Below are 115,343 nucleotides of genomic sequence, written 5' to 3' on the forward strand. Positions count from 1 at the left end.
GGCATATGCCTGAATAATATTTTGGTAGTCATTAGTATTTAGCAGTGAAGATATTTTAACAACTGGCTTATTCAGATTATTGATATCAAGTGTAGTAATAAATAAATCAACATTACTAAGATTGGTCGATGTCAATTTTGAAATCGAATAAACCTCAATATTATCTTTAGATGGTAATATTTTTCGAACTTTATTAAGAATTAGATTTGATGAACAGCAACCATATTGGCAAACAATCACAATATTATTAGCATCAGCAGCTTTATCTAACGCAATTTGAAAATGAATCAATAAAAATGAGATTTCGTGATCGTTTAAACAAATATCAAATTTACGTTCTAAATCAGAAAGTGCATACCACAATACACTAAATAATTTTGAATATTCGTGTTTTATTTCTTTTAATATCGGATTAATAATACGTATTTGTTTTTGCAAACGGGTAATCATGGAAGGAAAGTGAGATAACAATGAATGGAACAATTTACTATCTTTTGATAAATCGATTCCTTCAATTTCGCCAATTTTTCTTATAATCTTGCGGATGATTTGTTCATAAAAACTATCATCAACTTTTACTGATTCATCAATAATTCGATGTGCAAAAAACAACTTACTGAGATATTTAATATCATTCGTTGAAAATTCAATGTTAAACGTAACCTCAAGCAGTTGAGCAAGATCGGATGCAATCAAATACGATTGCATATAACGAATATGGTTAAATAAAAAATCGTCTTCTTCATCGATGGTATAACCTAGCGTTAACCGTTTTAATTGTATTGCTATCGATATCAATAATGATAATAAATAATATTCAGAGGATCGCTGAACGATTGATTCATAATGTTCAAATAATAATTGGCTAATTTGCTCAAAAGAATCATCATCCATCAATGACCTCATGAGTTGATTAAGATAATAACTGTCTTGTTTATGAATATATAACAATAAAAAATGCTTAATAGCACGTTGAATTTGGTTTTCTTTACCCTCTACAACAATGGTTTTATGCGTGACATTTAGTAAGACATTTTCAGATGCTAATGAACGGTTAATAAACTCAATATCTTTATGTAGCGATGTTTTACTGACAATATAATCATCAGAGAGCTGCTCTAATGAGACATTTTCTTGATTTAACAAACAACGTTTTACAATATCTAATCGACGATATTCCGGTGTTAATCGACGTGAGCTTTTATTAAAATAGCCATGACTATTATTTTGCTCTAAATAACCAATGACCGAATCAATACAGCCTTTATTTCCCTTCAGTATTAAGCCTTTGCGGGGGGATTTTTCGATATAAATATCGCTATTTGGGACGGTTAATAGCTGATCATTTAATTTCTCAATGTCAAAATAAATGGTTTTGGTCGAAATGGATAACTTTAAACTAAAATAAGCTGCTGGTTTAAATTCAGACTCTTTAAAAAGTAGTTTCAGTAACTCTATTTGTCTTTCCATTACCAAACTCCTTTTTCATGTTTTGTCGCAATACATTTATAACTCTATGCTTTAAAGTATAATTAGTTAAATAAATAAGACGATGACATTTTTTTCCAGATTAATCTGGAATTAAACGTAATTGAAAAAAACGGAAAAAAGAATCTGTTGAGATAATAGCGATATTAGCTGGTGTATTTTGAGGTGATGTTTTAGTTCGCTTAGGCTATGCTCACTATAAAATTTTTATACCTATTGAATATAAAATATGAAAACAAACGTCATAATTTTCTATGTTAGTTTTGTATTAAAAATTGGATATTTACCTACTCATTATAATAATTTTATCGACAACTAACCTTAACTGTTTTGCGAAAGAATACTTCATATTTACAATGCGTCTACTGTATCATTTTAGAGGATTGTTACCTTTGTAATAGAGTTTTAAAAAAAACTACAATAATCTGGCTCGATTAACCATCTTTTAACCAAGCCAGATAAGAAATATTAATCAACAATCACGCGACCATTCAAAGGCTGAATCGGGCGATTGTTATCATGATGCATGATTGCATGAAATTTTTCAATCTGTTCAGCAGATGCATTCATTTCTTGTTCTAAGACAATCCATCTAACACCTTCAGTACAAGGAGGTGTGGTAAGTGAGCCACTAAAACGGTAAAAATCTAATCTTTCTGGCAATAATTTATTAATATCGACTGGTTGATTTAATGTCGTTGAGCCTCCAGCTTCTGTGGGGATTTGTTGCCAAGCTTTAGCTAATTCAATATTAGATTTTCCCTTACTAAACATAAGACCAATAACCGTTAAATCCCCATTTTTGTTTTTATAAACAAAGTGAGCTTCCATAGGAAAATGTTTGCCATTGATTTGATTTTCGCTTGGAGTATGGAAATGGAATTGTTGGAGGGTAAAAACTTCGTTATCAATCTCCAGCGTATTACCTTCGTTAACATTAATTTGGACTGTATGACCGTTATTAATAATTTCTTGCGTACCTGGTTTGAATGCCAATGTAAGATTATCATGATTCGTTTTTAGTGCATGTTCAATATTAATAGGAGATTGATTTTTTCCTTTTTCACATGTTGAAAATTCTGCTGAAAGCTTTCCCCAATTTTCGGGCTTGGCGACACCTTCATAACCCCAATGTGGTTCTGGCTCTGCAGCTATACAAGATAAGCTAGTTACCATTAGTGCTGCAATTATTACTTTAAGTTTCATATTACTTTTACACTATAATCTTGGTTATGGGAATTTAGATTATACGCCTTGACTTTTCAATTTTATAGTTAAAAAGTACAATTTGTTTAATTTTCACCATATTTATGTTCAACTAAAGATATAAGCAATGAAACAAAAAATATGCCGACTTGTAAATAACGTAGGTTAGTATAGAGAATTAAAATGTAGCTTAATGCTATTATTACGGTATTAACAATTGAACTAGAAAGGACCATATAGCCCTTTTTAGTTCAATTGATTGGTTAGAAACTATAACGAATACCTGCTAATAAATCAATAGAACTTAACTTAACACTGGCATGATTTCGATAATATTCATTATGTTTTTTAATTGTTACTTTTCCTGCATTAATATAACGGGCAGTGATATCAAAATCTATGTTATTATCGACTTTATAAGCAACACCCGTTGCAACATTCCATGCAAATTTAGTTTTTGTTTTTGATAATGAACGTTCATAATCCACGCCGTCAACAGAGACATTATATTTTTCTTTATGGCTATTTTCTAATTTAGTAAATGCTACACCTAATCCCACACCAACAAATGGCGTAATTGGAGAGTCTATATCAATATCAGAATAACCATTTAACATTAATGTATTCATGCGTACTTTGACTTTTTGAGTTGTACGAAGACGATAATCCTCATATGTATTGTATCTATTCTCTTTTTTCTCTGTATTACCACGTAGAGTGAAAGATAATTCCATCCGTACTGGAATATCATAGTCATTGAAGTTGTAACCTAAATTTACAGCACCTGCTAAATTGGTTTTATGCATCGAATTAAAGATACCCTCTTTCAAGACAAAGCCACGTTTATAATATAAGTTGTCATTAACACTACTTGCATTTACCACAGCTGCACCTAATTGACCACCTAAATAAAATCCACTTGTTTCAGCATAAGCAAAGCTTGAGAAACACGCACAAGTCGTTAGTGCAATTAATGTATTTTTCATTTTCATTTCCTCATTCATTCATTATTTTTGCCTATAATTATAAATCGAGGCGATTGTAAAGTAAGCAAATCGAAAAGTCTATAAATTAAATGTTAATATATATAAATTAAAATATATGAAATTAGAGAATAATTCAAAAAATTAATATTGTTATTTCAACTAACTGACCATTGATAATCTTTTAGTTCACTAATCAAAAAATCGATTAAACAGCGCGTTCGGAGTGGTAATAATTTACGGCTTGGGTAAACCGCATAAATGTTCAAATTCTCAACTTTATAATCCAACAAAACACGCACCAACCGCCCTATTTTAATATCTTGACCAATAATAAAATCAGGTTGCAACGAAATACCGCCCCCTTGTAACATAATCTGACGACAAGTATCACCATTATTACAATAGATATTCGCCTTTAAATTAACAGACAGATCAACATTATCTTTATAAAAATGCCATTGCTCCTTTTTAGCCCACTGGCTATACATCACAATTTTATGATTGAACAAATCATCAGGATCATTCGGCATACCATAGTTAGCAATATAATCAGGCGAAGCGGCAACTATAATTTGAGTGGTTGCCAGTTTACGACTAATTAGCGAGGAGTTTTCTAGCCGACCAATTCGAACAGCAAGATCGTAGCCCTCATCAAGCAGATCCACCACACGATCTGACAGCGTAATATCTAGCTCAATCTTAGGGTACTTATCGATAAATTTTTGCCATAAAGGTGCTAAATGTAAAATTCCAAAACTAACGGGGACATTAATTCGAAGTATACCTTGTGGACTTGCGTGATCTAAAGTGAGGTTATTTTCTGCTTCTATGGTGGCATTAATAATGGCTTTAGCTTGCAAATAAAAAGTTTGCCCTTCAAGAGTGATAACCATTTTGCGAGTGGTTCGTTGTAACAACCGTACTTGCAAGCGATCTTCTAACGCTTGAAGATATCGTGACACCGCTTGCTTAGACATCTTTAACTTAACCGCAGCATCAACAAAGCTATTACAATCAACCACCGTAACAAAAACCATCATTTCTAGTAATTTATTTGATCTATCCATTTGCCTTCACCTACAAAGCAATTGTTCCACTTATTATGACAATAAGTCACATAATAACTTATTTATCTATGAAAAAATAACTATTAGTATAAACAAATAGTGCTAATTAATCACAATAATTAACTTACAGGAAAAATAAAATGAAACAATATCAAACAGACATAGCCTTACTTATGTTACGAATTGCATTAGGTGTCATGTTCTTGGCGCACGGTTTTACTAAACTTCTCGTCTTTACTCCCTCAGGTACTGCGCAATATTTTCAATCACTTGGCTTTCCTTGGTTCATTGGTTACTTAACGATTATGTTTGAAATTGGCGGCGGTTTGTTATTGCTTTTAGGTATTTTAACTCGCATTGTTAGTTTATTGGCAGTGATTCAAATGATTGTTATTACATTTATTCACTCAGTGAATGGTTGGTCATTTAGTAACGCAGGTGGCGGTTGGGAATATCCTGCCTTTATGGCGCTAACAGCATTCAGTTTAGTATTGTTGGGAAGTGGTCGCTTTAATGTATTAGCTAAATAAAAACCTCAATAAAATAAATACTTTTTCTGACTGATCTTTACTTAGGGTTGAGTGGGTTAGAAGAGTAAAAGGCTCGGTTTGTGATCGAGCCAATTTAGATTGTTTATAATTATGTTATCGCTTTTTTGGCATCCATTATCCATAATCATTTAATTACAATGCAATAATTTATAAAACAGTCTGTTTAGTTTGAACAAACATTTCACAACTTACAACCGATGCAAAATTGGTTAAGGCAGATATAAAGCTGTTATGTACCACTTGAGATGGAATCGTTTTACCATCAAATTCGAGATCACAAGTTGTACAAGCATCATGGATTAATATCGGTTGATAACCTAGTTCGGATGCGTGACGTGTTGTTGAGTCAACACACATATGGCTCATCATTCCACAAATAACAATCTGTTGGATCTGTTCTTGTTGTAATTTTTTTTGTAGCTCAGTTTGATAAAAACTATTAGGGAATGTTTTTTTGACAAGATACTCATGCAAGTTACCAAGCGGTAACAAACTTGGATGAATTTCAGCGCCTAAACTTCCGTTAGCAAAAAAATCCGCATGAGGATCAGACTTTATATGCTGAATATAAAAGATCGGTAATTGTTGTGATCTAAAGTGTTTTTGTAGTTTTAAGGTATTTTGTAAAGTTAATTCTGTATTGTTTAAAGTAAATTTACCCGTTGGAAAATAGTCATTTTGTACGTCGATAATTATTAACCCTTGTTTCATTGTTTTGTCCTTAAATTATGTTTGAGTTGATAATTATGCGATAATTACGCTATCTGTTACATAACGAATTGAAAGTATTATTACTTACCTACTTTCAATATGAAAAAAATGAACAAGTATGGATAAAAAAGATCGCGCTATTTTAGATGAGCTTAAAAAAAATAGTCGCCAATCATGGAAAGAAATTGGCGAAAAAGTATATTTGTCAGGACAGGCTGTTGGACAGCGAGTTCAAGAATTGTATAATAATCATATTATTGAAAAATTTACTATTAAAGAAAAAACAAATCAGCTTCAGTTTATTACGATTTATATGAATTCAAATCAATTCACCTCGTTCGAAAACATGGTCATGTCGTTTAAAGAAATCATCGAATTTTATAAAATCACAGGCGATGGGTGTTACTTTATAAAAAGTGAATTTACAGACCAAAACTTACCACATTTTTTAGACAAACTTGAGCTCTATTGCCGTTATAAAGTTAGTCATCATTCAAAAGTGATTAGATAACTCTATTTTAAAGATTTACACTTAAACTTGTTTACTATTTTTTATATAAAATTTTTTACATAAAAACAAAAAAAAGTTGCGAGCAAGTAAATTCTGTTATATTTTGTTCAATAGCTTTAATTATCAACTCAGTTAAAGGTTTTTTATTTTTATGAATTGTTTTTGCGTTTTTATTACTAATGCTATTAGTACACATCATCACCATCATTCCTGAATAGTCTTCGGGCGATTGGTGCTGGGAGACGTTGGTCTTCCGGTGATATAGCAAAAGCAAGCAGAGAACCCTCGGAAGATCAAACTTCCGAGGGTTTTTTGTTTGTGGTTTATAAATTTTTAGATAACTTTGGAGAAAGATATGTTGGATAATTCGCGTTTACGCATTGCAATGCAAAAGTCAGGTCGCTTAAGTGATGAGTCAAAAAAGCTACTTGCCCAATGTGGCATTAAGATTAATCTGCAAGAACAACGGTTAATTGCTTTTGCCGAAAATATGCCCATCGATATTTTGCGAGTTCGTGATGATGACATTCCCGGGCTGGTGATTGATGGCGTTGTGGATATTGGGATTGTCGGCGAAAATGTTTTAGAAGAAGAAGTATTAGATAGGCAGGCCGAAGGCGAAGATCCACAATTTATAAAACTGCGCGCGCTTGATTTTGGTGAATGTCGGCTGTCGATCGCCGCCCCGCGTGATTTTGAGTATTCTGGTCCTGAGTGTTTAAATGACCTGCGTATTGCCACCACTTACCCTCACCTGCTACGCCGTTATCTGGCACAATATAATGTTACCTTTAAAACCTGCTTACTTAATGGTTCAGTCGAAGTTGCACCACGTGCAGGACTTGCCGATGTAATTTGTGATTTAGTATCTAGCGGTGCAACACTTGAGGCCAATGGGCTGAAAGAGATCGAAGTTATCTATAAATCAAAAGCCTGCTTAATTCAACGTCAAGGCGACATTTCACCAATAAAACAGGCGTTAATCGATAAAATCATGACGCGTATTCAAGGGGTTATTCAAGCTCGTGAATCAAAATATATTATGCTCCACGCCCCTACCGAGGTGTTAGATGATATTGTTGCACTATTACCCGGTGCTGAAAATCCTACCATTTTGCCTTTAACTGGCGAGCAAAATCGGATTGCACTACATATGGTGAGCAGTGAATCGCTTTTTTGGGAAACGATGGAAAACCTAAAAGCGTTAGGTGCAAGCTCAATTCTTGTATTACCAATTGAAAAAATGATGGAGTAATAATATGAAACTCTCTTATTGGCAACAATGTACAAATGAACAACAAACAGCACTATTAACGCGTCCAGCGATTACAGCCTCTGATTCGATTAGCAAAGCTGTTGCAGATATTTTGGCACAAGTTAAACAAGATGGTGATAAGGCGTTAAAAGCGCTAAGTAGCAAATTTGATAAAGTCCAAATTCAGCAGTTCAAACTCACAAAACAAGAAATCAACACCGCCGCAGACCGCGTTAAGCCTGAATTAAAACAAGCAATGCAATTGGCAGTTGCGAATATCGAAAAGTTCCACCAAGCTCAAGTAAAACAGACCATTAAGCTTGAAACAATGCCGGGGGTAGAATGCCAGCTAGTTACTCGATCAATCGATTCGGTTGGGCTTTATATTCCGGGGGGATCAGCGCCTTTGTTATCAACGGTATTAATGCTTGCAATACCCGCTAAAATTGCTGGTTGTCGTCAGGTGATTTTATGTTCACCGCCACCTATTGCTGACGAAATTTTATATGCAGCAGACTTGTGTGGTGTCAGCGAAGTATATCAATTAGGCGGTGCACAAGCGATTAGTGCAATGGCACTAGGCACTGAGTCTGTTCCTAAAGTGGATAAGATCTTTGGTCCGGGCAATGCCTATGTTACCGAGGCTAAACGACAAATTAGCCAGCGACTTGATGGCGCTGCGATTGATATGCCTGCAGGTCCGTCTGAAGTGCTAGTGATTGCCGATAGTTCGGCTAATCCTGCTTTTGTTGCCGCTGATTTACTTTCACAAGCTGAACACGGTCCTGATTCGCAAGTGGTGTTATTAACACCAGATGAAACTATTGCACAAGCGGTCTCGCAAGAAGTGGATAAACAATTAAGCACGCTATCACGCCAAAGTATTGCTGAAAAGGCATTACAAGAAAGCCGACTAATTGTAACAAAAGACTTGAATGAGTGCGTGGCTATTAGTAACCGTTATGGACCTGAACATTTAATTATTCAAACCGCCAATGCCGATGAATTAGTTAAACAGATCACCAGCGCAGGCTCCATATTTTTGGGTAATTGGTCGCCAGAATCGGCTGGTGATTATGCCTCTGGAACTAACCATGTTCTGCCAACTTATGGCTATACCGCAACATATTCTAGTCTTGGGCTGGCTGATTTTCAAAAAAGAATGACAGTACAAAAATTATCACCAGAAGGCTTAAAAGCAATTGGAAACGCAGTTGAACTTATGGCCGAAGCCGAACAACTGACCGCCCATAAACAAGCGGTTACTTTGCGCCTTGCGGCATTAAATTCAATGGGTTAAAAATAGGTGGATAACATGGATATCAATCAATTAGTCAGAAAAAATATTCAGAAACTAACGCCATATCAATCCGCCCGTCGGATTGGTGGTAATGGCGATGTGTGGCTCAATGCCAACGAATACCCCGTCGCACCACATTTCGAATTAACCGAACAAACCTTAAACCGTTACCCTGAACCACAACCAGAAAAGGTGATTCAGCGTTATGCTCAATATGCTGGTGTACAACCCGATCAATTAATTGTTAGCCGTGGCGCTGATGAAGCTATTGAATTATTAATGCGTGCATTTTGCGAGCCTGAAAAAGACAGCATTTTGTACTGTCCACCAACTTATGGCATGTATCAAGTGAGTGCTGAAACGTTAGGCATAAAAACCAAAACAGTCCCAACCAAAGCCGATTGGCAACTTGATCTTGAAGGTATTGAGCAGCATCTTGATAGCGTTAAACTGATTTATGTCTGTTCACCAAATAATCCAACGGGTAACTTAATTGATCCTGAGGATATTAAGGCGTTGCTCAATATTGCCAACAATCGTGCTTTAGTGGTGATTGATGAGGCTTATATTGAGTTTTCCCCCGACTCAACGGTGGTGAGTTGGCTTGCTAACTACCCTAATTTAGTGGTGTTACGTACACTATCAAAGGCATTTGCTTTAGCGGGGTTACGTTGTGGTTTTACGATTGCGAATAAACCAGTAATTGATGCATTACAAAAAGTCATTGCTCCCTATCCACTCGCTACGCCCGTGGCCGATATTGCAGCACAAGCTCTGAGTAAAGATGGCATTAATGCCATGAAGTTGCATGTAATCAATTTGAACAAACAAAAAGAAAAATTTGCCAATTCGCTAGCACAGTTATCAGTTGTTGAAAAAGTTTATCCGAGTTCTTCCAACTATTTATGTGTGAAGTTTCAAGATAATAAGGACGTGTTTAATATCTTATGGAATAAAGGGATTATTTTACGCGATCAAAGCAAGTCGATTGGGGAAAACAATATGATTCGAATCACCATTGGTACTCAAGCAGAGTGCGAGGCAGTTCTTTCGGCGCTTAAAGCAATAAAATAGGAGCAAAAATGTTACAAAAATACTTATTTATTGATCGAGATGGCACATTAATTACCGAACCTCCAGTTGACTTTCAAGTTGATCGTTTTGATAAGCTGGCTTTTGAACTGAATGTGATCCCTGCGCTTCTTAAATTGCAAGCCGCTGGCTATAAATTGGTGATGGTGACCAATCAAGATGGACTAGGTACTAAAAGCTATCCACAAGTAGATTTTGATGGACCGCATAATCTAATGATGCAGATTTTTAAATCGCAAGGCATTAATTTTGAAGATGTGCTAATTTGCCCTCACTTTCCCGAGGATAACTGTGAATGCCGTAAACCTAAAATCCAATTAGTGTTACCTTATCTTACCAGCGGGAAATTGGACAAACAAAATAGCTACGTTATTGGTGACAGGGTCACTGATATTCAGTTGGCTGAAAATATGCAAATCAAAGGATTACACTATCATCCTGAACAGTTAAACTGGCTCGAAATCGCCCAGCGGTTAACCACCACAGATCGCTATGCAAAAGTTGAGCGTAATACTAAAGAAACCAAGATTTTAGTAGAAGTATGGCTCGATCGCCAAGAGGGAAGTAACATCAATACAGGAATCGGTTTTTTTGATCATATGCTTGACCAAATTGCCACTCACGGCGGAATTAAGCTCAATGTTCAAGTCGATGGCGATTTGCATATTGATGATCACCATACCATCGAAGATACGGGACTAGCCTTGGGCGAGGCGTTAAAAACAGCACTCGGCGATAAACGCGGCATTACTCGCTATGCATCAGTAATTCCGATGGACGAGTGTTTAGCAAAATGTGCAATGGATATTTCAGGCCGCCCTTATCTTAAATTTAAAGCGGAGTTTACTCACCAAAAAGTAGGCGATATGAGCACACAAATGGTTGAGCATTTCTTTTATTCATTGAGTTATGCTATGGCTATTACGTTACATATTGAAACCGAAGGCAATAATGATCATCACAAAGTTGAAAGCTTGTTTAAAGCCTTTGCGCGCACATTAAAGCAAGCAATTAAAATTGAAAGTGATCGACTTCCTAGCTCAAAAGGAGTGCTATAAATGAATATTGTCATTTTAGATACTGGTTGCGCAAATCTTTCATCGGTGAAGTATGCAATAGAAAGGCTTGGCTATCAGCCCATTATTAGTCTCGATCCTGATGTGGTATTGAATTCAGACAAGTTATTTTTGCCGGGTGTCGGATCGGCTTCATCTGCAATGCAAAAATTAGAAGAGCGTAATTTAATCGAACTAATAAGAGTTTGTACTCAACCTGTATTAGGGATCTGCCTTGGTATGCAACTTTTAGCTGATTATAGTAATGAAGGGCATGTGCATACACTTGGTATAATTAATGAAAAAGTGATTGAAATTCCTGATTGTGGATTACCACTGCCCCATATGGGTTGGAATCAAGTCTACCCAAAAGCAGGTCATCATCTATTTAGAGATATTCCTGATGATGCTTATTTTTACTTTGTACATGGATACGCGATGCCACTATGCTCAGCAACAATAGCAGAAACCAATTACGGCGAAAGCTTTACCGCAGCCGTACAAAAAGAAAACTTTTACGGCGTGCAATTTCATCCCGAGCGTTCTGGCTCAGCCGGTGCAAAATTGCTCAAAAACTTTTTGGAGATGTAACAATGGCAGTTTATGCAATGATTATCCCTGCGCTTGATTTAATTGATGGTAGCGTGGTGCGATTGCACCAAGGCGATTATGAGCAAAAACGTGATTATGGCAATCATCCACTTTTGCGCCTACAAGACTATGAAAAGCAAGGTGCTAAGCTGTTGCACTTGGTAGATTTAACCGGCGCAAAAGATCCTAATGCTCGTCAAATTTCGTTAATACAAACGTTGATTAATGGCGTACAAGTTCCAATCCAAGTTGGAGGCGGAATTCGCACTGAGAAAGACATACAATCATTATTATCAGCCGGTGCTGCTCGCGTGGTAATTGGGTCAACCGCTATCAAGCAACCAGAAATAGTTAAACAGTGGTTTAAAAAATACGGTTCTGAAAAATTGGTATTAGCACTGGATGTGCGCATTGATACTAAAGGCAATAAATATGTGGCGATTCATGGTTGGCAAGAAGACTCAAAACAAACATTAGAACAAGTGATTGAGGATTACCTACCTTATGGGTTGAAACATGTGCTTTGTACTGATATTTCGAAAGACGGCACGCTCAGCGGTTCGAATATTAAGTTGTACCAAGAAATTAGTCAAAAATACCCACAAATTGCTTTTCAAGCATCTGGCGGTATAGGTCAATTGGACGATGTTAAAGCACTTGCCAATAGCGGCGTTGCAGGCGTAATTGTAGGGCGAGCTTTACTCGAAGGTAAATTTACTGTTCAGGAGGCAATTTCATGCTGGCAAAAAGGATAATTCCTTGTTTAGATGTTCGTAATGGTCAAGTGGTTAAAGGTGTGCAATTTCGAAATCACGAAATTATTGGTGATATTGTCCCTTTAGCAAAGCGCTATGCGCAAGAAGGTGCCGATGAGCTCGTTTTTTATGATATTACTGCTTCGTCAGATGGACGAGTAGTCGATAAAAGTTGGGTTGCAAAAGTGGCCGAAGTTATTGATATCCCCTTTTGTGTAGCTGGCGGCATTAAAAAGATTGATGATGCAGGGCAAATATTAACCTTTGGCGCTGATAAAATTTCAATTAACTCCCCTGCACTTGCTGACCCTTCTTTAATTACAAGGCTTGCAGATCGTTATGGTGTGCAGTGTATTGTTGTTGGCATTGATACTTGGTATGACAAAGAATCAAACAATTATCACGTTTATCAATTTACTGGTGATGAAAAACGCACCGTTGCCACAAAATGGAACACACTTGATTGGGTAAAAGAGGTTCAAAAACGTGGTGCCGGCGAAATTGTATTAAACATGATGAATCAAGATGGAGTACGTAATGGCTATGATCTTGATCAACTTAAAGCAATTCGTGAGGTTTGTCATGTACCACTTATTGCTTCAGGCGGTGCTGGCACCATGGATCATTTTTTACAAGCCTTTAAAGAAGCCAATGTTGATGGTGCATTAGCGGCCTCGGTGTTTCATAAACAAATTATCAATATTAGCGAACTTAAACAGTATTTAGCTCACAATGGAGTAGAAATTCGATTATGTTAACTCAAAATAGCGATATAAAATTAGATTTACAGCAACTCGATTGGCAAAAAGTAGATCATTTAATGCCGGTCATTATTCAGCATTATGTTTCTGGCGATGTACTAATGCTGGGTTATATGAATCAAGATGCATTAGCTCAAACACAAAGTAGCGGTAAAGTCACTTTTTATTCACGCACCAAACAACGCCTTTGGACTAAAGGCGAAACGTCTGGCAACTTTTTAAATGTAGTGAGTATTTCCGCTGATTGCGATAATGATACGTTACTGATTTTAGTAAATCCTGTTGGTCCAACATGCCATACTGGTACAAATAGTTGCTTTGCTAATGCTAAAAGCGAATGGGGATTTTTGTTTGAATTAGAACAATTAATTGCAGCACGCAAAAATGCCGATCCTAAATCATCCTATACAGCAAAACTATATCATGACGGCACTAAACGTATTGCCCAAAAAGTGGGAGAAGAAGGTGTTGAAACCGCCCTTGCTGCGACAGTTCATGATCGAGAAGAGTTAAATAATGAATCTGCGGATTTAGTTTATCATTTATTAGTATTACTCCAAGATCAAAATCTGTCACTACAAGATGTGATTGGCATTTTAAAAGCAAGGCATAAATAATAAAAATAATCAAAGTGCGAATCATATCGCACTTTCCTTTATATCTTTTTTATTATGATGAAAAATAAATTGACTTAGCAAACAGGCAATTTTACCCCATTAAACATTGCTAATACCTCGGTATTATTTTCACATAACATCAGTTTGTCGACGGTTTGTCGATCTAAATTTGGCGAAAACTGCTTAATAAAATCATACATATAACTGCGTAAAAATAACGAGCGTGCAAAAACGATATAGGTTGTGCTGTAGGGGAATATATGACCAGCATTCAATACAACAAAATCATCATCTGAAGTATTACTCACCGCCATTTTTGCGACAATGCCAACGCCAACTCCCAACTTAACATAGGTTTTAATTAACTCTGCATCTGTTGTACTAAAAACAATATTAGGAGACTGACGAGCACGCAAGAAAGCTTGATTTAAATCGGAGCCATCGTTAGAAAAATCATAACTAACTAACGGAAATTTGGAAAGTTCTTCAATTGAAATTAATCTGCTTTTGGCAAGTGGGTGATCTTTCATCACAATCACTGCTTGGTTCCAGTGATAGCAAGGCAACGCAATCATATCTTCACTAAGCTGTGAAATGTCGGTCACAATAGCCAATTCGGCCTGCCCTGCTTGTGCCTGAGATATGCACTGTGATGATGATCCTTGCTCCATATGCAAAGTAATACTTGGATATTGTTGCATAAACTGCTGGATCACAACAGGCAAGGTATAACGCGCTTGAGTATAAGTTGTGGTAATCGTTAATGAGCCTTGATTTGGTTGGCAAAACTCTTTAGCAATAATTTTAATATCGCTTGATTTATTGAGGATTTCTCGGGCAAGAGCAATGATTTTTTCACCAACTGGTGTCACTTCTGAAAGGTGCTTACCTACTCGGGTAAATATCTGAATGCCAAGCTCGTCTTCTAATAATTTTATTTGCTTGCTAATGCCAGGCTGAGATGTATACAGTTTTTCGGATGTTAACGATACATTGAGGTCGTTATTCACGACTTCAACAATATAACGTAATTGTTGCAATTTCATGACAAACAAAGGCTCCTTTAACTGTATACTTTTCTCCCTTTTAATCACATCTCAAAAGGGAGAATTGGTAAGGTAAGTCTTTTTACTGTCTAGCACAAACAATAATAACTATTTTTATACTAAAACATATGCTTTCCTGAAACTTTTTAACAAAAGTTTAGCTGCTATTACCTATTTTTTACTATTAATCCATTTGCCATCTACGTATTGCATCACCCAACCAGTCGATTTACCATTAACTTCAGAGGTGACATATTGTTGTTTGCTTTTACGGCTAAAACGAACAATGGATGGATTACCATCAGGATCTTTACTTGGTGCCTCAGTTAAATAAACAAATTTCTCGGGCAAGCGATCTTTAAAGCGTTGTAACTCTTCAATCAACGGTGCGCGTGTTTCTCTTGATTTTGGAAAATTATGTGCTGCCAAAAAGATACCTGCGGCACCATCACGCAATACAAAATGTGCATCAGATTTACTACATTGAAGTTCTGGTAAATCAACCGGATCTTCTTTAGGGGGTGCAACATCACCATTTTTTAAGATCTTACGTGTATTTTTACAATCAGGATTAGTACAGCCCATATATAAACCAAATCGCCCTGATTTTAAATGCATTTCTGAGCCACATTTTTCACATTCGATAATTGGTCCTTCGTAACTTTTTACTTTAAAGTTACCTTTTTCAATTAATGAACCATCACAAATTGGGTTATTACCACATATGTGTAATTTACGTTCGTTATCAAGCAAATAACTATCCATAGCTGTATGACATTTTGGACAGCGTTTACGTGCTCTTAACGCTTCGGTTTCAGCTGTTTCAGCTTCTTCTAAAATGTTTAAAGTTTCGTGCTCAGGAATTAAGTTGATGGTTTGTTTGCAACGTTCTTTAGGTGGCAACGCATAACCTGAACATGCTAAAAACACACCTGTACCTGCAGTTTTTATACCCATTTCACGCCCGCAATTTGGGCATTTAATTTCAGGCGTTAACACTAATGGATTTAGTTGCATACCACCTTTATCGGGCGCTTGTTCAGCAACCTCAAGATGCTGACTAAAATCACTGAAAAACTGGTCAAGTACTTCGCGCCATTCTTGTTTTTTATGGGCAATTTCATCCAATGCATGCTCCATACGTGCGGTAAAATCATAACTCATCAGATCATTGAAGTTTTCGCTGAGTCTATCAGTAACAATTTCACCAATTTTTTCTGCATAAAAGCGACGATTTTCCAAACGCACATAGCCGCGATCTTGAATTGTCGAAATAATGGTTGCATAAGTCGATGGGCGACCAATTTCACGTTTTTCAAGCTCTTTAACCAGTGATGCTTCATTATACCTAGCAGGTGGTTTGGTAAAGTGTTGATTTGGATTTAAGTTGATTAAATCGAGTTTGTCGTTGACTGATAACGGCGGTAATATTTTATCTTCATTGCTTTTCGCCAGTTGCGGTTGCACTTTAGTCCAACCATCAAAGCGCAATGTACGACCTTTTGCTTTTAAGGTAAAATCGCCAGATTGGACTGTAATGGTAGTTGAGTTATATTCAGCCGATGTCATTTGACATGCCACAAATTGCCGCCAAATAAGTTGATATAATTTACCGGCATCCGCTTCGATATCACTAATATTATCTGCAAGAATAGTAACATCTGATGGACGAATCGCTTCGTGTGCTTCTTGTGAATTCTTTTTACTGCTGTATACATTTGGTGATTTTGGTAAATATTTATCACCAAATTTGTTGCCAATATAATCTCGGACCATTGTTAATGCATCTTGACTCAAATTAGTTGAATCGGTACGCATATAGGTGATATAACCAGCTTCATATAAACGCTGAGCTAGCATCATAGTCTTTTTAACACCAAAACCAAGGCGAGTACTTGCGGCTTGCTGTAAAGTCGAAGTAATAAACGGAGCGTTTGGATTACTTTTAGTCGGTTTTTCTTCAATATTCGTTACTTGATATTGGTTTTTATTAAGCTCAGCTAAGGCTATATCAATGGCAACTTTATCTTTTGGTTCGAACGCTTTGTCTTTATAATTGGTGACCTGTAATGTTAATTGTTCTTTTTGAGCAGTCGTTAAATCAGCATAAAGATCCCAATACTCTTCAGGAATAAAGGCATGGATTTCGCGCTCACGTTCAACCACTAAACGCACCGCAACAGACTGAACACGACCAGCTGATAATCCACGTGCAACCTTTTTCCAAAGTAGTGGTGATAACATAAAGCCCACAACCCGATCCATAAATCGGCGTGCTTGCTGAGCATTGACCCGATCCATATCGAGCATGGCAGGCTCGTTAAAGGCATTTTTGATCGCTGTTTTGGTAATTTCATTAAAAACAACACGACGATATTTACTATTATCGCCACCAATGACATCCTTCAGATGCCAAGCAATAGCTTCCCCTTCTCTATCTAAATCGGTTGCCAGATAGATCATATCAGCATCTTTAGCCAGTTTTTTAAGTTCAGCAACCACCCGCTCTTTACCTGGTAAAATTTGGTAATGTGCTTTCCAACCGTTGTATGGATCAACACTCATCCGATCAACCAAGACCTCCCTTTCAGAACGTTTAGCTTTTTTCTCGGCTTTATCTTTTTTATCGTTTGTTTCTTTTATTGATTTTTCAGCTCGTTGGCTACTACCACTCACAGGCAGATCACGAATGTGACCTACACTTGATTTAACTACGAAATCTTTGCCAAGATATTTATTAATCGTTTTGGCTTTGGCTGGTGATTCCACAATAACAAGGGATTTTCCCATAATAAAACCTTTTTATTCTGTTGTTTGTATTATTTACTATCAAGTTTCACATCAAGCAGCGACAGTAAATCGTCTTTAATTGTCGATACTTTCGTTACATATTGCTCTTTTTGTTCTGCATCTTCAATTAGCTGCGTAATGGTTTGTGACAACGTACATCCATGGCGTTTGGCTAAATTAGCCAATCGTTGCCAAACTAAAAACTCCAAATCAATGGACTTTTTTCGAGTATATTGCTGTTCCGCATTAAAATGCCGCTTTCGTTTTGCTCGAATGGTTTGCTTCATGCGATTATCTAAATCGGGATTTAAATGCTTTTTTATCCAATCAACGACACCTGTCGGATTATGTTCTAGTAACAATAATTCACTGACGGCATGCTCAGCAGCACTTTTTTCAATATAACGAGTGATTAATTCACCTTCTAGATGCCTTTTTACTAAATAGTGCCACTTCCAACCGCATTCAAGGTTTTCTAGTTGTTGATATTTCATCGGCTCACCTTGTGACGCTGTAACTAAAATATGATATTTTTAGCATAATCTGCACACACAATAAAGAAAATTATTGCATTTGACAAATTTTTTATAAATCTGCTATCGTTGACCTTTCATTTTGATCTTTATTTAAGGAATCCCCATAATGGTTAAAGCAGATGTTATTTATATTAATGGCTATATTTACACCGCAGACAAACAAGACAGTATCTGCGAGGCAATAGCAATCGAAAATGGCTATATTATTGCAACTGGCACCACGCAAGAAATAAATAACAGTCACTATGTTGATAATCATACAACAATTTATGATCTGCAAGGTAAAACAATGATGCCTGGGATCATCGATTCACATCTACATACATTTTGGGGTGGAATGCAGTTATGCTCTTGTAATTTAAATTATCAAAGCTTAACCATTGATGATACTTTAGCGATTATTCAAAAGCATTTAGATAAAAATGTGACAGATAACAGAGCAAATTGGTTACAAGTTCGGGGGTGGTTGCGACAAGAAGTACTACCGATTGGTACTGATATTACTCGCTTTGATCTCGATAGACTTAATACAAAACGACCTGTTATTTTGTTTTCAAATGATTGCCATACTTTAGTTGCCAATAGCATTGCTTTAGAGAAATTTGGTTTAGATAGAAACACACCAGAACCAACTGATGGAAAGATTGGACGTACTGATGACGGTGAATTAAATGGTATATTAGAAGATGCCCCTGCCATGCGTGCGTTTGACAGTATATCTAAACTCACCGATGAACAAGCCGTAAACATTGCTAAATTATCGCAAGCAGAACTTAATAAACAAGGTGTTACGGCTGTTATGGATGCTCGAATTACTGAAACCCAAGCCGAGGCATTTTTAAAACTACAACAACAAGACCAACTATCTATTCGCTTATTTGGCGCGCGCGAGTTACCACCAGATGATGTATCATCAATAGAAGAAATTCCAACTTTACTGAACAAAGTTAAACAGTTCGCCGCACGTTACGATGACAAAAACTGGCAACCTAAGCCTGGCATTAAAATATCACATACTAAATTATTTGTAGATGGCGTAATGCAAGCACCTTTAATGACCGCTCGCTTGCTTAAACCGTACAATTTAGCCGACGAAAAAGATCGTTACGGTGATCTTTATTATTCCATTGAAATGTTAGATGCGTTAATACTTGAATCTGCAAGAGCTGGTTTTCATCCGCATATGCATACAGTTGGTGAAGGGGCTATTGAAGTTGTACTTGATGCCATTGAAAAAATGCGTAAAGCATTACCTGATGCCGATATTCGTCCAAGCACTGCGCATAACGAACTAAGCGCACTACACCAATTTACTAGATACAAACAATTAAATGCATGTGTAGTGTTTTCATTCCAGTGGGCTGGTTGTAGTTCTGCAATGGTTGAACAATATCAAACCCTATTTGGTCCAGAACGTTATAACGGTTTAGAAGCACATGGGCAATATATTGATGCAGGTGTAACATGCGCTTTTGGTAGCGATTGGCCAATTGATCCATTAAATGAGTGGTACGATTTCCAAATTGCAATGACTAGACAAATCGATGCCGATCATCCTCGGTTAAACAGTGATCGCAATCTAACCGCTATTGAAGTATTACGTAGTGCCACTATTAATGCCGCCTATGTGTTAAAACAAGATCAATACATAGGTTCAATTGAAAAAGGTAAATTTGCTGATTTGATTATTTTAGATCGTAATCCATTTACCATCCCAGTAACAGATATGCAAAATGTCAAGGTACTAACAACGATTGTGGGCGGTCAAATAGTTTACCAGCAAGCATAGTTTAAACTTCAATTATTTATTAATGCATTGCTACACCAATCACGATTGGTGTAGCATGAGTCATTATTCAGCCTCTAGTCAACTTCAGCTACTACCTCAGTTTCTACTGCTGTTGGTTTCGTTAAATGTAAAATAGCAGCAATAATTAATGCGCCAATAAACATATCAATGACATACCACGCGGCTGCTTTAGTCACCCCACCTAATGCAACTAACCCGCCAAATGCTACCAATGATTCAATCCCATTAATCATTCCTAGCATACCTGCGATGGCAGTGCCAACAACAATAGCAATAATAATACGCTTTGGATCTTTAGCCGCAAAAGGAATCGCACCTTCGGTAATACCCGCTAATGACAAAAAGAAAGCTGTAATGCCAAACTCTTTCTCTTCTTTGGTGTATTTTGAACGTGACACAACCAATGATGACATAGCTAAACCTAATGGCGGAATAGCACAGCACATACGAAATACGCCATTTGGACCATAAACTCCCTCAGCCATTGCAGCTAAGGTAAATGCAGTTGCGGCTTTACTACATGGTCCCCCCATATCTAACGCGGCTAATATGCCAATACCAATACCTAAGAATGCGGCATTGACTTCAGACATACCTTTTAACGTTGCGACCATGGCTTTAACAAACCAATCAAGCGGATAAGATAAACCATAAATGTAAAGTGGTGCCATCACAAGTATCGTTACAGTTGGAATAATCATCACAGGCATAACCGAAGCTATTACTGGATGAACTTTAACTGTTTTGAACCATTTAACAAAATAACCAATTAAAATACCAAAAATCATTGCACCAATAAATCCTGTACTGACTTGATTAGCACCAATTGGATTATTAACCACATAACCCATAATAAATGCAGGTGCTAAAGCAGCATTACCACCAATGGAATAAGCCATATAAGCAGCAAGCACAGGTACCATCATGGCAAAGCCATATAAGGCAACTTGTTTTAAATCCATAAAAAATTGATTACTTGGCAAAATAGTATCGTTTGTTACCTCACCTGTCATTAACACAATTGAAAAAAGTATTCCCGATGCGATGATAACGGGTAAAAACTTACTGATACCTGTATTTAACGCTCTAAATATCTCTTTACCGACGCTATCTTTAACCACTTTAGTCGACATAGTTTCTGCATTATTAAAAATATTGGCAGTATTTTTAACTGCTTCACCAGTACTCACTTTTATGACATTTTTATAAGGCTCAAGCCTATCGGCATTTTCAATTGAAATATCAGTTGCTAATAAAATCACATCGGCACTTTTAAAATCTTGTTCGGTTAATGAATTTTCAATACCTGCGGCACCTTGTGTTTCGATTTTATAATCCCAACCACGTTTTTTTGCTTCATTTTCAATTTTTTGCTTAGCAATATAAGTATGCGCCATCCCTGCGGTACACGCACAAATCGCAACAATCTTTTTTTTACTCATATAAACCTCTAATCTTATTTGCCACAGATTGAATATCGCTTTTAAGCAAATCTTCGACAAAATCATCATTAGCTAAATTCGATGCTAATTTCGCAATAATGGATAAGTGCTCTTTATTGGCGTGTTCTGGCGCGCCAATCATCACGATTAACTTCACTTTATTATCATTATTCCAAATGATGCCATCGCTATATTTCCCAACTACAATAAATGGCGTTTTAACCGCATTACTTTTAGCATGTGGCAAAGCAATATCAGGTAACACATCCGTTTCCATTTCTTGTTCATGTGCCATCACATCGTCAAAGAAGGTTTTGACATTGGTTAAATAAGTTTGGCTAGTTTCAACCATTAAATGGATAACGGATGATTTTTGATTAACAGTATCACCGGTTAAATCAACTGGTACAACAGGGATTGACTGCATAAATGGGTCCTCTTACTGATAATAGATTATTCACAATAATTAATTTTCACCCTACATGTATTGTAGATAAAATATACAATAATTCGTTTATACTGACACTTATTTTGTCTAATAAATAATAGATTTGGATCACAAATATGCAAATAGAAGCGTAATCCATTAACCTAATAACCTAAATTAAATTGAGCTAAAATAACTCGTAAAGCACTTTAAAGCTTATAATTTGCTTATTTAAGTACCATTTTACTAAAAATTAACTTGCATAATTATCACAATATGGCAGAATTCCCTGCCGCTTTAAGCGGGTAAAAAGGCAAAACTATACTTAGTAGTTTTTTATTGTTTTTTGGGACAGAGGAGCAAAGTCATGTCCGCAATAAAAATGAAACGAGTTTTAACCACACCTGCATTAATTGCATTTGGTTTAGCTTATATGGTTCCTTTGGGGATCTTTACCACTTATGGGGAAGTGACAGTATTAAGTAACGGTCACTTACCTATAGCCTATATTATCACTCTAGCAATGATCTTTTTTACAGCATTAAGCTATTGCCGAATGGCAAATAAGCTTCCAATTGCTGGTTCTGCCTATTCGTATGTTCAACATACGTTTGGTGGAAAAATTGGATTTTTGGTGGGTTGGGCACAAATCCTTGATTACCTATTTTTACCAATATTAAATTATTTGGTACTAGGTATTTACCTTAATGAAGCATTTCCTAGCGTTCCTGCGTATGTATTTGTACTTGGGTCATTGATTGGTGTTAGTCTCTTAAATTATCTGGGTATTAAGTTGATTAATTCGGTAAATTTCACCTTAATTATTGTTCAGATGATTTTTATTGGGTTATTTATATTTTTGACTTTAGTTAATGTGGATTTAACCCCTGAAGCAATGATAAAACCACTACAAGTCAATGCAAGTGATTTTAGTGGTTTAATGTCTGGTGCAGCAATATTATGCCTTGCTTTTTTAGGATTTGATGCCATTGCCACCTTGGCAGAAGAGTCTAACGATGCTCAAAAATCGCTACCAAGAGCCATTATCTGGACTGTTCTTATTGCTGGTTGTATTTTTTTAATGGTTTCTTATTGTGCTCACTTAGCTTATCCTAAATGGAGTGATTTTATCGATAATAAAGATACTGCAAGTTTAGATGTGGTTCGTCAAGTTGGTAATCTCAGCCAATTAGGTAGTAATTTTATGTATAATTTCTTCCAAGCGGCATATTTAACTGGTGTCTTTGCATCGGCAATGACAGCTCAAACGAGTGTATCAAGAATATTCTATGCCATGGGGCGTGAAGGTGTGTTACCTAAACAAATCTTTTATAAGATTCACCCACGATTTAGAACCCCTTACTTGTCGATTATTTTTGTCGCCTGTTTTTCATTACTGTCATTGGTATTAGATCTTAGTTTAGTTGTTTCAATGATCAGTTTTGGCGCTTTAGTTGCATTTACCTTTGTTAATTTATGTGTAATTAAAAGCTATTTAGGCGATATCAAGACAAAAACAGCCTCTGTCCTATTTAAATATGGAGTGTTACCAGCCATTGGGGTTTTACTTTCATTATGGTTATGGACAAGCCTTGATGCAACAGCGATGATCGTTGGTTTAGTTTGGTTGGCAATTGGTTTTCTTTATTTAGTTTATCTTACGCGAGGATTTACGCGTTTGTTACCTTCGATTGATCATAAAGAGCTACATTCTATTATCAAAGATTAACCATCTAATTAGATAAATACATCTACTATAAAGTATTTAGTTAACGCCTTCTTTACAACTCCGTCGACTATTGTCGACGGAATGATTTTTTTGAAAATAATTACTATACGAACTCAGTAATTATTCACCAAAGCCTGTTGCAAATAACTCGCGAATTTCATCCATTGCAGCTTGTTCATCTTCACCATCACAGATGATTTCAACCGTTGAGCCACCTTTTACACCTGCTCCAAGTAACCCCATCATACTTTTTAATTTGATAGCTTTATCATTATAAACAAGCTCAATTGATGATTTATAACGACCAGCTAATTTAACTAGAGTTGTAACAGGACGTGCGTGCAATCCTGTTGAATTTTTTACTACCATTTGCTCTTTTAACATAATAAAGTCCTTATTTATATCTTAAAGTTAATACAATACCTGTAGTTATATCACAAATTAAACTGTTTTGCTCTTCTTTTAGGTGTGAATTTGTATAATTAATATAAACTATTTTGATTATCTAAATTTGGTAAACAAGTTATGCCCAAAAATAACGTACAACATGGAAAAAGATAGGTGCTGCAAAACAAACAGAATCTAAACGGTCGAGCATACCACCATGACCATCGATTAAATTTCCCCAATCTTTTATGCCTCTATCACGTTTAATAGCTGACATTACTAATCCGCCTAGAAAACCTAATAATGTAAGCATAAGAGATATTAAACCTGCTTGCATAAAACTAAAAGGTGTTAACCAAAATAGACAAGCACCAATTAAGCTTGCTAATAATGTTCCCCCAATAAACCCTTCAACGGTTTTAGAGGGAGATAAATTTGGGCTGATTTTGTGTTTACCGAATAATTTTCCAAATACATATTGAAACACATCAGAAAGCTGAACAATTAATACTAAAAAAGCAATCAAAAGAATGTTCCTATCTTGGTAATTGTCGATTGGTAATATTAAAAGTGCAGGTACATAAGAAATACAATAAACCGAAATCATTAGCCCCCACTGCACTTCAGCGGTTCGTTCTAAAAAGTTATGGGTTGAGCCTGTAATTGCAGCCAAAATTGCTAATAACAAAAATCCATAGACAGGAATAAAAATGCTAAACCATCCATACCATGACATAACCACCAAAATATATTGCAGAGGCAAAACAACAAAATAAGCAAATTTCAATGCATAAAAATCATAACGACTATCTGGTATTAAACTTAAAAACTCTCGCAACGCAATGCCAGATGCCACAAAAAATAGAAAAATTACAACCAATTTACCTAATAAAAAAGCAATACCAATAATCACAACCATTACCCACCATGCATTAATGCGAGTATTGAGATTATCAATAACACTATTTGGGCTTTTAAAGCGTCGTTTTAACAAAAAACCAATTATCGATGCCACAACCAATAACACACCAATACCACCAAACAATAATACAACGTCTTGTAGATAATTATACATCCTAATCTCCTTATTTTATTTTTATATCTTATTTAATTTTATTATTTTTTTAGATTTTACTTAACTAGTGAAAATGAATAATGCATAGATTAATGTTCTTATTAACAATAATATCTGTAAAAAAGTCAGATAACTGTTTTTTTTAAATAGCTCTTTTCCCTTTTGGGCGCTACTGATCGAGCCTACTGGCAATCGGCATGATTTTTGAGTAAATTAAATGGTAGGAATGCATCCAACTCAGTAAGTGTATTTGGTAATTGATAAATATGGGTGACTAAATAATCAAACAAACGTTTATCAAATTTGTTCCGCAGAGCATAATGTTTTTTTTTTAATTCAACAAAAAAACAACAAACTGTTATCCGTGTAGTTTGATTAATACCTGTTATTAAATGTATATTGGCAGAAATGAGCATACTGACTTCCTTTGTCTATTTGTAAAAAACAGTCCTATAAATATTAAATGTTGTTTAGCTAAAATGACTCCCTACTATGACGCGCTTTCTTTTACTATAGTTATAGCTTTATCTAAACTCGGTACTCTTTTTGTCAACAATAACCAAACAATTGGTTTGAAACTTTTTCTACTATTCATATTCACGCTTGCCAATCTGTCACTCTAATATCACTATCATCGCATCACAATTCTAAATTGGGTTGATTGGCAACATAGCCAATAATAAATTCCCTTGCAATAATTGCATACATTAGATGTTTCTCACCAAAAATATCATGATAAAGATCTGGAATATATTAATTTTTTTGCTATGGCCCAAATGATTGTATTATTTTGCGCTTTATGAATTACCACAGAATCCGAAGAGCCGAGTGGAATATAAAACTTAATCAAACCGGTGAACTTAAACTAAAACCAGAATATTTACTACATCGTCATGTATCCAAATCAAAGTAATAACAACTACCAACACTTTGTGCAATAATGGTAATATTTTCATGGCGAAGCAAATATCGTTGCTTGATAGGCTCATATATTTAGTTAATTATGCAAAATTAGGTAAATCGCCACGTTCGCCTACTGATTTACTATTGCCTATAGCATCCCAAGCAGAGATCGAATAATCGGGTAGATTTAATTCATCATTATTTTTGAACTTCTTGAATCCCTTTTCGAATCCGATTACATACAGTATAAATAAGCAAAACACTGATGATCCATAATAGCGCATTGATCCCATTTAAAGGTAATAAATCAGTCGCGATACCTAGACTTATCACACCAAAAATAAATGCACGATCGCTTTTACCCATTGGACCATCATATCGTCGTGAAGCGCCAATCATAACCCCTAACACTCCACTATATTCAGTTAATAATGATAATAAAATCACAAAAATAACTAAATAGTTACTAACATCATCAAGTTGCGTAAAAATGAGTAACAACGCGCTATCTGACACAATATCACAAATCTCATTTAAATAAGTTCCCAGATTTGATTTTTGGTCATATTCTCTAGCTAACATACCATCTATAGCATTAAGTGCCATACGGATAAACATCCATATTGGAATCAGAAAAAAAATCCATTGATACTGAGCCAGTAATCCAACAATTAACGCAATAATAATAGAGCCAAAACATGCAATTAATGTTACCTGATTAGCAGTAATCCTAGCATTATAAAGAGAGGTAGTATAAGGTCTAAGGAATGCTTGAAATTTGGGTTTTAATTGATAAATTGACAACACATTATAATCCTACTAGTTTGATAGTCTATGCTATATTTATATAAATATAACATAGATATACTATTTAAACCTATTATAATTATATATGTCTGTAAAACAGTAGATAACAAATTGATAAGTATGATTTTATGGTTTAGATTGAAACAAAACAATAAAAACTACTCATGCTGATTGTTGTAATCCTTGCTTAGCAAGCTTAATCACATTTTTTAAATCAACACCTTGTGCTTTAGCTGCAAAAATACAGCCACAATAACATTGACGATACACATCATATTCTTTACAAAGCTCAATCGAACGTTTATAACCATTGTTCTTTTTAAAATCAGAAGGAAGATAATTTACTGAGAATAACTCTTGAATTTCAAATCCTAACTCGTTAATCTTCTGACTATTTTTTTTAGGACTAAGGGTTAATGCACTTGCAAAATAATCAAAACCTAGTTCTTGAGCTTTAATTGCGGCTAAATCTAATCGCATTTTATAACAAATATGGCAACGTTCCCCACCTTCTGGCGCATCACGTAAATGACCAACTTTTTTGATAAATTCAGCTGGTTGATAAGGCGCCTCTAAAAACTGTACATTGTTTCCGGTTTTTTGATTAAAATCAGCAATAAATTTTTGCTGCACCACACTACGGTATTCATATTCGACTCGAGGATGAATATTAGAATTGGCAAAGTAGATCGTAATATCAGCATATTGCGCTAAGTATTCTAAAACATATGTACTACACGGCGCACAACAACTATGAATCAATAACTTTGGTCGCACTGATTTTAATTGCCAATTAGTAATCACCTCTTTTAATACAGAATCGTAATTTACTTTATTATGTGGATTTAATTTTTCGAGTATATTTTTAGCATTAATTAACATGGTAACTCATTTATATTTATATTTAATTTTGTTTTCTATTTTTGTTTTAGCAACTAAGTATTTAGTCGGCTGGCTATCATATAGTGATACGCACCAACCATCAAGATGGAAGCTAAAATTTTATATTTGAATTTATAGGCAATTGGTAATATTTCATCTCAATCATTAAGTTTTATTATAAAGCGAAAAAAATCAATCCGCATAAACCAGTAAATACACAGGACAAGCCTAGCAGTTAACGCTGAAACAATCCTGTTTAAGTCGACTACTTATGATAAATAAGACCATCTTATTTTATTTTTTTTCTCTAACATTCCCAGCCATTACCTTTTTGATGTCACGTTTTTCAAGAATGAATGCGATACAAAAATAGACAATGGTTAATATCCACAAATGCCAATATTGTGCGCTAAATTCAGCAAAACTTGCACCCATTTGATTTATTTTTACTGAACCGACTATGGCTGGTACCGCTGGAAATATATCGCCAATAAAATGGAATAAAGGCGGCATTAATTCTTTTGGCCAAGATAAACCAGTAACAAAAAATATAACCATACTTGACGGTATAATTAAGCAAAACACATCACTGACCGTATGGACAAAATGTGATATAACTTTACCTAATAATGCTGTAGAAAAAATAAAAGGAATAATAAACGACAACGAAACAATAAGATGACTTAGACGCGGTAAATCATACCAATAGTTAGCAAATACGGTATAAATAATAAAATAGATTAAATAAAGTGCTAAATAAGTTAATAATTTGCCCGAAAGCAATAATAATGCGGATGAGACCGCATTATTCTGTTTATTAATCACAGTTATTTCAAAATCAGAACCTTTGCTAAATAGACGACATAAAATGCTACCAATAAGTAATGTCTGATATAAGATCAAAATAAAGGCAGCAGGAATAACATAGGTTGCATAGCCTGATTGAGGATTAAATAAGCTAATCAGCTGAGTACTAAACGGTGAAACACTATTGGTTGCAACAGCTGGATCAACGCCTTGCGCTATTTTTCGTGAAATGGAAATTTTAGCCCCAAAATTGCTAGCAACGGTATTAATTGCGGTAGCAACGTTACTATAAATTAAAATATAACTCGCATCGCCATAATATGAGATCGGACTCGTTTTGCTCTCTAAAATATGTTGTTGAAAACGATAAGGTATCAGCACTACCCCATAGATTTTACGCTCTTCAATCATTTTTTTAGCCGTCTGTAAATCCGCAATATGTAAGTTTATGTTAATGGATTTATTGGCATCAATTTGCCTGACTAACTCTCGACTATAGTTGGTATTATCTTGGTCAATAACAGCGATGGGAACATCTCGTATCGCTTCATGCAAATAAGGTTGAGGATAAAAGAAGAAATAGATAAAAATCCCCACAAACATGATACTAGCTATCGCTTTATTTTGGAAAATGCGTTTTAGTTCATCATAGGAAATTAATAATAAAGATTTAATCATATTAACCGCCTACGGATTTTTTGTAAATAAAGAGTAATAAGCAATACCATAACGCTAAATTGGATCAATAAATAAATAAACGGTTCTAACGAAGTCATCACATTCGGCGCTCGTAATGTTTGATCAAGTCGAATTTGTATATACCATGTTACGGGTAATAAAGCGCCCCAAATATAGGCAAAACTATTCATAGCAAGGCGAGGGAAAATCAGACCAGTAAATCCAAAACTAGGAGAAGCGACTAAGCTTGCACTGCCATAAGCTTGTGCTAGTGTTGATCCAGTTAAACCAAAAAAAATCCCATATAAACATGAAGTCAGAGTAAACCCAATACCACCAAGGAAAAGCAATATAAAATGCCCATTTAATGGTAAATTAAAATAAGTGATTAAAACTGTATCAAATAAAATTAGACAAAATAAAAAATAGAGAAAATACGGAAAGATACGCCCCAATAAAAAGATAAAAATATTATGATTAGCTAGTTGTAAGACTTGCTGATAACTTGTTGCAGCAAAGCGATCACGAGTGATGCTGGTAACCATTGCCATCATAATAATGATCTGCAAAATCGTGGGGATTAAACCATTAATTAAGGTATATAGATAATTTAATGTGGGATTATATAAAGGATGTAAACTAGCTGGAATAGTTTGCATTTGACCTTGCGCTACCGATGATGCAATCCCTTTTTCTAGCAATCCTTGCAGTATTATTTGGCTATTAGCTGTTTTTAATGCAGAGCTCATCGCTCGAAAAATAATCGTCCCAGCCGACATATACTGATTATTATAAAAAGCCACTACTTCTGGCTGATGACCTGCTATTAAACCTTTTTCAAATTCCGGCTGAATAAAAAGCACGGCATAAACTTCCCCCTTAATCAACGCATGTTTGGCTGAAGAAAGATCTTGATAACGTTCAGCTATCTCAAGCTGTGGTGAAGCAGCTACTTGTTGAATTAATGTGCGCGATGATTTGCTTGTATCTTGATCAACAACGGCAATAGGTATCTGGGTAATTACGCCAGCATGATACATATAAAGAAATAAAAAAATAAATAATAAAGGATAGATGAAAACCAATATAAATAAAAAACGTTGTTTAATTAATTTACGAAGTTCCCATCTAATCACTTCTAATAGCGAATGAGACATAAGTGCCCTTTTTTTGTGTAGAATCTCCATATTATTTCTGTTAGTGAGATTGCCACTTTGTGGTAACACTCATTCCTGGACGAAGCCCTGCCACGTCATTAATTGGTTTTGCTCGCATTTCAAAAGTTTTTAGGTCGAAGTCACCAGTCGCTTTAGTCGCTTGCCAATTTGCATATTGACCTAAGGCATTTAATACGGTGACTTTAACATCAATAACTTGATTATTTAATGCTGGCACTTTTACTTGAAACGTATCACCGACTTTAAGATTTCCTAGCAAATCTTCACGAATATTAAAAGTAAACCAAATATCATTTAAATCAATAATAGAGTAAAGTGGCGTGCCTGGGCTATATAACTGTCCTGTTTCAGCAACACGAGTTGTAATTTGACCACTAATAGGAGAAACTAAAGTTAATTCATTTACATCCGCTTTTACTTGTAACAACGCAGCTTCTGACTGTTCAACCTGTACATCAGCTAATTTTTTCTGCTCTATACTACTACCATTTTCGGCTAATGCTAAGTTAGCTCTAGCTGCATCATAAGCCTTAATGGCTGCTTGATATTGATTAAAAGATTCATCATAACTTTGTTTTGAAACAGTTCCATTTTTAGCTAAACGATTAATTCGTTCATAGCTAGTTTGCGCTAAAGCTAAATCCGATTTTGCTTTATCTAACTGCGCCTTTTGCACTTCAATTGTTTCTGGTCTAGTACTATAAGTATTATCACGACTTGCCATTGTCACTTTTAATTGTGCTTCTGCTGTTGCAAGCTGAGCTAACAATGCAGGACTTGAAAGAGTAAGAAGAACATCGCCCTGTTTAACATCATCTCCAACATCATAATTAAATTGAATTACTCGACCTTGTACTCTGGCTGCGACATCAACTCGGTTAGATTCAACCTCACCTTGTAAAATAATGGTATTAGGTTGATTAGCAAGATATATAACAGTGACCATAGCAATAACAGCAATGATTGCTACAATCCAAAAAAGACGTTTTTTATGCATAAATTGTGCTTATAAATGATTAGAGTAAAACTAGAATAAGATTATTGGCAATAATATAAAGGTAAATATTAAAATACGCAATAACATATGGTGTGGTATGGTGAGTCATTCTTCAGTCATTTCCTTTGCTTATTCTAGGTTATTAAAAAGATACAAATCTAACAATTCGGTTCGATAAGTGCGGTTAAATGGTTCAATGTAACCGTTTTGATATAGATTACTGACCTCAATATAATTCGTGTGATTCTTAGAAAAGAATTATTATTTTATTATTGATGAATAGGAAAAATATGCCATATTGATCTTTTCGAGCAATTTGTTTAATTATATCATTTTTACTCTTATTTTGAGGCAATTTGAGTAGAGATAGGTTGACAAGTTAACTAAATGTAGTAGAGCCTAGTTTTGATAATATTTTAGACATAAAAAAACAGCCTGTTGCTGGTGTTCTTTTTTGAATTGGTGCCAGTGGTCGGACTCGAACCGACACGCTTTTAAGGGCGGCGGATTTTGAATCCGCTGCGTCTACCAATTTCGCCACACTGGCATTAAACGTGTAAATAAGTAAACGTTAGCATTATACTTAGCTTTGCAATATCTGCAACAAGTATTCTCGTAAAGTGCTTTATATGCCTAAAAAACAAGCTACCGTCTAGGTTTCCATGCGGGTAATTTTTTAAGGATTATATAAGCCGTTTGCTTAGCCACTGCGTTATCAACATTATGATTTTTAGCATATTGTAATGTGACTTCATACCATTTTTCGTCAAATGTTTTCATTGTGCCATCTTTACGAGCACAATGTTTACAATAGCTTTTTGACATATCAAGCAACGGATAATCAGCAATAGCTGTCATTGGCATGCCACAAGCAATACACATTTTCATATTCTAAGTCCCAATAAAATTTAAAAAGTGACTTAATAATTGCCATCTTTATTATATGTATAAAAAAGCCTACTCTTAGTTACACAAGATTACAATATACAATTAAACAGAACTAAATAGATTTTTCAGAAATTAAGATCAAATTGTGATGTGATTGGATTTAATTGTGGTTGTGGTTGTCGTTGTTGCTGTGATAATAAATAACGACGCCTTGCTGCCCGTTGTTTGCATAAACGCAAAACATCTTGCTTTTGGCTATCACTCAAGGTTAACCACTTAAAGCGTTCGTCTCTTGAGCGATAGCAGGTAATACAATAGCCTTGTTTATCAGTTTCGCAAACCCGTTTACAAGGGCTTGGGATATCAAAAAATTCAATCTGATCCAAATTATTCCTCGTCTTTTAGGCAATTCGATATATTTATTAATGTTCTTTTAAGCCTAAACCTTTACTAAGCACTTTAAAACAGTCATCACAATCATGTGTAGCGGCATGGAGTAATGTTTGAGTCGGTGCGTGGATTAATTTATTGGTTAAACGGTGGGAAAACTCAGCAAAAACATCGTCAATATTAGCACCCTGCTTGATAGCATTTAAAGCTTTTATTTGTAATTCACGCTTAATACTTTCCGCATTACTCCGATACTGCTTAACATAAGCAACTGCATGTCTAGTTTTAATCCAATCAATGAAATATTCAGCTTGTTCTTGAATAAGATATTGTGCTTCTTTAGCGGCAATAGCGCGTTGTTCTAAATTACTTTCAACCGTTTTTTGTAAGTCATCAATAGTATAAAGATGCACATTATTGAGCTGATTAACCTCTTCCTCAACATCACGAGGCACGGCTAAATCAATAAACAACATTTTACGATAATTTCTAGCATGTAAGGTACGTTCGACCATGCCTTTACCTATGATAGGTAAAGGGCTTGCTGTTGAACTAATCACAATATCAACATCTTTAAGTCGATTAGCGATATCAGGCAATGAAATGATTTCTGCATCGATACCAGCCGCAAGTTTTAATGCCTTTTCACGGGTACGATTGGCAATAATCACGTGATTAAACCCATGCGGTTTTAGATAGCGCGAGATAAGCTCTATCGTTTTCCCTGCTCCAACAAGCATAATATTTAAACTAGAAGTATCAACAAAAAGATGACGAGCAACTAAACAAGCAGCATAAGCAACAGATGCCGTATTAGCACCAATATTGGTTTCACTGCGGACAATTTTTGCCACATGAAATACTGTTTGAAATAGTTTTTTTAATTGGACAGATAAACAGTTTTGTTTTTGAGCAAAACTATATGCCTGCTTAACTTGTCCTAAGATTTGTGGCTCACCAATGATCATTGAGTCCAAACCACTAGCCACCGACATCAAATGTTCAATAGCTTGTTGACCGTCATGCCAATAAAGTGAGTCTTGATATAGATCAATATCAAGATGATGAAATTGCCCCAACCAACTTTCTACCGACTGTTTTAATCTTAGATAATCGGTTTGATACTCATAACTTAAATAAATTTCAGTTCGATTACAGGTAGACAAAATCACACACCCTTCAACCAAAGGATGTTGGTATAAGCTATATAGCGCTTTATCGACAATCTCAGTAGGAAAAGCAAGTCTTTCCCTTAAAGCGACTGGCGCAGTTTTATGATTAACACCAAAAATTGTAATGGACATTGCATCGCTTCTTTTTTGCAGGTTATATTTGATATAATTATTTTATTAAGCGTTTTTAAAAACTATATTATACATAAAAAAACAATAAAGGTTCTTTTTCTTATTCAGCAAATTATCAGTTATAATACTGCCATTGTTGGCATAAACAACTAAGAGTTATTCCATGTCTAAAATTAAATATGCTTTAATTATCATGCTACCGTTACTTATCACGGCTTGCCAAACAACGAAATCTCAAAACAATACATCGGTTGCGCAACAGTGGCAAGTTCATCAACAAAATCTAAAACAAATAAACGCTTTTCAAGTAAAAGGTAGTATCGCTTATATAAGTGATAAATCACGTAGTTATGGACGATTTTTGATAACTCAACAATCAACCGATAATTACCAAGTCAAATTGACCTCACCGGTTGGTACCAACATTTTAACTTTAAACGCTGAGCCTAATTATGCTCAATTGATTGATAAACATGGTGAAAGCTACCAAGATGTCAATGTTGAAAATCTTATGAAAAAAATATCTAACGTAAATATCCCACTTAATTCTTTACACAATTGGCTAAAAGGTTTTTCAGACAATATCAATACTGATAAATTAGATAATTCAGGACGATTAGTTTCCACCGTATTTATGCAAAATAACCATAAATGGACATTAAAAATTCCAAGTTATGCAGTTTATACCTATAAAAATCAAAAAATTGATTTGCCAGCTACTATCGAACTTACGCATGATGACGAAGTTGTCCGCTTAAAAATTAGTAATTGGATTTTAAGATAATGGATAATAGTGATGAAACAGTGGTTATCTCCTGCTAAATTAAATTTATTTTTATATATTACTGGTCGTCGTGCTGACAATTATCATAATTTACAAACGTTGTTTCAATTTATCGACTATTATGACACTGTAACCTTTAGTACGCGCAAAGATAACAATATTAACTTATTAACCGATTTTGCAAACATACCGGCTAATAAAAACTTAATTGTCATTGCCGCTGAACAACTAAAAAATTATACCAACCGCAATGACTTAGGTGTAGATATCACAATTGATAAAAAAATTCCAATGGGTGGTGGATTGGGTGGTGCATCATCCAATGCAGCTACGGTATTAGTAGCACTTAATCAGTTATGGCAACTTAACTTATCCACTGAAACATTAATGGATATAGGACGAAACATTGGTGCCGATGTCCCTATTTTTATTTATGGACATGCTGCTTTTGCTGAAGGAATTGGCGATCAATTTCAACCTGTAGATATACCAGAATATTGGTATCTAGTTACTTACCCTAATATTGAAATATCTACAGTTAAAATTTTTAATGATCCTGAGCTAACTCGTAACACACCGGTCCAAAACATCACCGATTTGCTTTCATTGCCGTTTAACGAATTGCAAAATGATTGTGAAAGCATTGTTCGAAAACGCTATCCTAAAGTAGACAATATAATTACTTACCTTTCTCAATATGGTACTACTCGATTAACCGGCACCGGTGCATGTGTTTTTACACAGTGTGAATCAAAGCAGCAAGCATTAACCATTCAAAACAAACTTAAAGAACTCTCAATCCATAGTTTTGTGGCTAAATCATTAAACTCTTCACCTTTATACGCAAATTAAACAAAAGACCTTAATCTAAAAATATCATTAGATGGTTAAGGTTTTTTATAAATAATGCCAATGGTTAAATATTAAATAAGCTACATTTGTGCCAAGCGCTAATCTTGCTATCACTAATAATAGTTAAGTTCAAATCAAACTAACCAACAAAATAAAAAATAGTTGTCTTTTTTTCGGTTGCAACGCTTCGTGTTTATTTAATATGCTAGCCGGATTGCTAATTCCTCAGTTATTAAATTAACTAAAATTGAGACTTTTAAAAACTATGCTTATTACTAATGTCGAAAAAATAAAACAATATTATCAAGCTTTACTGGCAAAGGATGCGCACTATATCGGGATATTTTACGCAGGCGTTAAAACAACATCGATATTTTGTATTGCGACTTGCCGAGCAAAGAAACCAAAATTTGAAAATGTAGAATTTTTTAGCACTTTTAAAGAAGCGCTTGATGCAGGGTATCGCCCTTGTAAAATTTGTAAACCAACTGAAAACGCAAATGAAGCACCACCAGAAGTTGTTAAAGCTATTACATTAATTACACAAAATCCCAAAACAAAAATATCGGATACACAATTAAAAGAACATCAAATAACTCCCGAAACAGTCAGACGCTGGTTCAAAAAACACTATGGTATTACTTTCCAATCCTACCAAAGAATGTATCGAATTAATCATGCCTTTCAAGAGCTTAAAATCGGCAAAAATGTCATTAATACCGCTTATGATACAGGATATGAATCTTTAAGTGGCTTTGGATATACCTATAAAAAAATCACCAAAAATTCCCCATTAATAAGCATTAACCAAGACATTATCCTAATTAATCGCTTAACAACGCCATTAGGACCTATGTTTATATGCTCCACTAATCAAGGGATCTGCTTATTAGAATTTGTCGACAGACGAATGTTAGAAACCGAATTCGAACAGCTGCAAAAACAGTTAAAATTGCAGATAATTTTTGGGGATAACCAGCATATAAAACAAGCAAAAGAAGAAATTACTGAGTACTTTCAAGGAAAAAGACAACATTTTAGTGTCAATTTGTATACACCAGGAACAGATTTTCAGCAAACAGTTTGGGACAGTTTAAAGCAGATCCCTTATGGCAAACTAACTACCTATAAAGCACAAGCAGAAAACATCAATAATCCACATGCTATACGTGCAGTTGCAAACGCAAATGGGTTTAATCGAGTCGCAATTATCATACCTTGTCACAGAGTCATTGGATCAAATGGTGAATTAATGGGATATGGCGGAGGATTAGAAAGAAAACGCTGGTTAATTGAACATGAAAAAAATCACACAAATCAAAATTAAATGCATTTGTAAAAATTTGTAAAAAAACATAAAGTGCTTAAAAAGAAATTTTTACAACATGGTATTATTTAACAATTAATCACTATCGTACTAATGACACGGATATACTAACTTATAAGTATTGCTAGGTTTCGGCATGAAATCACAGTTTCTTTATTGCAACTAAAAAGTTTGCAGGTATATAATGAAAAACTAGCAACTCTTATAGAAAAGACTTAGAGAGCATTTAAATGAATCAGTTACAAGAAAAACTTGCATTAATTAAAGACAGCATACTTACCATTCCCAATTACCCAAAAGATGGGGTTTTGTTTCGTGATATTACCAGTTTACTTGCTAATCCTATTGCATTTAAAACCACTGTTGAATTACTAATTGATCATTATCGTAATAAAAAAATTGACAAAGTTGTTGGCACAGAAGCCCGAGGTTTTATTTTTGCAGCGCCAATTGCGTTAGCATTGGGTGTAGGTTTTATTCCTGTTCGTAAACCTAATAAATTACCTCGTCACGTATTTAAAGAGGAATATCAACTTGAGTACGGTACAGATACATTAGAAATTCACACAGATGCCATTAAACCGGGTGAACGGGTATTAATTATTGATGATTTACTCGCTACAGGTGGAACGATCGCTGCAACAGCTAACTTAATTCGTAAAGCTGGTGGTATTGCCGAAAATGCCGCATTTGTGATCAACTTACCGGATTTAGGAGGCAAAACAAAGTTAACAGATATGGGGATTGATTGCTTTACTTTAGTTAATTTTGACGGCGAATAATGATTATCATTAAAGGCACGCTTGGTGCCTTTTTTTCATTTTAAGTACCTTTAATTTCTTTTCCTTTCTATAATAAAATCATTAAGTTATTCTTATTTCATACAAAATATATATACGCTTCACTTCACCTAAATTCAGATGCCCCAATTAAAATAAGAAATCAATAAAAAACCAACTAAAAACGAATAAAAACACACTTTACATCTTGATAAAGCCTTAAATGTGAATTATTATTCATTAATAAAGCATAATTATTTAAAAGGAAATAAAATGAAAAAATTTAACCACATTATTGCAAGAATGCCCGCTAAATCACTAATTAATGGTTTAACATCAGCCTCTTTAGGCAAACCAGATTATCAAAAAGCCTTAGATCAGCACAACAATTACATCCGAGCATTACAACTGTGCGATGTTGATATCACAATTTTACCCGCCGATGAACGCTTTCCAGATTCGGTATTTGTTGAAGATGCAGTCCTTTGTACGCCATATTGCGCCATTATTACAAGACCTGGAGCCGAAAGCCGCAGGGAAGAAACTGAAATTATTGCTGACACCATCGAAAGATTTTATCCAAATAAAGTGGAAAGAATTAACGCACCCGGTACAGTTGAAGCGGGCGATATAATGATGGTTGAAAACCACTACTACATTGGCTTATCGGTTCGAACCAACCAAGCTGGTGCTAACCAAATGATAGCTATTTTAGAAAAGTACGGATTAACTGGCTCAGTAGTTAAGCTCGAAAAAGTGTTACATCTAAAAACGGGTCTTGCTTATTTAGAGAATAACAACTTATTAGCAACAGGCGAATTTATCACTAAACCCGAATTCCAACACCTTAATATTATTGAAATCCCTGAGCAAGAAAGTTATGCGGCTAACTGCATATGGGTTAACGACCGCGTTATTATGCCTGCAGGCTACCCAATCACAAAAGGTAAAATTGCAAAGCTTGGTTACCAAGTTATCGAAGTGGATACCTCTGAATATCGAAAAATAGATGGTGGCGTAAGTTGCATGTCATTACGATTTTAAAATGATTGAATGAAAACCTACTAATACTCAACTTAACAATAAGCGAACTATGAATACACCAATACAAAAAAAGCTAGGCATACTTCCCCTTACTCTATTAGTTGTTGGCAGTATTGTAGGAAGTGGAATTTTTAGCCTACCGCAAAATATGGCCGAAGGGTCAGGGACTGCAGGGATTTTAATTGCATGGACAATAACCCTTTTAGGCATGTTCATGCTAACACGGGTATTTCAATATTTATCGATCCGATTTTACAAAATCAATGATGGATTATACGGCTATGTACGAGAAGGATTTGGCGATTATATCGGCTTTAATGCAGCATGGGGATACTGGATATCGGCATGGATGTCGTGTACTAGCTACTTAGTTATTTTATTTAGCGCATTAGGATCTTTTGATAGCTTAAACTTCTTTGGTCATGGCACCACATTACCGGCAGTTATTGCGGCTATTTTATTGTTATGGATAGTACATTATTTTGTATTAAAAGGAATATATCGCGCCTTTTTATTAAATTGTTTAGTTACATTAGCTAAAATTGTGCCTATTGGTTTATTTATTGTTTGTGTTAGCCTCGCCTTTAAAATCTCGACATTTAAGATCGACTTTTGGGGAACACCGCAATTAGGATCAATTATTGATCAAGTTGAAAACACCATGCTTTATACCGTTTGGGTCTATTTAGGAATTGAAAGCGCAACGGTTTATGCCAAAAGAGCCAAAAATATTATCAGTATTAGTCGCGCAACCTTTTTTGGCTTTGCCATTACCAGTTTATTACTTATTTGTGTATCTGTGTTATCGCTTGGCATTGTGCCACAGCAAGAACTGGCACAAATGAAAAACCCATCAATGGCCTTAGTCATTGAACGTGTCATTGGTAGTTGGGGGGCGACCTTGATCAACATCGGCTTAATCGTATCGGTCAGTGGAGGATTATTATCGTGGCTAATGCTAGCTGCCGAAATGCTATTTTTAAGCGGTCAAGGCAAACAGCACACGGTGCCAAGTTGCTTTGGTAAACTCAACAAAGCGGGTACACCTTCCAACGCATTATGGTTAACAACAAGCTTAATAACGGTATTAATTATCCTTGCTCATTTCAATCAATCGGGCTACAACACCTTAATCCAGTTATCAACATCAATGGTGCTGATCCCCTACTTGCTTTCGGCACTTTTTGTTTTCAAATTGGCTATTCAACAAGGCAAAGCCTATTTAATTATGATTGGCGCTTTAGGATCGATTTATGGAGTATGGTTGATTTATGCTGGTGGTACAACTTATTTATTACTTTCCATGATACTCTATAGTGTAGGACTATGTTTTTATCTCTATGCCAGAAAGGAACGATCTTTACCAGCATTTAGTTACTTACACGACAAAGTGTATGCTATTGCAATTATCCTATTAGCTGTCATCGCTATTTTATACTTCTTGATCTGATCATATTTAGTCGAGGCTTTTTGACAATCTCAAAAAGCCTCATATGAGCAAAAAATACGAATATATAAAAGGAATACAAGCGACTTAAATAATAAATTATATTTGTATATAACATTAATTTTATGCTTTAACTTTTGAGGATGAAAATTTCTTTTATCAAGATTTATTACTTACTATTAAATAACTTATATTCACTATGAAATTAAAAATAAGTAAGCATCTAAGCGTTATTTTCGAAACAGATAAAAATCAGCTAACAACCGTCTAAACTCTTGTGAATAACGTCCATCATCATCTCGCATACACAATTCCTGCGAATTAATCTTATTAGACTGAATTAATGAAAAAGCCATCAACGACAACGAAAAGTCTTTATCTGCACTATATCTAATATTCATCAATTCGTGTAAATATAACTGATTAGATTCACATAATAACCTAAACTGATTGGATAAATGATAAGGCAAAACTAAACAAAATTGACCTGCCGGGTTTAATAAACGCTTAACCGTGTCAATAAGCTGTTGAAAGTTTAAACTTTCGGTATAGCGTGCTAATTGCCTTTGCGGATTACGACAATCAACAGCGGATTCAAAATAAGGGGGATTGGTCACAATCAAATCATAGCCCACGGCATGACTTGGCTCAAATTGATTAATATCGATATTAATCGCATTAACCGAGGTAAACCCAGCTTGTTGGCTATTTTGCTGACATTGTGCCACCGCCTGCACATCAATATCAATCGCATCAATTTGACAGTGATTATGCTCTAATCGCTGAGCTAACATCAACGCAATTACGCCACAACCGCAGCCAATATCCAGTATTTTTTGCGGAGCAGAACGAATGGGCGCCCATGCGCCTAACAAACAACTATCAGTTGTTACCTTCATTGGACTTTTGTCGTGCCCAACAAAAAAACGTTTAAAGGTAAAGCCACCTTTTTTTAATGGTAATGGATTATTGTGCATGTTTAAACTTCTTAAACAAAGGTTTATTTGACGCAATCGCATCAGCCCAGCGCGTTGGTTCAGGCAAGCGATAGCCACGCAAGCATAAATTAACCCATTTTAAAGCGCTATCTTGACTCACTCGGTGACCGGCCGAAATAAATAAAGGATTGCAATTATTTTTACTGCATAGCACCCAACCAATCTGCTCTTGCTTATCTTGCAAAGGTGTGACACTACCCGCTTGTTTTGGTAATGATTCATACTGACCACACAACTTTTTTTTAGCCACTCCAATCGTTGGCATATCTAGCAACAAACCTAAATGACTAGCAATACCTAAACGTCGAGGGTGAGCAACACCTTGCCCATCAACGAACAATAAATCGGGTTTCTGAGTTACCTGCTGCCATGCCTCGATCAATGCGGGATACTCACGAAAAGATAAATAACCGGGAATATAAGGAAACTGCGTTTTTATTCGAGCAATATGGTATTCAACAACTTTAAAATCAGGATAAGTAAGAACAACAATTGCAGCTCTAGTCACATGACCATCATCCTCAAAGCCTACATCGGTTCCACCAATAAATTTAACCGACTGACAAAACGCATCGGTTAATATAACTTGTTTTGCTAACGTCTGTTGTGTTTGCCTTAATTGTTCTAAATTAATAGACATTTTGATTCTGTTCAGTATTATTATCCACAATAAATTGATTTTACCAGAATTAGCATGCCATATACATTAGCAAATCCCGTTGAACTAACAGAAGAAATAAAAAAAAGCCGCTTTATTGTCAATGCTGCGCCAGTTACAACAGCCGAACAAGCCACCGACTTTATTAACCAAATCAGTGATCCCAACGCTACTCACAACTGCTGGGCATGGAAGATTGGACAACAATATCGATTTAACGACGATGGCGAGCCTACCAGCACTGCCGGTCGCCCTATCCTTTCCGCCATTGAAGGGCAAAATTGCGATCAAGTGGTTGTGGTGGTAACTCGCTACTTTGGTGGCATAAAACTGGGTACTGGCGGGTTAATTCGTGCTTATGGTGGTTCGGCTAGCCACTGCTTACAACAAGCTGAGCTGATTGAACTTATTGCCCGTATTCCTCTGCATTTTCACTGCTATTATAGTGAATGGCCAATTATTGAAAATCGTCTAAAGGAGCTTGATGCCATTATTGAAAATCAAGAGTTTGATGCTGAAGGTGTCAAAGTCACAACAGGCATAACACAAGATAAATCGCAATTACTGCAAAAAAATATCAGCGACATCACCCGTGGACGTGTTATGATCAAGTTATAAATAAAGAAAAAATCGGTAAAAATTATAGTGATGTGGAAACATCTGTAATTAAATATTTAAAGGATAATCAAATCAGATAAATAGCTTTTATCAAAACGCTCACTTAACCACAGTTTTTCATTGCATTGTTATTCAAGAGAATCTCCATAAGCTAAAGCTTCGCCTTTAGCAACAAAAGTTATAAGCATTTTATGACAACTAGCTAGGTATTTTTTTAAATACTCAAGATTACAAAATTATTAATATTGTTAATAGAACACAGTTTTGTTGTCATCATGACCAACAATAATTTAATAATTATCAACACAAAAGCTTCAAATATGAATAAACACCGCACTAAAAAGGTAAATAAATACAGTGAAAAAACAAAAAATATAACAAACTGCTGGCACTATTACAAATAAGAAGCCAATTAATTTTAAAAATCCATTTTCACATGTAAATAGCATAATTATACCAAATATAAAAATAGTGAGATACATCCACCATAAAAGGATTAATGATGCTCTCATAGCGTTCAATAATGGAATCATAAAATATCCTTTCAAACCGTAAAATTCTATGAATTATATCAACTAGTAGAAAATTATTAACATTAATTTTAACTACCACATTGATTATTTGGCGTGCTTAACAATTTACTGCTAATATTTAAAGTTTTAGCATATGTTCGTTTTTTACAACTAAATTTTTTAATATATTCAAATATATAATTTATTTTTTTATTATTATTTAATGATATCACCCTTACCACATCTTCATTTTGAGGTTGGTGATAATAGTTTGTAAGAACAGAATACTACCATTTTTCATCGTAGTAGAAATAGTAACGGTTATTAATAACACATTTAGTAATGTTAAGAATACTAGTTAAATTGTTAGCTAAGCTTTATTTAGAAGAATAAATATCAATCCTGGATTATTTTATAATTAATGATTTTAATTTGAAAATATGACTAAGATATACCTGTTATGGCATAAATCATTTTAAGCAATGATTAACTAAGGATATAGCAATGAATAAAAAGAGATAATCTAGAATGGTGGCCCCTACTGGACTTGAACCAGTGACCAATCGATTATGAGTCGACTGCTCTGACCAACTGAGCTAAGGGGCCATTTGGGTGTGCTACTGAGTTAGTAGGGTTATGATTATAATAGAGTTGAATCAAATTTGCTATAGTTAATTAATAAAATAGGTCGGTTTGATTATTTATTAAACTGTAATTTATTGGATTTTATGCGAGTTTAATTACTGATATTTTTTGTTTAATTAAACTGATACAATAATTTGGTTTATTACTGTTAGTTATTTTATTGGTTGAGGAAATGTTATGTCTATCAGAAAATTATTATTTATTGGTGTTGCGATGTTTGCAACCTTGCTTTTAGGTGCTTGTAGTGGTTCTAAATATCAACCTACTTCTGCTGGTAGTCAAGTTCAGTTTATTGATACTAAACCTGCGGCTTCTTGTCAGTTATTGGGTAAAGCGGAAGGACGTCGTAGTAGTTTCTTTTCTGGCCTTAAAACTCATAGCGAGCTAATTCGCGATGCAGCTTCTGAGCTGATGAATAAGGCTGCTGCAATGGGGGGGAATGTGATTTATAACGCACAAGATACTTCTATGCAATATATTTCGGATATTGCGCCAACAGATGCGGTTATGGTTGGTGATGTTTATAGTTGTAAATAAGGCTAGTCAAATAAGAAAGGGAGCTTTGCCTCCCTTTTTTATTGGTATTAATGAATTATAATATCTTGTATTAATTTAACCATTTTGTTTTTCAAATTGCCGCATAAAGTCAATCAAATAATTCACTCCTTCTTGATCCATCGCATTATAAATGGATGCACGCATTCCACCTGCAATACGATGACCTTTGATTCCAATAATGTTAGCTTGAGTTGCTTCGCTTACAAATTTTTTATCTAGTTCTTCATTTGGGGATAAAAAAGTGACATTCATAATTGATCGATTCGCTGTTGCGACAGTATTTCGATAAAAATCGGATTGATCGATAAATTGGTATAGTAATTGCGCTTTGGCTTGGTTTCGTTGCTGCATTGCTTTTAGTCCACCAAGGCTTTTTATCCATTTAAATACTAAGCCTGACATATACCATGCAAATGTAGGTGGCGTGTTAAACATGGAATCGTTGTCCAATAAAATTTTGTAATCTAATACTGATGGTAGGATTTTTTGCGCATAACCAATAAGATCTTCACGCACAATAACAATGGTAATGCCTGATGGACCAATATTTTTTTGTGCACCAGCATAAATAATACCATATCGGCTTACATCAATAGGTTGTGATAATATGCATGATGATAAGTCAGCAACCACGGTTTTATTGTCAAAGTTGGGCTCTTCAAAGATTTGAATCCCGTCAATTGTTTCATTTGGGCAATAGTGTACATAGGCGGCATTATCATTTAATTGCCATTCTAACATAGGTTTGATAGCTGTTAGTCCATTTTGTTTGATAACAACATTTTGTTCATTAATTTGGCAATATTTGCTAGCTTCTTTGGCTGCGCATTGGCTCCAATAACCGCTGTTGATATAGTCTGCACTAGTTCTGTTACCTAAGATGTTCAATGGAACTGCGGCAAATTGTGCTCTGGCACCACCTTGGCAATAAAGGATTTTATAATTATTAGGGATGTTTAAAATTGCACGCAGGTCGTTAGAGGCTTCAATAGCACATGCATCAAAATCTTTACCTCTATGGCTTAATTCCATAACTGATGCGCCTGTATTACGCCAATTTAATAATTCAGTTTGAACTTGCTTTAACACATCAGCAGGCAATTTTGCAGGACCTGCACTAAAGTTATAACTTTTATTCATTACGATTCACTTTGATCCATTCAAAAAAGGATTCTATTTTTACACTGTATGGACAGATATACAATCAGATTTTTTGTAAAAAAGTTTCAGGAAACTATATGTTTTAGCATAAAAATACCGGCGAATGCCGGCATGGTTGTAATTAGATTGATATAGGTGATTATGAAAGTTGTTGCTTGGCAACTTCAATCGCTGATTTTACCTGCTGTGGTGCAACGCCGCCTTTAGCACAGCGTTTAGCTAAGCATGATTCTAACGATAATATTGGATAGACATCATTATTGATCACGGGGCTGAATTTTTGTAGTTCTGCAAGCGAGAGTTCTTCGAGTGCTTTTTGCTTTGCTATCGCATCAACAACGGCTTCGCCAACAATGTGATGAGCTTCGCGGAATGGTATGCCTTTGGCAACTAAATAATCAGCAAGTTCGGTTGCATTTGAATAACCTTGTTTAGCGGCTTCTTGGCAGCTTTTATAGTTGATTTTGATATCTTCTAACACTAGTGTGGCCATATCTAAACATTCTTGCCAAGTGTCGAGCGCATCAAATAGGTGTTCTTTGTCTTCTTGTAGATCTTTATTATAAGCAAGCGGTAAACCTTTGATAGTCATGAGTGTTCCCATTAGAGCACCCGTAACCCGCCCTACTTTGCCGCGAATCAGTTCTAATGCATCGGGATTCTTTTTTTGTGGCATGAGTGAAGAACCTGACGTAACGCGATCTGATAACTCAACAAAGTTGGCTTCGCCACTGTTGAAAATAATAAGATCTTCAGCAAAACGCGATAGATGTACCATGCCTGTTGAGGCGTTATTTAATAATTCAACAATATGATCACGATCAGACACCGAATCTAAACTATTATTAGTTGCTCGAGCAAACCCTAACCAATGCGCCAATTGCTCACGATCCATTGGATAGGCGGTTCCGGCTAATGCTCCTGAGCCTAATGGGCTAACGTCTAAGCGTTTTAATGTATCTTGTAAGCGACTGACATCACGGCTAAGCATTTCAAAATAAGCTAAGCACCAGTGAGCAAAAGTAATTGGTTGAGCTCGTTGCAAGTGGGTGTAACCGGGCATAATCGCATTTTGATGCTGTTCGGCAGTTATAACCAGAGATTGTCGCAAATGATTAATCGTACTAATTAAATAAGGAATCTGATCTTTACACCATAGTTTTAAATCGGTCGTTGATTGGTCGTTACGGCTTCGGCCTGTATGTAATTTTTTTCCTAAGTCGCCAATTTTTTCGATCAGTTTTTGTTCGACCCAACTATGTATATCTTCGGCATCACTTTGTAAAATCTGTTTGGGATCTTGTTGAACCGAAATCAGTAATTCATTTAAGGCTTTTTCTAATTTTTTTTGTTCATCATAAGATATAACGTTAACCGTCACCAACGCTTTTGACCAAGCAATTGAACCCATGATATCTTGCTCTGCAAGACGATAGTCAAAGCGTAATGAATCATTAAAATGCTTAAATTGTTGATCTGCCGCTTGACTAAAACGTCCTCCCCATAATGCCATAATTACCTCAATATTATCTTCAATAATTGCTTAAATAATTTAAATTTTATCAAGAATAAAAATAATATATACAGGGTTTAACCTGTATATATTTATTATTATCACTTTTTTATTTGCGCATTAGCGTTTACTTTTTCGTTTTTGTTGCTGATTTTTTAGCTGCTGTTTTTGTGTTAGTAGCGGATTTAGCTGTTTTAGCTTTTTTTGCAGGTTGTTTTTGCTTTTCTTCATTTAATGCACGTATACGTGATGATAACGAGAATAGACGAATAAACCCACCAGCATGGCTATGATCATAAACTTCATCTTCACCAAATGTGGCAAACTCTTCGCTGTATAAGCTATTTGGTGATTGCTTTTGTACCGCAGTCGCATTACCTTTATAAAGTTTAACCACTACTTCGCCTGTCATATCTTGCGCTAAAACTTCGGCTGCGGCTTGAATTGATCGACGATATGGAGCAAACCAGCATCCATCGTAAACAACGTAAGCCATTTCTAAACCAAGTTGTTCGCGCCATTTAAAGCTGTCACGATCTAAGATTAATTGTTCTAAACCGCGTAATGCTGTCATCATGATTGTGCCACCAGGCGTTTCATAACAACCCCGTGATTTAATGCCAACTAGGCGGTTTTCAATAATATCAACTCGCCCAACACCATGTTTTGCACCAATTTTATTTAATGTTGCAACACAGTTGTAAGGTGATAATTTTTTACCATTGACTGAAACCACTTCACCTTTTTCAATGCCAATGGTCACTAATTCTGGTTTGTCTGGCGCTTCTTCTGGCGAAACAGTCCAAGCCCAGCAATCAGCATTAGCTTGATTCCATGTGCTTTCTAACACGCCGCCTTCGGTTGAGATATGCCATGCATTTTCGTCACGACTATAAATTTTTTCAACGGTTGCAGTAGTTGGAATTTTACGGACTTTTAAATAATCAATTAATGCTTCACGTGAACGTAGATCCCATTCACGCCAAGGTGCAATCACTTTAAGTTGTGGCGCGAGTGCGGTATAAGTGGTTTCAAAACGTACTTGGTCATTACCTTTACCCGTTGCACCATGGCATAATGTATCAGCGCCAACCTCTAGCGCATATTCCACTTGTGCTTTAGCAATAATTGGACGAGCCATCGAGGTACCAAGATAATAAGTACCTTCGTATAAAGCCCCTGTTTTTAAGACGGGATATACATAGTCTTTAACAAACTCTTCTCGTAAATCAACAACTTTACAAGCAACTGCACCCGATGCTTTGGCTTTTTTTTCTACATCTTTTAATTCTTTTGGATCTTGACCTACATTAGCAACGAATGCATAAACTTCACACCCGCCATAATTTTCTTTTAACCAAGGAATAATCGCCGATGTATCCAAACCGCCTGAATAAGCCAATACAACCTTTTTTGTTCCACTTTTTTTCATGCTACACCCTTTCTAAATTAACTTACGGTAAAAAATGAGTTAGAGACCTTTACTTAAATTGTTAAATATAGCTAACCAGTTCAATATAATATCAGCTTAATATTTAGGCAATAATGCTTGTGCCTGTTGTACCTGATTGGCCGTTAAATAATTTAATCAGTTGGTCTGACTCTTTCCAACTGGCAATTGCAATCGGTCGTCCTAATGCTTTGGCAGCTTCAAAAGCTGAATTGACTTTTACGACCATACCCTCTGTAATAATACCTTTGGAAATCAGCTGATCGGCTTGTGATTGCGTTAGTGATTCAATGCGTTGCTTGTTTTCATCAAGTACGCCAACCACATCAGATAGCAATATCAAGTCAGCATTTAAGGTTTTAGCTAGCGCGACCGCAGCATGATCGGCATTGACATTCATCATTTGCCCTTCTTCAGTAATACCAATCGAGCTGATAATGGGTAAGTAGCCGGCATTAATAAGTAGATTTATTAATGTGGGATCGCCGGTTTTGGCTTCGCCAACATAACCAAGATCTTCCGAAATTTGCTTGACTTCTACACTATTACCATCAGCTAAGCAGAGTCCCACACTAGCTATTTGCTGTTTTTTAGCTTCTGATAATAAAGTGGTATTGGCACTGCCAGCAAGGCTACCGACAATAACGTCAATTTGGTCAGCTGGAGTAACTCGTAGTCCATTTCGACGTACCACAGGTAAAGAGAGTCTATCCATTAATGAATCGACCACTGTACCACCTCCATGGACAATAATTAATGACCGCTGAAAATTCTTTTTATATTCACTAATAACAACAAATAACTTATTTAAAGAATCTTTGTTATCAAGTAATACGCCACCAAGTTTTATAATTAATGGTTTCATTTTAGTTTCCTATGAATTTAACCTACTGCTAATTTGTTCAAATTTTTGTACAGAATTTAAATATAATTTCATCCATTTTTATAATAATGATGTGGTTTCATCAAATCCATATCGAATATTCATACACTGCACTGCTTGTGCTGCTGCGCCTTTTAATAAGTTGTCTTCAACAGAAATTAATATTAAATGGCGATCTTTTAATACAAAGCCAATATCGCAATAAGGCAAACCAATGACAGATTTTAATGCTGGCCAATCTTTTTGATAAACTCTGATTAAGGGTTTATTTTGGTAATATTTATTTAAAACCGTAAGAATATCTTTTGATGTTACGCCCTCTTTTACTCGGCAAGTTATTGTGGCATGAATACCTTGTTTAAAGCTGCCTAAATGAGGTGTAAAGATCACTTCTTGACCTAAATGTGTCGCAATTTCGGGTTGGTGACGATGATTGAATAACCCATAAGCATGTAAGCTCACTTCGCAAAATATATTATTATGCGAAGGCTTTCGTCCTGCACCACTCACACCACTTACGGCATTGATAACAGGCCATTGTGAATTGTCTAATAGTTCTTCTTTAATTAATGGTTTAAGAGGTAATTGTGAAGCGGTAGGATAACACCCTGGTACTGCAATAAGTTGAGCACTTTTGATCTGTTCACTATTCCATTCAGCTAAGCCATAAACGGCCTTGTCTAACCATTTTGGATATTGGTGGGTGAAGCCATAATAATCAGTATAAAAAGTGGTGGAATTGACTCTAAATGCACCTGATAAATCAAAAACGGTACAGCCATGTTCTAAAAAATAAGGGGCGATATCGTGACTAACGGCATGTTCAGTAGCTAAAAAAACGATATCAATATCATTTATATAAGTGGAATAATCAGCTATAGCTATAAGCGGTAAATCAACAACGCTTTTTAGCTGGGGATGTAAATCGTAATCAGAAATAAACTTGCCACCATCTTGGCTGTTTTCTGATACTGTTAAAGCAATAAGTTCTATATGCGGATGCTTATGTAAATAATAAGCTAATTTTGCACCGGCATAACCACTCGCTCCTACAATAATGGCCTTTAACATACCTATCCTTATCTATTTTTTATACAATAACGTGTATATAGTAGGTTATTTATAAGGCTATTACAAGCATCAAAATGAATTTTTATTCACTTTTTATGAATTTAATTTCATTTTTGTTTTTTTGGAAGATTTTGTCCTAATATTTTAAGTAATCTAATTTATGATTTTATTTTCTTGAGTAAATACAAGCAAACAACTTTAAATACCTACCGATAAAGATCGGCAGGCAACGCGGTAGATTATTTTAAAAAACTTGCTGATTTTAATATCGCTACTAATAATTCCCAATAACGATAAACACTCTGTATGTTGACCTTTTCATCAGGTGAATGTGGCGAAACAATCGTTGGTCCAATTGAAATCATATCCATATGTGGATAGCTTTGCTTAAATAGACCGCATTCAAGCCCAGCATGAATCACCATTATTTTCGCTTGCTGAGAAAAAATTTCGTGATATTTATCTTTGGCCAGTTTTAGTAATTGTGAATCTAAATTAGGTTCCCATCCTGAATAACCACCACTTATTTCATAATTAGCATTCACGAGTTGGCTAAGTGATATCAGTGTTGATACAACAGCATCCTTAGCACTATCGACTTGAGAACGAATTAAAAAATGGATATTAAATTGGTTATCTTCAATACTGACAATACCTAAATTAAGTGATGTTTCAACCACGCCATGAAGCTGATCACTCATTCTAACCACACCATTAGGTGCTGTATTTAACCAATTAATGATCTTATCTTGATGTTCAGTGGTTAATACGTGTTTTACTTTATTGGAGTCAACCTCTGATACTGTTATTTCAATAGCGGGTTCTACATGCCCTAACTCATTATGTAAAATAGTTTGATATTGCTTGATAATAGCCTCTAATTTAGGTAAATCCTGTTTATTTAGCGTGATTTCAGCAAAGGCTTCTCTTGGAATAGCATTACGTAATGATCCACCTTTGATATCGGCTAATCTAAATGAGATATCTTGCGCATATTGCGCTAAAAAGCGAGCCATTAATTTTATTGCATTACCACGACCAAGGTGAATATCACAACCTGAATGGCCACCTTTTAACCCTTTAAGTGAAATGCTCATATAACAATCATGTTTTTCAGGTATTACTGCATAAGTGATGGCAAAAGTCGTGGTAAAGTCAACACCACCAGCACATCCAGTAAATATTTCACCTTCGTCTTCAGAATCTGTGTTAATTAAATACTGGCTTTTTAACCAATTAGGTTGTAAACCAAAGGCACCGTGCATACCCGTTTCTTCTGATACGGTTACCAATACTTCAATTGGACCATGTTCAACCGCTGGATCAATTAAAACAGCTAGCGCAGATGCAAGTCCAACTCCGTTATCTGCACCCAATGTTGTACCTTTGGCTTTTACCCATTCGCCATCGACATAAGCTTGAATTGGATCGGTTAAAAAATTGTGACTAGTGCCTTCATTTTTTTGTGGCACCATATCCATATGTGCCTGTAATGCAATCGACGGGCACGCTTCCATGCCTTTGGTAGCGGGCTTTGTTAATAAAATATTACCCACTTTATCAAGTTTACAATCAATACGATGAGTATTGGCAAAATCGACAATATATTTGGTGATCATTTGTTCATGGTGAGATGGGTGGGGGATTTTACAGATATCATTAAAAATCTGCCAAACAAATTTAGGTGTTAAGGTAGAAAGCATAATATAACCTCAATATAAATTAAGTAATAAATTAATGAGTGGTTTTTTTTAACTAATCACTCTATAATAAGGTGCAATTTTACATCTATTTTTAGTCCATTAATATTTATTTATTCGTACATTCGATTAAAATTGCAGGTTACACATGTCAACAGAACAAACTTTATTAACTGAACAAGAAATCCAAGCAAAAAAACAACACAAAGCAGAACTTATTGCTGAAAAGAAAAAATTCAATGTCACTTGGGAAATGTTACAATCCTACGGGCGCCAACTTTCAGAACGCTTATTACCTGCTAACCAATGGAAAGGTATTATTGCCGTTAGTCGTGGTGGATTAGTTCCGGCGGCTATCTTAGCGCGTGAATTAAGTATTCGTTATGTCGATACGGTTTGTATTTCAAGTTACGATCATGATCATCAACGCGAAAAACTAATATTAAAACAGGCCAATGGTGATGGAGAAGGCTTTATTGTTGTTGATGATTTAGTCGATACGGGTAACACCGCTCACACTATCCGCGAAATGTATCCAAAAGCACACTTTGTTACTATTTTTGCAAAACCTACAGGTAAACCACTTGTTGATGATTATGTTGTCGATATCGCTCAAGATACCTGGATCGAACAACCTTGGGATACTGGAGTGATGTTCGTTAAACCAATTTGTGATCATAAATAATCAATAGGGAAATTAAAGTTGTTATGGCAACTACCGAAAATCTAACGGCACAGATATTCAAACCACAATTTGATTATCCTGAAACTTCAACACTCATAAATCGTATCGATAGTAGTGATGGCAGTAGTATTAGTGCGTTAGATGGTGAAATTGATTCAAGATGGTATCGTATTATTAATCCCATTTTGTGGCATTGGCGTGGTTTACCTAAATTAGAAGCTGAAGCGGTTTTATCCAAAATTGCCGCTTCAACTAGACATCATACAAATGATAACTGGTTAGACACGGTTGTTGGTTATCAATCTGGCAACTGGGTTTATGAATTTTTAAACCAAGCGGCAATCTGGCAAGCTAAAGCAGAGTCGATTGATAAAACTAATCTTACCAATAAAGATAAAAACAATTTACTCAATTATTACCTTATTGCTAGTGAATTTTCAAGTATCGCCAGTTATCCTCATTTTAAAAATGATGAACTGGCAATGTATGCCCAAACTTGTGCTTATCAAGCTTATACAAAAGCGCTTAGTTTTTCCCCTCTTTTGATTAAAGAGCTTGAATTTAAGGTTGATAATCGTAGCGTCAAAGCAATTTTGCATCTACCAAAAACTGAAAAAGTTTGCCCTGTTGTGCTAATCTGTAATGCATTAGGTAATTTGCAAATTGATTACTATCGTTATTTTAGTGAGTTTTTAGCCCCACATGGATTTGCTATGTTAACTGTTGACTTACCGACGGTTGGGTATAGCCGTAACTTTGCTTTAACACAAAATAGTAGCCAAATTCATCAAGCTATATTAGAGCAATTATCCTCTGTGCCATGGGTTGATGATCATCGTGTTTTTGTTGCAGGCTTTCGTTTTGGCTCGCATATTGCGACACGTTTGGCCTATTTAATGCCAAATAAAATAAAAGGATTGTTTAACTTCACTCCATTTGTTCACCAAATTTTTGTTGATAATGAGCTGCAAAAAAATCTACCTAATAGTTACAAAGATATGCTCGCAAGTCGCTTGGCATTACCTTCGGTATCCAATCAGCAATTAGCGGCAGAACTGAAATACTTTTCACTAAAAAATCAAGGTCTTTTAACTCATGCTTGCCATGTGCCAGTAATGAATATTATATTTGAGGATGATAAGCTAAGTAATCTTTGTGAAGCAAAATTGATTCATTCAATTAAGCAAAATAAAATAGTAACAGTGCCCAAAAAGCAGTTACAAACAAGTTTGCATCAAGCGTTTACTCAATCAGTAAAATGGATGGAGTCTATTTTATAATTCACGATTAAAAATAAGAGCAATGTTATGATCAATAAAAAACAACAAATTGTTGTTGTTAAATTAGGTACTAGTGTGTTAACTGCTGGCTCAAAACAACTCGATCGGGCACGAATAGTTGAGCTGATAAGGCAATGTGCATGTTTACATCAAGATGGACATAAAATTATTATTGTTACTTCTGGCGCAATTGCAGCAGGTCGTGAATACTTAAACTTCCCTACTCTACCTAATACTGTTGCATCAAAACAATTGCTTGCATCGGTTGGCCAAAGTAAATTAATACAGCTTTGGGAACAACTGTTTTCTATCTATAAAATCTATATTGGCCAAATGTTACTTACCCGTGCCGACCTTGAAGATCGTGAACGATTTTTAAATGCGCAAGATGTGTTAAAAGCCATGTTGGATAATCATATCATTCCGGTCATTAACGAAAATGATGCTGTTGCAACCGCCGAAATAAAAGTTGGAGACAATGATAATTTATCAGCGCTAGCAGCAATTTTAGCCGAAGCTGATAAGCTGATTTTATTAACCGACATTGAAGGACTCTATACAGCCGATCCAAGATCAGATGTAAATGCCAAGTTAATTCACGAAGTAGATCACATTGATGATAAATTACTAAGCATTGCTGGTGATAGTGTTTCAGGACTTGGCACTGGCGGTATGACAACAAAACTACAAGCAGCAAAAGTTGCTGGTAGTGCAGGTATTGAAGTTGTGATTGCGGCAGGAAACAGAGCCAATGTCATTATTGATATTATCAATAATCACCCTGTTGGTACACGATTTATTCCTCAAAAGACACCATTAGAACACCGAAAACACTGGTTATTTGGCGCACCTAAAGCAGGCAAAGTGTTATTAGATGATGGTGCTGTTAATGCGATTTTAAATAATGGCAGTTCGCTATTACCCAAAGGTATTCTAAAAGTTGAAAAGGACTTTTCGCGCGGTGAAGTTATTGATATATGTGATAGCTTAGGCAAACATATTGCTCGAGGTGTTAGCCGTTATAACAGTGATGCACTTAGGCAAATAGCAGGTCGTCACTCACAAGAAATTAGTAACATTATTGGTTATGAATATGGTCCTGTTGCCGTGCATCGTGATGACATGATAATTAAATAACAAACTTACAAGTAGTACAACAAAGAAATTCTAGATAAATTACAGACCATTTTATAGATGAAAAACAATCTAATGGTCCCTCTATTTATCACTCTCAACAAAAACAATTAATCTATTTATTTGATGATTTATAGTTACTTATAGAACAGTTATACATGATAGTAACTAAAAATAATAAAATGACTTGTATTCTATTTAGAATATCGAGTGCATTATTGAATGGAAATAATTTCCCACAAAATAGATTACAAGGTAAATACGACTCAAAATAAGTTTCGATAGATTTAAATTATATGATTGATAATGATTCACAGTCACTATTAAATAAAATAAGCGATACAAAATACCAAACAAACCAATAGTGATATAAATTAAAGGTGATAACAATGTTACAACAAATGGGTAAAGCAGCAAAACTTGCATCATACCAATTATCACAATGCCCTACTTCAACAAAAAATCAAGCTTTAACCATTATCGCTGATTTATTAGAAGCACACAGTGCAATTATCCTTGAAGCTAATGAAAAAGATATCCAAGCAGCAAAAAAGCAAGGGATAAGCACTGCTATTTTAGATCGTTTATTGTTAACACCTGAGCGCCTCGTCTCTATTGCTAATGATGTAAGAAAAGTAGTTTTATTAACTGATCCAATTGGTCATATTATTGATGGTTCGACGTTAGACAACAAATTAAAGTTACAACGTCACAGAGTACCGCTAGGCGTGATTGGTGTGATTTACGAAGCTCGACCGAATGTCACTATTGATATAGCTTCGCTTTGCTTAAAAACGGGGAATGCGGCAATATTACGAGGTGGTAAAGAAACAGTAAATACCAATGCCGCCACTATATCAATTATTCAGCAAGCTTTAGAACAAGTGGGCTTACCTAAAACAGCAATACAGTGTATCGATAACCCTGATCGTAAATACATAAAGGAATTACTTAAGCTTGATCAATATGTTGATATGATTATTCCACGAGGGGGAATGGCTTTACATAAGTTATGTCGTGAACATTCAACCATTCCCGTCATTACAGGAGGTATTGGAGTATGTCATATTTTTGTTGATGAAACGGCTGATTTTGATAAAGCACTTTCTATTATTGTCAACGCAAAAACTCAGCGCCCAAGTACCTGTAATACACTTGAAACACTACTTGTACATACAAAAATTGCCGATACATTTTTACCCAAACTTAGCCAAATTATGGCTGATAATGATGTGGTATTACACGCTGATCCAAATGCGTATAAAATATTAAAATCCGGTATAGCAAATACTTTTGCAGTAAAAGATGATGAGTTACGCCAAGAATGGTTATCAAAAGACTTGAATGTAGTGATTGTCGACTCTCTTGAACTGGCGGTAGAACATATTCGTGACTATGGCAGTGGACATTCCGAAGCAATTTTAACACGTAATTTAGCTAATGCACAGCAATTCGTCAATCTGGTTGATGCCGCTGCAGTTTATGTTAATGCTTCAACACGCTTTACTGATGGTGGGCAATTTGGTTTAGGTGCTGAAGTGGCTGTTAGTACTCAAAAATTACATGCACGTGGACCAATGGGGCTCGAAGCTCTAACTACCTATAAATGGATAGGTTATGGAGACGATTTAATCCGTCAATAACAAATTACTCGTTAATTATTCGTATTTGACATACACTAATTATTCATCGGTTTTCATTTTAGCAAAATGTATTTCCGATGAGTAAAATAAATTTCCCAATTGTTTTTCTCTAACCAACTCTTTTTACTACAAGGTAGTTTTACCATGAATACTTATCTAAAAGAGTTCTAGCGACCGGTTTTATTCGAGTTACTTTCAGTTATTTGCTTATACTTCTGGCATTGTTTGACTTTAAGGTTATCAATTCACCAATGAATGTGTTCACAAGATAAGCTAAAATCTTCATTCAATAGGATATTGGTCGACAGCTATAACCATACAAATCATAATGAAATTCAAATAATTCGTTAATTCGGTTATCTAATTGCTTATTCAACTCCGTTCGCTGAGAACACGAATGGTTTTGATAAGTTCGCACCTTGCTACGTTTAACTGACCAAGTACTGAGTGGACTATTTAACAATGTCATTCTCATTTTGCGTAGTTTAAGCCCTTTTTCAATTACTTTGGCGCTATAGGGACTGATAATCAGGCGGTTTATTTGCTTTAATCATTTGTTGTATTAGTTTATTCATCAAGTAATTCACCCAATTACAAAATATTTTGTAATTCATACCTAAATCATTGCATTGGGCAATTGTTGATAACTTTAGCCACTAGTGAGGGCTAAATTGATGGCTATTTGGTTAAAAGATGGATCGTATTTTTTGCTCATATCACTTCTTTAAGTACAGCTATAATGAATTTCTTATATTATTGATGAACGTAAGGATAGTTAGTTACCATTTAGATAAACAGCGTAAAAATAATAACGATGACATATTTTTAGAATATGTTTAAAACCAAAATCACTTTGTTTTTGGACTTATATTTGGACTAAATCCAATTGGATAACTCTGTTCTATATTGGAAAGAAAATTATCTAATCACTTGAAAAACATAATTTTATATGATTTGAAGTAGTACACTGTATGTTAAATTGGAGCGGGAAACGAGGTTCGAACTCGCGACCCCGACCTTGGCAAGGTCGTGCTCTACCAACTGAGCTATTCCCGCGTAAGAGGTGTTTTTTTAATGGTGCCCGGGGCGAGACTTGAACTCGCACGGCCAAAAAGGCCGAGGGATTTTAAATCCCTTGTGTCTACCGATTTCACCACCCGGGCTCAAAACTTACTACCAAAAGATAATTGCGTTTTGAATGCTGTGCATTTTACCCATCTAAAATTTATCGTCAACTAAAAAATAAAAAATATTGTTTAACTGCTCAATGTTTGTCATATTTTGTAGTTTTATTAACCTATCTTTTAAAAACTAACATTATGATTTGTAGTTTTGCTATAAATTTTAATTATTGGTCTTTTAAATAGACTTGAAGACGATTTAAACACTGAAAGATGAACCACAACCACATGTTGTTGTTGCATTAGGATTATCAACCACAAAGCGAGAACCTTGTAATCCTTCTACATAATCGATTGTACCACCGACGAGATATTGTAAGCTCATGGGATCGATAACTAGTGATACGCCATTTTTTTCAATAGCTAGGTCGTCTACATTCACTTTTTCATCAAAAGTAAAACCATACTGAAATCCACTACAGCCACCTCCTGTGATGTATACCCTTAATTTTAGGTTTGGATTCTCTTCTTCAGTGACTAACGATTTAACTTTGTTGGCTGCTGCGTCAGTAAAGTTAATCGGTAAAGCATCGCTCATATTATTCTCCTATATATTGATCTAGGTATTATATACCTTTACTAAATGAAAATACAAAATAGAAAACTTCTATCGAATAAATTTTGTTAGTTGGCTTGAATTTATTTTGATTTTATGAATAAATACAACAAATTTTTATAGAGAGATCATCTCAGTTATGCAAAACAATTTCAAATCAGAAAAGCTTTATCATCAAGCACTATCCGTTATGCCTGGTGGCGTTAATTCACCTGTTCGTGCATTTAATGGTGTGGGTGGTACGCCTTTATTTATTGAGCGCGCAAACGGTGCATATATTTATGATGTGGATAGTAAAGCTTATATTGATTATGTAGGTTCTTGGGGACCGATGATCCTTGGGCATAACGATCCCGATGTTGCCAATGCGGTAATTAATGCGGTGCGTAATGGTTTAAGTTATGGAGCACCAACCGAAATTGAAACTAAAGTAGCCAATTTAGTCACACAATTAATACCTTCAATGGAAATGGTGCGAATGGTGAATTCGGGAACAGAGGCAACAATGAGCGCTATTCGTGTTGCGCGTGGATTTACTGGTAGAGATAAAATTATTAAGTTTGAAGGTTGTTATCACGGGCATGCTGATTATTTGTTAGTTAAAGCTGGTTCTGGTGCGCTTACTTTTGGTCACCCTACTTCTCCTGGTGTGCCTAATGATTTTGTTAAACATACATTAGTTTGTGATTATAACAATTTAGAGTCAGTCAAAAAGCAATTTGAGCTATATACTAATGAAATCGCAGCGATTATTATTGAGCCAGTAGCAGGCAATATGAACTGTGTACCAGCGAAAAAAGATTTCTTACACGGTCTACGTGCGCTTTGTGATCAATACGGTGCATTATTGATTATCGACGAAGTGATGACTGGTTTTAGAGTCGCACTAGGCGGTGCGCAAGATTATTACGATGTAGTGCCCGATTTAACTTGTTTAGGCAAGATTATTGGTGGCGGTATGCCTGTTGGAGCTTTTGGTGGTCGTGCAGATATTATGATGCAATTAGCACCAACTGGTCCAATATACCAAGCTGGGACTCTTTCAGGTAATCCCGTAGCAATGGCCGCAGGCTACACGACTTTAACCAAGCTAATGGAAGTTGGTATCTATCAAGAATTAGCCGATAAAACAGCTTCGCTTGCTAGCGGTTTATTATCGGTCGCAAAAAAGCATAATGTGCCATTAGTAGTAAATTATGCAGGTGCGATGTTTGGGATATTTTTTACAGCTGCTTCTGAAGTAATCAGTTATCAAGATGTGATGAAGTGTGATGTTGAATTATTCAAAAAATTCTATCATCATATGCTAACTGAAGGTGTTTATTTAGCACCGTCAGCTTTTGAAGCTGGTTTTATGTCACTTAAACACTCAGACAAAGAGATCAATCATACCATTGATGCAGCAAGTCGTTTTTTTAGTAACTTAATTTAAAAGTGTGACATTTTTATGTTTCCAATGAAAAAATTAAACTATTAAATAGGTAATAATTATATGGTTAATCCACTTAAAGAAGGTGAAAAAGCACCGCAGTTTTCGTTGCCAGACCAAGATGGAGAGCAAATAAGCTTAAAAGACTTTGAAGGTCAACGCGTTTTAATTTATTTTTACCCAAAAGCGATGACGCCAGGTTGCACAGTGCAAGCATGTAATTTGCGCGATTGTTCTGATGAGTTCAAAAAACACGATGTGGTTATCCTTGGTATTAGTACCGATAAACCAGAAAAGTTATCTAGATTTTTTGAAAAAGAATTGTTAAATTTCACGTTACTTTCTTATGAAAATCATGAAGTTGCCCAAGCATTTGGAACTTGGGGAAAAAAAGAATTTATGGGTAAGATCTATGACGGGATTCACCGTATTAGCTTTTTAATTGGCAAAGACGGTAGAATCGAAAAAGTATTTGATGATTTCAAAACATCTAATCATCATGAAGTCATTTTAGATTATCTTCAAAACCATTGTAAATAGTTTTAAATAAAGCAGATTAACAATTAATCTGCTTTTACCTCACTATTGGTATTATTAAATTCATCTGGTTTTGGCCAAGCATTTATAATTGCTTTGACCAAAGTAGCCAAAGGTATGGCAAAAAATATCCCCCAAAATCCCCATAGACCACCAAAAACAATTACCGCTAAAATAATGACTAATGGATGTAAATTGAGCTTTTCAGAAAATAAGCAAGGAACCAATAAGTTACCATCTAATGCTTGAATCATAATATAGAAAAATAGCAAATAGCCAAATTGTGTGGTTAAACCCCATTGAAATAATGCAATTAATACAATGGGAATTGTTGAAATAATAATACCAACATAGGGTACTAATACAGATAACCCGACCAGCACGGCTAATAATAGTCCATAATCTAAGCCAAAATACCAAAAAGGAATATAGATACAAATGGTTAATATGATAATGTGTAATACATTACCCACAATATAATTGGATATTTGCATATCCATTTCAGCCGCAACTTTGTTTAGAATTGAGCGGTTTTTGGGTAAAATTTTAGAACAGTATTCCCATATTTTTGCTTTGTCTTTTAATAAAAAGAACATCATTATTGGCACTAATACCGCATTAATCGCAACAGAGACAAGTCCTAACAAAGAGACAATTGAGAATTGTAATAAAGAATTGCCAGTTTGCACAACTTTATCGGTAATACCTTGGATGACCGAGTCAAATAAACCAACATCAATTAATTCTGGATAGTGTTCAGGTAAGGAAGTGAGAAAGTTGTTTGCAAAATTTAGCATATTTGGAATATTAGTGATTAAGCTAACACTTTGTTGCCAAATTAATGGTAATAAAATCATAAATCCGACCAATACAACCATTAAAAAAAGTAGTAATACCATCACAACAGCCAGCGTTCTTGGAAGATTTTTTTTATGTAAAAAATTAACCGGTCTATCTAGTAAATAAGAAAGTACAATAGCAATCAAAACTGGCAGAAGAATTTTATTAAAAAAATAGATAATAATAAATAAGCCAACTATAACGGCTATCAGCGACACTACATGCGGATCGCTAAAGCGCTTTTTATACCATTCCATAAACATTTTTAACATTAAAGTACTCCTGTTTAGCTAACGTTTGGAAAATCAGCTCAATTTTATTATTTTTTAAAACCACCCAATATGCCACGAGTGATCTGTTTGCCAATTTGATTTACAACTTGCCTTGTTGCACTTTTAGCTATCTTTTGGGTGATTCCGTCACGTTGCCCCCCTCTTGGTCCTTTCGTTCCCAAAAGAAGTGTACTTAAAAAATTAAGCAATCCACCACCATTACTTTGTTGATTACTTATATTATCAGTTGTATTTTGGTGAGATAAACTATCTAATGAAAATCCATTTTTCAATATTTCATAAGCGGATTGACGATCTATGGTTTGGGCATATTTATTGTAAAAATGAGATTGATGAATAATAGATGATTGATTGTCAGGTGACATTGATCCCATTTTTGAATTCGGCGCAATAATATAACCACGTTCAACCATATTTGGACGACCTTTTTCATCTAAAAACGAAATAAGTGCTTCACCAACACCAAGTTCCATGATTGTTTTTTCAGTGTCAAAGCTTGGGTTAGCACGCATGGTTTGGGCAGCTGTTTTTACAGCCTTTTGGTCTTTAGGGGTAAATGCACGTAAAGCATGCTGTACACGATTGCCTAATTGCCCTAAAACCGTATCTGGAATATCGCTTGGATTTTGCGAGGCAAAATAAATCCCTACTCCTTTAGAGCGAATTAAGCGCACTACTTGTTCTATTTTTTCTAATAATGCAGGCGAAATATCATTAAAAAGTAAGTGGGCTTCGTCAAAAAAGAAGACAAGTTTAGGTTTATCAAGATCACCAACTTCTGGCAAATGCTCAAAAAGCTCTGACAATAACCATAATAAAAAGACTGAATATAATTTAGGCGAGTTATATAATTTATCGGCTGATAATATATTAACTATTCCATGACCTTCAGAATTAACGTGAATTAAATCTTGGATATCAAGCATCGGTTCGCCAAAGAAGAACTCGGCACCTTGTTGCTCGAGTGTTAATAATCCGCGTTGGATTGCACCAATTGACGATAGCGAAATGTTTCCATATTGTGTAGTAAATTTTTTGGCGTTATCACCCACAAATTGTATTAATGCTCGAAGATCTTTGAAATCAATTAACAATAGTCCGTTATCATCAGCAATTTTAAATATTAACTGTAACACGCCAGCTTGAACGTCATTTAAATCAAGTAATCGACCAAGTAAAATCGGTCCTATATCTGACACGGTACTGCGAACAGGTATACCTTTTTCAGCAAAGACATCCCATAATTCAATGGGTGACGAATCTGGTTGCCAGTTATCAACCTCAATACTAGCTAAGCGAGCTTGTAGTTTGTCAGATAATATACCCTTTTCACCTATTCCTGTTAGATCACCTTTAACATCAGCAAGAAAGACTGGCACACCTATTTTTGAAAAACCTTCGGCCATTTTTTGTAATGTAACTGTTTTGCCAGTACCCGTTGCGCCAGTAATTAAACCATGACGATTAGCTAATGCAGCTATAATAGATAAATCTTTACCTTGGCTTTTGGCAATTACAATCGATTCACTCATGAATTAACCCCTTATTAACCTGTGATTAAAAAAGTTTTGTGATAAAAATAATGTCGTTATTAAAACAATTTTTCTATTAAAGCGACAAATAATATTGTATTCTGAATTAGCAATAGCTGCTATTGTTATTATTCTACCTAACCTATATAAGGAGGCACTATGTTTCCAGAATATCGAGAAATCATTTCTAAATTAAAAAATACCGATTTACGCTTTCAAAAATTGTTTGATCAACATAATGAGCTCGATCAAAAAATTAAAAACATTGAATCTGGCATTCTTGTTAATACCTCAGAAACGATAGAGACATTAAAAAAACAAAAACTTAAAATTAAAGATGAAATTCATGAAATTTTAAAAAAAGCGTCTGAAACTCATCTAAACTTATAATCAACTGCAACCTGTAATTATTTTAATTAATAATTTTTTAATACTAAAAAAGATCAAATAAAAAACCCCTATAATTGGGGTTTTTTATTATGTGTTAACTTAAAATTCTTATGCTAACTATTTTTTATTTAATTGCTTAATTGGTTCTTGAGCTTTTTTTTGTTTTCGAGTTTTGATTAGCACAATTAAATTTTTATGTGGTGTTTTCATAGATTATTTCCTTCTAGTTATTATTATAGGGCAACTAAATTAGTTTTTTATAAATTTTTACTATATAAATTTTAAAATAGCTAAGCGACGTCAATATCGCTTAGCTGTGATGTGTCAATTAAAACCAGTGACCAAAACGTTTGATATAAATACGTTTCATCAATTGTGCAACACAACAATAGCTAAATAGGGTTGCTAAAAGCCATGGAAAGTATGACCAAGGTAATGGTTGTAATCCAATTAATCCACCCAGTGGAGAAAACGGAATATAAATACCTACAGCCATAATTAACAATGTCATCACAATAACAGGAAATGCCGCGGTGCTTTGCACAAATGGAATTTTTTGTGTTCTAAGCATATGCACAACTAAAGTTTGTGACAATAATCCCTCAATAAACCACCCTGAATGAAACAGCGATTGCGCTTCAACACTGTTTGCACTAAATACAAACCACATTAATGCATAGGTTGTGATATCAAAAATAGACGATGTTGGTCCAATCCAAATCATAAAGCGTCTAATATTTAGCGCATCCCATTTGCGCGGTTTTTGTAAAAACTCATCGTCCATTTTGTCCCATGGTAATGAGAGTTGAGAAATATCATACAGTAAGTTTTGAATAAGTAAATGGATTGCTAGCATAGGCAAAAATGGCAGAAACGCACTAGCTACTAATACTGAGAAAATATTACCAAAATTCGAACTTGCGGTCATATTTAGATATTTCATAATATTACCAAAAGTTTCGCGGCCGCATATTACACCTTCTTCCAATACCATTAGGCTTTTTTCAAGCAGAATAATATCGGCAGATTCTTTGGCAATATCCGTTGCAGTATCAACCGAAATTCCTACATCAGCATCGCGCAGCGCCGGCGCATCGTTTATACCGTCTCCTAAAAAACCAACAGTATGACCGTTATCTTGTAATAATCGGATAATTCGCGATTTTTGCAACGGTGTTAATTTAGCAAAAATAGTGCGTTGTTCGATTTGTATTTTCAGTTCAGCATCATCCATTTTTTCAATTTCAGTACCAAGTAATGGAATACCTGGCTCTAAACCGACTTCTCGACACACTTTGATGGTGATAATTTCGTTATCACCAGTTAAGACTTTAACGCCGACACCATGTTCATTCAATGCTGAAATTGCCTCGAAAGCGCTTTCTTTTGGTGGATCTAGAAAGGTTAAAAAGCCACGAATAGCAAGCGCTGATTCGTCTTGTACAGTGTATTGTGTTTTTGTTTCGCTAGCTGGAATGTCTTTTATGCCAACCGCTAATACTCTAAAACCATCTTTGTTGTAGTCATGTGCAAGTGCAATTAACGCTTGTTTGCGTTTATCGTCGAGCGGTAAGTATTCTCCATTTTCATAAACATGACTAGCAATAGATAGCATTTCTTCAACTGCGCCTTTGCAAATCATCAAATGGTTATCACTGCCATTTTGCACAACCACCGATAAACGACGACGTACAAAATCAAACGGTAACTCATCAATTTTTTTGTATAAACCAACACCCACCTTTTTCATATTGGTTTTTTCTTCGGTAAAACGGATGATCGCTTTATCCATTAAGTTTTTCATACCACTTTGATAATAGCTGTTAAGCCAAGCGAGTTCTAAAACAGAGGAATCAACTTGCCCCTTTATATCAAGGTGATGTTCTAAAATAATTTTATCTTGCGTTAAGGTGCCTGTTTTATCGGTACATAAAATGTCCATCGCACCAAAATTTTGGATAGCGTTAAGTCGTTTAACTACAACTTTACGTTTTGCCATACCAACAGCACCTTTGGCTAGGTTAGCACTGACGATCATTGGTAACATTTCAGGCGTTAAACCAACCGCAACGGCTAATGCAAAGAGTGCCGCATCACCCCAATCGTTTTTTGAAAAGCCATTAATAAAAAAGACAATTGGCACCATGATTAGCATAAAGCGAATAAGCAACCAACTAACACTGTTAACACCACGATCAAATGAAGTTTCAGCACGTGATCCAACAATTGATTTTGCTAATGAGCCAAAATGCGTATCAGCACCGGTTGCAACCACGATAGCAGTTGCGGTGCCACTAACAACGTTGGTGCCCATAAAACAGATGTTATTAACATCAAGCACATTATCTTTGTTAAGATCTGATTTTTCGATATTATCGGTCGTTTTTTGCGTTACTGCACCTAAGGTGTCATACTTTTCAACAGGAATGGATTCGCCAGTAAGTACCGCTTGGCTAACAAATAAATCCCTAGATTCAATTAATCGGATATCCGCAGGGATCATGTCGCCTGCTGATAAATAAACAATATCCCCCGGAACTATTTCACTTAATGGAATTTCAATGCGCTCTGGGGTCATATCTTTATGTGCACGACGCAACACGGTTGCTGTTGTGCGAATCATTGATTTTAAGGCTTCAGCCGCTTTGTTTGATCTAAACTCCTGCCAAAAACGCAATAATCCACTAAGCGATACCATGGTTAGGATAATAATAATCCCAGTTAAATCAGTTTCTTCACCATTTTGCAAAGGCAACCAAAAATCAGTCACAAAACTGACACTAGCTAATGCTAATAATACAAATATAAATGGGTTATTAAATGCCATTAATAATTGCACTAGAATTGAGGGTACTTTTTCACGTGCGACTTCGTTTTTACCATATTGTTCAATTCTCGATTTGGCACTTTCTTGTGTTAATCCTGAAAGGCTAGATTGGAATTTAGATAAAATACTATCAAGGCTACTTTGTGCCTCACTGATAGCTTTGATATCTGCACTATTTTGTGCTTTATTTTTTGATGTAGTTTTTGTCATCTTGAGTACCTATATTCATAATTTTGGCAAAGGCATGCCAACTCATTGTTACCAAGTAACGATAAGTTATTAAATTTTACGATGAGCTAAAATTTTATTGCATAGCAAAACTAGCCCGTAAAGCTATTTTGTATAGCTAGTGCTGAGCATTAAATTTAATTAGCAAATAGAATTAATTAAGAATTTAGATACAACTCGGTGGTTCTAAATGTTTTTCTGAAAGATGTAAAACACGCAACATTAAGCTTTGTGCGCATTGATGTTTTGAGTTTGTGTGATAGCGTGTAAAAAAATGCATATCGTTCACCATTACCGTTTTATCAATTTCGGCTTGTGAACTGAAAAAATGGTTATTTAGACAGGTTCATTAACCGATAATGATGTGTTTAAAATTGTCTCCCCTCATTTTGGGGTGACCCGATTGAGTGTCCATATTTCTCCTGTAAATTGAACTCTTCACTTTGTATTTCAACTTCCCTTCACCCTCATTTTTAACTTCCATAATAGCTAAAAAAGGAAGAAAAGCTCAAAAGGCGGGCACTTTATACGCTTTTCCGAAACAAAAGTCAACCTATACAACCTTAAAAGAGTGATAATTGTTGGAAAACAGCACTTATCGTCGTTTTTATCTTCATTTTGATATAGAATTAATACCCCAGATACCCAATATAAGATACAATCACAGTACGATTAACTAACGGGAATATTTTAAATGGACCTTTCTGAATTACTCCATGATAATTGGTTCAATTTAGTAATTATTTTTGTGCTTTCTTTTATCGTATTTATTTATAAAAAACGCACTGAAAATGACAGTTTTGATAACATCATTAAGTATGCCGATATTTTGGGGAAAATACCTCATCCCCAATATCAAATAGATTATTTAAATAACATTAAAAGGAAGCTTATTTGGGAAAAGGTCTGCTTTTATAAATCAGGCAATATTGATAAAGAAAATATCGCAATTTCACTAGTAAATGCCGATATTAACAATATTATTGAACTCTCTCAATTAGATTTATTAACTCAATATTTTGAGATTGTGAAAAATCGTATTACACCACTTAAACCCTATTTAATTAAAGAAATTTTGCTTAGTGGTGTTGCATGTGCATTCGCTTTTATTATGTTGATATCTAATATGATTACCGTTTTTAGTTCGCCTTGGGTAATCAATGTCATTATTGCTATTTTGTCAATGTTTATCATGATGATTGCTCTATTTCGCTTTATTTCAAAGCCAATTAAACATTTAAAAACCTATTTTTTAATTCTAAAAGATTCCGCATTTTTACAAAGAGCAAATAATGAATTAACAAAAATTGTTGGCGATCAAAATAGAGATAAAGAAAAAGAGACAATGAATGCCTCGCTTCTTAAAAAAATCACCGAATCAGGTAAATAACACAAATCGCTACTATCTTAAAATCATTAAGAAGCGAGTATGGCTATATTGAAAAATAGGATGAAAGGTTAGTGTTACATGTCATCCTGTTTTTTAATATAGTGATCAAGCGATAATATTCAACTTTGTGTTTTTTAACTGATTAACAAGATCTAACAGCGACGAGTTAAGTTGATGCATAAACTGCTGGTATGAAAATGCTTTCTTACTAATTTCGTCTAATTGTAATTCCCAATGCGCTGTCATGTCAGGCATCGACATGATATCGGGAAGTGATAAAATAAGATTTTTTCCCACATCAGTTGCGCGAATTAACTTGCCTTGGCGAGTTAAAAACTGGCGTTTAAATAACAATTCAATAATGCCCGCTCTAGTTGCTTCGGTGCCTAGTCCATCGGTTTCACGCAATATTTTTTTGATTTCAGGATCTTTAACAAATCGGGCAATTCCCGTCATTGCAGACAATAATGTTGCATCGGTAAACGGTCTTGGCGGTTGAGTTTCTTTACTAACCAGCTCGGTATCAATACATTGCACTGTTTCGCCTTTTTTTACTAATCGAGTTAATAGACCGTTACTTTCATTACCATCTGTATCGGCTTCAACTTGATTATTTTTACTTCTAAACAAAACCTTCCAACCTTCGTCAAGCATTTGGTTAGCTTTAGAAACAAATTTACCGCCTTGAATATCAACATCAATTTGCAACTCAGCATATTTATAAGTTGGGTAAAATTGAGCTAAATATTGCGTTGCCACAACTTGATACACTGCTTTTTCGTTATCAGTTAAGTTTTCCATTCTAGCTTTGCGCAACGTTGGAATAATGGCGTGGTGTGCTTCAACTTTTTTATCATTCCAAGCCTTGGAACGTAATGCAAAATCAGCATCACCAATAGCGGTTTGTAGTTCAGGACAATTATTTTCAATGGCGGACTTTACGCCTGTAATTTGTTTTAAATGCTCTTCAGGTAAAAATCGACAATCCGACCTTGGATAGGTAATTAATTTGTGTTTTTCATATAACGATTGGCAAATATCGAGCACATTTTGAGCACTCAATCCATTTTTTTTGGCCATTTCAATTTGCAATGCCGATAAATTAAATGGCATGGGTGGCGCTAGTTCTTTCTTTTTATTACTGACTTTGTCAATTTTTCCAGATTGATTATTAATGCGTTGACAAACATTTTCCGCTAATTTTTTAACTAATACGCGCCCTTCTTCATCCTGATAAGGCGAGCAAGCTTCGCTGGGTTGCCATTTCGCTTTAAATATTTCATTATCTTTGGTTTGTAACACAGCAAATACTTCATAAAACGGTTTGGGTACAAATTGTGCTATCTCTAAATCACGCCTAACGACTAACCCTAAAATAGGTGTTTGTACTCGCCCTATTGATAACACGCCGCGATAACCGTTTTTTTGTCCAACAATAGTACAAAGCCGGCTCATATTAATACCATAAAGCCAATCGGCTCGAGCTCTTGCCAATGCAGAAGTAGATAAGGGGATAAAATCTTGATTACTACGCAACTGTTGTAATGACTTTTCAACAGCGCTGGCATTTAAATCACTAATCAAACATCGTTGTATTGCTTTACGTTTATCTGGCGGTAGTTGACAATAATTTAAGACTTCATCAACTAATAACTGCCCTTCTCTGTCTGGGTCACCTGCGTGTACAATTTGATCGGCGGATTTAATCAGATCCACCAGAATATTAAATTGCTTTTTGGTATTGTCTTTTGGCATTAATATCCATTGTTCGGGCACGATAGGTAAATCGTTAATCGCCCATTTTTTATAACGAGGATCATAGATTTCTGGAGTGGCTTGCTCTAATAGATGCCCAATACACCAGCTCACAACATCGCCATTACTTGCTTTAATAAAGCCATTGCCCTTTTGATGAGGTTTAGGTAAGACATCAGCAATAGCCCGAGCTAAGCTAGGTTTTTCGGCGATAAATAAGCGATAGGACTGATTAGATTGCATAAGAATGATTGTTCATTAAAAATTCCAAAAGGTATAAGCTATTATTCATTTTTCTAAAAATATGAATCTAATTACCACCACTTTTTATATTTAAGCCAAATGACTGAAACAATACAAATGACAACAAGCAATAATATTAATCCAGCAAAAGACCACCCTTCCCCACTAAAAGGAATACCGGCTAAATTGACCCCCAGTAAACTGGTTAAAAAAGTAATCGGCGTAAAAATAATAGTGAATAGTGACATTAAGTAAATTCGTTTATTGGTCGATTCAGCCAAGAAACTATTAATCTGCTCCATGATTGAGGCTATTCGTAATAAACAGCTATCAATATCAGAGACATAATGGTTTTGTTGATAAGAAATATCGTGTAATCGCTGACGATCATTATCATCAATCCATGATATCCGTTCAGTTGAAATCTTCACAAAAATATCACGTTGTGGCGATAATAATCGACGTAAGACGATCAATTGTTTACGGACTCGACCTATTTCTTTATAAGAAAAAATACGTTGATTTAATACAGATTCTTCTAACTTAATGATCTTATTGTGAACACTATCAAAAGATAAATTAACTTGATCACTAATTAAATCTGACATTTGAATCAACCAATCTGCCACATCAACAGGTCCAATACCTTTTTCTAAACGATCTTTTAATTCAGCAATAGCTGCAATTTCTTGATGCCGAGTTGAGATGATCATGTTATCGGTAATAAAAAAACGAAAAGTAACAATAGGATCAGGCAGTTCATTAGGAATAAAGTTAACGCCTTTTAACACGACTAAAACCCCTGATTCAAAACGAATTTCTTTGGATATTTGGTTTGGTTTTACTAACTCGTTTTTAATCAAATCAGGCACAAGATTTGTGGTATTTATCCAGTTGACGGTTTCTTGTTTAGCGAAATCTAAATGAATCCAAAATGGTTGCGAAACTGAAGGAGTGCTCTGTTCATTAAGCGGTATTGCTCTGCCTTTACCATCTAGCTGACAGCAGAAAGCCGGTTGAGCCTCTAGAAGATGTGAAACAGAAATAGAATTTACACTATTTTGATTAGTCATTATCGATCCCATTTGTTGTTTTTGCAAATTATATACTGAATCTAGCTTAAAATGGAGTCACCAATTAGTGTTTATTTATTTTTCTTAAGGCATTAAATAGAATTGAGGGACACAAGAATTATCAGGATGATGATAAATACCCAACTCAACCCCATACCAGCGATGGATATTATCCGATGTCAAAACGTCTTTAGGTGTACCTTGTTCAACAATTTTACCCTGATTAATTAATAAGATTTTATCAGCATATAATGCTGCTAAATTGAGATCATGCAAGACACAACATACCGCCAATTTCTGCTTATGAGCAAGTTGTTTTAATAATCTTAAGGTCTGTTGTTGGTGATATAAATCAAGCGCTGAGGTAGGTTCATCTAAAAAAAGTAATTTTTCAGTCGGTTTGGGTTGCCATAATTGAGCTAAAACTCTAGCTAACTGCACACGCTGCTGCTCCCCACCCGATAAGCTACGGTAATCACGCTCAGCCAACTTTAAACAATCCGTTTGCAACATTGTTTCTTGCATGGCTTGATTAAAATCAACTTTACCATAAGGTGAACGCCCCATAGCAACCACTTCTTTTACTTTAAATGGAAACGTTAACTGGCTTTGTTGCAACATCACCGTTCTGACTTGAGACAACTGTTTTTCTGACCATTGTGATAGTGGCCTATTAAATAAATAACATTCTCCAGAAGATGGCTTTTGATAACCAGTTAACAAGCGCAAGAGTGTTGATTTACCGGCACCATTTGGCCCAATAATAATTATAATTTCACCGGCATTTATCGTTAAAGACACGTCATTAATTAAAGTGCGGCTTGCATAACTTAAAGTCAAATGTTCAGCAATTAACATAATCGATTCCATCTATTATTTATGTTTTAAAATTAGCCACAGAAAATAAGGACCACCAATTAAACTCGTAAAAAGCCCAACAGGAATTTCGGTAGGCGCAACTAATGTCCTTGCAAATGTATCAGCAAGCAATAATAAACAAGCTCCACCTAATGCTGATGCAGGTAATAGCCAACGATGATTGGCGCCCACTTTTAATCGAATCATATGGGGAACAACTAACCCAACAAAAGCGATTATGCCACTAACTGCGACCGATGTTCCTATTAACACCGCACAAAGCAATAATAAATAGCGTTTTATTCGCTGCACATTGATGCCTAAATAATGTGCATCTTCATCGCCAAGTTGAAGAATATTAAGATGATGAGCAAGCTTAAAAACAGCAAACAGAGCGGGAGCAATAAATGATACTGCAACAAGAACCAGATCCCACGAGCCTTTACCCAAATTGCCCATCGACCATAATGAGATTTGTCGTAATTGGACTTCATCGCTTATATAACTTAGACATCCCATTATTGCTCCGATAATGGCATTAATGGCAACACCCAATAAAACCATTTTAGCCAAGTTACATTGCGAGTTTAAGCTATAAATATAAATCAATAAGCAAATCAACAAACTACCTACAAAAGCAGCCACCATTTTACCGTAAAGCATCATAATAGGAGGAAAGATTGCTGGAAACAAAATAGATAACCCAACCATTAACGCCGCCCCACTACTGATACCTAATAAGCCAGAATCGGCTAATGGGTTCCTAAACAAGCCTTGCATCACCGCGCCGGAACTCGCTAATGCCATACCCACAACAACTGCTAATATAATTCTTGGCATGCGAATATTGAGCCAAATATTCCACAATGGATCATCTAATGGCATGTTCATTAAATGCGTGATAGATAAGTTTAAAGAACCACAATTAGCAGAAAGCAGAATAAGCGCTAAAAGGAAACAGGTTAATCCCCATAACAATGAACGATGGCTATTGGAATAATGACGATTATTTTGCACCGACTAACCTCTTTTTTGTTGATTTTTCATGTCATTTAATCAATAAGTGACTTTTAAGCTAGGGTCAACCACACTATAAGCGCGATGATCAAACTGGTTAGCAGCAATTTTATCGATAATAATTTTTGCTAAATCAATACGATAAACAAAACCATGAACTTCTTGCTGATAATAACACTCGGCATGTTGTGTCATTTCACCATCACGCAGTCCACCTGGTCTTAAGATAACAAAGTTTAACGTACTAGTTTGCAACCAAAGTTCAGCTAATGACTTTTCTCGTACGGCATGCCCAAAAGCTTGTTTAGCTTTAGTCGATAGCGTAGGCCATGAATCGCCACATCCAAGTGAAGTTACCAAAACCATCTGCTTAATACCGGTTTGCTCGGCGCAATCAATAATTACTCGTTGAGCCTTATAATTTCCTGTTTCTCCCCCTAAGGTTGTCACAATCGTAGCATCCAATCCAGCTACCTCGCATAAAGATTTCACAAGCAAAGCATTAGTTGCATCACCAACATAAGTTTCAATGCCTTGATTTGCTAATTGTTTAGCAAACTCATTATCACGAATCAAAACAATGCAACGCCAATTCGGATAATTTTGCTTTGCTAGCTGCAAAACTTGATAGCCCGTTCCAAGTTTAGGACTTACACCAAAAATCAATAATGTCTTCATAATATTAACATCTTAAAATTAATTGATTTTTTTAGCTAATGCTCTAAATTTTTCTAACTGATCTGCTTTTAGTTGATGTTTTTCATCACGACCAACAAAGATTTTGAACATCGCTTGCCCCATATGATTAAGAAATATCATTGATGCGGTAGACATCTTCATAAAGTTACGCTCAATAAAAGCAATGTGCTGACAATGTTCTGCTTTGATATGACCACTTAGGCCTTTTTGATGACGTAAATTAAAGTATTTTTGGCTATGCGAGCCTGAAGGCAATTCACCCGAAATTTCAGCAATCACATCACCGGTATGAATTAAAAATAACACCTCTCCCCAAGTTGTCACTTCATCCCAAATTGCATCAAAATGGCTACCATCAACAATTTTTGCACCGGGTAAAGCTTGAATCACTTGCGTCAATGTAACATGATGATTTTGAGCAATTTTTTCTAATAATTCTTCTGGATTGGTTTGCATATAAGCAGCTAAATTTGCTAAATGAGACTGTTTTTCTACCATAATAAGATCCTTTAGTTACGAAATGTTATGTGGGTGTTTTGCGTTTTTAATAACGGAATGAGGCATTGCTGATTGACCATTGTTCGATAGTCCTGCTTGCGCTCTTTTTTGCTGTAATTCAATATATTCTGGATTGTTGAGTTGTAACAGTAATTGCTGCAAAGCTTGTAGCATGTTGCTTGACCAAAAACGCCCCGATAAGGTTAAAAACATGCAATGATCTTTATTTTTTAAAAGTCCTACTTGATGCCATTGAGCAATTAGAGGCTCAAATAATTGAAAGTGTGGCGTTAATTTTGTTAAATCAACTCGCCCCTTTTCAATACCTGCTTGCAATTGATATAACCATTCACCTACCAATGGTTGGCCGGTTAACATCATTATTGGTTTCTTTCCTTGATCAAGCTGGGCATAATATTGGTTTAAATCACGATGGAGCATAAAGGATTGACCACCTAAACGCCCACCAGCACAAGATCCAAAAGCAAAAAAATTCGAACCTTGTTTAATTAAAAAATTATATAAATTTCGTTCACGGCTGTTTTTTGCCCAATGAGAATTGGTTAAATGAACCCAACCTTGCTTAGCAAGGAACTCGGCACCTTGATGGTAAAAATCACATTTATCTATTACTGATGGTATCTCAATACGCTTATTTTCAACACTTTTAGCCAGTGGCGTGGTTGGCAATAAATTGAGCGAATAAAGATCAACGCCATCTAAAGGTAAATTATTGGCAATGTCTAAATCTCGTTGCCACGTTTGAGCGGTTTGATTAGGTAAACCAAACATTAAATCACATACCAACGCAACACTATCACGCAATGCAATACGCTCAAAACGGTTAATAATTTGCGCTTCGGTCGATTCACGACCTAATTTTTGCCTAATTGCAGTATTAAACGTTTGCACTCCGATCGAAAAGCGATTTGCCCCCGCGTCAATATAACTATCAACACGTTCATCATCAAAATCAGAGATGCGACCTTCGATTGTAATTTCACAATCGGGGGCTAAAGGTGCATGCTGTTTAAAATAACGAATAACGCGCGCTAATTGCCCTGCGGCTAAAGCAGAAGGCGTACCACCACCAAAATAAATGGCATGAATAGGCGCTGATTGCATCGCTTTATTGTGAATTTCGAGCGATATTTCTTTTAATAAATAATCGATATATGTTTCAGTATTAAATTTTCTTAATGGATTTTGATAAAAACCACAAAACTGGCAATGAATATCACAAAAAGGAATATGGATATAAATCAACCGTTTTTTGCCTGTTAAAGCGGTATTTTGGATAATTTGCCACTGAGGTGCAACATCTTGCAGCGATAAAGGCAAACTGACTTGCAAAGGCATCACTGCCCAGCGATTTTTGAAAGGTAAAGTCGCATTTTCTGCATAAAAAGGACTAACATCTAATGATTTCATAACAACAATTCTTGAACAAATAATCTTCATAAATTAAATAATAATTATTATCATTTAGCAATATTTTTTATTTATTTTTTTTATAACAATTTGATATTTTTATGTATATTTTTATGTGGATATCTGTAACAAAGTTTTCAGGCACAAATTTGGCGATGTTTTAATCTATAAAAAATAGCCTAATAGATTAAATTTACTACTAATTAAAATTCTCAAAACATCATGCAATCCTATTGAAATTTTTATCGTTGCAAAAATAAATATCGCCACCATTATTGATAATGGTTATCATTTTCATTATAGTATTTCGATTAAAAAAATAACTAATCAACAGGAAATAAACGATGAAGAAAAATTTTTTCGCAAAATTAGGACTATTTTTATTCATTTTCGGCTTTAACAGCTTTATTAATTTAAGCTTTGCGAATGAAAGAATTGTTATTGCTGGAGGCTCTTTAACTGAGATCGTTTTTGCCCTTGGGGCAGGCGATCAGGTTGTTGGTGTAGACAAAACAAGTAATTATCCTAGTAAAGCCAAACAGCTTCCCCAAATTGGTTATTGGAAATTGTTAAATATTGAAGGAATCTTATCGCTTAAACCCTCGTTATTTATTACATTAAGTGATGCTGAGCCTGATAACATCATAAGCCAAGTTACTCAAGCTAAAGTTGATGTTTTATCGTTACAACGAGTACCGGGAACGACCGAATTACTTTATGCTAATATTGAGAAAATTGCCGACAAATTAAATAAACAACCACAAGGGCAACAGTTAATCAACAAAATAAAAACCAACCTAACAAAAATTCAAGAAAAAATCAGCAATCACCCTAATAAGCTAAAAGTCCTTTTTTTAATGAGCATGGGTGGAACGAATTCGGTCGCAGGTAAAAATACCACCGCCGATGCCCTCATCACTATCGCAGGGGGGGAAAATCTTGCCAAACATACAAGCTACAAAACCTATACGGCGGAATCCCTAATTGTCATGAATCCTGAAATTATTGTATTAAACAAACACTCAATTGAACAATTAGGTGGAATGGAAAAATTAAATACTATTGCAGGAATAACAGAAACATCGGCTTATAAAAATCACCGCATTATTGCCATTGACGATAGCTATCTTTTTGGTATTGGACCAAGAGTTGACGAAGTTGCCCAAATACTTTATCAACATTTTTATCCTCAATAATATTGGATAACTAATTTGTAACATAATAATTATATTTAATTTATAACAATTTTAAGCGAAGCAATTGAAGCGTATTATTTAATTTATTATGTTTGAAAGGAATAAAATGCTTAACTTTACTCATTTAAAAAAAACTAGCACATTGGCTTTAAGCTTGTCCTTTATCATGCCCGCAATCGCAGCAGAAAATAATGATAAAGAAAAGTACAATGACGTTATGACAGTCACTGCACACGAAGCAACAAAAAAAACCGGCACTACTACCGAAATTTCTGAACAAGAAATCAGACGCGATGGCGGAACCAATTTTGGCACACTTATGCGCTATCAACCGCTTATTTCAGCGCCGGGGAACATTTCAGGATCTGGCAGTGGTAAAAGTAGTTGGGATCGCGGTGGATTTACTGGCTATAACATTCGCGGTTTAGATGCCAACCGAGTTTCCATCGACATTGACGGCATGCCCTTACCCATCGCACAAGGACGCGTCAACTCAGTAGGTCGAGCTGGATTTGGTACTTACGGCATTGGGCGTGATTATATTGATACCTACATGTACAACAAAGTCGATATCCAATCAGGTGCAACATCCGTTAGTAATGCTAACAATGCATTAGGAGGATCGGTATCATTCCAAACCAAAACTGCAAGTTACTACCTATACCCTGGCCAAACAAGCTATTTTGGCTTCCAAAACAATTATGACAGTACCGATAGAAGTTACCATCAAGGATTAACCATAGCAGGTGGTGATGATTACCTTAATGGCATTCTTGTATTAAGTCGTCGTGATGGTCAGCAAGGTCGCAATCATGGTGATTCAATCAACAATTACCCAGAAAATTGGCATTCAAATTCAATATTGGCTGGATTCGGATGGCAAATGAATGATGAACATTTACTTAATACCACTGCTGATTACAACGGCAAAACCAAAAATTCACATTACGACACATGGGATAAATATGGTAAAAAAATCGAATCCTTTGATCACCAAAGAAGCAAAAATAACCGTTTTAATCTAGCCATCAAAGATCAATGGAAACCAACCAACATTAGCTGGATTGATAGCTTAACCACCCAACTCAATTATCAACAAACTCACGTTTACGATAATACAGACTTAAAACACACATCTAGAGGCAATTTCAACACACAAACACACTACAACACCAAGGCTTATAACTTTATTACAACCCTCTTAAAAAATTATGAAAATCAAAAAATCAGTGCGGGTTTAAATGCAAAATGGAGCAAAGATGAATCACCATTTTACACATCGGCAAAATCACAATATGGAAGAATCTTTCCGGATGGCGATTACACCAAGCCTCAAGCTGATAGCCGTAGTTATCAATTAGGTGGATTTGTTGAAGATCGTATTAGCTTTAACGTCAATAACAGCAATAACTTCTATTTGGTCCCAGGAGCAAGAGCAATATACCAAAACACCAAACCGCGTCATCTTGAAAACATGAGTGTAACAAACATAAACTCAAGTCAACTTGGCAAACAGTACAACGGCAATAGTGATTTTAAAATATTACCATCCATGTCATTAATGTATGACATCACCCCAAATATGACCACTTACTTACAATACAAACGTGGCGCACAAATGCCAAATCAAAACCAATTATATGGTTCATATTTAGCGCATAGCCAAATGTATGTACTCGTGGGTGATTCTAATCTAAAAACCGAAACCAGTGATAATTTTGAATTAGGACTAAAAGGACAACCAACGGCAGGCATTACATTATCAACGGCAGCTTTTTATAATAAATACAAAAACTTCATTGCTTATTCTCGTTACAAAAAGAATTTTGTCGGAACAGGTAACCGTATCGTTTATCAATCGGAAAACCGAGATAAAGCCTACATTTACGGTGCCGAACTCAGCAGTGAATTTAATATAGGCACATGGTTTGAATCTATAAACGGTTTAAGCGCAAGACTTGCTATCGGCTACAACCAAGGTAAATCAAAATCTAGCTATCTAGGCGACAAATATATCGAAATGGACACCATATCACCATTAAAAAGCATCATTGGTCTAGCATGGGATGACCCTAACAAATACTATGGTTTCGCATTGACCACAACCTTCCAAAAAGGCAAAAAAACAGACGGCACAACGCGTGAAACCTACAACAATGACGGTAAGCCAATCAAAGATTCAACCGATGACTATTTTAGAATTGCAGGACATGGAATTGTTGATTTAACAGGTTATATCAATATCACTAAAAACGTAAAATTAAGCGGTGGTATTTATAATCTGACCGACCAAAAATACTGGGATTACCTAAGTAATAATAAACTATACAAAACATCAAATTACAAATATCTAGAAATGTTTACCGCACCGGGTAGAACATTCCAATTAGGTATGGATATTGATTTTTAATTGTAAATCAAAAATGATGTGTTGTTTTGGATCAACCCGTTTAGACGGGTTGTTTCCCGTAAAAAACGTCAGGTGTAGTGCTGATTTTATTTTTTATTGTAAATGATAATTCACCACATATTTGTATGTGATTCAAACTCAATCTGACAAATGCTAATGATTCATCTGCTTAAAATATGTATGTTCTTTTATTGATTTTTTTCGGCTTATTTCCTAAGTAACCGGTTCACTCCTTGTTCATACAGCTTATGAAGTGATTATAGCTGCTCATTACTACAGATTTGTTAATGTTTCCTAAATGTTTAGCTATCACAAAAATCTCTAATTGAGGTTTGATGAGGTTTGTAGTTTTATTTATTTCAGACACTCTTTTTAGGTACTTCAGAGATAGATTTAGTGCAAATTATTGCATTTTTAATAAAGATCTAGTATCACCTAACAGTTTTATCAATATTTACGCTATAAATTGGTTTTGCATCTTCAAAAATTAAACTGATGTAAATTACATCATGATTAATAGTCGTTAATTAAATTCCTAATACTACTTGACATTCTACCATGCTCAATAATGTAATAAATGTTTAGTTCAGATAATTAATGCTTGCTGTATCATTAATAAAGCAATATTTATAACATATTGTTTTTTGGAATATCGAATCACTTTATTTTTGATACCTTGTTTATACCACCTATTTTTATACAATTGCTGTTAGCTAAAAGTATTTGACTGACAAGAAATTATAGTTTTTTTTAATTACAACAATACACAATAAAGAGAGCTATCAGCACGAACTCATTTCTCTATGATATAATAAGCCATACATCATTTTCCTTAAATTATTTCGCCCTATCGGCTGAAGCCTATGTGGGATTATAATAATGAAAAAATATAATAAAATAAGCAAAATAACATTTATTCAAAACGACTAAAAACGCTGTAAACACTGGTATATTCATGAATTCAAAAAAAAATAAATTTTCCATAGCCCCAATGCTTGATTGGACAGATAAGCATTGTCGTTATTTTCATCGAATTTTAACCAAACAAACATTGCTCTATACCGAAATGGTGACCACTGGTGCAATTTTATTTGGAAAAGGTGATTATTTAGCTTTCAATAATGAAGAGCATCCAGTTAGCTTACAATTAGGTGGTAGCGATCCCAAAGCATTAGCGCAATGTGCAAAATTAGCACAAGAACGTGGTTATGACGAAATTAATTTAAATGTGGGTTGTCCATCCGATCGCGTACAAAATGGTATGTTTGGTGCTTGTTTAATGGGTAAGGCTGATTTGGTGGCTAACAGTATTGCACTGATGCAAGATCAGGTTGATATTCCAGTCACGGTAAAAACACGAATTGGTATTGATGATTTAGATAGCTATGATTTTTTGTGTCAATTTATCGAAAAACTGATGCCTTATACCAAAACATTTATTGTTCATGCGCGCAAAGCGTGGTTATCAGGATTAAGCCCAAAGGAAAATCGCGAAGTCCCTCCGCTGGACTATGATCGTGTTTATAAACTCAAACAAGATTATCCCGATTTAACGATAGCCATTAATGGCGGTATTAAAACAATTGATGAAATAAAACACCACTTGAAGTATGTTGATGGTGTCATGATAGGACGAGAAGCATATCAAAATCCACTGTTACTTACAGAAATTGATACGAAAATTTTTGGTACACATACTCCCATCATCGATCCACTATCTGCTATTCGTGCACTTTACCCTTATATTGAACAACAGCTAATGAAAGGCGCACAACTTAACCATATCATGCGCCATACATTAGGTATATTTAATGGACGTAAAGGGGCAAGGCAATGGCGACGTTATCTTAGCGAAAATGCCCACAAACAAGGTGCTGGGGTCGAGGTAGTTGAACAGGCTTTAACATTCATCCAATAATATTTTTCCATATAGCAATTATCCCCCAGTTAATAATGGTGCTAATTGCACGTAGCTAGTATATCGTTATATACTAGCCCACAATTTTCTTAATGGTTTTATTCTGTGCGTTTAAATTCAAGTCAACAAAAAGCGGTTGAATATGTTTCAGGACCTTGCCTGGTTTTAGCCGGAGCCGGTTCTGGAAAAACTCGGGTTATTATCAACAAAATTGCGTATTTAATTCGCGTTAAAGAATATTTGCCACGCCATATAATTGCAGTAACGTTTACCAATAAAGCTGCACGCGAAATGAAAGAACGTATTGCCCAATCGCTCAGTAAGCAAGAGGCAAGAGGGCTTAAAATCTCAACATTCCATACGCTTGGTTTAGATATTGTTCGCCGAGAGTACAAGCATCTAGGCATTAAATCCAATTTCTCACTATTTGATGATCATGATCAAACCGCATTACTTAAAGAACTCACTCATCAATGGTTAGAAGGTGATAAAGATCTGATTAATCAATTACGCTCAACAATTTCAAATTGGAAGAATGACATTGTTGATTCAACTATTGCAATGGCTAGTGCGCAAACTAACAAAGAAAAGCTATTTGCTCACTGTTATCAACTGTATGAAAAACAATTAAAAGCTTGCAGCATTTTAGATTTTGATGATCTTATTTTATTGCCTACACTTTTATTAAAAAATAACGAAGAAGTCCGCGAAAAATGGCAAAACAGAGTCCGTTACTTGCTAGTTGATGAATATCAAGACACAAATACAAGTCAGTACGAATTTATCAAATTACTGGTTGGTAATCGAGCAAAATTTACCGTCGTTGGTGATGATGATCAATCAATCTATTCTTGGCGAGGTGCACGACCACAAAATTTAGTCTTACTCAAGCAAGATTTTCCTACATTAGAAGTCATCAAACTAGAACAAAATTATCGTTCATCGGGTAGAATTTTAAAAGTTGCGAATATTTTAATCGAAAATAATCCACATATCTTTGAAAAAAAACTGTTTTCAGAACTGGGCTATGGCGAAGTGTTAAAAGTCGTTTCTGCTGATAGTGAAGAGCACGAAGCCGAAAAGGTCATTAATGATCTTATTGGTCATCGCTTTGCGCATAATAGCCAATATGGTCAATATGCTATTTTATATCGTGGTAATCATCAGGCACGACTAATTGAAAAGATGTTAATGCAATATCGCATACCGTATCGAATCTCCGGTGGAACGTCATTTTTTGCACGAATTGAAATTAAAGACTTAATGGCGTATTTGCGGTTATTAACTAATCCTGATGATGATAATGCATTTATTCGCATTATCAACACACCAAAACGAGAAATCGGCCCTGCAACTATTCAAAAACTAGGTGAATGGGCAAGTCATCGGGGGGTGAGTTTATATCAAGCAAGTCATGATATGGGCTTAACCCAATTGTTTTCTGGCAAGCGTATGGAATCGTTACAAACATTCATAAATTGGTTTGATATACTTATTAAGAAAGCTCATCTTGAACCGATGGAGGCAATTTATGAACTTCTACATGGTATTCATTATGAAAGCTGGATTTATGAAACATCATCATCTCCAGTAGCGGGACAAATGCGCATGCGCAATATAGAACAATTGGTCAGTTGGCTAAATGATATGTTGCAAGGTGATGATATTGATGAGGCTATGACGCTTGAACAAGCTGTAGCTAGGTTTACTTTGCGTGATATGTTAGAACGTAATGAGACCGAAGAAGAGCTAGATCAAGTTCAACTGATGACACTACATGCATCGAAAGGATTAGAGTTTCCTTATGTCTATTTAATTGGCATGTCCGAAGGTTTATTACCTCATCAAACCAGCATCGATGAAGATAATATTGAAGAAGAGCGCCGCTTAGCTTATGTTGGCATTACGCGAGCACAACGCGAATTGACCTTTTCATTTAGTCGTCAACGTAAACAGTTTGGCGAAACACTGCAAGTTGAACCAAGCCGATTTTTATTAGAGCTTCCACAAGACGACTTAGCCTGGCAAGATCAGCGCAATCAATTATCACCCGAAAAAAAAATGCAACAAGGACAAAGCCGTCTAGCCATGCTAAAAGCACAAATAGCCAAGGCTAAATAACAAATATTCATCACTATTATGTGATACATAATAAAACATCGAATTTATAATAAGTGCAAATTAATTCTCAAGCAAAGCTACCTTGTAAAAAATAGGATAAATAGCTTTTAAAGATGGTAAGTTGTTTATGTTTGTTACCAAAATGAAAATAATAAAAATCTAAATTGATGATATTTTAACAATCTAATGCAATAAACCATTAAAAATCATTGACGGATTGAAATAGCTTTATATAATACTCTGCGTCTAATCAACAAATCCTATCTAAGTCTCCTTAGCTCAGCTGGATAGAGCAACGGCCTTCTAAGCCGTAGGTCACAGGTTCGAATCCTGTAGGGGACGCCATTTAATCAACAAATTAAATTAATTTTTAGTATTGTATAAAAACTTAACTGCTTAAGTTACTGCTTAAGTTGGATTACAGCATTTGTACTTGTTGTATTAATAATCGTAACAAATAAATTCACTTTCGATCATCATGATAACAATAAACTACACACTACCAATTCACATACGAATGACGCCCGAAGATTTCGAAATCGAGCTATCGGGCGAGTGCTACATTATCAACAGCGACGACGAGCACAATTTTGTGCTATATCAAACGCAGAAAACACTATATGATATCGCCGATTTTGTGATGTTGGATGACGCTGTTGAGTATTGTAAGTTGAAAATTGACAGTGTATTTGACTATCTAAATGTTATCGGTAGTCAAAACTGGCATTTCTAGACGAATATCAATCCATCTACCGTCAGTAATGTCAATCGGCTCACCGGCAACAATTTCGCACGATTTTGCGTTAAATTTTCTAGTGAATGTTTTTACTGTGATGACGTTATTTTCATCAACTGAATACTCAGCGAATATTTTTTTGTTGCCGTTTGCACCCTCCGGCAGTTGAATGTACCAGCCAGTTTTTGCAAAACCCAAACTACCATGAATTTCATAATGACCAACATCAATGCGTGTAGCTGTTACGCCAGCAGCTAAATCATTAACTAAACCGCATCCTGATTTAGTAAAACCTTGCTCATCGGTAACACTATCAGAACCAAATAAGCGAAGTATCGGCGATGCGGCTTTTAAAAATCCATTTGCATCAACTATTGAATTTGCCGCAGTGATCACCTCAAACCAGGATTGTTTACCATTGTTTTTTGCATCTGTGCGAACAAAAATTCGCGGAATTTTACCTTGAACCACTGTCAGTTGCTCAACTTTCCATTTGAAGCTCGAACTAGGATATACAAGCAGACTTGCAATGCTGTCACCTTCAATTGGCAGGTCTGGAAATTGCGGCGTGCGAGCTTGATAAAACCCGCCTAGTAGATGTGCGCTAAAATCTTCTACAGTTGCACCAACCTGCCCACCAATACCATAATCTCCTATTTTTAGAGCTGACTCGCCTACGTTTTCAGCTGCTTTAACAGCCTGGTCGCGTGCGTCCATTATCTGCTTCAGTATGTCTGGCGTAATTTCGCTTTCATGGGGACGTAATAGAAAATCATTTAATGTGCCATCTTTTGAATCAGCAAAAATCTGAACAGTGCCCAGTTGATTTTTTGCGCAATTGTTCATCAGCAAATAAACATCATAGTCACACGGTAATAAATTTAATTCGTAATGACCGTTATTTAGATCAGTCTGAATATACGTGTTCTCAATTACGTTAAGTGTTGTTTTTTTTTGATTTAAAAACGAGCGTGCAGTTGTTAAGTGGTTGAGCTGCACCGTCTGTTAAAACACCTGATATTTTTGTCATAATTTTCTCCAATTTTAGATAATAAAAAACCGCAATTAAGCGGCGTTGTTAGTAAATTGCAAAATCAATCAAGAAAGCCATTCGAGTTATTCATTAACAGCGCTAACGAATTGAACGAGAACCTACATTGAGTTAACTTTGAATGTTTATGTCGTTCACCAATTAATAGAATGTTAATTCTACTTCCAACAGGAAGCGGAGGGACTGGCACACATAGGTTATCTATTTTTCCGTTATTAATTAAATGATTAACACTAAAAGAAAATTGATTGTTAAATAAAAATTGTAGCGTTACATCAGATACTCCGCCATTTTTGCATTCAATCCATGTTGCGCCCGCGAAGCAAAGAGTTTGCCAGCACCCATTCCCCTCAACGTCCATTATATGCGCCGAATTTAGCGGAGGATTAAAACCAAAACTCAAATAAGCATCACGAACGTAGTTTTTTGCTGAAAGTATATTACCTTTTATCTGCCCAACATTTAACATCCCTTTAACCTGGCAGTCTTCGTTAATCACTACATTGTTTAATTGTCCATGATGCGCATAAATTGCGCCAGAAATGTTAGCCCGTCTTGCGTTTAGCGTACCGTCCTCCCAGAGTTCAAATGCGGGCGGATTACCTGCACTAATAACGCTACCAGCAAACATTCTGCCACCCGTAATTAAAGGCGCTTTGATTTCAGTGCCAGCGATTAATCTGTCACCTCGCATAGTACCAGTTGCAATTAAATCACCGTCCAAGAACATGGCAGGCTCAATCCATTGTGCGCCGTTGTACATTCTTGCTTCAGAGTGCGCCACCTTGCCCGCGCCATCCAATGAGTAGATAATTAATGTGGTATCACGAGCTGGATAAAACCCAAATTCACGATAAAACATCAATGTAGCTTCATCATTATTAGCTGGAAATCTACCATCTCCCGTTTGAATTCTAAATAATCCTCCTGCACCATTTTCTGCAATTAATGTTTTTGTGTTAGCGATGAACATTTCTGAACGACCGACAACATTAACCGCATTTACACCGTACCAATATTCAGTGTCTGGCTGGCAATCAACATCGGTAAGCGTCATAGCTCGACCAAGATAATTGGTTTTTGCTTCAACTTCGGACTTTGTTGTACCTTTGTAGAATTCGAATTGTGTACCTAGACTGGATACAGACGTCATCACGGGACGAATAGCCACATTAAAACTACTTGGTGTAAGCACTAAGCCTGACGGCTTGGTTGGCGGCAGAATAGAAAAAGCAATAGTCGTTTCATCGCCCAATCGTCCATCTTCTGCTACCCCTCTAACTGTTGCACTAAACTTGCCTTGTTGTAGGTCTGATAAATAATATTCAGTATCATTAACAGTTTCACGGCTAATTAATTTATCATCACGATACACTTTTACTTCAAACTTCAAGTTTTGAATGGTTCTCGGTGTGGACCATGAAAGCCTAGCTTGGTATAAGTCTGATTCGGGGATTATTTCAGCTTGTAGTTGCTCAACAGGGGGAATTGACCAGCCGAAAATTGTATTACTCTCAGCTTCGAATTTAGCCCCGTTATCTACTATCTCCTCTTTTTGCGGTTCATGTTGTAGCGCGGTGATTGAGTAAGTGCCGTCACTATTTTCAGCAATGGTTATGGCTTTGAATAGTCTTGGTTTGATTTTATTGTCATATAAGCCCCAGACAGAATATTCATCGACATTAACACTGCTTACTAAAACAAGCTGATTGGGTTTGACTTGCGCTTGAATTTTAATTTTTTGTAGCTGCATATTTGTATCAGTCACACTTAAATACGCATGTTTCATGTTTTTAATGTCAATATCGCGGTCTAACGTAATTGTGCTGCCATTTGCTTCTAAAATTCGTCCGCCGATAGTTGTACCTGCAAAATCGTTATCAGCAATACCAATAATATCGCCGGGTAAATGACGAATGCCTTCGCGACCAACGCTGAATGTAACGGTTTGTGTCTCTAATTTTTCAGTTTGAATTAACCACTTCCCAACTCGGTGCGCTTGACCTCTCGACGTACAACCGAACGCATCAATTTGCGCTACATTTAATCCAAAGCGTTTAATTAGTTCATCATCGGCAACGTACTCAGTTGTTGTTTCCCAATTGTTATTAGGGTCAATATAACGAACATGCACCGCTGTGTGTCGTGATTTTTGTGCTGCTGATGTGTAGTTGAATTGTCCATCCACTACATTGGCATTTGCATAAATTGCTACAGGGTCACTTGGTCTATCCATTACTGCCGTGTATTGCGTACCGTCCCAAATCGGCATGGCTCGGAAGATTGAGCACAGGTCGTGGATAACATCATATGCTTGTCGTTGCTCAGTAATGTAGCAATTGCAAGTAAACCGTGGCTCTTTGCTGCCGAAACCGTCATCAACTAGCTGGTCGCAGTATTGAGCAATCGTGTATAACGCAAATTTATCAACACCGAATTGACCAATACGATTACCCATACCGTAACGTGTGTTAGTTAGTATGTCGTAAAATATCCACGCAGGATTATTGGTCCAAGCCAATTTAAAATTACCCGACCAAAACCCTTTATACTCCCTTGTTTCGGGGGTGTAATTGTCAGGCACTTTAACTATCATACCTTTAATGAGGTAGTTACGACGAGGCACACCACTAAACTGCGATGAATCGAATTTTAAGCCGACAACAGCAGTATTCGGATATGAAAATTTAGTATCGTAGATTTCAGTGTATGAACTCCACAATGTATTGTTAACTAGCAATGATGATGTACTATCTGGCGTTCTGCGAACTACACGAATATTAAACGGTTTTGGTGGTAAATCGTCTAAAATAACCGAAGTTAAATACTGTGAGCGTGTTTTTTTATCAACTAAATCGACCGTTTTTACTGTTTTCCAGATACTGCCCACACCAATTTGAATTTCCATGCTAACAGATGTTCGGTTGATGTTGCCCTTTTTGTCTGTTGAACTTAATGACTGCACGCCAACCGTGACTCGTACTCTATCGATATTTGGGTCGGTAATAGTGCGCACGATCGGTGTTGATGCTTTCACCTCAAGATTAACTGGCACTTCGTTTTCAGTAGCCGGAAAGCCCTCAAGCGGTGACTGTGCTTGAATTCCAGCCGTCCATTCAACATTAACGCCATTGAAATTGTACGAGCCGTCTGGTGCTTGGATTGGTGTATCATTTAAAAATATACTTTGCAATCCGTTTGCTGGACCCTCTATCTGTCCCTCACATAATAAATCAATAATACTCAGTTGCTGGTGTGACTTGAGATTATCCTGCGCTTCCTTTGGTGTTTTCGCCTTTCCTGAACCTTTACCCATTTTTCGGCCCCTTTATGATTTTATCCCAAGGGATTGGTGTTGTTGGTTTTTTATCTGTATTCGTTGCGTCGTCTAATGTTTCAAGCCCTTGTGACAGCACTTTCGAACCCACTTTTATTAAGCCATAGCAAAGCGGCACAGGTGCTCCTTGCGCTATCGTGTTGTCCAGATTAGAAAAATAGGTGTTTTTATTAGCGCCACCGTCTGCTGATTTGTCGGTTTTAGGTAATTTGGTTAGCATCTGAGCAACACCGCCAAGCATTAACCCAGCACCGCCCGCCACCAAAGCCAGTCCTACCCCTGTTGTTATACCGACTACTACACCGGCAACGACCATCGCTGCGCCAGCTATAAAACTAAAAATACCGCCTTTAGCTCCAGCAACTTGGGGGACAATATGAATAACGGCATCTTGTGGAATTCGACTGTGTAGACCAAACTGTAAATTGTCATCGTTCATATCTACGCCGTTAATTCGAACGCGAAAATAGCCGTCCATAATCCGCTTTTTCAAGCCTTTGATTTGACAATACAAGCCATTCATCGCTTCTGCCGCCGTTTCTACGCTCATATTGAACTTATCGCCATATTGTTTAAGATTGCCGTGAAAGAGAACGATTGCCATTTTTTATGCCTCCAGATTGAATGTGTGTATTTTCTCCAAAATCCGTCGTATAAATCCCTTTTCGATAGACGATTTGGACAATGATGTAAAATAAATTGATTGCCGATATAAATGGCCGCATGATTAGGCGTTGTTGAGCCGAGGCAGACTAAGATAACATCGCCCTCTTGAACGTCCGCAACTTGTTCAAAATTATTTTTAGGTAACAAATCTAAATAGAGATTTTGCCCTTTATGCCACCAGTCATCTTGACGCTCATAATCAGGTAAATCGATACCTGTTAACATGTACGCATCTCGCACCAATGTTAGGCAATCGCTCTTACCGTGCTTGAATTCACGACCTAATAAAGGTTGTATATACCTAAATTTGTGAATTTTGTTATCACAAACTAGCCACCAATCGACTGCTGTTTGTTGCTGATAAAACTGGTCGGCTTGGCTGAGTATCGGTAAACCGTTTGGGTGAGAGTGAACAATTGCGGTTATCTCTCCTTTTTGTTCTGCCTTTATCCAATCGTCAGGGGGTATTTCAAATGTTTCGGTTGGTGTAGGTGAAATGCTATTGCATGGCAGATAGGATTTATTATCAATAACAAATCCGCAGCACTCTGCCTCACCGCATTGTTTAGCGTGATTAAGTATTTGTGTTTTCATAATTAATTAAGAGAGTTTAGCAGCAGTTGGGAAACCACCGAATGGAAGAATACCGTGTTGCCCAAAGCGAAGTTTACAGCCAGTAAGGCAACCACTACATTTATCTTTAGTGATGTCATTAGTCGGTTTATCAAATTCATCAGCTACAGGTCCACCTGTATAACCACATTCAGATGAGCGATATATCCAGCTACAGGTATTCGCAATAATGACACGGGCTGGAATTAATGCCCCGTCTGATTCACACGGTAATGCTAATTCAAACATAACCACCATTGAATTTTGTTGTTTTACCTGCTCAATCACATAATTTGAGATGATTTCGCAAAACGGATCTGCATATTGATTGCCATTCTCAAAATTCACTGCGTCTAAGTATTTAACAGGTACTTCGTGACGAGTGACAATTGCGCCAAGTAAGCCGTCAAAATCGGAGATTAAACCAGTGATAAAGCCCATGGCATTACTAACGCTCATTGTCGGGCGGTTACTTACACCCTGCCCACTCTTTTCAAAGCCCTCTACTTTAATAGGGTAAGGCTCGTAAATATTACCCTGCCATGTAATTGGTCGCCTCAATTCATTTAATCCATTGTGAAAACGAAAAATTGTTTTGTTACCCACGATTTTAGTTAAATCGACTTCATATAGGTCAACTATCGAATCTTGTGCGATTTTTGTGATATCAAGTAGCATTTTTTCTGGGATCATGCGATTACCTCAATCCATCAACAATTGATTTAGCATATGCAAGAGCATTATCATAAAACTCACCAATAACAGTATGTTTAGTCAAATCCTCAGCATATTTAGATAACAGCTTTGTCGTCGGATTAGCTTTGTCTATTCCTTTAATTTCGATTGATACATTTAATGTTGGCACGAAGTCGCTGTAGGGGTAATCTTTTTTTTCCTTTGTATAACCGCCGTTACTTAATTCGTGCAACCTTATTCGTAATCCTTTGTAGTGAATTTTTTCAATTATCGCATCGCTAATAGCTGATGATTTTATTTCAGCGTCTGCAATAAATTTGTTATCAATTGTTGGTTTATTGTGTACATCGATATCTAAATTACTCATGCGACTACCTCTTCAAATGTTGCTGTTATTGTTGTTACTTTGTTCGTAACGTTAGATGTCCAAGACGGGCATTTAACTGTTATCAATCTGTGCGAGTTTGGCTCTATCCATTTAAATGCGTGAAGCCCGCCTTGCCTCGTTAAAAAGTCATTGATGTGTTGCGCATCTTCTCGCAATACTTTTAGCGTAACGCTGTATGAGCGCAAGTCGTTGTTAATGCCATCCTTGATTCGTTGCTCGTAGCCGTCACCGAATTTAATGGTTTTTATTTTTGGCTCAGCTTTTTCGCTCATATTCGGCGAAACTTGCCAGTGAAATGTTTCCATATTTTAATTTTCTCCAAGCAATAAAAAACCCGCCGAAGCGGGTTTTACAAAAGAGTTTAATAGATAATTAAATTTAATATTCTTTTTTTATAAAAGAAATCTGAACAACACCCACGTTATCTATGCTGTTTTCAGCTTTGATTACAGCTATGAAGATTTTCAATTCGGTATCAATATTATCTTTGTACGTTTTTTCTGAAATTATACAGAGTCGTTCTCCTTCACAAATAGGATTAACCCAAAAACTATTATGAGGTTCAATGTTTTTGTTAGCAGAACTAGAATAATATAATTTATCAAATTGACTAATATACGAGTTATATAACGATATAGCTTTTTCACCAGTTGAATCGTAATTAGTATCACTAGAAACTTCCGGAGAGGTATAATAATTATTATTTTGAGTATAGCTAATTAATCCGTCATTCTTTTTAAAGATAACCATTTTGAAATTCAGCTCAGGAAAAAACTCTGATTTAATTGAATAATACTGAGTATTACGATCCTCGCTCTCCCTTTTATAAGAAATGTTGACACCTTTAAGCTTTACGTCATCAACAGTCATTCCCCATTTCAGTTGGTTTGGTAGTTCAATTTTAGGTGCTTTTTTATTGCAACCATTACTTAGAAAGCAAAATAGAATTATAAATAAGGCTTTTTTCATACCATCTCCTTAATTAAATTTAGGTAATGTTATGAAATTTAAGCCATTAGATCAACGTTTATTAAGTATTCCCCCCGGTCGTTTTTCGTATTGGAGCCTGTTTGTTATTAACACGTATACTTCATTTGCAAGCAACTGTACATCTTGTTGAGATACCCCACCACTTTCAACGTTTATAGGAGTATTTACAGTTATATTACCTGCTGATTTATTCGATGTTTGCAAGAAGTCCTTTAAGTCAGCATTGGTTCTAGCATCGACTACACGCTCGCCCTTATCAAGCAACCAAGTACCCTCTTTCGGTATGTTGTCAATACCGCTATGCGCCATGCCAGTTAGTGTCTGAGCTGCGATCATACCTACCGACGCATAACCCAGACCTCGTGTAATTCCAGACATAACACCAGTCGGATCAAACTCTAATGCTTTAGTTGCTGCTACTTCTGTGCTAATCATTGCTTGCGCTATAGCTGATGCTTTACTAGCTACAAACATCGCTTTGTATGCAGCAGATGATTCGCCTGCTGTTTCTTTAAACATATCAGCAATCGAGCCTGTTAATGATGAGAATGTACCGAGTGTTGCTAATTTATATGCAGACTGAATATCTTCTTGTCTTTTTTTCATTGTGTCTTCAATATTAACAATAGCATCAGCATATTCTTGCTGTTTTATTTTCTTTTCTTTCAATAAATCATCAAACAATTTCAACTGTTGCTGATGCCAATCTTGAAGTTTTTTGTCATCTTCTGCAACATTCAGTAAATCACTACCTAAACCGTTGTAAGAGTTGTGATAGCTGAATGTTGGTGCTGATTCAGCGGCTTTTTTAGCCATTCTATTAAGCATTTCTTCGCGCTCTTTTAATGCTAGATTTGCTTTTTCAAAGACAGTTAAATGTTGCTTGTAAGTATCTAGCTGTTGCTCAGCAGGAGTGCGCAAAGAATCCATTATTGATTTATATTCTTTTTGCGCATTTAGCCGATCAAGCTCTGTCGCTTTTATTTCTAATGCTTTCTTTTGGATATCAGTTAGCTTACTTAATTCCCCTTCGGCTAATTGTCGGCGAATTTTTTGTTGCTCAGTGATATCAATGTAAGCGTTGATTTGACTATTAAGACGATCAAGCTGTGATTTATACAGCTCTGCTGCGCTCTTGATCGTTTTTGAGTGTTTGAAGCCCTCTTGTAGCTTGAAGCTTTCACGTAGATTTTTTGTATATAATCTAAGCTTTTCAGCAAGCACATCTGACATTTCAGCAGATACTTGCTGATTAGTTGCTAATGCAATTAAATCAGCAGCGTGTTCAATAGCAGCATCACCTGCAGCGCGTTGTAAGCCGGCAAGCACATATGCTGCTTCTGCCCCATTTTCAGATTTAACTTTGTTTACATCCAGTTGCTGACTAAGTACGCCAAGTTGATTTTCTAAATTCGGAAAATCAGCCGCATCAAGTAACTTTACTTTAGTTGCTGTTTCACCAGAAGCTTTACCGACAGCATCTAACTTTTCTTTGTTTTCTGCTAATTTTTGTGTGTTTTGTAATAATTCAGAAGTTACAGAACCAATTACTTGCTCAAGCTCTTTACCACCCCCCGCTGTTGCTATTAATTTTTGCCCCGCCTCATATAAACTTTCGCCAAATTCTGATGCTGTTATTTCTCCATTTTTTACTTTGTTTTTTAGTGCATCAATTTGTTGTATATATTCATCAATAGCTTTTTTATTTGTTGGAGATAAATATACAGACGCACTAGAATAATCTGCAGCCATTATAATTTCAGATAAACTATCTTGTAATTTATCTTTAATTTTAGAAACATTTATATCAATATCTTTTGTATTAATATCAATTTCAGCTTGCAGTCCTGTTGTTATGTTTAGCCGTCTTGATTTGTCGAGCTCTTTAAACTTAGCGAGCAGTTGATCAATGGGTAGCTGTAATTCTTCGATCGGCTTCTTAGCTTTATCTGCACCGTCGCCCATCATTAAAAAACCAGCTCCGACGGATAGCAAAGTCGTAGCTAAACCAAGTGGACCACCAAGCATACCTAACAAGCCGCTACCAGCTCGCGATAACAAATTAAACTTGCTAGTTAGTACATTTACTTTTGTTTGTGCAGCAGCGAGCTCATTATTTGCTTGTGTTTGACGATTAATCGCAGCTGTTAAATTATTTTGCGCAATAAGACTGGCTTTTAAGCCAACAGCTCGTTGAGCTTCAAATCGAGCAGCATTTACTTCGGCAACCGCTTTTAATTGCAAGCTTTTAACTGCTGCTAGTTGCGCCTGAGCTTGAGATATTTGTGCTGTTCGGTTTGCTAGTGTTGTTTTTGTGGCATTGACGACTGAGTGAGAAAGATTACCGAAATATCTGGATAACCCAATACCAGTAAATGCTACCCCAGCGATACCGATCAGTTCGATATTATTTGCAACTAGAATTAACCCGTTGGCAAGGCTTTTGGTAATGCCATGGCTTTTATTAAACTCACCGATCAAGTGTTTAAAACTGTTAGTCAGGATCGTTACACCATCTTTACCGGTAAAACCCATTGCATCAGCCATTGCCCCGGTTTCATCTTTAACCTTTATCATTGCATCAGCAAGTTGTTGCATTGATATTTTCCCGTTAACGCCAAGGCGTTTAACGTCCTTTTCCGCTATCCCCATTGAGTCTGCTAACGCCGATGCAATGTTTGATGTTGAAGACATTAATTGAGTCCATTGTTTACCAGTAATTTTCCCAGTAATCATGGCTTTATTGATTGTGTCAATACTAACTTTTACTTTGTCAGCAGATGTCGCATTCATTGTATAGCTATTTGACATAGCCTCGATGAAGTCAACGGTTTGGTCAATGCTATAACCAAGATCTTTCATTGAAGAAGCGGTAGCAATATACAGCGCTTGTGAATCCTCGATAGCTTTAGCGTTACGATTGCTTATCGTAAGAAGTCTATCTTGTACATTTTCATAATCACTAGCAGAACCATTAACTGATTCAACCGCCATTTTTACACGAACAGCTGATTGCCACCAATCGTCCGCCATATTGACAATGCTAGTAAAGGCAAAACCACCGGCAAATGCGGTGGCTACACTTAATGCTGATGATTTTAGCTGTATTAATTGCATGTTCATTGCTTGAACTGAGCGATTATTGCTAGCAATGTATGCATCAAACCGCTTTGAGCGATCTTCCATTGTTTTATAATAATCTGTACCAAGCCGTGATGCCCTGCTCATTTCTCGTTGATATGATGATGAGTCGGCAGTAACTCGGATTGCCAATTCTCGCAATGTTGCCATTTTAGTTATTTCCCAAGTAAATTTGATAGCGCGTCAAATATGCTGACAGGCTCTTTCTTTTCTTCTTTGAATTTAAGTAAACAGTCGTCAAACTCGACTTTTGCACCTTGTGAGCGATAGATAGCCGATGCGACTTGTGCGGCGTGCCAGTCGTGACGCTCGTCGCCGATCGGGTTTAATTTGTCGAATGCGACCCAGTAGTAAAACTCCCTAGCCGTTAATGCTTGTTCAAGCTCGGCAAGAGTTTTACCGAGCCTGAGTGCAAGTTTGAGTTTGAAAAAAAGTTCAGGGTCAGAATCTACTTTTTTTCTGCTTCCTCAAAGGGTTTTTCAGATAACCCGATTAGATCAATTGATTTATTCACAATGCGTGTATGAATTGGTCCGTAGTTTTTTACTAAATCATCAATATCATTGTTTTTATCAAAAACTGGATCACCATTTTCATCAACATAAATTGATGCAAAAAGTTCCGCTTCTGCTTTGATTTTTAACTCATCTTGTTCTCGATCTGATGTTTTTTTGTTTTCATTGATTGATTCAACTGTTTTGATATAACGAGCAAAATCAAGATGAAGTGGCTCTCGCACAAACACCTCACACCGCCATTCTGGAATCGATATAGATTTAGTACGAAAACCACAGTTTTTAGCAATAGCAACTTCTCTTAAATTCATTATTTACTCTCCGTAGATCGGGTTGGTTGTGTTGCTGGTGTTGGTTCGTTAAACTCAAATCCACCCTTAACTTTGAATGAAAATGAGCCTGTAACAATACCATTTTTGGGTGATTTAAATTCATAACTAGTAACACGCGCAATCCAATCAACACTACTACCATCTTCATATAGAATTTGAAATGCGTGATTATCTCCCGTATTGTATGATTTACGTAAAATTTTCTGTCCAGCATTTCCGACAACAAAATTAACGTTTATTGATACTGTTGCTTCGGCGGGTAACCCATTAATTGTTTCCTTGTTTTTTGACGCTAGTGTCGAAACATCAATTTCCTCCCCCTCGGGAGCAGTCATTGATAAATCAGTTACGGTACCTTCAAGTCCTACTTTTACCATCATATTTGTTATAAATTTTGTTGACGGATCTTTACTAATAAAAACACCGATATCACGGGTCCTAGTATATTCACTTTTTGCTTCTTGAACTTCAGACATATTAATTTCTCCAAAAAATAAAAAAACCGCAGTTAAGCGGCATAAATGGTTAAATGAGTTATTATTGAATGTAAAATTCTAACGTTGAGCGATAAAGCTCGGTTTCGGTTTCATAGTCTTGGCGACTAGTGATATTGAATGGTTTTAACGGTTTCAGTTTTTCGTATGACTGTTGTTTGATGGTTTCAGCTTCGAGCAGTGTTTTAGCATAGATATCAATTTGAAAACAATACTCAACAGATGATTGGTCACTCATAACATCGTCGTAAACTTCTGAAACTTTTGTGTAGCACAAGTATGGTGGGCTAGTTCCTTGTGGTGCAATTAATGGGCTAACACGACCGCCGCACAAGCCTTTTAATGTGTTATTTATTTTAGCTTCTATCATTTTGAGAAAATCTCATCGATGTCTTTTAAAAACTGTTCAAATGCTGCATCTTCTGCCTTTTTTACATTTGCATCAAAAGCAGGACGGACAAAAGGTCGTGCTGACATTTTTGACGTGCCGTTTTCGATCATCCACCAGTAAAAAGGTAAAATATTTTTATGCTTGCCTTTTTTTGATTTTTTGATTACTCGAATTTTTTTAAACTTCACGCCAGCAGTTAGCGAACCTCTTGCTGTATCAACAGAAACCGACTTTTTGAGGCGTCCAGTTCGAACTGGAGCACTTGCACGGATAGCGTCACGAAAAACAACAGCACCAGCGCGTACAGCTTTTTTTGATACTTTCCGTTGTTCTGTTTTCGACAGCAACTTAAAATCAGCTTCAAGCTCTTTAAATCCAGTTATTGATAACGTGGGTTTAATCATAACGTACGCCTTTTTGACAGGGTAATTCAAGCCGTGTCCTTTTTACATCTTCTAATACCGCTTTAATATCGTAATAGATACCGTTACATAACACGCGCATATCAGCAGTAATATCGTTTCTATACCGAATTAGAATTTTACAATCTGTTTGCACCTGTTCAGCTTGTGAGCTTTGATACTCTTTCCCTGACGCGTCCCGAATTTCTGCTCGTACAGTGCACACATCGACCCATTCATTAACTAGTTGTCCCAGTTCGTCTTTTCGGCTAACTTGCTTTTGAATGATTATCCGGTTTCTTAATCGACCTGCTTTCATAAAGGTATAATCCTATATGGGTTAATCAACATTTGATAAGCTAATGGTAAAGCACTCGCATTTCCGTTAATTGTTACCGCTTCTCGATTGTCATACCAATGCCCAGCAAGCATCAAGATCGCAACTTTGATTGCATCGTTAACAACGATTCCGCTTAGATCACTATCTGGCACGGAATCATTATATAATTTCCGATTTAGATAGTTTTCAATTGTTGTTTTTGCGGCATTTGCATATGTGACCAACAAGGCATTATCTCCATCATGCTCAATGTTTGTATGAGCTTTTAACTCTTCAATTGTGGGCAAAGCCATAAATACCCCCTAAGCCCCCCCCAAGCAATAAGGGGGCGTTATATTAATTCAATTTTGATTTTACGGACCTAAATACAACTAAACAAACGGGACGTTCAGCAATTTAATAGCATTACTATCATTCAGCATGGAGCCGACACGTTTTGTTGTATAGAAACCAACAAATGGCTTCCTAGTGTACGGGTCTCGTAACATACGAATACCGATACGATCAAAGATATAAAAGCCACGCTTGAAGTTACCAAACGCAATGGGTGCTTTATTTGAAACGTTGTTGATATCCGGCATTTGTTCATTTTCAGCAACAGCAAAGCCCGATAATAATGATGGTTGACCAACCTGTAAGCCTGGTTGCCAGATGTAATTACCGTTAGCATCTTTCAGTAAGCGAACGGCTAACAATGATTGATTGTTCATCATAAATTTAGCGCCTGCACGATAGACCTTACGCAGTGTGTAAATTAACTTCACGATATCATCAGCTGTTAAATTCGCTGCGCCGGCTGCAACGCTTTGCAATTTACCCCAATCGCGATCACTATCTGCCTGCGTTGTGGTTTCGTAAGACAAAAAACCTTTCGGTTTTTTATTGCCGTCACCGAGTGTAAACGCCTCTTCTTCTTTTTCTGCAAACTCTTGAGAAAGCTCATTCACAATAAAAGATTCAACATTAAAAAAGGCATCATCCAGCATGGTTTGCGTGGCGTATGGGTTACCGTAGATTTCACCCCAGACAGGAGAAATAACACCGAGTTTGGGTGTTCCTGTTTCTGTTCGCTCATCGGTTTCACCAACCCAACCACTAGCAATGCCACCTTTATTTGTTAGTTTTTTCCAATCAGGTGTGCCAACCGTCATTACCGTACATTCTTGACGCATCACAACTTCATCACGCAATGCAGATAAAATATCGGTATTTAGCTCTTCTGGTACCGCAAAACCACCGTCAGCATCTGTACCCGTTTGCATCGCTTTTCGTTCCAGCTCCGCTAATCCTTGTTCATCACCTTTGCGAATAAACATGGCAAACGCTTCTTTATGTACCGTTGCTTGTTTGTTACCGCCTGCGGGACGTTTGACCTCTTTTAATTCGTTTTCTAGCGAATTTTTTACATTATCTAATTCTGATATTTTTACATTTAAAGTTTCAACCTTTTCAGCTAATGTGCTTTTTTCTTGTGTGATTGCTTCTAGTCGCTTGTCATTTGTTGCTTTAAATTGCTCAAATTGGTTTTTAATTTCTTGCGCGACCAGTTCAACATCTTTTTGATCTACTGCCATAATATATAATCTCCTAGTTAAAGATGGATTTTAAAATTTCTAATGCGTTTTCTTCGCTATTACTAACGTCTCGCTGTTTTAGTGAAGAGTATCCCTCAGACATAAACGCCTTTGCCTGAGTTCTGGAGAGTCCAACGTCGCGCAGTACTCTTTCTATTTCTTTCGGTGGCGGTATATCACCACTTTCGAAAATACTTTTTACGTTATCAATCCTTGCTTCATCGTTGGCAGGGAACGTGACAACAGAAACTTCCCAAAGGTCAATGTCCTTTAAAATGAATGCAGATTTTTCATTGTCATAATCATAATCGTTTAATATGTAGCCTATTGATAATCCTGATAATGATTTTGCTTTCATATGAGCATGTGCTCGTTTTGCGAGGGGGTCATCATCGATTAATAACTGCCCCTCAAGATATAGTCCGTTATCGTCCTCAACCATTTTTGTGTAATAGCCGATAGGTTCGTCCATCTTGTGTTGCCAAAGGAGTGCAGGTAAACGTCCTTTTTCTTTCCACTTATTAAGCGAATTCGCAAAAGCGCCTTTAATCACGATATCGGAATAGCTATCTTTTACGCCGAACACCGAGCCGTAGCCCGTAAACGCACCTGTATCACTGATTGACTTAATTTCAAAGGGTATATCAAGTCTCTTTTTGTTTAGCATTTTTGTTATTATCCTGTGGTTTAGTAGTCATATTCATTGGGGTTAGATAGATGTCTCCACCCTCTCTTGGATTACGCTCTTCCAAATCTCGGCACTCATTCGGTGACAAAATGCCCCAGTTAATACCTGTGGCGTACGATTCATAACGTGATTTCATATCGCCACGCAATAACGCTCCTACATTGAATTTGGCATAAAACTGCCCTCGCTTTTCTTTATTAACCAGACCAACATTTATGCGCTGTTCAATACGTGTTAGATACGGTACTAATGAGTAGTTAACAAATCCCATACCTAGATTTTCAATATTATTGAATGTAGCCCTATCGGTGTTTTGCACCAAGTGCATGGGTACCCGAAATATTCGGCATATTTCCTCTAATTGAAATTTACGTGTTTCTAGAAATTGGGCATCTTCGGCAGACATACTAATGTTATTCCACTTAAGCCCCATTTCTAGAATCATCGGCTTATGTGCATTTGATAAACCCTGATGCCGTCCTTGAAAATTATCCTTTAATCGCTTGTACGCTTCATCAGTTAACACCTGGTCAGTTTGTAATACACCACTTGATACCGCACCATTACTGAACAGTCTGGAGCCGTGTTCTTCCGTTGCTAAACCTAGCCCGATAGCGTGCCGCGCGTAACTAATCGGGCTTAGTCCAACTAAAGAATCCATTGAGAAAGTGCGTACATGCCAAATTTCCTCTTGGGATAAAACATCACAAGAGCCTTCAGGAAAAGTAACTTGATAAACGGGCTCCCATTTTTCATTGAGCTTTGGCGTTACGCTACCGGGTAAGAGAGGAAGTAACTCAACGACCTCGCCGAATACTTTAACTTTGTAAGCGTAAAAGTTACCTCGTAAACAAAGGCAACCGATTAGATACTCCCAGAATTCTTGGGGTGTCATATAGTTGTTTGGCGCAACGTACAAAAGCGAGTACAGTTTTTCTTTAGGTGCTTTCTTTCGCCCGTTATCGGTCGCTTGATATAAAAAACAAGGTAACATTCCAACTGATTCTGTTAGCACTCTCACGCAACCGAATACCGCTGTTAACTGCATAGCTAGGGCTGGGTTGACTCTGCGACCCGCGTAAGTATCTAGTGAAAAGCCGATGTGATCGGATAACCCTTGAGAAGCAGTACTCGCTTGTGATTTACGTTTAAATAAATTAAAAATATTCATTATAAGGACCGTATTCCTACGTTTAATATGTGATCCGATAGATTATTTGTTTGTTCACACTTTGCATCAGCACACCCCCTAGCCATAGCTAGGGATACAACACCATCAATTCGTCCTGAGCTTTTCTTCTTCGCAAAGACTTTATTTTCCTTGTTATCAGATTCAAGCACAGCGCTAGCCGCATTCCATCGCAAGCATGGATTAAATTTAATCGTGATATTATTTTCCGTGATATCTTTTTCTAACAGTTCAATGGAGTGGGGCATCCACAAACCGCTTTCTTGAGACTTAAAAAAACCTTGTCCGTGCGGGGTCATTTCAATATCAATGGACTCATTATCAAGCGACTTTTGAAAGTATTTAATTCTGTATGGATCGAACGCCAAGCTAATAATGTTAAACTTTGCTTTTAGCTCACCGAGGCGCTTTGCAACATAATCGTAATCAACAACACGTCCGGGAGTCGCAAATAAATGACCTTGCTTTACCCATACATCATAAGGAACGTGGTCGGACTTTGACCTGTCTAATAGCGTTTCTTGCGGTGTCCAAAACTCGGTAAATGCTGTTTTATATTTAGGGAAGTAGAGGGAGAGAGCCGTTAAATCGCGAGTACCAGATAAATCCAACCCGCAGTAACACTCCTCTCCAACAAATTCTTCTATATTAAAATCTTGCTCGTTAGCCATCCAAATGTCAGCAGCAAGCCACGGGTTATCCGCCTCTACCCATTGACAAAAATTAAGGCGTCTGACAATGGATTCTTTGGCCGGCATCCCTTTTGCTTGTGTGACTTGTTCGCGTAAATACTTATGTGTAAATGTGTGACCTAGTGACGGATTGGCTTTTGGCCAGCAAGATTCATCAGTAAGCGGATCGTCCCCTTCATCCAATGAGCAAATAAAAGAAAAAAAAGCGTCATCGGTTAATGTTTGTTCCGCTACTTTTCGACCGTACTCGTGATACTCATAACAAACGCTTGTTTTGTTATGCCCTGAATTAGTTATCATTAATATAATGGCTTGGGTACGCCCTTTTGTCCCTGCTCTCATCATCTCAACAACTTCATTCGATTTGTGTTCGTGTATTTCGTCAATCAATACACAGTGAGGTCGTGGACCCGATTGTCCGTTATCTGATGATATTGGGCGGAAAAAAGCACCTTTTTGTAAGTAAGCTAAATTCCAAACATTTTGACCCGTGCCAGATTTTCTTATCCGCTCGTATAATGCTGGGGACTGATCAACCATAGCAACAGCATCACGAAATAATATCATTGCTTGGTCTTTCTTTGTTGCCGCTGCGTAGACTTCTGCTCTCGGCTCGTTATCTGCCATTAAACAATAAAGCCCTATCCCAGCAGCCAACGGCGATTTACCCGAACCTTTGCCTGATTCAATATAGACCATGCGAAAGCGACGATAACCATCTAATGTTTTCCAGCCAAATATTGAGCTGACAATAAAACATTGCCACGGTAGTAATATGAAAGGCTTCCCTTCGTGTTCACCACCGTTTAGCTTAAGTACTTTCTCAAAGAATGCAGTAGCACGATCAGCAGATTCGATATCCCATATTAACCCTTTTTCTTTTGCATTTTTTAAATCATCTAAATGTCTTTTACATGAGTTTCGGATATCAGGACCGGCTAAGATTTTTCCTGATGTCACATCAATGGCGTATTGAGTCGCTTTATCAACCAAAGAATTGGTCGAGTTCGTTTGCTTCCTCTTTGCCATTTACTTTCACCTTTGATCTAGATGCTTGTGTCAAACCGTATTCAATCATCCAAGCACGTAATCGCCTATCAGCATCTGCGCGTTGAGCTACCGCAGGGTTAGACTTTAAAACTAACTCCCCTTGAGTGTTAACTACTTGCTGTACTTGACCGTGCTCTTCGATTACCTTGTCACATTCTAAAATTTCTATATAACATTTTGTTAAACGTTCAATTGCGATCCCGTCAACAACAGTCAATAAACCCATGTCATTGAGCATGTCACATAACCAAAGGTAGATATCTTTAGCTTGTTCGTTGAAGTGCTGAGGAATATCGGGATAGCCTTCTTTGGGTTTAGGCTCTTTACTATTTAACGGTCGTTTACCGGGATTGCCTGTCACCAATTTAAAAGGCGTTGGTGTTGGTCTGCGACCTGCCATAATTACTCCAAAAAAAAAGTTTCAATTCGCGGTTTTGCATAAAAAGGAGGGTGGGCGGTTTAGAACGTATAGGGTCGTAGGAATTTACACCCCCCTCCCCTTATTTATGGTTTTTTGATAAATTGTTGTAAATTAAAGATTTGTTTTTTGCTGTCAACCCAATGCCCACCATACGGCATACCGTTAACATCGCATCCTATCTCTACTCCTCTATTCTCAATACGTTGTTTAGTGCTTGAGTGGTGAGTACTACATAATCCTTGATAGTTTGATGAATCCCAAAATAGCTTTTGGGCTTTCTTTATCTTTATCGGGTCTTTAGATATTAATGCTTGTTCTAACTTATGGGGTATAATGTGGTCTACTGCTGTAGCTGGTTCATATCTGCCTTGCTTCCTACACATAACACAAAACGGGTTACGTTGTAGATATGTTTGTCTTGCTTTGCGCCATCTAGGGTTGTTATATACGTTTATCATGGTATTAGCTAATCACACATAAATTCGGTATTATTCTTTGGTGCAATTTCTTTACAATAGTATTTCTGCCAGCCGTCAATTATTGCTTTGTTGTGGCTGATTGCATTGGTGAGATTGTAATAATCTTGTTGAGAAGTTCTTGCAAGTCGTAAGGCTTTGTTAGCAATATTGCTGGTGGTGGCACTATCTCGCTCGACGGATTCGACTTTGACGCGCAACTCGACAAGACCATTATCGATATCATTACGTAAAGCATCTGTTTTAGCATACCCATTTTTAATAGCCTCGATAATGTTTGATTCAATTTTTTTAACTTCATTATTATCTTGTATGTATTTTTCGTACTTTGCTTCAGCTTTATTCGCTCTTGAGACTGCAAGACGTTTATCTTGCCAGCAGTTGTATGCAAAATAACTAACAAAAGCCAATATACTAATCAACGTTATATTTACTTTTGACAATTTGAACATGATTAATCACTCAACAATAACGATACAAATAAAAACCAACCCCAACCACTGACATTGTTAACAGCCATTATTGAAGCGATGATAAAGCATAAGATAGACATAACGCTTTCTCCTTTTCCCGCCTAATTACTAAGCCATTCAGTACTTTACCGCCTGCCTTATTCCATTTCGGAAACTCATTACAAGCCGCTTTATAATCACCGTTGTTCAAATGCTTATACATTGTTGAAGTGCGCATTTTTGTGCAACCAACATTAAATGTAATCGAAGTAACAGCATCAAAAACGGGTTGATATAAGTGAAAACCATTAGCGTAGCGATTGACACACATTTCTGCTGTTTTGATATCACCAACCCAACGCTCCGCTATTTCCTCGTCTGTGTAGGCTTTTTGCTGAATGTTACCCGTTGAGCCGATACCAACCGTTAACACATTGGCTGGGCAATAATATGGCTCTCTTACACATGATTCAGCGTTGCCGATTATTTCAAGCCCTGCTTTGCTGGTTCTGATTTCATCTGAGTAATTAGCAATAACAATACCAATGATTACCGAAACACTACAAATCGCACTCGTCGCTATTCTTGCTGTGTTTTTCATAGTATTTTTCTCTCAAATTCTTTTTATGATAAAAGTCTCGGCGTTTATATACCCAGTTAATAATAAACGTCGCTATTGATAAAATAATACCAACCACAATAGCAATATCGTTCAAGCTGAGCGCTCCTAAAAGCGTACACAAAACACCCCAAAAATACGAAATTGGCGAAGTGTATCTTTCCATTTTATTATTCTTCATATGAGTTAATGATGTGACAGCGTACTAGCTATTATGTAGTTATGTGAGTGTCTAGCTTTGCTGTCGATTTGATGTTGAATGAATTAATCAAAAATTTTGACATAAAAAAAACCGACTTTTGTCGGCTTAAAAGTGTTTAGATTTTTACAGGGAAAATAAAAAGCCTCAATTAAGAGGCTTTCTTTGTAGTAGATGTAGATAATAAAAAAGCCCGCATTTGCGAGCTTTGCATAAAAATCCTATCATGGTTAATTTAGTACAGTTTCTGTCCCACGTCAACACATTTTAATAAAAAATATCATTTCTTTTTGATAATTTAGCAACGATAAAACTCTCAAACGATTTTATCCTTCTATCAACTGAACTCTTAGACATACCTTTCATGTGTGCGATACCTCTTAATGTTAAATTTTCGCTCCAATCATGACCCCCAACAGCAACATCAACACCCCTATAGTACAGTTCAGCCAGCTCTTGCTTCTCCCTCATTGCTGCATCTTTTGAGTTTTTCGCCGATTTTATACATTCGTCAATAAACTCCAGTTCGTTTTCAATATATACATAATTTTTTTTGGGGTATAACTCAGAAAACATTGAGCTGACATTTTTATAACCACACTTACTAGAATACGCATTACATTTACCCCACATTTTTAGTAAATCAATGGCTTTAGCTAATAAATTGTTCGCATTAGCGCTCTCCATAAATAAATTTTTACTATCAATATAATTTTCAAATTGCTTAACATCTGACCCATCATCAACGTACATATATTCTGATTGCATCTTTCACCTCCCATTTGCAAAAAATTCGCAAATTGAACTTTTATACTTAAATTTTAAAGAAAGGTTACATTTCTATTAAGCCTTACTGGATAAGGCTTTATTCCGTTTTTTTAGGTGCATTTGTTACCCCGTTACCGACGTTTTCCTATATATACCTGAACTCTATGACACTATACAGTAGTTTATACAGTACTCTGTTTATAGACGTCCACTTTATATATAAAGGTAACAAAGGTTACAAAGGTTACAGCGTTATTTTTTAAGATTTTTTCCGTAACCCTTGTCAGTAAAATGTTACTTTTGTAACCCTTTCTTAGTTTTTAACAAACGCTTTGAAAAGTTTTTCTTTATCCCTAACAACTTTCTTTTTATAACCCAAACTTTGCAGCGTTTTACTGATCCTTAGTTCTTCTCGGCGACCTATATTTTTGGGGTCAAGCCCTATAGCCCACCTCAACACTTCACCCGAACGCAAATACCTTTTACCGATTGGTTTTTCGCCTGTTGTGATATCGGGTTCATTTAGCCATCTGCTAACCGTTTCTTGCCAAGCATCTTTAATCATGTATTGTTCATGTTCGCTTGTCGCTAATCGCTCCGCCGCTGTAAACTGGATACCGCTATCAGCAAACATTTGCTTGGCTTCTGCCCACAGCTGATCACGGTTGGCTTTAATGCCTGCTACATTCACGTTACTGACTTTTACAGGTAGAAACCTACGATTACCCGTATCATCCGATAAAAATTCATCCTGATTTGTGGTACCAATGAAAACTAAGCGACGTGGGAACTGCGTAGCAAACTCCCGATATTTGGGGATCCAATTTTCATGCGTCCGAGTGATAAACGCCTTAATACTTTCTAACTCCTTAGTATGTAACCCGCGTAACTCACCGATTTCACCAACCAAGCGCCCCCGCATTTTTCTTGCCAAGTCATCATCTTTTTCAGCAAACGACACCTCACAAAAGTAATCAGGGCTGGGCGATATTGCGGCAACACCCGTTGATTTACCACAACCCTGATCACCCACAAAAATAGGTACCATATCCGCCTTTATTCCTGGTTGTAAAACACGGCCTGCTAGTGCTGTCCATAGATAAAGCGAAACAGCCTCCGTATATTCGTTTGCTTCAGCATTAAAATAGTCTGATAAAAATGTTTTGATTCGAGGCACGCCGTCCCATTTCAATCGTGATAACCATTCTGTAGCCGAATCAAAAGGGTTTTCGTCAGCGACTAATAAAACAATATCTCGTATTAGTTCACGTCCGATTGGTTTAAAGCCTCCTTTTTCTAGCCCAATTCGTAACCTTGAGTAATCCGCATCGGTAAACGTTTGCCACTGATCGCTATCAACGTGGGTAAACATGATCTCGTCACGGAACTGATCAAACTTAATATTAATTCGACAAACATCAGGGCGCTGAACGGCAAGATAAACATTGTTAATTGTGGCTTCTATCTTGCCGTTTTTATCACGTTTAAAATTGGGTAAAAGCTTTTCTCCATCATGAGTAGGGATAACATCGAAATCGTGCGAACGATAACCGATGGCGTCTAAAAAATCGCTATCGGCTTTATCCATGCAATGCGCATGCAAGCACCTAAAATGTCCCTGATCAAACCCTCCCGTCCCTGCGGGAAAATATGCAGTTGCGGTTCCATTTGATTCTGTAGTATGACTATCGGCAAAGGGGCACTCAATATAACGCTCACCGGACTTGCCAAAACCGACAACGTTCCAGTTTTTATCTAAATATTGCGTAATATCGTCGCACTTAACGCCTTGATTTTTAGAGATATCTCTAACTTTATTGGCTCGAGAAATAACAAGTTTTCCGCCGAAAAACTCAGACAGCGACATCCATAAGTTATTAAACTGTTCCGATGTCAGCGTAGGTATACTCCACGGCAGCCCCCCTTCCCATTGATAGCGTTCGCCACTTGGGTGAGTACCAGCCGCAATAAATTGTTGTCCGTTGGCCAAAAATTCGATGATATTATCATCGTCGAGTTTAATAATCTGTTTAGTAAAATCGCCGGGCATAGCAAACATAAATAAAAATTTACTGCTGTTAGCACGAAAGCGACACGGTAATACTAATTGTGTGTGTTCTGCTATATATGAATTTATGTAAGTTTTTACCTCGCTAGCTAATAAGGGATCTGACACATCAACATCGATAGCACGAACATTCCGCGTTTGTATACAAATGCCATAATCGCTATTCTTAGCCCAACTCTCGATCTGCGACGGTGTAGAGTTATAGTTTGTCCAATTAGTAAACCCAACGGTTTTCCCTGCTTTGTTATAGCGTGATGGTGTTTTGCCTAGGGTTTTTAATGTGCTTTGTTTGGATATAACAGCATTGGGGTTTGACACTACAGGCAATAAATCCTCAGTCAAACCCAACGCTAAATCAAAATGAAGCCAGTCATCTGGCATTGCTCCAAATATCTTTCCCATATTAGATATTCTCGTCGTCAAATTGGTTAACCGTATCTAGAAACGATTGCAAAGCTGCAACCGTTTGCCAACGAGGATTACAGGTAGGATCATTTAGTATTCTACTAATAGTCGGCTGTGGTATTTTCGTATGTATTGATATCTCATTTTGGGTGAAGCCCAATGATAAAATTTCTTTTAGTAGTATTTGTGGATTTTTCACAATAGTCACCAATTCATTAATGAATAGAAAACAATACTGTAATGTATTTTTAAAGCTTTTACAATATTCATAAATGAATTAAATTAGTTATTTTATAAAAATAGCTAATAAATGGGGTTTTATGTCATGATTGATACAATTGTAAATAATTTAAAATTATTAATGCGTGAAAAAGGGATCGCTAACGTTACAGAGTTGGCCAGAATAACTAAAATACACCAACCAACTTTACATAGGCTATTAGCCGGAGAAGTTAAAGATCCCAAATATGCAAATTTAAAACAGTTAGCTGACTACTTCGGCGTTACAGTATCTGATATAGTTGAAAAGGATATGTCTAACATGCCGAAAGTTGATATCGTGAGCTTTAAATGGGCGCCAGTTCCAATAGTAGGTAACGCCCAGTTAGGTGATGGAGGATTTTGGACAGATATGGAATACCCAGTAGGAACAGGAGATGGCTTTATTCCATGGCCTACAACAGATAAAGATGCTTACGCATTAAAATGCAAAGGCGATTCTATGATGCCAAGAATTAAAAATGGTGAGTATGTTGTTATAGAGCCAAACCACGGATATATACCCGGTGATGAAGTACTTGTAGTAACAACGGATAGCAAAGTAATGGTAAAAACCTATTTATATACTCGTAGTGGTGTAGTTACTTTGGTGTCCATTAATGAAAAACATCCGCCGATCAATATACCAGAAAACGAAATTTCAACGATACATTACGTCGCAGGCATAGCTAAAGAAAGCCTTCGCAACGAATAATATTACCAAAATAAATACCCTCTCTTTCTGTTAAAAATAAAAACATTTTATAACACACCAAAAACAACCCGCTTTGCGGGTCCTGCTTTTTTTCATAAAAAATAATTCAATTTTGAATTGACAATAAATACATCATCGCATAACATATATTCGCAAACGGATTTTTAATTCACTTATGAATATAAAAATCTAACAACCGAACGGCGCGACTTTAAACCATGCGTCGGGTGCTTGGCGGGTCAGGATGGCGGCAATAAGACACAGTAAATAATCAAACTAAATGCCTTTCAATGAGAGTTATTTAGTTTGAAAACAAAAAGGAACGAAAAAATGACCGATTTAAACGCTAAAAAATTAAAACGGACACAAGCTACACGTAACCGTCACGTAAGTTTGGAGCCCCAACCCCCGACCCTGTGGAGTCCGATATTACTTATTGTATTTTGCGCCATTTTTATTGCAGCCTATTTATCATCAGGAGTATAAGAAAATGTCATTAGAACAAGCCATCACAGAAAACACCGCGACAATGCGTGAACTGATAGAAGCGATATCAAAATCCTTTGCTGTTTTTGGACAAGCACCGCAAAAATCGGGACAAAAAACAGCAGAAACGGGACAAGTAAAACCAGAACCCGAACAAAATACCCCATTAACGGAATCGAAACCAACCGAGCCACAAGCACCACAAGCACCAAGCATACCAACCGAGCAAGAAACTATTCGTTGTCTTATGGAACTCGCTAAAAAAGAACGTACCAGAGCGGTAGCGATATTAACCCAGTTTAGGGTTAGTAAAGCCAGTGAGCTAAAAGAAGATCAGCGAGCCGAGTTTATGGAGGCGGTTAATTTACAACTAAAAGAGCTAGAAGGTAAATAATATGACCAGCCATGCCTTAATATCCCCTTCCGGTGCTGAGAGGTGGTTTAACTGCCCTGCCTCGTTGTGGTTTAGTAAAGATGAGCCTGATCAGTCATCCGAATATGCAAAGGAAGGCACCACAGCACACGCACTAGCTGAGTATTGCTTTAATTTCAATAAAAAAGCGGACAGCTTATTGGGTATGAAAACCGTGGTCAATGATATCGATGTCGATGAGGAAATGGCCAAAGCAGTTCAGATTTACGTTGATACTGTGAACGGTATTAAATCCTCCATGTCCGATGTTTTAGTGTTTGATGTCGAACAAAAGTTAGACTTTAGCGAGTTACTTGATATCAGCACAAACATCAATACCATGAATACCGACTATAAACCCGAAAAATCGTTTGGTACTGCCGACGTTGTGTTACTTTGCGACGGTGAGCTACAAGTGCACGATCTTAAATATGGTAAGGGGGTACGTGTTAGCGCCGAGAACAATAAACAGTTGTTGATTTACGCACTGGCAGCCTATTACTACTACAGCCTTGGGTGCGAAATTAATAGGATTTCAGTGCATATACATCAGCCTCGGTTAAACCATTACTCCGACTTTACCGTAACACCCGCCGAGCTTTTTGAGTTTGGCAAGCAGTTAAAAGAAAAAGCGGGCATCGCCTATAACATCTACTTAAACGGTCCCCAAAGCGATACCGATTTTTGTGCTGGTGAATCGCAATGCCGTTTCTGCAAAGCGGCAGGTAAATGCGAAACGCTAGCAAATCAGGTAGCACAAGCCACCGAAGCCGATTTTGAAAACCTAGACGATGCCTTTGTCGAGCAGGTAGATAAATTAGCAAACGAAGCGTTAGCTAACAGATTTAAATCCATTGGCTTAATCAAGTCGTGGATCACAGCAGTTGAAACCAAAGTACAGTCAGAGCTACAACACGGCAACGCGGTACCCGGTTTTAAATTGGTTATCGGCAGACAAGGTAACCGAAGTTGGGTTAGCGAAGAAGATGCTGAAAATGTATTAAAAAGCTTCCGATTAAAACAAGATGAAATGTACACCCGTAAGCTTATTAGTCCAACGCAAGCCCTCAAAGTTTTAAAAGGTTCGGATAAACGAATCGCCAAACTTGAAGAAATTATAACCCGCTCGGAAGGTAAGCCGACCGTTGTCCCCGAATCCGACAAACGCCCCGCTATCTCTCCAGCAGATGATTTTACAGACTTAACACAAGAGGATAATTAATAATGAAAGTTAAATTACAAAACGTACGATTAGCATTCCCTGAACTATTTAAAGCAGAACAAGTAAACGGTGAAGGTGATCCGCAATTCAGCGCAACGTTTATTTTGCCTAGAAACCACCCTAACGTAAAAGATATTGAAAATGCCATTTTACAAGTAGCTAAAGAAAAATGGGCAGATAAAGCCGATGCGATATTGAAAAAAGTCAAAGCGGAATTAAAAACTTGCCTAAAAGATGGCGATTTAAAAGCCGACCTAGAAGGTTTTGCCGGCAACTACTTTTTAAGCGCTAGCAATAGAACCCGACCTTACGTGATTAATCGCGACAAAACGCAACTTAAACCAACCGACGGTGTAATGTATGCAGGTTGTTACGTTTACGCAGTTATCGACATCTGGGCAATGGATAACAAATTCGGCAAACGTATTTGCGCATCGCTATCAGGTGTCCAATTCTACAAAGACGGGGACGCATTCACGGGCGGTGGTATTGCCTCAGATGATGACTTTGATGACCTATCCGTCGATAACGAAGAAGAGTTTAGCGTCTAGTACAGAACAAAGCGCATTCTTAGAGTGCGCTTGATTGTGTACTGTTGACAATAGGAATAATGCAATGCCTCATATTCTTTATCTAGATACCGAAACATACAACGAACAACCGATTAACAAAGGTGTGTATGCGTATGCCGAAACGGTAGAAATTATGCTATTTCAATACGCGTTTAACGATGGACCTGTTTACGTTGTGGATTTAGCAAATGGCGGAAAGCTACCCCAAGAAGTGATCAACCTTTTGTTAAATCCCGAGGTGCTGCTATTTGCCCAAAATTCAATGTTCGATAGAACCATATTGACACGCAGTAACTTATTTAAAGATAGCCCCGATATTATTGACGCAATCAGTAAGCCTGAGCGTTGGCGGGATAGTATGGTTATTGCCTACGCGCATAGCCTAAAAGGTGGGCTAGATGATTTGTGCGGTATATTCAAACTTGAAACAGACAAAACGAAAGATAAAGAAGGTAAAGCTCTTGTTCAACTGTTTTGTAAACCTCGACCTAAAACCAACAAAATCCGCAGAGCTACTAGCAAAACCCATCCAGAAGAATGGGATAAATTTAAGCACTACGCTAAACAAGATATCGTTTCAATGCGTGAAGTGGTTAAAAAGATGCCCAACTGGAATATGTGTGAAGGTAGCACCGAATTAGAGTTTTGGCATTTAGATCAGCGAATTAACGACCGCGGCGTGTGTATCGATGTGGATCTAGCGACAAAAGCAGTTGAGTGCATTAATTCAGAACAACAACGGTTAGCCGACGAAACGCACAACATGACGGACGGCGAGGTGCAAACAGCTACCCAACGCGACGCAATGCTACGGCATATTGTTGGGGCGTACGGCGTTACGTTAAATGATTTAACGGCATCGACGATAGAACGCCGATTAAACGACCCCGACTTACCGGACGGGCTGAAGGAATTACTAGCAGTTAGACAGCAAGCAAGTACAACAAGCACCAGCAAATACAAAGCGTTACTAAACCGTGTTAATAGTGATGGACGTTTACGTGGTACGTTGCAATTTATGGGGGCACCACGCACCGGGCGGTGGGCAGGTCGAGGGTTTCAGCCTCAAAACCTAACTCGACCTACTATGGCAGAGTGGGAAATCGAAATCGGTATCGATGCGATCAAATCAGGCAACGCCGACCTACTAACCGATAATATTATGAAGTTAACAAGTAACACCTTAAGAGGCTGTATTTGCGCACCAGAAGGTAAAAAGTTAGTTGTCTCGGACTTATCAAATATTGAAGGTCGAGTACTTGCATGGCTCGCCGGTGAAAGCTGGAAGATAAAAGCATTCCGTGATTACGATAAAGGCGACGGTCACGATCTCTACAAATTATCTTATGCCAAATCGTTCGGTGTTAGCCCTGACAGTGTCACCAAAGACCAACGCCAAATAGGTAAAGTCCAAGAATTAGCGTTAGGTTATGAGGGTGGTGTAGGCGCATTTATCACATTCAGCACAGCTTACGGTATAGATCTTGACGCAATGGCGGATTTAGCCGTTGCCAGTATAGATGAACGAATTATGTACGAAGCAAAAAATGCGTACGAATGGGCTGAAAAAAATAAACGCACCTACGGGCTGTCAGCTAAAGCTTACATAGTTTGCGATGCATTTAAACGTTCTTGGCGAGAAGCACACCCCCATATAGCTAATTTTTGGAAAGAGCTAGATTATCAGGTGCGTTCCGTAATTACCGGAGCAATTAGCAATGCATATATACACGACAAACTAGTTATTGACAAAATCGGTGCATGGCTACGCATTCAGCTGCCGTCGGGGAGATACCTATGCTACCCCGGTGCGCGTATCGAAAACGACAAAATCAGCTACATGGGATTAAATACATATTCGCGTAAATGGGAGCGTATAAACACCTATGGCGGAAAAATTGCAGAAAACATCACACAAGCCGTTGCGCGTGATGTGATGGCGTGGACAATGCCACGCATTGAGCAAATAGGCTTTAACATCGTACTAACAGTGCACGATGAAATCATCACCGAAGCACCAGACGTACCCAATTACTCTCACGACTATCTTAGTCAAATATTATCAACCCCACCCCGTTGGGCGAAAGATCTACCACTTGCCGCTGCGGGTTTTGAATCTTACCGATACAAGAAGGATTAAAACATGACCAGACTAAATAAAGATATTAAAGCTAAAATTTTACAAAACGCAATAAACGCCGCCCCAGTAACTAAAAGGTTAGAAGAAATAGAGGCGATGAAGTATCAATTAGCCGTTGACATTTACGACAGTGTAACAGCCGGACATAACCCTAACGAATATGCACGGCAATTAAGAGAGATTGTAGAAAAATCGCCGTTTTATTTAGGTTTACTCGAAGACAAAACCGACGTAGCAGAACAAGATTATATTATATGCGCGTTTGGGGGCATGCAAGAATATTTATATTTTCCAGATGACGGTAAAACCCGGTATAAAGTAGCGCGCAAAAATTTGCGATTTACAGCAGATCATGATTTCTCTATTCGGTTTACGAAAATAGAGCCGGAATTAAAAAAATGCGAAGAAGAACGAGATAGTCTTGGAATAGATATACAAACAATCCTAAACAGCTGTTCGACAGCTGCCCAACTTGAAAAATTCTGGCCAGCTTCGGTTAATTTTCTTGAGGGTTGCGAAGTGTGCGCTGAAATTAAGGGGGTTCCCGTTGTCCTAGTTAACGATCTTAATGCTAAGTTGGGTATATATGCGTGAATCCGTTATCGAAAAAAACCTTGTCCGCCAAGTCGAAATCCTTGGCGGGATCACGTATAAACTATCCCCAATCGGTCGTGCAAATAAACCCGACCGGTTAGTCATGCTACCAGGTGGAAAGGTCCTTTTTGTTGAATGTAAACGCCCCGGAGGAAAGCCCCGCGCGGGGCAAGTTAGAGAGCACGAACGTTTACGCAAGCTAGGCTTTCGTGTTGAGGTTTTAGATTCACACGATGTGAGGTTTCTATATGAATAACAAACCCTTTACCCCCCGCCCCTATCAAAACCTAATTGTAAACCATCAGTTAGATCTACTTCGAGGCAATACTTGGGCAGGTATGGGCATGGGGAAAACATCATCTACATTATGTGCGTTAGATATCGCGTACATGTGTGGTTACTACGCTGCCCCGACATTAGTTATTGCACCGCTCCGTGTGGCGCAATCGACATGGCCCGATGAAGTAAGCAAGTGGGACTTTAAAAATATTAACATTCAGCCGATTGTTGGCACACCTAATCAGAGAATACAAGCACTAAAAAACCGACACGCGAACATATTTACTACTAACTACGAAAACCTACCATGGTTAGCCGAAACACTCGGCGATAGCTGGCCGTTTCAGCAAGTAGTAGCGGACGAAAGCACAAAGTTAAAATCGTTCCGGTTACGCGGGGGTGGCGTTCGTGCTTCATCATTACGAGGTATAGCATTTAAAAAAGTACGGTGCTGGCAAAACTTAACAGGCACACCAGCCCCAAATGGTCTACTCGATTTGTGGGGGCAGAATTGGTTCATTGACGGCGGACAACGTCTAGGTCGTACAATTGGTGCGTTCACAGATAGATGGTTTAACAAAACCCCAATCGGTGATTACTATAAAATTACACCAACTGAATTTGCGCAGGAACAAATACAAGAACGGCTCAAAGATGTTTGCATTACATTAGAAGCCAAAGATTGGTTCGATATTAGCGATCCTATCACCACACCCGTTTATGTTGATCTACCCGATAAACTACAACGGCAATACAAACAGCTTGAACGTGAAATGTTTTTAGAAATT

At 36.5% G+C, this 115,343-nt stretch carries 106 protein-coding genes, 5 tRNA genes, 4 pseudogenes and 1 other annotated feature (2 of these 116 cut by a window edge); of the genes and pseudogenes, 42 read left to right on the plus strand and 73 right to left on the minus strand.

Annotation, left to right across the window (positions count from 1 at the left end; all coding sequences use genetic code 11):
• The 4 genes from BQ5209_RS07665 to BQ5209_RS07680 all read right to left on the minus strand — a co-directional run.
• On the minus strand, positions 1 to 1,470 hold the 5' portion of the coding sequence (locus tag BQ5209_RS07665) for a BglG family transcription antiterminator (RefSeq protein ID WP_085247953.1). It extends 507 nt beyond the left edge of the window; 1,470 of the gene's 1,977 nt are visible here — the first part of the coding sequence; its start codon is at positions 1,468 to 1,470; the stop codon falls past the left edge of the window.
• Between the two features lie 486 nt (positions 1,471 to 1,956).
• Positions 1,957 to 2,694 (minus strand): carbonic anhydrase, encoded by a 738-nt coding sequence (locus tag BQ5209_RS07670; protein WP_085247954.1) that lies wholly within the window; start codon positions 2,692 to 2,694, stop codon positions 1,957 to 1,959.
• A 263-nt stretch (positions 2,695 to 2,957) separates the two neighbouring features.
• Positions 2,958 to 3,698 carry an outer membrane protein gene (locus BQ5209_RS07675; protein ID WP_085247955.1) on the minus strand — a complete coding sequence of 247 codons (741 nt, stop codon included), beginning with the start codon at positions 3,696 to 3,698 and terminating at the stop codon, positions 2,958 to 2,960.
• Positions 3,699 to 3,835: 137 nt separating this feature from the next.
• Complete coding sequence (locus BQ5209_RS07680) at positions 3,836 to 4,747, minus strand: LysR family transcriptional regulator (protein WP_085247956.1); 912 nt, start codon at positions 4,745 to 4,747, stop codon at positions 3,836 to 3,838.
• A gap of 140 nt (positions 4,748 to 4,887) precedes the next feature.
• Here BQ5209_RS07680 and BQ5209_RS07685 point away from each other — a divergent pair, with 140 nt between their 5' ends.
• Positions 4,888 to 5,277 (plus strand): DoxX family protein, encoded by a 390-nt coding sequence (locus BQ5209_RS07685; RefSeq protein ID WP_085247957.1) that lies wholly within the window; start codon positions 4,888 to 4,890, stop codon positions 5,275 to 5,277.
• Between the two features lie 168 nt (positions 5,278 to 5,445).
• Here BQ5209_RS07685 and BQ5209_RS07690 read toward each other — a convergent pair whose 3' ends face one another.
• Positions 5,446 to 6,009 (minus strand): cysteine hydrolase family protein, encoded by a 564-nt coding sequence (locus tag BQ5209_RS07690; RefSeq protein WP_085247958.1) that lies wholly within the window; start codon positions 6,007 to 6,009, stop codon positions 5,446 to 5,448.
• A gap of 118 nt (positions 6,010 to 6,127) precedes the next feature.
• Between BQ5209_RS07690 and BQ5209_RS07695 the strand changes: the two genes are divergently transcribed.
• The 9 genes from BQ5209_RS07695 to hisIE all read left to right on the plus strand — a co-directional run bounded on the left by BQ5209_RS07695 (position 6,128) and on the right by hisIE (position 13,946).
• The gene (locus BQ5209_RS07695; RefSeq protein ID WP_085247959.1) at positions 6,128 to 6,520 is read left to right on the plus strand and encodes an AsnC family transcriptional regulator; all 393 of its coding nucleotides are present in this window, start codon (positions 6,128 to 6,130) and stop codon (positions 6,518 to 6,520) included.
• A 192-nt stretch (positions 6,521 to 6,712) separates the two neighbouring features.
• Positions 6,713 to 6,837: a sequence feature (His leader region), on the plus strand.
• Positions 6,838 to 6,875: 38 nt separating this feature from the next.
• On the plus strand, positions 6,876 to 7,775 hold the full coding sequence (hisG, locus tag BQ5209_RS07700; protein WP_085247960.1) for an ATP phosphoribosyltransferase: 900 nt from the start codon (positions 6,876 to 6,878) through the stop codon (positions 7,773 to 7,775).
• Positions 7,776 to 7,779: 4 nt separating this feature from the next.
• The gene (gene hisD, locus BQ5209_RS07705) at positions 7,780 to 9,075 is read left to right on the plus strand and encodes a histidinol dehydrogenase (protein WP_085247961.1); all 1,296 of its coding nucleotides are present in this window, start codon (positions 7,780 to 7,782) and stop codon (positions 9,073 to 9,075) included.
• 15 nt (positions 9,076 to 9,090) lie between these two features.
• Positions 9,091 to 10,149 carry a histidinol-phosphate transaminase gene (gene hisC / locus BQ5209_RS07710; RefSeq protein ID WP_085247962.1) on the plus strand — a complete coding sequence of 353 codons (1,059 nt, stop codon included), beginning with the start codon at positions 9,091 to 9,093 and terminating at the stop codon, positions 10,147 to 10,149.
• Positions 10,150 to 10,157: 8 nt separating this feature from the next.
• The gene (hisB, locus tag BQ5209_RS07715) at positions 10,158 to 11,225 is read left to right on the plus strand and encodes a bifunctional histidinol-phosphatase/imidazoleglycerol-phosphate dehydratase HisB (RefSeq protein WP_085247963.1); all 1,068 of its coding nucleotides are present in this window, start codon (positions 10,158 to 10,160) and stop codon (positions 11,223 to 11,225) included.
• A complete protein-coding gene (gene hisH, locus BQ5209_RS07720) occupies positions 11,226 to 11,813 on the plus strand; it encodes an imidazole glycerol phosphate synthase subunit HisH (RefSeq protein ID WP_085247964.1) in 588 nt (195 codons plus the stop codon).
• Between the two features lie 17 nt (positions 11,814 to 11,830).
• A complete protein-coding gene (gene hisA / locus BQ5209_RS07725) occupies positions 11,831 to 12,568 on the plus strand; it encodes a 1-(5-phosphoribosyl)-5-[(5-phosphoribosylamino)methylideneamino]imidazole-4-carboxamide isomerase (RefSeq protein WP_085248141.1) in 738 nt (245 codons plus the stop codon).
• The gene (gene hisF, locus BQ5209_RS07730; RefSeq protein ID WP_085247965.1) at positions 12,550 to 13,326 is read left to right on the plus strand and encodes an imidazole glycerol phosphate synthase subunit HisF; all 777 of its coding nucleotides are present in this window, start codon (positions 12,550 to 12,552) and stop codon (positions 13,324 to 13,326) included. The genes hisA and hisF overlap by 19 nt, the downstream gene beginning before the upstream one ends.
• Positions 13,320 to 13,946: a bifunctional phosphoribosyl-AMP cyclohydrolase/phosphoribosyl-ATP diphosphatase HisIE gene (gene hisIE / locus BQ5209_RS07735; protein WP_085247966.1), complete on the plus strand. Its 627-nt coding sequence runs from the start codon at positions 13,320 to 13,322 to the stop codon at positions 13,944 to 13,946. The genes hisF and hisIE overlap by 7 nt, the downstream gene beginning before the upstream one ends.
• A 74-nt stretch (positions 13,947 to 14,020) precedes the next feature.
• Here hisIE and cysB read toward each other — a convergent pair whose 3' ends face one another.
• The 3 genes from cysB to matP all read right to left on the minus strand — a co-directional run bounded on the left by cysB (position 14,021) and on the right by matP (position 18,276).
• A complete protein-coding gene (gene cysB / locus BQ5209_RS07740; protein WP_085247967.1) occupies positions 14,021 to 14,992 on the minus strand; it encodes an HTH-type transcriptional regulator CysB in 972 nt (323 codons plus the stop codon).
• Positions 14,993 to 15,163: 171 nt separating this feature from the next.
• Positions 15,164 to 17,782: a type I DNA topoisomerase gene (topA, locus tag BQ5209_RS07745; protein WP_085247968.1), complete on the minus strand. Its 2,619-nt coding sequence runs from the start codon at positions 17,780 to 17,782 to the stop codon at positions 15,164 to 15,166.
• Positions 17,783 to 17,811: 29 nt separating this feature from the next.
• Positions 17,812 to 18,276, minus strand: a complete 465-nt coding sequence (gene matP / locus BQ5209_RS07750) for a macrodomain Ter protein MatP (protein WP_085247969.1) — start codon at positions 18,274 to 18,276, stop codon at positions 17,812 to 17,814.
• Between the two features lie 148 nt (positions 18,277 to 18,424).
• Between matP and BQ5209_RS07755 the strand changes: the two genes are divergently transcribed.
• Positions 18,425 to 20,107: an amidohydrolase gene (locus tag BQ5209_RS07755; protein WP_085247970.1), complete on the plus strand. Its 1,683-nt coding sequence runs from the start codon at positions 18,425 to 18,427 to the stop codon at positions 20,105 to 20,107.
• Positions 20,108 to 20,181: 74 nt separating this feature from the next.
• Here the strand turns inward: BQ5209_RS07755 and BQ5209_RS07760 are convergent, their stop codons facing one another.
• Positions 20,182 to 21,570 carry a PTS fructose transporter subunit IIC gene (locus BQ5209_RS07760; RefSeq protein WP_085247971.1) on the minus strand — a complete coding sequence of 463 codons (1,389 nt, stop codon included), beginning with the start codon at positions 21,568 to 21,570 and terminating at the stop codon, positions 20,182 to 20,184.
• Positions 21,563 to 21,997, minus strand: coding sequence for a PTS sugar transporter subunit IIA (locus BQ5209_RS07765; RefSeq protein ID WP_085247972.1), 435 nt, complete (start codon positions 21,995 to 21,997; stop codon positions 21,563 to 21,565). The genes BQ5209_RS07760 and BQ5209_RS07765 overlap by 8 nt, the downstream gene beginning before the upstream one ends.
• Before the next feature lie 367 nt (positions 21,998 to 22,364).
• Between BQ5209_RS07765 and BQ5209_RS07770 the strand changes: the two genes are divergently transcribed.
• Positions 22,365 to 23,726, plus strand: coding sequence for an APC family permease (locus BQ5209_RS07770; RefSeq protein WP_085247973.1), 1,362 nt, complete (start codon positions 22,365 to 22,367; stop codon positions 23,724 to 23,726).
• A gap of 120 nt (positions 23,727 to 23,846) precedes the next feature.
• Here BQ5209_RS07770 and BQ5209_RS07775 read toward each other — a convergent pair whose 3' ends face one another.
• The 3 genes from BQ5209_RS07775 to BQ5209_RS07785 all read right to left on the minus strand — a co-directional run bounded on the left by BQ5209_RS07775 (position 23,847) and on the right by BQ5209_RS07785 (position 25,604).
• The gene (locus BQ5209_RS07775) at positions 23,847 to 24,110 is read right to left on the minus strand and encodes an HPr family phosphocarrier protein (protein WP_034913021.1); all 264 of its coding nucleotides are present in this window, start codon (positions 24,108 to 24,110) and stop codon (positions 23,847 to 23,849) included.
• A 139-nt stretch (positions 24,111 to 24,249) separates the two neighbouring features.
• Entirely contained in the window at positions 24,250 to 25,188 is a 939-nt protein-coding gene (locus BQ5209_RS07780) for a phosphatidate cytidylyltransferase (protein WP_085247974.1), read from the minus strand.
• Positions 25,189 to 25,370: 182 nt separating this feature from the next.
• Complete coding sequence (locus tag BQ5209_RS07785; protein ID WP_085247975.1) at positions 25,371 to 25,604, minus strand: hypothetical protein; 234 nt, start codon at positions 25,602 to 25,604, stop codon at positions 25,371 to 25,373.
• A 538-nt stretch (positions 25,605 to 26,142) separates the two neighbouring features.
• Here BQ5209_RS07785 and BQ5209_RS10930 point away from each other — a divergent pair.
• Positions 26,143 to 26,268 carry a hypothetical protein gene (locus BQ5209_RS10930; protein ID WP_279626439.1) on the plus strand — a complete coding sequence of 42 codons (126 nt, stop codon included), beginning with the start codon at positions 26,143 to 26,145 and terminating at the stop codon, positions 26,266 to 26,268.
• A 21-nt stretch (positions 26,269 to 26,289) separates the two neighbouring features.
• Here the strand turns inward: BQ5209_RS10930 and BQ5209_RS07790 are convergent, their stop codons facing one another.
• The 10 genes and pseudogenes from BQ5209_RS07790 to hemA all read right to left on the minus strand — a co-directional run bounded on the left by BQ5209_RS07790 (position 26,290) and on the right by hemA (position 34,022).
• Complete coding sequence (locus BQ5209_RS07790; RefSeq protein ID WP_085247976.1) at positions 26,290 to 26,898, minus strand: CDP-alcohol phosphatidyltransferase family protein; 609 nt, start codon at positions 26,896 to 26,898, stop codon at positions 26,290 to 26,292.
• Positions 26,899 to 27,060: 162 nt separating this feature from the next.
• On the minus strand, positions 27,061 to 27,780 hold the full coding sequence (locus tag BQ5209_RS07795; protein ID WP_085247977.1) for an epoxyqueuosine reductase QueH: 720 nt from the start codon (positions 27,778 to 27,780) through the stop codon (positions 27,061 to 27,063).
• A gap of 294 nt (positions 27,781 to 28,074) precedes the next feature.
• Positions 28,075 to 29,265: an ABC transporter permease gene (locus BQ5209_RS07800; protein WP_085247978.1), complete on the minus strand. Its 1,191-nt coding sequence runs from the start codon at positions 29,263 to 29,265 to the stop codon at positions 28,075 to 28,077.
• Positions 29,262 to 30,422, minus strand: a complete 1,161-nt coding sequence (locus BQ5209_RS07805) for an ABC transporter permease (RefSeq protein WP_167370329.1) — start codon at positions 30,420 to 30,422, stop codon at positions 29,262 to 29,264. Before BQ5209_RS07805 ends, BQ5209_RS07800 begins: the two co-directional genes overlap by 4 nt.
• A gap of 40 nt (positions 30,423 to 30,462) precedes the next feature.
• A complete protein-coding gene (locus BQ5209_RS07810) occupies positions 30,463 to 31,440 on the minus strand; it encodes an HlyD family secretion protein (RefSeq protein WP_085247980.1) in 978 nt (325 codons plus the stop codon).
• A 135-nt stretch (positions 31,441 to 31,575) separates the two neighbouring features.
• Positions 31,576 to 31,668, minus strand: a pseudogene (locus BQ5209_RS10605) (integrase core domain-containing protein); the annotation flags it as partial.
• A 232-nt stretch (positions 31,669 to 31,900) separates the two neighbouring features.
• Positions 31,901 to 31,987, minus strand: a tRNA-Leu gene (locus BQ5209_RS07815).
• Between the two features lie 98 nt (positions 31,988 to 32,085).
• Entirely contained in the window at positions 32,086 to 32,328 is a 243-nt protein-coding gene (locus BQ5209_RS07820; protein ID WP_085247981.1) for a zinc ribbon domain-containing protein, read from the minus strand.
• Positions 32,329 to 32,453: 125 nt separating this feature from the next.
• The gene (locus tag BQ5209_RS07825; RefSeq protein ID WP_085247982.1) at positions 32,454 to 32,714 is read right to left on the minus strand and encodes a DUF1289 domain-containing protein; all 261 of its coding nucleotides are present in this window, start codon (positions 32,712 to 32,714) and stop codon (positions 32,454 to 32,456) included.
• Positions 32,715 to 32,750: 36 nt separating this feature from the next.
• Complete coding sequence (hemA, locus tag BQ5209_RS07830) at positions 32,751 to 34,022, minus strand: glutamyl-tRNA reductase (RefSeq protein ID WP_085247983.1); 1,272 nt, start codon at positions 34,020 to 34,022, stop codon at positions 32,751 to 32,753.
• A gap of 163 nt (positions 34,023 to 34,185) precedes the next feature.
• On the opposite strand from hemA, the gene lolB reads away from it, so the two are divergent.
• The 6 genes from lolB (at position 34,186) to BQ5209_RS07860 (ending at position 40,258) form a co-directional block, all read left to right on the plus strand.
• Positions 34,186 to 34,806 (plus strand): lipoprotein insertase outer membrane protein LolB, encoded by a 621-nt coding sequence (lolB, locus tag BQ5209_RS07835; RefSeq protein WP_085247984.1) that lies wholly within the window; start codon positions 34,186 to 34,188, stop codon positions 34,804 to 34,806.
• A gap of 12 nt (positions 34,807 to 34,818) precedes the next feature.
• On the plus strand, positions 34,819 to 35,658 hold the full coding sequence (ispE, locus tag BQ5209_RS07840; protein ID WP_085247985.1) for a 4-(cytidine 5'-diphospho)-2-C-methyl-D-erythritol kinase: 840 nt from the start codon (positions 34,819 to 34,821) through the stop codon (positions 35,656 to 35,658).
• A gap of 265 nt (positions 35,659 to 35,923) precedes the next feature.
• The gene (locus BQ5209_RS07845) at positions 35,924 to 36,985 is read left to right on the plus strand and encodes a bifunctional transcriptional activator/DNA repair enzyme AdaA (protein ID WP_085247986.1); all 1,062 of its coding nucleotides are present in this window, start codon (positions 35,924 to 35,926) and stop codon (positions 36,983 to 36,985) included.
• Positions 36,986 to 37,215: 230 nt separating this feature from the next.
• The gene (apt, locus tag BQ5209_RS07850) at positions 37,216 to 37,767 is read left to right on the plus strand and encodes an adenine phosphoribosyltransferase (RefSeq protein ID WP_085247987.1); all 552 of its coding nucleotides are present in this window, start codon (positions 37,216 to 37,218) and stop codon (positions 37,765 to 37,767) included.
• Positions 37,768 to 38,037: 270 nt separating this feature from the next.
• Positions 38,038 to 38,808: a dimethylargininase gene (ddaH, locus tag BQ5209_RS07855; RefSeq protein ID WP_085247988.1), complete on the plus strand. Its 771-nt coding sequence runs from the start codon at positions 38,038 to 38,040 to the stop codon at positions 38,806 to 38,808.
• Positions 38,809 to 38,857: 49 nt separating this feature from the next.
• Positions 38,858 to 40,258 carry a basic amino acid/polyamine antiporter gene (locus BQ5209_RS07860; protein WP_085247989.1) on the plus strand — a complete coding sequence of 467 codons (1,401 nt, stop codon included), beginning with the start codon at positions 38,858 to 38,860 and terminating at the stop codon, positions 40,256 to 40,258.
• Positions 40,259 to 40,485: 227 nt separating this feature from the next.
• Here the strand turns inward: BQ5209_RS07860 and BQ5209_RS07865 are convergent, their stop codons facing one another.
• Positions 40,486 to 41,232, minus strand: a complete 747-nt coding sequence (locus tag BQ5209_RS07865) for a tRNA1(Val) (adenine(37)-N6)-methyltransferase (protein ID WP_167370330.1) — start codon at positions 41,230 to 41,232, stop codon at positions 40,486 to 40,488.
• Positions 41,222 to 41,887, minus strand: a complete 666-nt coding sequence (gene nfi / locus BQ5209_RS07870; RefSeq protein WP_085248142.1) for a deoxyribonuclease V — start codon at positions 41,885 to 41,887, stop codon at positions 41,222 to 41,224. The genes BQ5209_RS07865 and nfi overlap by 11 nt, the downstream gene beginning before the upstream one ends.
• A 60-nt stretch (positions 41,888 to 41,947) precedes the next feature.
• Between nfi and BQ5209_RS07875 the strand changes: the two genes are divergently transcribed.
• Complete coding sequence (locus tag BQ5209_RS07875) at positions 41,948 to 42,529, plus strand: IMPACT family protein (RefSeq protein WP_085247991.1); 582 nt, start codon at positions 41,948 to 41,950, stop codon at positions 42,527 to 42,529.
• A 1,041-nt stretch (positions 42,530 to 43,570) separates the two neighbouring features.
• Here BQ5209_RS07875 and BQ5209_RS07885 read toward each other — a convergent pair.
• A tRNA-Ile gene (locus tag BQ5209_RS07885) sits at positions 43,571 to 43,647 on the minus strand.
• 216 nt (positions 43,648 to 43,863) lie between these two features.
• Here BQ5209_RS07885 and BQ5209_RS07890 point away from each other — a divergent pair.
• Positions 43,864 to 44,223, plus strand: coding sequence for a DUF4156 domain-containing protein (locus BQ5209_RS07890; protein ID WP_085247993.1), 360 nt, complete (start codon positions 43,864 to 43,866; stop codon positions 44,221 to 44,223).
• A gap of 75 nt (positions 44,224 to 44,298) precedes the next feature.
• Here the strand turns inward: BQ5209_RS07890 and serC are convergent, their stop codons facing one another.
• The 6 genes and pseudogenes from serC to BQ5209_RS07920 all read right to left on the minus strand — a co-directional run bounded on the left by serC (position 44,299) and on the right by BQ5209_RS07920 (position 52,025).
• Entirely contained in the window at positions 44,299 to 45,384 is a 1,086-nt protein-coding gene (gene serC, locus BQ5209_RS07895; RefSeq protein WP_085247994.1) for a 3-phosphoserine/phosphohydroxythreonine transaminase, read from the minus strand.
• Positions 45,385 to 45,544: 160 nt separating this feature from the next.
• Positions 45,545 to 46,918, minus strand: coding sequence for an argininosuccinate lyase (argH, locus tag BQ5209_RS07900; RefSeq protein ID WP_085247995.1), 1,374 nt, complete (start codon positions 46,916 to 46,918; stop codon positions 45,545 to 45,547).
• 214 nt (positions 46,919 to 47,132) lie between these two features.
• Positions 47,133 to 48,350 (minus strand): annotated as a pseudogene (locus BQ5209_RS07905) (argininosuccinate synthase); the annotation flags it as partial.
• A gap of 103 nt (positions 48,351 to 48,453) precedes the next feature.
• Positions 48,454 to 49,233, minus strand: a complete 780-nt coding sequence (argB, locus tag BQ5209_RS07910) for an acetylglutamate kinase (RefSeq protein WP_085247997.1) — start codon at positions 49,231 to 49,233, stop codon at positions 48,454 to 48,456.
• Between the two features lie 78 nt (positions 49,234 to 49,311).
• Positions 49,312 to 50,322 carry an N-acetyl-gamma-glutamyl-phosphate reductase gene (gene argC / locus BQ5209_RS07915; protein ID WP_085247998.1) on the minus strand — a complete coding sequence of 337 codons (1,011 nt, stop codon included), beginning with the start codon at positions 50,320 to 50,322 and terminating at the stop codon, positions 49,312 to 49,314.
• A gap of 239 nt (positions 50,323 to 50,561) precedes the next feature.
• Complete coding sequence (locus BQ5209_RS07920) at positions 50,562 to 52,025, minus strand: aminoacyl-histidine dipeptidase (protein WP_085247999.1); 1,464 nt, start codon at positions 52,023 to 52,025, stop codon at positions 50,562 to 50,564.
• 145 nt (positions 52,026 to 52,170) lie between these two features.
• Here BQ5209_RS07920 and gpt point away from each other — a divergent pair, with 145 nt between their 5' ends.
• From gpt to proA, 4 genes are all read left to right on the plus strand, one after another.
• Positions 52,171 to 52,707 (plus strand): xanthine phosphoribosyltransferase, encoded by a 537-nt coding sequence (gene gpt / locus BQ5209_RS07925; protein ID WP_085248000.1) that lies wholly within the window; start codon positions 52,171 to 52,173, stop codon positions 52,705 to 52,707.
• Between the two features lie 23 nt (positions 52,708 to 52,730).
• Positions 52,731 to 53,987 carry an alpha/beta hydrolase gene (locus tag BQ5209_RS07930; RefSeq protein ID WP_085248001.1) on the plus strand — a complete coding sequence of 419 codons (1,257 nt, stop codon included), beginning with the start codon at positions 52,731 to 52,733 and terminating at the stop codon, positions 53,985 to 53,987.
• 27 nt (positions 53,988 to 54,014) lie between these two features.
• A complete protein-coding gene (gene proB / locus BQ5209_RS07935; RefSeq protein WP_085248002.1) occupies positions 54,015 to 55,124 on the plus strand; it encodes a glutamate 5-kinase in 1,110 nt (369 codons plus the stop codon).
• Positions 55,125 to 55,510: 386 nt separating this feature from the next.
• On the plus strand, positions 55,511 to 56,764 hold the full coding sequence (gene proA / locus BQ5209_RS07940; protein ID WP_085248003.1) for a glutamate-5-semialdehyde dehydrogenase: 1,254 nt from the start codon (positions 55,511 to 55,513) through the stop codon (positions 56,762 to 56,764).
• A 980-nt stretch (positions 56,765 to 57,744) separates the two neighbouring features.
• Here proA and BQ5209_RS07945 read toward each other — a convergent pair.
• The 3 genes from BQ5209_RS07945 to erpA form a co-directional block, all read right to left on the minus strand.
• Positions 57,745 to 57,820: transfer RNA gene (locus BQ5209_RS07945), tRNA-Gly, on the minus strand.
• Between the two features lie 19 nt (positions 57,821 to 57,839).
• Positions 57,840 to 57,927 (minus strand) — tRNA-Leu (locus tag BQ5209_RS07950).
• Positions 57,928 to 58,144: 217 nt separating this feature from the next.
• Positions 58,145 to 58,483: an iron-sulfur cluster insertion protein ErpA gene (gene erpA, locus BQ5209_RS07955; protein ID WP_085248004.1), complete on the minus strand. Its 339-nt coding sequence runs from the start codon at positions 58,481 to 58,483 to the stop codon at positions 58,145 to 58,147.
• Positions 58,484 to 58,640: 157 nt separating this feature from the next.
• Here erpA and hemL point away from each other — a divergent pair, with 157 nt between their 5' ends.
• Together hemL and bcp are read left to right on the plus strand one after the other, a co-directional pair.
• A complete protein-coding gene (gene hemL, locus BQ5209_RS07960; RefSeq protein WP_085248005.1) occupies positions 58,641 to 59,933 on the plus strand; it encodes a glutamate-1-semialdehyde 2,1-aminomutase in 1,293 nt (430 codons plus the stop codon).
• A 60-nt stretch (positions 59,934 to 59,993) separates the two neighbouring features.
• Positions 59,994 to 60,470 carry a thioredoxin-dependent thiol peroxidase gene (gene bcp / locus BQ5209_RS07965; protein ID WP_085248006.1) on the plus strand — a complete coding sequence of 159 codons (477 nt, stop codon included), beginning with the start codon at positions 59,994 to 59,996 and terminating at the stop codon, positions 60,468 to 60,470.
• 23 nt (positions 60,471 to 60,493) lie between these two features.
• Here the strand turns inward: bcp and BQ5209_RS07970 are convergent, their stop codons facing one another.
• Together BQ5209_RS07970 and BQ5209_RS07975 are read right to left on the minus strand one after the other, a co-directional pair.
• Positions 60,494 to 61,579 carry an AI-2E family transporter gene (locus BQ5209_RS07970; protein WP_085248007.1) on the minus strand — a complete coding sequence of 362 codons (1,086 nt, stop codon included), beginning with the start codon at positions 61,577 to 61,579 and terminating at the stop codon, positions 60,494 to 60,496.
• A 47-nt stretch (positions 61,580 to 61,626) separates the two neighbouring features.
• Entirely contained in the window at positions 61,627 to 63,132 is a 1,506-nt protein-coding gene (locus BQ5209_RS07975; RefSeq protein WP_085248008.1) for a helicase HerA-like C-terminal domain-containing protein, read from the minus strand.
• A 159-nt stretch (positions 63,133 to 63,291) separates the two neighbouring features.
• Here BQ5209_RS07975 and BQ5209_RS07980 point away from each other — a divergent pair, with 159 nt between their 5' ends.
• On the plus strand, positions 63,292 to 63,522 hold the full coding sequence (locus tag BQ5209_RS07980) for an HP1242/YdcH family protein (protein WP_085248009.1): 231 nt from the start codon (positions 63,292 to 63,294) through the stop codon (positions 63,520 to 63,522).
• Positions 63,523 to 63,850: 328 nt separating this feature from the next.
• On the opposite strand, the gene mgtA is transcribed toward BQ5209_RS07980, so the two are convergent.
• Complete coding sequence (mgtA, locus tag BQ5209_RS07985) at positions 63,851 to 66,559, minus strand: magnesium-translocating P-type ATPase (RefSeq protein WP_085248010.1); 2,709 nt, start codon at positions 66,557 to 66,559, stop codon at positions 63,851 to 63,853.
• Between the two features lie 712 nt (positions 66,560 to 67,271).
• Between mgtA and BQ5209_RS07990 the strand changes: the two genes are divergently transcribed.
• Complete coding sequence (locus BQ5209_RS07990; RefSeq protein ID WP_085248011.1) at positions 67,272 to 67,967, plus strand: hypothetical protein; 696 nt, start codon at positions 67,272 to 67,274, stop codon at positions 67,965 to 67,967.
• A 105-nt stretch (positions 67,968 to 68,072) separates the two neighbouring features.
• Here BQ5209_RS07990 and BQ5209_RS07995 read toward each other — a convergent pair whose 3' ends face one another.
• The 7 genes and pseudogenes from BQ5209_RS07995 to hutW all read right to left on the minus strand — a co-directional run.
• Positions 68,073 to 69,965 carry a DNA topoisomerase III gene (locus BQ5209_RS07995; protein ID WP_085248012.1) on the minus strand — a complete coding sequence of 631 codons (1,893 nt, stop codon included), beginning with the start codon at positions 69,963 to 69,965 and terminating at the stop codon, positions 68,073 to 68,075.
• 71 nt (positions 69,966 to 70,036) lie between these two features.
• On the minus strand, positions 70,037 to 71,038 hold the full coding sequence (gene zntB, locus BQ5209_RS08000) for a zinc transporter ZntB (protein WP_167370331.1): 1,002 nt from the start codon (positions 71,036 to 71,038) through the stop codon (positions 70,037 to 70,039).
• An 84-nt stretch (positions 71,039 to 71,122) separates the two neighbouring features.
• Positions 71,123 to 71,896 carry a heme ABC transporter ATP-binding protein gene (locus BQ5209_RS08005; protein WP_208609992.1) on the minus strand — a complete coding sequence of 258 codons (774 nt, stop codon included), beginning with the start codon at positions 71,894 to 71,896 and terminating at the stop codon, positions 71,123 to 71,125.
• Positions 71,897 to 71,911: 15 nt separating this feature from the next.
• A complete protein-coding gene (locus BQ5209_RS08010; RefSeq protein ID WP_085248015.1) occupies positions 71,912 to 72,913 on the minus strand; it encodes a FecCD family ABC transporter permease in 1,002 nt (333 codons plus the stop codon).
• Between the two features lie 39 nt (positions 72,914 to 72,952).
• Positions 72,953 to 73,591: an NAD(P)H-binding protein gene (locus BQ5209_RS08015; protein ID WP_085248016.1), complete on the minus strand. Its 639-nt coding sequence runs from the start codon at positions 73,589 to 73,591 to the stop codon at positions 72,953 to 72,955.
• A gap of 18 nt (positions 73,592 to 73,609) precedes the next feature.
• Positions 73,610 to 74,110 carry a heme utilization cystosolic carrier protein HutX gene (gene hutX / locus BQ5209_RS08020; RefSeq protein ID WP_085248017.1) on the minus strand — a complete coding sequence of 167 codons (501 nt, stop codon included), beginning with the start codon at positions 74,108 to 74,110 and terminating at the stop codon, positions 73,610 to 73,612.
• Positions 74,111 to 74,236: 126 nt separating this feature from the next.
• Positions 74,237 to 75,541, minus strand: a pseudogene (gene hutW / locus BQ5209_RS08025) (heme anaerobic degradation radical SAM methyltransferase ChuW/HutW); the annotation flags it as partial.
• A gap of 344 nt (positions 75,542 to 75,885) precedes the next feature.
• On the opposite strand from hutW, the gene BQ5209_RS08030 reads away from it, so the two are divergent.
• The 5 genes from BQ5209_RS08030 to BQ5209_RS08050 all read left to right on the plus strand — a co-directional run bounded on the left by BQ5209_RS08030 (position 75,886) and on the right by BQ5209_RS08050 (position 83,531).
• The gene (locus tag BQ5209_RS08030) at positions 75,886 to 76,737 is read left to right on the plus strand and encodes a heme/hemin ABC transporter substrate-binding protein (protein WP_085248019.1); all 852 of its coding nucleotides are present in this window, start codon (positions 75,886 to 75,888) and stop codon (positions 76,735 to 76,737) included.
• A gap of 106 nt (positions 76,738 to 76,843) precedes the next feature.
• Complete coding sequence (locus tag BQ5209_RS08035; protein ID WP_167370332.1) at positions 76,844 to 79,147, plus strand: TonB-dependent receptor domain-containing protein; 2,304 nt, start codon at positions 76,844 to 76,846, stop codon at positions 79,145 to 79,147.
• Positions 79,148 to 80,102: 955 nt separating this feature from the next.
• A complete protein-coding gene (gene dusA / locus BQ5209_RS08040; protein ID WP_085248021.1) occupies positions 80,103 to 81,065 on the plus strand; it encodes a tRNA dihydrouridine(20/20a) synthase DusA in 963 nt (320 codons plus the stop codon).
• A 105-nt stretch (positions 81,066 to 81,170) separates the two neighbouring features.
• Entirely contained in the window at positions 81,171 to 83,186 is a 2,016-nt protein-coding gene (gene rep, locus BQ5209_RS08045) for a DNA helicase Rep (protein ID WP_085248022.1), read from the plus strand.
• 268 nt (positions 83,187 to 83,454) lie between these two features.
• Positions 83,455 to 83,531 (plus strand) — tRNA-Arg (locus BQ5209_RS08050).
• Between the two features lie 352 nt (positions 83,532 to 83,883).
• Here the strand turns inward: BQ5209_RS08050 and BQ5209_RS08055 are convergent.
• From BQ5209_RS08055 to BQ5209_RS08185, 28 genes and pseudogenes are all read right to left on the minus strand, one after another.
• On the minus strand, positions 83,884 to 84,855 hold the full coding sequence (locus tag BQ5209_RS08055; RefSeq protein ID WP_244168462.1) for a phage tail fiber protein: 972 nt from the start codon (positions 84,853 to 84,855) through the stop codon (positions 83,884 to 83,886).
• 4 nt (positions 84,856 to 84,859) lie between these two features.
• Complete coding sequence (locus BQ5209_RS10610; RefSeq protein WP_143421878.1) at positions 84,860 to 84,952, minus strand: prophage tail fiber N-terminal domain-containing protein; 93 nt, start codon at positions 84,950 to 84,952, stop codon at positions 84,860 to 84,862.
• Between the two features lie 64 nt (positions 84,953 to 85,016).
• Positions 85,017 to 88,289: a TipJ family phage tail tip protein gene (locus BQ5209_RS08060; RefSeq protein ID WP_085248024.1), complete on the minus strand. Its 3,273-nt coding sequence runs from the start codon at positions 88,287 to 88,289 to the stop codon at positions 85,017 to 85,019.
• The gene (locus BQ5209_RS08065) at positions 88,282 to 88,914 is read right to left on the minus strand and encodes a tail assembly protein (RefSeq protein ID WP_085248025.1); all 633 of its coding nucleotides are present in this window, start codon (positions 88,912 to 88,914) and stop codon (positions 88,282 to 88,284) included. The genes BQ5209_RS08060 and BQ5209_RS08065 overlap by 8 nt, the downstream gene beginning before the upstream one ends.
• A complete protein-coding gene (locus BQ5209_RS08070) occupies positions 88,857 to 89,570 on the minus strand; it encodes a C40 family peptidase (protein WP_085248026.1) in 714 nt (237 codons plus the stop codon). Before BQ5209_RS08070 ends, BQ5209_RS08065 begins: the two co-directional genes overlap by 58 nt.
• Before the next feature lie 6 nt (positions 89,571 to 89,576).
• Complete coding sequence (locus BQ5209_RS08075) at positions 89,577 to 90,281, minus strand: phage minor tail protein L (protein WP_085248027.1); 705 nt, start codon at positions 90,279 to 90,281, stop codon at positions 89,577 to 89,579.
• 4 nt (positions 90,282 to 90,285) lie between these two features.
• Positions 90,286 to 90,651, minus strand: a complete 366-nt coding sequence (locus tag BQ5209_RS08080; protein ID WP_085248028.1) for a hypothetical protein — start codon at positions 90,649 to 90,651, stop codon at positions 90,286 to 90,288.
• Positions 90,648 to 90,977 (minus strand): phage tail protein, encoded by a 330-nt coding sequence (locus BQ5209_RS08085; RefSeq protein WP_085248029.1) that lies wholly within the window; start codon positions 90,975 to 90,977, stop codon positions 90,648 to 90,650. The genes BQ5209_RS08080 and BQ5209_RS08085 overlap by 4 nt, the downstream gene beginning before the upstream one ends.
• Positions 90,978 to 91,050: 73 nt before the next feature.
• Positions 91,051 to 91,641: a hypothetical protein gene (locus BQ5209_RS08090; protein ID WP_085248030.1), complete on the minus strand. Its 591-nt coding sequence runs from the start codon at positions 91,639 to 91,641 to the stop codon at positions 91,051 to 91,053.
• 51 nt (positions 91,642 to 91,692) lie between these two features.
• Positions 91,693 to 94,953 carry a tape measure protein gene (locus BQ5209_RS08095; protein ID WP_085248031.1) on the minus strand — a complete coding sequence of 1,087 codons (3,261 nt, stop codon included), beginning with the start codon at positions 94,951 to 94,953 and terminating at the stop codon, positions 91,693 to 91,695.
• A 5-nt stretch (positions 94,954 to 94,958) separates the two neighbouring features.
• Positions 94,959 to 95,159: pseudogene (locus BQ5209_RS11035) on the minus strand (phage tail assembly protein T); the annotation flags it as partial.
• A gap of 92 nt (positions 95,160 to 95,251) precedes the next feature.
• Positions 95,252 to 95,629 carry a phage tail assembly chaperone gene (locus BQ5209_RS08105; RefSeq protein WP_085248032.1) on the minus strand — a complete coding sequence of 126 codons (378 nt, stop codon included), beginning with the start codon at positions 95,627 to 95,629 and terminating at the stop codon, positions 95,252 to 95,254.
• Positions 95,629 to 96,126 (minus strand): phage tail tube protein, encoded by a 498-nt coding sequence (locus BQ5209_RS08110; protein ID WP_085248033.1) that lies wholly within the window; start codon positions 96,124 to 96,126, stop codon positions 95,629 to 95,631. Before BQ5209_RS08110 ends, BQ5209_RS08105 begins: the two co-directional genes overlap by 1 nt.
• A gap of 61 nt (positions 96,127 to 96,187) precedes the next feature.
• A complete protein-coding gene (gp17, locus tag BQ5209_RS08115) occupies positions 96,188 to 96,514 on the minus strand; it encodes a tail completion protein gp17 (RefSeq protein WP_085248034.1) in 327 nt (108 codons plus the stop codon).
• Positions 96,511 to 96,939 (minus strand): HK97-gp10 family putative phage morphogenesis protein, encoded by a 429-nt coding sequence (locus BQ5209_RS08120; RefSeq protein ID WP_085248035.1) that lies wholly within the window; start codon positions 96,937 to 96,939, stop codon positions 96,511 to 96,513. Before BQ5209_RS08120 ends, gp17 begins: the two co-directional genes overlap by 4 nt.
• Positions 96,932 to 97,255 carry a phage head closure protein gene (locus BQ5209_RS08125; protein ID WP_085248036.1) on the minus strand — a complete coding sequence of 108 codons (324 nt, stop codon included), beginning with the start codon at positions 97,253 to 97,255 and terminating at the stop codon, positions 96,932 to 96,934. Before BQ5209_RS08125 ends, BQ5209_RS08120 begins: the two co-directional genes overlap by 8 nt.
• On the minus strand, positions 97,252 to 97,569 hold the full coding sequence (locus BQ5209_RS08130; protein ID WP_085248037.1) for a head-tail connector protein: 318 nt from the start codon (positions 97,567 to 97,569) through the stop codon (positions 97,252 to 97,254). Before BQ5209_RS08130 ends, BQ5209_RS08125 begins: the two co-directional genes overlap by 4 nt.
• A gap of 78 nt (positions 97,570 to 97,647) precedes the next feature.
• The gene (locus BQ5209_RS08135) at positions 97,648 to 98,850 is read right to left on the minus strand and encodes a phage major capsid protein (protein WP_085248038.1); all 1,203 of its coding nucleotides are present in this window, start codon (positions 98,848 to 98,850) and stop codon (positions 97,648 to 97,650) included.
• Positions 98,851 to 98,863: 13 nt separating this feature from the next.
• Entirely contained in the window at positions 98,864 to 99,517 is a 654-nt protein-coding gene (locus tag BQ5209_RS08140; protein WP_085248039.1) for an HK97 family phage prohead protease, read from the minus strand.
• Positions 99,495 to 100,709 (minus strand): phage portal protein, encoded by a 1,215-nt coding sequence (locus BQ5209_RS08145; protein WP_085248040.1) that lies wholly within the window; start codon positions 100,707 to 100,709, stop codon positions 99,495 to 99,497. The genes BQ5209_RS08140 and BQ5209_RS08145 overlap by 23 nt, the downstream gene beginning before the upstream one ends.
• The gene (locus BQ5209_RS08150; RefSeq protein ID WP_085248041.1) at positions 100,709 to 102,448 is read right to left on the minus strand and encodes a terminase large subunit; all 1,740 of its coding nucleotides are present in this window, start codon (positions 102,446 to 102,448) and stop codon (positions 100,709 to 100,711) included. Before BQ5209_RS08150 ends, BQ5209_RS08145 begins: the two co-directional genes overlap by 1 nt.
• Complete coding sequence (locus BQ5209_RS08155; RefSeq protein ID WP_085248042.1) at positions 102,405 to 102,869, minus strand: phage terminase small subunit P27 family; 465 nt, start codon at positions 102,867 to 102,869, stop codon at positions 102,405 to 102,407. The genes BQ5209_RS08150 and BQ5209_RS08155 overlap by 44 nt, the downstream gene beginning before the upstream one ends.
• Before the next feature lie 104 nt (positions 102,870 to 102,973).
• Entirely contained in the window at positions 102,974 to 103,348 is a 375-nt protein-coding gene (locus tag BQ5209_RS08160; protein WP_085248043.1) for an HNH endonuclease signature motif containing protein, read from the minus strand.
• Positions 103,349 to 103,356: 8 nt separating this feature from the next.
• Complete coding sequence (locus tag BQ5209_RS08165; RefSeq protein WP_085248044.1) at positions 103,357 to 103,818, minus strand: lysis system i-spanin subunit Rz; 462 nt, start codon at positions 103,816 to 103,818, stop codon at positions 103,357 to 103,359.
• Positions 103,819 to 103,885: 67 nt separating this feature from the next.
• Complete coding sequence (locus tag BQ5209_RS08170; RefSeq protein WP_085248045.1) at positions 103,886 to 104,419, minus strand: lysozyme; 534 nt, start codon at positions 104,417 to 104,419, stop codon at positions 103,886 to 103,888.
• A complete protein-coding gene (locus BQ5209_RS11040) occupies positions 104,379 to 104,618 on the minus strand; it encodes a phage holin family protein (RefSeq protein ID WP_370737834.1) in 240 nt (79 codons plus the stop codon). Before BQ5209_RS11040 ends, BQ5209_RS08170 begins: the two co-directional genes overlap by 41 nt.
• A gap of 285 nt (positions 104,619 to 104,903) precedes the next feature.
• Positions 104,904 to 105,404 (minus strand): hypothetical protein, encoded by a 501-nt coding sequence (locus tag BQ5209_RS08180; RefSeq protein WP_085248047.1) that lies wholly within the window; start codon positions 105,402 to 105,404, stop codon positions 104,904 to 104,906.
• A 313-nt stretch (positions 105,405 to 105,717) separates the two neighbouring features.
• Positions 105,718 to 107,874 carry a VapE domain-containing protein gene (locus BQ5209_RS08185; protein WP_085248048.1) on the minus strand — a complete coding sequence of 719 codons (2,157 nt, stop codon included), beginning with the start codon at positions 107,872 to 107,874 and terminating at the stop codon, positions 105,718 to 105,720.
• 328 nt (positions 107,875 to 108,202) lie between these two features.
• On the opposite strand from BQ5209_RS08185, the gene BQ5209_RS08195 reads away from it, so the two are divergent.
• From BQ5209_RS08195 to BQ5209_RS08230, 8 genes are all read left to right on the plus strand, one after another.
• On the plus strand, positions 108,203 to 108,850 hold the full coding sequence (locus BQ5209_RS08195) for a S24 family peptidase (protein WP_085248049.1): 648 nt from the start codon (positions 108,203 to 108,205) through the stop codon (positions 108,848 to 108,850).
• Between the two features lie 490 nt (positions 108,851 to 109,340).
• A complete protein-coding gene (locus BQ5209_RS08200) occupies positions 109,341 to 109,730 on the plus strand; it encodes a hypothetical protein (RefSeq protein WP_085248050.1) in 390 nt (129 codons plus the stop codon).
• Position 109,731: 1 nt separating this feature from the next.
• The gene (locus BQ5209_RS08205) at positions 109,732 to 110,970 is read left to right on the plus strand and encodes a DUF2800 domain-containing protein (RefSeq protein WP_085248051.1); all 1,239 of its coding nucleotides are present in this window, start codon (positions 109,732 to 109,734) and stop codon (positions 110,968 to 110,970) included.
• A 2-nt stretch (positions 110,971 to 110,972) separates the two neighbouring features.
• Positions 110,973 to 111,521, plus strand: a complete 549-nt coding sequence (locus tag BQ5209_RS08210) for a DUF2815 family protein (RefSeq protein ID WP_085248052.1) — start codon at positions 110,973 to 110,975, stop codon at positions 111,519 to 111,521.
• Positions 111,522 to 111,585: 64 nt separating this feature from the next.
• The gene (locus BQ5209_RS08215) at positions 111,586 to 113,682 is read left to right on the plus strand and encodes a DNA polymerase (protein WP_085248053.1); all 2,097 of its coding nucleotides are present in this window, start codon (positions 111,586 to 111,588) and stop codon (positions 113,680 to 113,682) included.
• Between the two features lie 3 nt (positions 113,683 to 113,685).
• Complete coding sequence (locus BQ5209_RS08220) at positions 113,686 to 114,276, plus strand: Nmad5 family putative nucleotide modification protein (protein WP_085248054.1); 591 nt, start codon at positions 113,686 to 113,688, stop codon at positions 114,274 to 114,276.
• Complete coding sequence (locus tag BQ5209_RS11045; RefSeq protein WP_085248055.1) at positions 114,251 to 114,532, plus strand: PDDEXK family nuclease; 282 nt, start codon at positions 114,251 to 114,253, stop codon at positions 114,530 to 114,532. Before BQ5209_RS08220 ends, BQ5209_RS11045 begins: the two co-directional genes overlap by 26 nt.
• Positions 114,525 to 115,343, plus strand: partial view of an SNF2-related protein gene (locus BQ5209_RS08230; protein WP_085248056.1) — the 5' portion only. 567 nt of this gene lie beyond the right edge of the window; only the first 819 of its 1,386 coding nucleotides appear in the window; its start codon is at positions 114,525 to 114,527; its stop codon lies off the right edge, out of view. Before BQ5209_RS11045 ends, BQ5209_RS08230 begins: the two co-directional genes overlap by 8 nt.

It is taken from the genome of Gilliamella mensalis (assembly GCF_900103085.1).
GTDB classification, from domain to species: Bacteria; Pseudomonadota; Gammaproteobacteria; order Enterobacterales; family Orbaceae; genus Gilliamella; species Gilliamella mensalis.

Excerpts from the sequence above, each read along its gene's own strand:
- BQ5209_RS07670 (WP_085247954.1), bottom strand. The coding sequence starts at position 2,694 with ATGAAACTTAAAGTAATAATTGCAGCACTAATGGTAACTAGCTTATCT.
- BQ5209_RS07675 (WP_085247955.1), bottom strand. The coding sequence starts at position 3,698 with ATGAATGAGGAAATGAAAATGAAAAATACATTAATTGCACTAACGACT.
- BQ5209_RS07680 (WP_085247956.1), bottom strand. The coding sequence starts at position 4,747 with ATGGATAGATCAAATAAATTACTAGAAATGATGGTTTTTGTTACGGTG.
- BQ5209_RS07685 (WP_085247957.1), top strand. The coding sequence starts at position 4,888 with ATGAAACAATATCAAACAGACATAGCCTTACTTATGTTACGAATTGCA.
- BQ5209_RS07690 (WP_085247958.1), bottom strand. The coding sequence starts at position 6,009 with ATGAAACAAGGGTTAATAATTATCGACGTACAAAATGACTATTTTCCA.
- BQ5209_RS07695 (WP_085247959.1), top strand. The coding sequence starts at position 6,128 with ATGGATAAAAAAGATCGCGCTATTTTAGATGAGCTTAAAAAAAATAGT.
- hisG (WP_085247960.1), top strand. The coding sequence starts at position 6,876 with ATGTTGGATAATTCGCGTTTACGCATTGCAATGCAAAAGTCAGGTCGC.
- hisD (WP_085247961.1), top strand. The coding sequence starts at position 7,780 with ATGAAACTCTCTTATTGGCAACAATGTACAAATGAACAACAAACAGCA.
- hisC (WP_085247962.1), top strand. The coding sequence starts at position 9,091 with ATGGATATCAATCAATTAGTCAGAAAAAATATTCAGAAACTAACGCCA.
- hisB (WP_085247963.1), top strand. The coding sequence starts at position 10,158 with ATGTTACAAAAATACTTATTTATTGATCGAGATGGCACATTAATTACC.
- hisH (WP_085247964.1), top strand. The coding sequence starts at position 11,226 with ATGAATATTGTCATTTTAGATACTGGTTGCGCAAATCTTTCATCGGTG.
- hisA (WP_085248141.1), top strand. The coding sequence starts at position 11,831 with ATGATTATCCCTGCGCTTGATTTAATTGATGGTAGCGTGGTGCGATTG.
- hisF (WP_085247965.1), top strand. The coding sequence starts at position 12,550 with ATGCTGGCAAAAAGGATAATTCCTTGTTTAGATGTTCGTAATGGTCAA.
- hisIE (WP_085247966.1), top strand. The coding sequence starts at position 13,320 with ATGTTAACTCAAAATAGCGATATAAAATTAGATTTACAGCAACTCGAT.
- cysB (WP_085247967.1), bottom strand. The coding sequence starts at position 14,992 with ATGAAATTGCAACAATTACGTTATATTGTTGAAGTCGTGAATAACGAC.
- topA (WP_085247968.1), bottom strand. The coding sequence starts at position 17,782 with ATGGGAAAATCCCTTGTTATTGTGGAATCACCAGCCAAAGCCAAAACG.
- matP (WP_085247969.1), bottom strand. The coding sequence starts at position 18,276 with ATGAAATATCAACAACTAGAAAACCTTGAATGCGGTTGGAAGTGGCAC.
- BQ5209_RS07755 (WP_085247970.1), top strand. The coding sequence starts at position 18,425 with ATGGTTAAAGCAGATGTTATTTATATTAATGGCTATATTTACACCGCA.
- BQ5209_RS07760 (WP_085247971.1), bottom strand. The coding sequence starts at position 21,570 with ATGAGTAAAAAAAAGATTGTTGCGATTTGTGCGTGTACCGCAGGGATG.
- BQ5209_RS07765 (WP_085247972.1), bottom strand. The coding sequence starts at position 21,997 with ATGCAGTCAATCCCTGTTGTACCAGTTGATTTAACCGGTGATACTGTT.
- BQ5209_RS07770 (WP_085247973.1), top strand. The coding sequence starts at position 22,365 with ATGTCCGCAATAAAAATGAAACGAGTTTTAACCACACCTGCATTAATT.
- BQ5209_RS07775 (WP_034913021.1), bottom strand. The coding sequence starts at position 24,110 with ATGTTAAAAGAGCAAATGGTAGTAAAAAATTCAACAGGATTGCACGCA.
- BQ5209_RS07780 (WP_085247974.1), bottom strand. The coding sequence starts at position 25,188 with ATGTATAATTATCTACAAGACGTTGTATTATTGTTTGGTGGTATTGGT.
- BQ5209_RS07785 (WP_085247975.1), bottom strand. The coding sequence starts at position 25,604 with ATGCTCATTTCTGCCAATATACATTTAATAACAGGTATTAATCAAACT.
- BQ5209_RS10930 (WP_279626439.1), top strand. The coding sequence starts at position 26,143 with ATGGCGAAGCAAATATCGTTGCTTGATAGGCTCATATATTTAGTTAAT.
- BQ5209_RS07795 (WP_085247977.1), bottom strand. The coding sequence starts at position 27,780 with ATGTTAATTAATGCTAAAAATATACTCGAAAAATTAAATCCACATAAT.
- BQ5209_RS07800 (WP_085247978.1), bottom strand. The coding sequence starts at position 29,265 with ATGATTAAATCTTTATTATTAATTTCCTATGATGAACTAAAACGCATT.
- BQ5209_RS07805 (WP_167370329.1), bottom strand. The coding sequence starts at position 30,422 with ATGTCTCATTCGCTATTAGAAGTGATTAGATGGGAACTTCGTAAATTA.
- BQ5209_RS07810 (WP_085247980.1), bottom strand. The coding sequence starts at position 31,440 with ATGCATAAAAAACGTCTTTTTTGGATTGTAGCAATCATTGCTGTTATT.
- BQ5209_RS07820 (WP_085247981.1), bottom strand. The coding sequence starts at position 32,328 with ATGAAAATGTGTATTGCTTGTGGCATGCCAATGACAGCTATTGCTGAT.
- hemA (WP_085247983.1), bottom strand. The coding sequence starts at position 34,022 with ATGTCCATTACAATTTTTGGTGTTAATCATAAAACTGCGCCAGTCGCT.
- lolB (WP_085247984.1), top strand. The coding sequence starts at position 34,186 with ATGTCTAAAATTAAATATGCTTTAATTATCATGCTACCGTTACTTATC.
- ispE (WP_085247985.1), top strand. The coding sequence starts at position 34,819 with ATGAAACAGTGGTTATCTCCTGCTAAATTAAATTTATTTTTATATATT.
- BQ5209_RS07845 (WP_085247986.1), top strand. The coding sequence starts at position 35,924 with ATGCTTATTACTAATGTCGAAAAAATAAAACAATATTATCAAGCTTTA.
- apt (WP_085247987.1), top strand. The coding sequence starts at position 37,216 with ATGAATCAGTTACAAGAAAAACTTGCATTAATTAAAGACAGCATACTT.
- ddaH (WP_085247988.1), top strand. The coding sequence starts at position 38,038 with ATGAAAAAATTTAACCACATTATTGCAAGAATGCCCGCTAAATCACTA.
- BQ5209_RS07860 (WP_085247989.1), top strand. The coding sequence starts at position 38,858 with ATGAATACACCAATACAAAAAAAGCTAGGCATACTTCCCCTTACTCTA.
- BQ5209_RS07865 (WP_167370330.1), bottom strand. The coding sequence starts at position 41,232 with ATGCACAATAATCCATTACCATTAAAAAAAGGTGGCTTTACCTTTAAA.
- BQ5209_RS07875 (WP_085247991.1), top strand. The coding sequence starts at position 41,948 with ATGCCATATACATTAGCAAATCCCGTTGAACTAACAGAAGAAATAAAA.
- BQ5209_RS07890 (WP_085247993.1), top strand. The coding sequence starts at position 43,864 with ATGTCTATCAGAAAATTATTATTTATTGGTGTTGCGATGTTTGCAACC.
- serC (WP_085247994.1), bottom strand. The coding sequence starts at position 45,384 with ATGAATAAAAGTTATAACTTTAGTGCAGGTCCTGCAAAATTGCCTGCT.
- argH (WP_085247995.1), bottom strand. The coding sequence starts at position 46,918 with ATGGCATTATGGGGAGGACGTTTTAGTCAAGCGGCAGATCAACAATTT.
- argB (WP_085247997.1), bottom strand. The coding sequence starts at position 49,233 with ATGAAACCATTAATTATAAAACTTGGTGGCGTATTACTTGATAACAAA.
- argC (WP_085247998.1), bottom strand. The coding sequence starts at position 50,322 with ATGTTAAAGGCCATTATTGTAGGAGCGAGTGGTTATGCCGGTGCAAAA.
- BQ5209_RS07920 (WP_085247999.1), bottom strand. The coding sequence starts at position 52,025 with ATGCTTTCTACCTTAACACCTAAATTTGTTTGGCAGATTTTTAATGAT.
- gpt (WP_085248000.1), top strand. The coding sequence starts at position 52,171 with ATGTCAACAGAACAAACTTTATTAACTGAACAAGAAATCCAAGCAAAA.
- BQ5209_RS07930 (WP_085248001.1), top strand. The coding sequence starts at position 52,731 with ATGGCAACTACCGAAAATCTAACGGCACAGATATTCAAACCACAATTT.
- proB (WP_085248002.1), top strand. The coding sequence starts at position 54,015 with ATGATCAATAAAAAACAACAAATTGTTGTTGTTAAATTAGGTACTAGT.
- proA (WP_085248003.1), top strand. The coding sequence starts at position 55,511 with ATGTTACAACAAATGGGTAAAGCAGCAAAACTTGCATCATACCAATTA.
- erpA (WP_085248004.1), bottom strand. The coding sequence starts at position 58,483 with ATGAGCGATGCTTTACCGATTAACTTTACTGACGCAGCAGCCAACAAA.
- hemL (WP_085248005.1), top strand. The coding sequence starts at position 58,641 with ATGCAAAACAATTTCAAATCAGAAAAGCTTTATCATCAAGCACTATCC.
- bcp (WP_085248006.1), top strand. The coding sequence starts at position 59,994 with ATGGTTAATCCACTTAAAGAAGGTGAAAAAGCACCGCAGTTTTCGTTG.
- BQ5209_RS07970 (WP_085248007.1), bottom strand. The coding sequence starts at position 61,579 with ATGTTAAAAATGTTTATGGAATGGTATAAAAAGCGCTTTAGCGATCCG.
- BQ5209_RS07975 (WP_085248008.1), bottom strand. The coding sequence starts at position 63,132 with ATGAGTGAATCGATTGTAATTGCCAAAAGCCAAGGTAAAGATTTATCT.
- BQ5209_RS07980 (WP_085248009.1), top strand. The coding sequence starts at position 63,292 with ATGTTTCCAGAATATCGAGAAATCATTTCTAAATTAAAAAATACCGAT.
- mgtA (WP_085248010.1), bottom strand. The coding sequence starts at position 66,559 with ATGACAAAAACTACATCAAAAAATAAAGCACAAAATAGTGCAGATATC.
- BQ5209_RS07990 (WP_085248011.1), top strand. The coding sequence starts at position 67,272 with ATGGACCTTTCTGAATTACTCCATGATAATTGGTTCAATTTAGTAATT.
- BQ5209_RS07995 (WP_085248012.1), bottom strand. The coding sequence starts at position 69,965 with ATGCAATCTAATCAGTCCTATCGCTTATTTATCGCCGAAAAACCTAGC.
- zntB (WP_167370331.1), bottom strand. The coding sequence starts at position 71,038 with ATGACTAATCAAAATAGTGTAAATTCTATTTCTGTTTCACATCTTCTA.
- BQ5209_RS08005 (WP_208609992.1), bottom strand. The coding sequence starts at position 71,896 with ATGTTAATTGCTGAACATTTGACTTTAAGTTATGCAAGCCGCACTTTA.
- BQ5209_RS08015 (WP_085248016.1), bottom strand. The coding sequence starts at position 73,591 with ATGAAGACATTATTGATTTTTGGTGTAAGTCCTAAACTTGGAACGGGC.
- hutX (WP_085248017.1), bottom strand. The coding sequence starts at position 74,110 with ATGGTAGAAAAACAGTCTCATTTAGCAAATTTAGCTGCTTATATGCAA.
- BQ5209_RS08030 (WP_085248019.1), top strand. The coding sequence starts at position 75,886 with ATGAAGAAAAATTTTTTCGCAAAATTAGGACTATTTTTATTCATTTTC.
- BQ5209_RS08035 (WP_167370332.1), top strand. The coding sequence starts at position 76,844 with ATGCTTAACTTTACTCATTTAAAAAAAACTAGCACATTGGCTTTAAGC.
- dusA (WP_085248021.1), top strand. The coding sequence starts at position 80,103 with ATGAATTCAAAAAAAAATAAATTTTCCATAGCCCCAATGCTTGATTGG.
- BQ5209_RS10610 (WP_143421878.1), bottom strand. The coding sequence starts at position 84,952 with ATGACAAAAATATCAGGTGTTTTAACAGACGGTGCAGCTCAACCACTT.
- BQ5209_RS08060 (WP_085248024.1), bottom strand. The coding sequence starts at position 88,289 with ATGGGTAAAGGTTCAGGAAAGGCGAAAACACCAAAGGAAGCGCAGGAT.
- BQ5209_RS08065 (WP_085248025.1), bottom strand. The coding sequence starts at position 88,914 with ATGGCAATCGTTCTCTTTCACGGCAATCTTAAACAATATGGCGATAAG.
- BQ5209_RS08070 (WP_085248026.1), bottom strand. The coding sequence starts at position 89,570 with ATGAAAACACAAATACTTAATCACGCTAAACAATGCGGTGAGGCAGAG.
- BQ5209_RS08075 (WP_085248027.1), bottom strand. The coding sequence starts at position 90,281 with ATGATCCCAGAAAAAATGCTACTTGATATCACAAAAATCGCACAAGAT.
- BQ5209_RS08080 (WP_085248028.1), bottom strand. The coding sequence starts at position 90,651 with ATGAGTAATTTAGATATCGATGTACACAATAAACCAACAATTGATAAC.
- BQ5209_RS08085 (WP_085248029.1), bottom strand. The coding sequence starts at position 90,977 with ATGGAAACATTTCACTGGCAAGTTTCGCCGAATATGAGCGAAAAAGCT.
- BQ5209_RS08090 (WP_085248030.1), bottom strand. The coding sequence starts at position 91,641 with ATGAAAAAAGCCTTATTTATAATTCTATTTTGCTTTCTAAGTAATGGT.
- BQ5209_RS08095 (WP_085248031.1), bottom strand. The coding sequence starts at position 94,953 with ATGGCAACATTGCGAGAATTGGCAATCCGAGTTACTGCCGACTCATCA.
- BQ5209_RS08105 (WP_085248032.1), bottom strand. The coding sequence starts at position 95,629 with ATGAATTTAAGAGAAGTTGCTATTGCTAAAAACTGTGGTTTTCGTACT.
- BQ5209_RS08110 (WP_085248033.1), bottom strand. The coding sequence starts at position 96,126 with ATGTCTGAAGTTCAAGAAGCAAAAAGTGAATATACTAGGACCCGTGAT.
- gp17 (WP_085248034.1), bottom strand. The coding sequence starts at position 96,514 with ATGATAGAAGCTAAAATAAATAACACATTAAAAGGCTTGTGCGGCGGT.
- BQ5209_RS08120 (WP_085248035.1), bottom strand. The coding sequence starts at position 96,939 with ATGATTAAACCCACGTTATCAATAACTGGATTTAAAGAGCTTGAAGCT.
- BQ5209_RS08125 (WP_085248036.1), bottom strand. The coding sequence starts at position 97,255 with ATGAAAGCAGGTCGATTAAGAAACCGGATAATCATTCAAAAGCAAGTT.
- BQ5209_RS08130 (WP_085248037.1), bottom strand. The coding sequence starts at position 97,569 with ATGGCTTTGCCCACAATTGAAGAGTTAAAAGCTCATACAAACATTGAG.
- BQ5209_RS08135 (WP_085248038.1), bottom strand. The coding sequence starts at position 98,850 with ATGGCAGTAGATCAAAAAGATGTTGAACTGGTCGCGCAAGAAATTAAA.
- BQ5209_RS08140 (WP_085248039.1), bottom strand. The coding sequence starts at position 99,517 with ATGCTAAACAAAAAGAGACTTGATATACCCTTTGAAATTAAGTCAATC.
- BQ5209_RS08145 (WP_085248040.1), bottom strand. The coding sequence starts at position 100,709 with ATGAATATTTTTAATTTATTTAAACGTAAATCACAAGCGAGTACTGCT.
- BQ5209_RS08150 (WP_085248041.1), bottom strand. The coding sequence starts at position 102,448 with ATGGCAAAGAGGAAGCAAACGAACTCGACCAATTCTTTGGTTGATAAA.
- BQ5209_RS08155 (WP_085248042.1), bottom strand. The coding sequence starts at position 102,869 with ATGGCAGGTCGCAGACCAACACCAACGCCTTTTAAATTGGTGACAGGC.
- BQ5209_RS08160 (WP_085248043.1), bottom strand. The coding sequence starts at position 103,348 with ATGATAAACGTATATAACAACCCTAGATGGCGCAAAGCAAGACAAACA.
- BQ5209_RS08165 (WP_085248044.1), bottom strand. The coding sequence starts at position 103,818 with ATGTTCAAATTGTCAAAAGTAAATATAACGTTGATTAGTATATTGGCT.
- BQ5209_RS08170 (WP_085248045.1), bottom strand. The coding sequence starts at position 104,419 with ATGAAAAACACAGCAAGAATAGCGACGAGTGCGATTTGTAGTGTTTCG.
- BQ5209_RS11040 (WP_370737834.1), bottom strand. The coding sequence starts at position 104,618 with ATGAAGAATAATAAAATGGAAAGATACACTTCGCCAATTTCGTATTTT.
- BQ5209_RS08180 (WP_085248047.1), bottom strand. The coding sequence starts at position 105,404 with ATGCAATCAGAATATATGTACGTTGATGATGGGTCAGATGTTAAGCAA.
- BQ5209_RS08185 (WP_085248048.1), bottom strand. The coding sequence starts at position 107,874 with ATGGGAAAGATATTTGGAGCAATGCCAGATGACTGGCTTCATTTTGAT.
- BQ5209_RS08195 (WP_085248049.1), top strand. The coding sequence starts at position 108,203 with ATGATTGATACAATTGTAAATAATTTAAAATTATTAATGCGTGAAAAA.
- BQ5209_RS08200 (WP_085248050.1), top strand. The coding sequence starts at position 109,341 with ATGTCATTAGAACAAGCCATCACAGAAAACACCGCGACAATGCGTGAA.
- BQ5209_RS08205 (WP_085248051.1), top strand. The coding sequence starts at position 109,732 with ATGACCAGCCATGCCTTAATATCCCCTTCCGGTGCTGAGAGGTGGTTT.
- BQ5209_RS08210 (WP_085248052.1), top strand. The coding sequence starts at position 110,973 with ATGAAAGTTAAATTACAAAACGTACGATTAGCATTCCCTGAACTATTT.
- BQ5209_RS08215 (WP_085248053.1), top strand. The coding sequence starts at position 111,586 with ATGCCTCATATTCTTTATCTAGATACCGAAACATACAACGAACAACCG.
- BQ5209_RS08220 (WP_085248054.1), top strand. The coding sequence starts at position 113,686 with ATGACCAGACTAAATAAAGATATTAAAGCTAAAATTTTACAAAACGCA.
- BQ5209_RS11045 (WP_085248055.1), top strand. The coding sequence starts at position 114,251 with ATGCTAAGTTGGGTATATATGCGTGAATCCGTTATCGAAAAAAACCTT.